At 71.0% G+C, this 115,343-nt stretch carries 92 protein-coding genes and 1 pseudogene (2 of these 93 cut by a window edge); 36 read left to right on the top strand and 57 right to left on the bottom strand.

What is annotated here, in order from left to right:
* Positions 1-402 carry the beginning of a hypothetical protein gene (locus tag ACQEVU_RS07800; RefSeq protein ID WP_433321863.1) on the bottom strand. 2,391 nt of this gene lie to the left of the window's left edge, so the window shows 402 of its 2,793 coding nt (coding positions 1-402); the start codon lies at positions 400-402; the stop codon falls past the left edge of the window.
* Positions 390-2,477: a hypothetical protein gene (locus ACQEVU_RS07795; RefSeq protein ID WP_433321862.1), complete on the bottom strand. Its 2,088-nt coding sequence runs from the start codon at positions 2,475-2,477 to the stop codon at positions 390-392. Before ACQEVU_RS07795 ends, ACQEVU_RS07800 begins: the two co-directional genes overlap by 13 nt.
* Before the next feature lie 72 nt (positions 2,478-2,549).
* Between ACQEVU_RS07795 and ACQEVU_RS07790 the strand changes: the two genes are divergently transcribed.
* Complete coding sequence (locus tag ACQEVU_RS07790; RefSeq protein WP_433321861.1) at positions 2,550-2,747, top strand: hypothetical protein; 198 nt, start codon at positions 2,550-2,552, stop codon at positions 2,745-2,747.
* Between the two features lie 346 nt (positions 2,748-3,093).
* Here the strand turns inward: ACQEVU_RS07790 and ACQEVU_RS07785 are convergent, their stop codons facing one another.
* The 8 genes from ACQEVU_RS07785 to urtA all read right to left on the bottom strand — a co-directional run bounded on the left by ACQEVU_RS07785 (position 3,094) and on the right by urtA (position 10,902).
* A complete protein-coding gene (locus tag ACQEVU_RS07785) occupies positions 3,094-3,657 on the bottom strand; it encodes a helix-turn-helix domain-containing protein (RefSeq protein WP_433321860.1) in 564 nt (187 codons plus the stop codon).
* Positions 3,639-4,232 carry a TetR/AcrR family transcriptional regulator gene (locus tag ACQEVU_RS07780; RefSeq protein ID WP_433334846.1) on the bottom strand — a complete coding sequence of 198 codons (594 nt, stop codon included), beginning with the start codon at positions 4,230-4,232 and terminating at the stop codon, positions 3,639-3,641. Before ACQEVU_RS07780 ends, ACQEVU_RS07785 begins: the two co-directional genes overlap by 19 nt.
* The gene (locus ACQEVU_RS07775; protein ID WP_433321859.1) at positions 4,232-5,911 is read right to left on the bottom strand and encodes a purine-cytosine permease family protein; all 1,680 of its coding nucleotides are present in this window, start codon (positions 5,909-5,911) and stop codon (positions 4,232-4,234) included. Before ACQEVU_RS07775 ends, ACQEVU_RS07780 begins: the two co-directional genes overlap by 1 nt.
* 134 nt (positions 5,912-6,045) lie before the next feature.
* The gene (locus tag ACQEVU_RS07770) at positions 6,046-6,729 is read right to left on the bottom strand and encodes an ATP-binding cassette domain-containing protein (protein WP_433321858.1); all 684 of its coding nucleotides are present in this window, start codon (positions 6,727-6,729) and stop codon (positions 6,046-6,048) included.
* Positions 6,722-7,531 (bottom strand): urea ABC transporter ATP-binding protein UrtD, encoded by an 810-nt coding sequence (gene urtD / locus ACQEVU_RS07765; RefSeq protein WP_433321857.1) that lies wholly within the window; start codon positions 7,529-7,531, stop codon positions 6,722-6,724. The genes ACQEVU_RS07770 and urtD overlap by 8 nt, the downstream gene beginning before the upstream one ends.
* Entirely contained in the window at positions 7,528-8,625 is a 1,098-nt protein-coding gene (urtC, locus tag ACQEVU_RS07760; RefSeq protein ID WP_433321856.1) for an urea ABC transporter permease subunit UrtC, read from the bottom strand. Before urtC ends, urtD begins: the two co-directional genes overlap by 4 nt.
* Positions 8,622-9,506: an urea ABC transporter permease subunit UrtB gene (urtB, locus tag ACQEVU_RS07755; RefSeq protein ID WP_433321855.1), complete on the bottom strand. Its 885-nt coding sequence runs from the start codon at positions 9,504-9,506 to the stop codon at positions 8,622-8,624. The genes urtC and urtB overlap by 4 nt, the downstream gene beginning before the upstream one ends.
* 100 nt (positions 9,507-9,606) lie before the next feature.
* A complete protein-coding gene (urtA, locus tag ACQEVU_RS07750) occupies positions 9,607-10,902 on the bottom strand; it encodes an urea ABC transporter substrate-binding protein (RefSeq protein WP_433321854.1) in 1,296 nt (431 codons plus the stop codon).
* Positions 10,903-11,528: 626 nt separating this feature from the next.
* Between urtA and ACQEVU_RS07745 the strand changes: the two genes are divergently transcribed.
* Positions 11,529-14,333 (top strand): BTAD domain-containing putative transcriptional regulator, encoded by a 2,805-nt coding sequence (locus ACQEVU_RS07745; protein WP_433321853.1) that lies wholly within the window; start codon positions 11,529-11,531, stop codon positions 14,331-14,333.
* Between the two features lies 1 nt (position 14,334).
* Here the strand turns inward: ACQEVU_RS07745 and ACQEVU_RS07740 are convergent, their stop codons facing one another.
* From ACQEVU_RS07740 to ACQEVU_RS07720, 5 genes are all read right to left on the bottom strand, one after another.
* The gene (locus ACQEVU_RS07740; protein ID WP_433321852.1) at positions 14,335-15,555 is read right to left on the bottom strand and encodes an FAD-dependent oxidoreductase; all 1,221 of its coding nucleotides are present in this window, start codon (positions 15,553-15,555) and stop codon (positions 14,335-14,337) included.
* Between the two features lie 295 nt (positions 15,556-15,850).
* On the bottom strand, positions 15,851-17,581 hold the full coding sequence (locus tag ACQEVU_RS07735) for an amylo-alpha-1,6-glucosidase (RefSeq protein ID WP_433321851.1): 1,731 nt from the start codon (positions 17,579-17,581) through the stop codon (positions 15,851-15,853).
* Positions 17,582-17,606: 25 nt separating this feature from the next.
* On the bottom strand, positions 17,607-18,425 hold the full coding sequence (locus ACQEVU_RS07730) for a carbohydrate ABC transporter permease (protein WP_433321850.1): 819 nt from the start codon (positions 18,423-18,425) through the stop codon (positions 17,607-17,609).
* Positions 18,422-19,387 (bottom strand): carbohydrate ABC transporter permease, encoded by a 966-nt coding sequence (locus tag ACQEVU_RS07725; protein WP_433321849.1) that lies wholly within the window; start codon positions 19,385-19,387, stop codon positions 18,422-18,424. Before ACQEVU_RS07725 ends, ACQEVU_RS07730 begins: the two co-directional genes overlap by 4 nt.
* A gap of 10 nt (positions 19,388-19,397) precedes the next feature.
* Complete coding sequence (locus ACQEVU_RS07720) at positions 19,398-20,648, bottom strand: sugar ABC transporter substrate-binding protein (RefSeq protein WP_433321848.1); 1,251 nt, start codon at positions 20,646-20,648, stop codon at positions 19,398-19,400.
* Between the two features lie 344 nt (positions 20,649-20,992).
* Between ACQEVU_RS07720 and ACQEVU_RS07715 the strand changes: the two genes are divergently transcribed.
* Positions 20,993-22,006: a LacI family DNA-binding transcriptional regulator gene (locus tag ACQEVU_RS07715; protein ID WP_433321847.1), complete on the top strand. Its 1,014-nt coding sequence runs from the start codon at positions 20,993-20,995 to the stop codon at positions 22,004-22,006.
* Between the two features lie 89 nt (positions 22,007-22,095).
* On the opposite strand, the gene ACQEVU_RS07710 is transcribed toward ACQEVU_RS07715, so the two are convergent.
* Entirely contained in the window at positions 22,096-23,838 is a 1,743-nt protein-coding gene (locus tag ACQEVU_RS07710; protein WP_433321846.1) for an RICIN domain-containing protein, read from the bottom strand.
* A 434-nt stretch (positions 23,839-24,272) separates the two neighbouring features.
* Here ACQEVU_RS07710 and ACQEVU_RS07705 point away from each other — a divergent pair, with 434 nt between their 5' ends.
* Positions 24,273-25,658, top strand: coding sequence for a ricin-type beta-trefoil lectin domain protein (locus ACQEVU_RS07705; RefSeq protein ID WP_433321845.1), 1,386 nt, complete (start codon positions 24,273-24,275; stop codon positions 25,656-25,658).
* A gap of 34 nt (positions 25,659-25,692) precedes the next feature.
* Positions 25,693-28,074, top strand: coding sequence for an RICIN domain-containing protein (locus ACQEVU_RS07700; protein ID WP_433321844.1), 2,382 nt, complete (start codon positions 25,693-25,695; stop codon positions 28,072-28,074).
* Positions 28,075-28,145: 71 nt separating this feature from the next.
* Here ACQEVU_RS07700 and ACQEVU_RS07695 read toward each other — a convergent pair whose 3' ends face one another.
* The 10 genes from ACQEVU_RS07695 to ACQEVU_RS07650 form a co-directional block, all read right to left on the bottom strand.
* Positions 28,146-29,198, bottom strand: coding sequence for an MSMEG_0565 family glycosyltransferase (locus tag ACQEVU_RS07695; RefSeq protein ID WP_433321843.1), 1,053 nt, complete (start codon positions 29,196-29,198; stop codon positions 28,146-28,148).
* On the bottom strand, positions 29,195-30,028 hold the full coding sequence (locus tag ACQEVU_RS07690) for a carbon-nitrogen hydrolase family protein (RefSeq protein WP_433321842.1): 834 nt from the start codon (positions 30,026-30,028) through the stop codon (positions 29,195-29,197). The genes ACQEVU_RS07695 and ACQEVU_RS07690 overlap by 4 nt, the downstream gene beginning before the upstream one ends.
* 3 nt (positions 30,029-30,031) lie before the next feature.
* Entirely contained in the window at positions 30,032-30,868 is an 837-nt protein-coding gene (locus tag ACQEVU_RS07685; RefSeq protein WP_433321841.1) for a carbon-nitrogen hydrolase family protein, read from the bottom strand.
* Positions 30,865-32,226 carry an MSMEG_0567/sll0787 family protein gene (locus ACQEVU_RS07680; RefSeq protein WP_433321840.1) on the bottom strand — a complete coding sequence of 454 codons (1,362 nt, stop codon included), beginning with the start codon at positions 32,224-32,226 and terminating at the stop codon, positions 30,865-30,867. Before ACQEVU_RS07680 ends, ACQEVU_RS07685 begins: the two co-directional genes overlap by 4 nt.
* Positions 32,223-33,275 (bottom strand): MSMEG_0568 family radical SAM protein, encoded by a 1,053-nt coding sequence (locus tag ACQEVU_RS07675; RefSeq protein ID WP_433321839.1) that lies wholly within the window; start codon positions 33,273-33,275, stop codon positions 32,223-32,225. Before ACQEVU_RS07675 ends, ACQEVU_RS07680 begins: the two co-directional genes overlap by 4 nt.
* Positions 33,276-33,288: 13 nt before the next feature.
* On the bottom strand, positions 33,289-33,801 hold the full coding sequence (locus ACQEVU_RS07670) for an MSMEG_0572/Sll0783 family nitrogen starvation response protein (RefSeq protein WP_433321838.1): 513 nt from the start codon (positions 33,799-33,801) through the stop codon (positions 33,289-33,291).
* Between the two features lie 11 nt (positions 33,802-33,812).
* Complete coding sequence (locus ACQEVU_RS07665; RefSeq protein WP_433334844.1) at positions 33,813-34,613, bottom strand: amidohydrolase family protein; 801 nt, start codon at positions 34,611-34,613, stop codon at positions 33,813-33,815.
* Complete coding sequence (locus ACQEVU_RS07660) at positions 34,613-35,914, bottom strand: MSMEG_0569 family flavin-dependent oxidoreductase (RefSeq protein ID WP_433321837.1); 1,302 nt, start codon at positions 35,912-35,914, stop codon at positions 34,613-34,615. The genes ACQEVU_RS07665 and ACQEVU_RS07660 overlap by 1 nt, the downstream gene beginning before the upstream one ends.
* Before the next feature lie 85 nt (positions 35,915-35,999).
* Positions 36,000-36,281: an MSMEG_0570 family nitrogen starvation response protein gene (locus tag ACQEVU_RS07655; protein ID WP_433321836.1), complete on the bottom strand. Its 282-nt coding sequence runs from the start codon at positions 36,279-36,281 to the stop codon at positions 36,000-36,002.
* Between the two features lie 411 nt (positions 36,282-36,692).
* Positions 36,693-37,025 (bottom strand): helix-turn-helix domain-containing protein, encoded by a 333-nt coding sequence (locus tag ACQEVU_RS07650; protein WP_433321835.1) that lies wholly within the window; start codon positions 37,023-37,025, stop codon positions 36,693-36,695.
* Between the two features lie 245 nt (positions 37,026-37,270).
* Here ACQEVU_RS07650 and ACQEVU_RS07645 point away from each other — a divergent pair.
* Positions 37,271-37,600: pseudogene (locus ACQEVU_RS07645) on the top strand (SDR family NAD(P)-dependent oxidoreductase); the annotation flags it as partial.
* Positions 37,601-37,863: 263 nt separating this feature from the next.
* On the opposite strand, the gene ACQEVU_RS07640 reads toward ACQEVU_RS07645, so the two are convergent.
* Genes ACQEVU_RS07640 through ACQEVU_RS07630 form a run of 3 tightly spaced genes read right to left on the bottom strand, consistent with a single transcriptional unit; the run spans position 37,864 to position 40,109 of the window.
* Positions 37,864-38,319 (bottom strand): nitroreductase/quinone reductase family protein, encoded by a 456-nt coding sequence (locus ACQEVU_RS07640; protein WP_433321834.1) that lies wholly within the window; start codon positions 38,317-38,319, stop codon positions 37,864-37,866.
* Positions 38,316-38,993 (bottom strand): hypothetical protein, encoded by a 678-nt coding sequence (locus ACQEVU_RS07635; RefSeq protein ID WP_433321833.1) that lies wholly within the window; start codon positions 38,991-38,993, stop codon positions 38,316-38,318. The genes ACQEVU_RS07640 and ACQEVU_RS07635 overlap by 4 nt, the downstream gene beginning before the upstream one ends.
* Positions 38,994-39,029: 36 nt before the next feature.
* Positions 39,030-40,109 (bottom strand): response regulator transcription factor, encoded by a 1,080-nt coding sequence (locus tag ACQEVU_RS07630; protein ID WP_433321832.1) that lies wholly within the window; start codon positions 40,107-40,109, stop codon positions 39,030-39,032.
* Positions 40,110-40,271: 162 nt separating this feature from the next.
* Here ACQEVU_RS07630 and ACQEVU_RS07625 point away from each other — a divergent pair, with 162 nt between their 5' ends.
* The 3 genes from ACQEVU_RS07625 to ACQEVU_RS07615 all read left to right on the top strand — a co-directional run bounded on the left by ACQEVU_RS07625 (position 40,272) and on the right by ACQEVU_RS07615 (position 43,928).
* Positions 40,272-40,664 carry a nuclear transport factor 2 family protein gene (locus ACQEVU_RS07625; protein ID WP_433321831.1) on the top strand — a complete coding sequence of 131 codons (393 nt, stop codon included), beginning with the start codon at positions 40,272-40,274 and terminating at the stop codon, positions 40,662-40,664.
* Positions 40,665-41,204: 540 nt separating this feature from the next.
* Positions 41,205-41,543 (top strand): hypothetical protein, encoded by a 339-nt coding sequence (locus ACQEVU_RS07620; protein WP_433321830.1) that lies wholly within the window; start codon positions 41,205-41,207, stop codon positions 41,541-41,543.
* Positions 41,544-41,993: 450 nt separating this feature from the next.
* On the top strand, positions 41,994-43,928 hold the full coding sequence (locus ACQEVU_RS07615; RefSeq protein ID WP_433321829.1) for a hypothetical protein: 1,935 nt from the start codon (positions 41,994-41,996) through the stop codon (positions 43,926-43,928).
* A gap of 168 nt (positions 43,929-44,096) precedes the next feature.
* Here the strand turns inward: ACQEVU_RS07615 and ACQEVU_RS07610 are convergent, their stop codons facing one another.
* The gene (locus tag ACQEVU_RS07610) at positions 44,097-44,576 is read right to left on the bottom strand and encodes a hypothetical protein (RefSeq protein ID WP_433321828.1); all 480 of its coding nucleotides are present in this window, start codon (positions 44,574-44,576) and stop codon (positions 44,097-44,099) included.
* Positions 44,577-44,792: 216 nt separating this feature from the next.
* Between ACQEVU_RS07610 and ACQEVU_RS07605 the strand changes: the two genes are divergently transcribed.
* Positions 44,793-45,017: a hypothetical protein gene (locus ACQEVU_RS07605; RefSeq protein ID WP_344619174.1), complete on the top strand. Its 225-nt coding sequence runs from the start codon at positions 44,793-44,795 to the stop codon at positions 45,015-45,017.
* A gap of 504 nt (positions 45,018-45,521) precedes the next feature.
* On the opposite strand, the gene ACQEVU_RS07600 is transcribed toward ACQEVU_RS07605, so the two are convergent.
* Together ACQEVU_RS07600 and ACQEVU_RS07595 are read right to left on the bottom strand one after the other, a co-directional pair.
* Positions 45,522-47,174, bottom strand: coding sequence for a glycoside hydrolase family 44 protein (locus ACQEVU_RS07600; protein WP_433321827.1), 1,653 nt, complete (start codon positions 47,172-47,174; stop codon positions 45,522-45,524).
* Between the two features lie 364 nt (positions 47,175-47,538).
* Positions 47,539-50,268 (bottom strand): ABC transporter permease, encoded by a 2,730-nt coding sequence (locus ACQEVU_RS07595; protein ID WP_433321826.1) that lies wholly within the window; start codon positions 50,266-50,268, stop codon positions 47,539-47,541.
* A gap of 113 nt (positions 50,269-50,381) precedes the next feature.
* On the opposite strand from ACQEVU_RS07595, the gene ACQEVU_RS07590 reads away from it, so the two are divergent.
* Positions 50,382-50,561 (top strand): hypothetical protein, encoded by a 180-nt coding sequence (locus ACQEVU_RS07590; RefSeq protein WP_433321825.1) that lies wholly within the window; start codon positions 50,382-50,384, stop codon positions 50,559-50,561.
* A gap of 44 nt (positions 50,562-50,605) precedes the next feature.
* Here the strand turns inward: ACQEVU_RS07590 and ACQEVU_RS07585 are convergent, their stop codons facing one another.
* The 7 genes from ACQEVU_RS07585 to ACQEVU_RS07555 all read right to left on the bottom strand — a co-directional run bounded on the left by ACQEVU_RS07585 (position 50,606) and on the right by ACQEVU_RS07555 (position 57,714).
* Positions 50,606-51,019, bottom strand: a complete 414-nt coding sequence (locus ACQEVU_RS07585) for a S26 family signal peptidase (protein WP_433321824.1) — start codon at positions 51,017-51,019, stop codon at positions 50,606-50,608.
* Positions 51,016-51,759, bottom strand: coding sequence for an ABC transporter ATP-binding protein (locus tag ACQEVU_RS07580; RefSeq protein ID WP_433321823.1), 744 nt, complete (start codon positions 51,757-51,759; stop codon positions 51,016-51,018). Before ACQEVU_RS07580 ends, ACQEVU_RS07585 begins: the two co-directional genes overlap by 4 nt.
* A complete protein-coding gene (locus ACQEVU_RS07575) occupies positions 51,756-52,508 on the bottom strand; it encodes an AfsR/SARP family transcriptional regulator (protein WP_433321822.1) in 753 nt (250 codons plus the stop codon). Before ACQEVU_RS07575 ends, ACQEVU_RS07580 begins: the two co-directional genes overlap by 4 nt.
* Positions 52,505-54,376: an ABC transporter ATP-binding protein gene (locus ACQEVU_RS07570; RefSeq protein ID WP_433321821.1), complete on the bottom strand. Its 1,872-nt coding sequence runs from the start codon at positions 54,374-54,376 to the stop codon at positions 52,505-52,507. Before ACQEVU_RS07570 ends, ACQEVU_RS07575 begins: the two co-directional genes overlap by 4 nt.
* The gene (locus ACQEVU_RS07565; RefSeq protein WP_433321820.1) at positions 54,373-54,879 is read right to left on the bottom strand and encodes a TlpA family protein disulfide reductase; all 507 of its coding nucleotides are present in this window, start codon (positions 54,877-54,879) and stop codon (positions 54,373-54,375) included. The genes ACQEVU_RS07570 and ACQEVU_RS07565 overlap by 4 nt, the downstream gene beginning before the upstream one ends.
* A 64-nt stretch (positions 54,880-54,943) precedes the next feature.
* A complete protein-coding gene (locus ACQEVU_RS07560; RefSeq protein WP_433321819.1) occupies positions 54,944-55,477 on the bottom strand; it encodes a MauE/DoxX family redox-associated membrane protein in 534 nt (177 codons plus the stop codon).
* Positions 55,478-55,863: 386 nt separating this feature from the next.
* Positions 55,864-57,714: a CBM96 family carbohydrate-binding protein gene (locus tag ACQEVU_RS07555; RefSeq protein WP_433321818.1), complete on the bottom strand. Its 1,851-nt coding sequence runs from the start codon at positions 57,712-57,714 to the stop codon at positions 55,864-55,866.
* A gap of 187 nt (positions 57,715-57,901) precedes the next feature.
* On the opposite strand from ACQEVU_RS07555, the gene ACQEVU_RS07550 reads away from it, so the two are divergent.
* Positions 57,902-59,410: a carboxypeptidase regulatory-like domain-containing protein gene (locus ACQEVU_RS07550; protein WP_433321817.1), complete on the top strand. Its 1,509-nt coding sequence runs from the start codon at positions 57,902-57,904 to the stop codon at positions 59,408-59,410.
* Positions 59,411-59,855: 445 nt separating this feature from the next.
* On the opposite strand, the gene ACQEVU_RS07545 is transcribed toward ACQEVU_RS07550, so the two are convergent.
* Positions 59,856-61,427, bottom strand: coding sequence for a pentapeptide repeat-containing protein (locus ACQEVU_RS07545; RefSeq protein ID WP_433334842.1), 1,572 nt, complete (start codon positions 61,425-61,427; stop codon positions 59,856-59,858).
* 619 nt (positions 61,428-62,046) lie between these two features.
* On the opposite strand from ACQEVU_RS07545, the gene ACQEVU_RS07540 reads away from it, so the two are divergent.
* Entirely contained in the window at positions 62,047-62,790 is a 744-nt protein-coding gene (locus ACQEVU_RS07540; RefSeq protein ID WP_433321816.1) for an IclR family transcriptional regulator, read from the top strand.
* 16 nt (positions 62,791-62,806) lie between these two features.
* Here the strand turns inward: ACQEVU_RS07540 and ACQEVU_RS07535 are convergent, their stop codons facing one another.
* Complete coding sequence (locus tag ACQEVU_RS07535; protein ID WP_433321815.1) at positions 62,807-63,580, bottom strand: creatininase family protein; 774 nt, start codon at positions 63,578-63,580, stop codon at positions 62,807-62,809.
* A 29-nt stretch (positions 63,581-63,609) separates the two neighbouring features.
* Positions 63,610-64,707 (bottom strand): mandelate racemase/muconate lactonizing enzyme family protein, encoded by a 1,098-nt coding sequence (locus tag ACQEVU_RS07530; RefSeq protein WP_433321814.1) that lies wholly within the window; start codon positions 64,705-64,707, stop codon positions 63,610-63,612.
* A 273-nt stretch (positions 64,708-64,980) separates the two neighbouring features.
* On the opposite strand from ACQEVU_RS07530, the gene ACQEVU_RS07525 reads away from it, so the two are divergent.
* From ACQEVU_RS07525 to ACQEVU_RS07490, 8 genes are all read left to right on the top strand, one after another.
* Positions 64,981-66,435: an ABC transporter substrate-binding protein gene (locus tag ACQEVU_RS07525; RefSeq protein ID WP_433321813.1), complete on the top strand. Its 1,455-nt coding sequence runs from the start codon at positions 64,981-64,983 to the stop codon at positions 66,433-66,435.
* Positions 66,436-66,439: 4 nt separating this feature from the next.
* Positions 66,440-67,453 carry a carbohydrate ABC transporter permease gene (locus ACQEVU_RS07520; protein WP_433321812.1) on the top strand — a complete coding sequence of 338 codons (1,014 nt, stop codon included), beginning with the start codon at positions 66,440-66,442 and terminating at the stop codon, positions 67,451-67,453.
* Positions 67,450-68,367 (top strand): carbohydrate ABC transporter permease, encoded by a 918-nt coding sequence (locus ACQEVU_RS07515; protein WP_433321811.1) that lies wholly within the window; start codon positions 67,450-67,452, stop codon positions 68,365-68,367. Before ACQEVU_RS07520 ends, ACQEVU_RS07515 begins: the two co-directional genes overlap by 4 nt.
* Positions 68,368-68,377: 10 nt before the next feature.
* Positions 68,378-69,475 (top strand): mandelate racemase/muconate lactonizing enzyme family protein, encoded by a 1,098-nt coding sequence (locus ACQEVU_RS07510; protein WP_433321810.1) that lies wholly within the window; start codon positions 68,378-68,380, stop codon positions 69,473-69,475.
* A 5-nt stretch (positions 69,476-69,480) separates the two neighbouring features.
* Positions 69,481-70,359: an NAD-dependent epimerase/dehydratase family protein gene (locus ACQEVU_RS07505; protein WP_433321809.1), complete on the top strand. Its 879-nt coding sequence runs from the start codon at positions 69,481-69,483 to the stop codon at positions 70,357-70,359.
* 35 nt (positions 70,360-70,394) lie between these two features.
* Positions 70,395-72,677 (top strand): glycosyl hydrolase family 28-related protein, encoded by a 2,283-nt coding sequence (locus tag ACQEVU_RS07500; RefSeq protein WP_433321808.1) that lies wholly within the window; start codon positions 70,395-70,397, stop codon positions 72,675-72,677.
* Positions 72,678-72,757: 80 nt separating this feature from the next.
* A complete protein-coding gene (locus ACQEVU_RS07495) occupies positions 72,758-73,153 on the top strand; it encodes a cupin domain-containing protein (protein ID WP_433321807.1) in 396 nt (131 codons plus the stop codon).
* The gene (locus tag ACQEVU_RS07490; protein ID WP_433321806.1) at positions 73,150-74,418 is read left to right on the top strand and encodes a mandelate racemase/muconate lactonizing enzyme family protein; all 1,269 of its coding nucleotides are present in this window, start codon (positions 73,150-73,152) and stop codon (positions 74,416-74,418) included. The genes ACQEVU_RS07495 and ACQEVU_RS07490 overlap by 4 nt, the downstream gene beginning before the upstream one ends.
* On the opposite strand, the gene ACQEVU_RS07485 is transcribed toward ACQEVU_RS07490, so the two are convergent.
* From ACQEVU_RS07485 to ACQEVU_RS07465, 5 genes are read right to left on the bottom strand one after another with little or no spacing between them, the layout of a single operon-like run.
* Entirely contained in the window at positions 74,415-75,884 is a 1,470-nt protein-coding gene (locus tag ACQEVU_RS07485) for a M81 family metallopeptidase (protein WP_433321805.1), read from the bottom strand. The genes ACQEVU_RS07490 and ACQEVU_RS07485 overlap by 4 nt on opposite strands.
* A gap of 11 nt (positions 75,885-75,895) precedes the next feature.
* On the bottom strand, positions 75,896-76,759 hold the full coding sequence (locus ACQEVU_RS07480) for an SMP-30/gluconolactonase/LRE family protein (protein WP_433321804.1): 864 nt from the start codon (positions 76,757-76,759) through the stop codon (positions 75,896-75,898).
* Complete coding sequence (locus ACQEVU_RS07475; protein WP_433321803.1) at positions 76,756-77,583, bottom strand: SMP-30/gluconolactonase/LRE family protein; 828 nt, start codon at positions 77,581-77,583, stop codon at positions 76,756-76,758. The genes ACQEVU_RS07480 and ACQEVU_RS07475 overlap by 4 nt, the downstream gene beginning before the upstream one ends.
* A 1-nt stretch (position 77,584) precedes the next feature.
* Complete coding sequence (locus ACQEVU_RS07470; protein ID WP_433321802.1) at positions 77,585-78,934, bottom strand: aspartate aminotransferase family protein; 1,350 nt, start codon at positions 78,932-78,934, stop codon at positions 77,585-77,587.
* Entirely contained in the window at positions 78,931-79,320 is a 390-nt protein-coding gene (locus ACQEVU_RS07465) for a RidA family protein (RefSeq protein WP_433321801.1), read from the bottom strand. The genes ACQEVU_RS07470 and ACQEVU_RS07465 overlap by 4 nt, the downstream gene beginning before the upstream one ends.
* 128 nt (positions 79,321-79,448) lie before the next feature.
* Here ACQEVU_RS07465 and ACQEVU_RS07460 point away from each other — a divergent pair, with 128 nt between their 5' ends.
* The 5 genes from ACQEVU_RS07460 (at position 79,449) to ACQEVU_RS07440 (ending at position 84,553) form a co-directional block, all read left to right on the top strand.
* Positions 79,449-80,366, top strand: a complete 918-nt coding sequence (locus ACQEVU_RS07460; protein ID WP_433321800.1) for a dihydrodipicolinate synthase family protein — start codon at positions 79,449-79,451, stop codon at positions 80,364-80,366.
* Positions 80,366-81,112 (top strand): NAD-dependent epimerase/dehydratase family protein, encoded by a 747-nt coding sequence (locus tag ACQEVU_RS07455; RefSeq protein WP_433321799.1) that lies wholly within the window; start codon positions 80,366-80,368, stop codon positions 81,110-81,112. Before ACQEVU_RS07460 ends, ACQEVU_RS07455 begins: the two co-directional genes overlap by 1 nt.
* Positions 81,096-81,554 carry a RidA family protein gene (locus ACQEVU_RS07450; protein WP_433321798.1) on the top strand — a complete coding sequence of 153 codons (459 nt, stop codon included), beginning with the start codon at positions 81,096-81,098 and terminating at the stop codon, positions 81,552-81,554. Before ACQEVU_RS07455 ends, ACQEVU_RS07450 begins: the two co-directional genes overlap by 17 nt.
* Positions 81,555-81,562: 8 nt before the next feature.
* The gene (locus ACQEVU_RS07445; RefSeq protein WP_433321797.1) at positions 81,563-83,119 is read left to right on the top strand and encodes an aldehyde dehydrogenase (NADP(+)); all 1,557 of its coding nucleotides are present in this window, start codon (positions 81,563-81,565) and stop codon (positions 83,117-83,119) included.
* Between the two features lie 405 nt (positions 83,120-83,524).
* Complete coding sequence (locus tag ACQEVU_RS07440) at positions 83,525-84,553, top strand: glycoside hydrolase family 11 protein (RefSeq protein ID WP_433321796.1); 1,029 nt, start codon at positions 83,525-83,527, stop codon at positions 84,551-84,553.
* Positions 84,554-84,780: 227 nt separating this feature from the next.
* Here the strand turns inward: ACQEVU_RS07440 and ACQEVU_RS07435 are convergent, their stop codons facing one another.
* From ACQEVU_RS07435 to ACQEVU_RS07420, 4 genes are all read right to left on the bottom strand, one after another.
* Complete coding sequence (locus tag ACQEVU_RS07435; protein WP_433321795.1) at positions 84,781-86,277, bottom strand: S53 family peptidase; 1,497 nt, start codon at positions 86,275-86,277, stop codon at positions 84,781-84,783.
* 298 nt (positions 86,278-86,575) lie between these two features.
* A complete protein-coding gene (locus ACQEVU_RS07430) occupies positions 86,576-89,236 on the bottom strand; it encodes a glycosyl hydrolase 2 galactose-binding domain-containing protein (RefSeq protein ID WP_433321794.1) in 2,661 nt (886 codons plus the stop codon).
* 60 nt (positions 89,237-89,296) lie between these two features.
* The gene (locus tag ACQEVU_RS07425; protein ID WP_433321793.1) at positions 89,297-90,898 is read right to left on the bottom strand and encodes a family 20 glycosylhydrolase; all 1,602 of its coding nucleotides are present in this window, start codon (positions 90,896-90,898) and stop codon (positions 89,297-89,299) included.
* 206 nt (positions 90,899-91,104) lie between these two features.
* A complete protein-coding gene (locus tag ACQEVU_RS07420) occupies positions 91,105-94,086 on the bottom strand; it encodes a PQQ-dependent sugar dehydrogenase (RefSeq protein WP_433321792.1) in 2,982 nt (993 codons plus the stop codon).
* A 350-nt stretch (positions 94,087-94,436) separates the two neighbouring features.
* Here ACQEVU_RS07420 and ACQEVU_RS07415 point away from each other — a divergent pair, with 350 nt between their 5' ends.
* Positions 94,437-94,916 (top strand): hypothetical protein, encoded by a 480-nt coding sequence (locus ACQEVU_RS07415; protein WP_433321791.1) that lies wholly within the window; start codon positions 94,437-94,439, stop codon positions 94,914-94,916.
* Positions 94,917-94,947: 31 nt separating this feature from the next.
* On the opposite strand, the gene ACQEVU_RS07410 is transcribed toward ACQEVU_RS07415, so the two are convergent.
* The gene (locus ACQEVU_RS07410; RefSeq protein WP_433321790.1) at positions 94,948-96,078 is read right to left on the bottom strand and encodes a monooxygenase; all 1,131 of its coding nucleotides are present in this window, start codon (positions 96,076-96,078) and stop codon (positions 94,948-94,950) included.
* A gap of 247 nt (positions 96,079-96,325) precedes the next feature.
* Between ACQEVU_RS07410 and ACQEVU_RS07405 the strand changes: the two genes are divergently transcribed.
* Entirely contained in the window at positions 96,326-96,883 is a 558-nt protein-coding gene (locus tag ACQEVU_RS07405; protein ID WP_433321789.1) for an RNA polymerase sigma factor, read from the top strand.
* The gene (locus ACQEVU_RS07400) at positions 96,880-97,848 is read left to right on the top strand and encodes a CU044_5270 family protein (RefSeq protein ID WP_433321788.1); all 969 of its coding nucleotides are present in this window, start codon (positions 96,880-96,882) and stop codon (positions 97,846-97,848) included. Before ACQEVU_RS07405 ends, ACQEVU_RS07400 begins: the two co-directional genes overlap by 4 nt.
* 57 nt (positions 97,849-97,905) lie before the next feature.
* Here ACQEVU_RS07400 and ACQEVU_RS07395 read toward each other — a convergent pair whose 3' ends face one another.
* Entirely contained in the window at positions 97,906-99,273 is a 1,368-nt protein-coding gene (locus ACQEVU_RS07395; RefSeq protein WP_433321787.1) for an MBL fold metallo-hydrolase, read from the bottom strand.
* 143 nt (positions 99,274-99,416) lie between these two features.
* Here ACQEVU_RS07395 and ACQEVU_RS07390 point away from each other — a divergent pair, with 143 nt between their 5' ends.
* On the top strand, positions 99,417-100,592 hold the full coding sequence (locus ACQEVU_RS07390; RefSeq protein WP_433321786.1) for a cysteine desulfurase family protein: 1,176 nt from the start codon (positions 99,417-99,419) through the stop codon (positions 100,590-100,592).
* Here ACQEVU_RS07390 and ACQEVU_RS07385 read toward each other — a convergent pair.
* Complete coding sequence (locus tag ACQEVU_RS07385) at positions 100,583-100,864, bottom strand: hypothetical protein (RefSeq protein ID WP_433321785.1); 282 nt, start codon at positions 100,862-100,864, stop codon at positions 100,583-100,585. The genes ACQEVU_RS07390 and ACQEVU_RS07385 overlap by 10 nt on opposite strands.
* A 42-nt stretch (positions 100,865-100,906) precedes the next feature.
* On the opposite strand from ACQEVU_RS07385, the gene ACQEVU_RS07380 reads away from it, so the two are divergent.
* The 5 genes from ACQEVU_RS07380 to ACQEVU_RS07360 all read left to right on the top strand — a co-directional run bounded on the left by ACQEVU_RS07380 (position 100,907) and on the right by ACQEVU_RS07360 (position 105,683).
* Positions 100,907-101,032, top strand: coding sequence for a hypothetical protein (locus ACQEVU_RS07380; RefSeq protein WP_433321784.1), 126 nt, complete (start codon positions 100,907-100,909; stop codon positions 101,030-101,032).
* A gap of 73 nt (positions 101,033-101,105) precedes the next feature.
* The gene (locus tag ACQEVU_RS07375; RefSeq protein ID WP_433321783.1) at positions 101,106-102,302 is read left to right on the top strand and encodes a hypothetical protein; all 1,197 of its coding nucleotides are present in this window, start codon (positions 101,106-101,108) and stop codon (positions 102,300-102,302) included.
* Positions 102,299-104,281 (top strand): tetratricopeptide repeat protein, encoded by a 1,983-nt coding sequence (locus ACQEVU_RS07370; protein ID WP_433321782.1) that lies wholly within the window; start codon positions 102,299-102,301, stop codon positions 104,279-104,281. Before ACQEVU_RS07375 ends, ACQEVU_RS07370 begins: the two co-directional genes overlap by 4 nt.
* Complete coding sequence (locus ACQEVU_RS07365; protein ID WP_433321781.1) at positions 104,278-104,763, top strand: flavin reductase family protein; 486 nt, start codon at positions 104,278-104,280, stop codon at positions 104,761-104,763. The genes ACQEVU_RS07370 and ACQEVU_RS07365 overlap by 4 nt, the downstream gene beginning before the upstream one ends.
* A gap of 81 nt (positions 104,764-104,844) precedes the next feature.
* A protein-coding gene (locus ACQEVU_RS07360; RefSeq protein WP_433321780.1) for an IS5 family transposase occupies positions 104,845-105,683 on the top strand; the annotation gives its coding sequence in 2 pieces (ribosomal slippage) (positions 104,845-105,189 and positions 105,192-105,683; 837 coding nt in all).
* An 8-nt stretch (positions 105,684-105,691) separates the two neighbouring features.
* Here the strand turns inward: ACQEVU_RS07360 and ACQEVU_RS07355 are convergent.
* From ACQEVU_RS07355 to ACQEVU_RS07345, 3 genes are all read right to left on the bottom strand, one after another.
* Entirely contained in the window at positions 105,692-106,135 is a 444-nt protein-coding gene (locus tag ACQEVU_RS07355; protein ID WP_433321779.1) for a pyridoxamine 5'-phosphate oxidase family protein, read from the bottom strand.
* 117 nt (positions 106,136-106,252) lie between these two features.
* Positions 106,253-107,287 carry an extracellular catalytic domain type 1 short-chain-length polyhydroxyalkanoate depolymerase gene (locus ACQEVU_RS07350; RefSeq protein WP_433321778.1) on the bottom strand — a complete coding sequence of 345 codons (1,035 nt, stop codon included), beginning with the start codon at positions 107,285-107,287 and terminating at the stop codon, positions 106,253-106,255.
* Between the two features lie 78 nt (positions 107,288-107,365).
* Positions 107,366-109,069 (bottom strand): hypothetical protein, encoded by a 1,704-nt coding sequence (locus tag ACQEVU_RS07345; RefSeq protein ID WP_433321777.1) that lies wholly within the window; start codon positions 109,067-109,069, stop codon positions 107,366-107,368.
* Between the two features lie 648 nt (positions 109,070-109,717).
* Here ACQEVU_RS07345 and ACQEVU_RS07340 point away from each other — a divergent pair.
* Positions 109,718-115,343: the 5' portion of an SDR family NAD(P)-dependent oxidoreductase gene (locus tag ACQEVU_RS07340; protein ID WP_433321776.1), read on the top strand. The gene runs 1,631 nt beyond the window's last position; 5,626 of the gene's 7,257 nt are visible here — the first part of the coding sequence; it begins with the start codon at positions 109,718-109,720; the stop codon falls past the right edge of the window.

Genomic DNA, 115,343 nt, shown 5'->3' with positions numbered 1-115,343 from the left:
CAGGCACCGCCCGGCCACGACGACGACGTGGGCGCACAGGTCCTCGCGGAACGCGACGCGGCGGACCTGGTCGCTGCCGGCCGTGTCCCGGCCCGCCGGCATGGCGAGGAACTCCGTGCCGAACACGCTGACGAACCCGCTCAGCTGCACCTTCTCGGCGGCGAGCCGCTCGAACTCGTCGGGCATCGCGCCGCCCGCGGCCCGCTCGACCGGCGCCGAGACCCACAGCGTGCGCTCGGCGGTGCCGGCGTGCCCGACCTCGCCGGCGACGACCGCCCGGTCGATCGCGGTGAGGTAGATCGGCGCCGCCACCGCGGCGGCCGTGGCCAGCACCGCGAGCAGCCACAGGGTCAGGGCCGGGCCGCGCCGGGCGCGCAGCATGGCCAGCATCAGCGCCGCCATGGCCACCCGATGCCGCGGTACTGCGGGGCCAGCGCGCCCGCCGCGAACACCCCGGCGACGACCAGCGCGCCGACGAGCAGCGCGAGCGCGGACCCGCCGCCCGGGTCCGGCCACCCGTCGGTGAACACCGGTACCGCAGAACGGTTCCACGCCCGGGCCACGGCCGCGACGAGCGCCGCCGCCAGCCCGGCCAGCCCGATCGGGGCGAGCGCGGCCCAGCGCCCGGCGGCGCCCAGCATCCGGGCCGGCAGACCCTGACGGCGCAGCGCCGCGAGCTCGTCGCGGCGCGCACGGCGCTGGACGGCGGCGATGACCGCGAGCGCGATGCCGGCGGCGAGCAGCCCGAGCAGGCCCATGAGCAGGCCGTAGCGGGCCGCGGCGGCCGGGCCGAACCGCTCCTGCCGGGCGTCGGCCGCGCCGACCGAGTCCTCGGCGACGATGGTCAGCCCCGCGGCGCGGAGCCGGTCGGTCAGGTCGGCCGGCGCACCGGGGGCGAGCCACACCTGCTGTCGCTCGGCGCTCGTGGCGCCGCCGGCGACCCGGTCGGCGTACTCGAGGTCGACGAGGACGCCGCGCCGGCCGATGCCCGGCAGCAGCGGCGCGGCGACCGGTTCGACGGGCACGGCCCGGCTGCCGAACGGGTCGAGCGTGCCGGTGCCCCGCCCGTCGATCCCAGGTAGGCGTCCGGCCACGGCCACCGGCAGCGGCAGCGGCGCGTCGACGACGTAGAGCCGGCCGTCGACCGGCAGCTTCGACAGGCCGGGCGGGACGGCGGCCAGGGCGAGCCGCCCGTCGTACGGGCGCATGCTGACCGTCGCGGCGATGTTGCCCGCCCCGGTGCGCCAGCGGCCGGGGTCGGCGAAGACGGCCGGGGTGATCACGGTCCGCCCATCGGCGTCGAGCCGGCGCAGCTCGACGGCGCGGCCGCCGACGAGCTCGAACGAGACGAGCCGGCAGCCGGCCCGGCAGTCCGGCGCGCTGGCGCTGACCGTGCCGCCGGCGCCGTCGACGGGCGTGAACCGGGCGGTCACCGGGGCGCCGGTGGCGGCGACGACGAGCGAGGCCAGCAGCACCGGTGGTCCGGCCGGCGGCTGGTCGCCGGCGTCGGGCAGCGTGTCGGCGGCCGGCACGCTCGCCGTCAGCGTGAGGCTGCCGCCGGCGACCATGATCGGCGGCGGGGCCGGCGGCCGCAGCCGGCGGCTGTCCAGCGCGGCCGGGGCGGCGAGCACGTCGCGCAGGCGGGGCGAGTCGACCGCGAGCACATGCTCGCCGCCCGGCCCGACCCCGGCGACGACGGCCATCGCCTCGTGGCCGCCCGGGTCGGCCGCGCGGACCGCGTTGAGCAGCCGCACCCGGTCTCCGGCGGCGACGGTGAGGACCCGCTGGCCGCCGGTCTCGACCTGGGAGCGCTGGTGCCGGGCCTCGCGTGCCCCGGCCCAGTCCTGCGCGGCGAGCAGGAACAGGCAGGCGGCCGCGGCGAGCAGGGGCAGGATGCGGTACGCCGAGGAGCGCCGGGCCAGCAGCAGCGCGCCGAGGCCGGCCGCGAGCCGTCCGGAGCCGAGCGCCGAGCGCCCCACGGCCGTCGCGGCGGGCACCACCAGCCGACCCGCGAGGATCGCCACGGACGCGGCCAGCAGCGCCGGGGCGGGCAACTGCACGCCGATCGCGTCGTCGGACGCGAGGCTCTGGTAGGTGCTCGCCCCGGCGAGCGCGAGCACGCACACCTCGACGACCGCGGCACCCAGCCGGGGCGGTTTCGGGGCGGCGGCGTGCAGGAGCCGCTCGACCGGCAGCCGGGTGGTCCGCCAGTCGGCCAGCACCGCGCCGGCCAGCACGGCGGCCAGGCCCGCGCCGGCGATCCACAGCCGGTCCACGCCGCCGGTGACCGCCCCGGCGAGCCCGCCGGCCACGACCCCGGCCGCGGCCGGCACGCCGCTCTGCCCGCTGGTCGCCACGACCACCCGCCAGCGCCGGGCCCCGCGCAGCGCGAGCTGCGCGGCGTCGAACCGGCGCTCCTCGGCGGCGTACCGGGCCGCGACCGCCATCGCCAGCCACCCGATGACGGCCAGCTGCACCGCGGCGAGCAGGACCCCGCGCTCGACGACCCGCCGATCGGCGCGATCCGCGCGGCGAGCTCGGCGCCGGTCGTGTTGACGTCGAGCGGCACGCGCCGGACCCGGTCGACCGCGTCGGCGAGTTCGCCGCGGGCGAACACGGCCGGGCTGACGACGGCGTCGAAGGTGGCCCGGACGGTGGCCTCGGCGCCGGCCACCGTGTCGAACGTGGTCCAGGCGGCGTCGGGGGCCGTGGCCCAGTACCACGACAGCGGCGAGGCCGGGCGGTAGATCCCGACCAGCCGGAGCGCCCGCGCCGCCGCGCCCGGCCCGGCCGCCACCTCGAGCCGGCCCCCGACGCGGACGCCGAGCCGCTCGGCCCGCTGAGGAGCACCTCACCGGCCGCCTGTGGACAGCGGCCGTCGATGACCGCGTTGGCGCAGAGCTCGTCGCGGTACCGGATCTCGGCAGCCGTGCCGAAAGTAATTCGTATGATGTTCACTGTCAACGCCCAGGGACCGAACCGAACCGTGCCTGGCCGGCAGCGTCGGCCGGCCCACGCACCGTCGCTGTCCTGTCGAACTACCGCCGTGTCGAGATGTCGGACGTCGGCGGCGGCCGGCCCAGCGGCCGGCGCCTACGGGACGACGCGGTCGCGGATGCTGTCGAGCACCGCCTCGGCTGCCCATGCGGCTGCGTCGGCGATGTCACGCCGGTCCATGCCGAACTCGCGGCGAAACGTCACCCAGGTCGCGGCGGAGTCGAGGTGGGACAGCGCCACGATGACCGCTCTGCGCTGCGCCGCGTCGAGGGACGGCACCTCGGCGTCCAGCAGCCGCTCGAGGTGTGCCCGGCCGAGCGACGGCGCCGCGCCGCTCACGCCGCGCATGGCCGTCTCGGCGACGACGTGCGCGAGCTCGGGCCGCGCGTCGTACCGCTGCATCGCGTCGCGGATCGCGAGGGGGATGTCGAAGATCGAGTGTGACTCCTCGCGGACGAACACCGTCGCCTCGATCCACGCTGCGGTCGCCAGCAGCAGATCGACCCGCGTAGGGTAGTTGCGGAACACCGTGCGCTCGGCGATGCCGGCCCGGCGGGCGACGAGCCGGTAGGACACGTCGTCGCTGCCGACTTCCTCGATCAGCTCGGCGTAGGCGGCGAGGATCGCCGCTTGCGTGCCGGTCAGCGCCGGGACGGCCATCGACCGGCTCCCGGCTCCGCCCACGTCGCGTCGGGCAGCCTCGCGAGCACTGTGCCCACGGCGCGATCGAACGCGTCGCAGATCTCGGCGGCATCCAGGTCGAAGCCCGTGCGCAGTCGCGCCCAGAACATCGCCGACGAGAAGTAACGCAGGGATGCCGCGACCCGCCGCCGATCCCGCCGGTTGAGCGTCGAAGCCGACACGTCGAGCATCGCCTCGATCGCACGCGTGAAGTAGGCGGGCCCGGCGTCGAGCGTCAGCGAGATCGTGGACGCCCGTGCGCCGACGAATGCGTAGGCGGGCGACGCGTCGAAGGCGCGGAAGCGCTCGTGCACGGCAGCGCGGAAATCGGCAACGGTCACGAACGGCGGCAGCGGGAAATGGGTCTGCTCGATCCAGTTCGACAGCGCGGCGAGCAGGTGTGCACGCGTGGGGTACTGGCGATAGACCGTGCGCTCCGAGATGCCGACCTCGTCGGCGAGGGCGCGATAGGAGATGTCGTCGAACGTGTGCTCACGCAGCAGAACCGCCGCGCTCGCCAGAATCGCGGTCGCGGTGTCGGCCGGCTCCTCCATCACGTTCCCCTGCCTCGGTCGATCGCCCAGTGCGGGGGGCCGGTGACCTCCGGCGGAAGCACGTAGCGATCGGAGTCGTCGAGCGTGAGCGCCAGCGACGAGACGTACTGCACCTGGCCGTGCGCCCCTCGCTGGGCCGAGGCCAGCATATCCGGTCGCTCGAACATGTACCCGGTGACATGGCAGCGGAGCCGCTCGCCCGAGGGGTTGCCGTGCTCGTCGAACAGGGGAGAGTCGATGCCGTCGGAGCGGCGGCGGAGGTAGTAGCGCCCTCGCGTGGCGAGGGCCATGACCGGCGTGGTGACGAACGCGACGCCGATCGCGATGAGCACCGAGAACGGCTTGACGGCGGTGCCGAGCAGCCCGGCGAACGCGAGCAGCGAAAGCACCGAGGCGAGCCCCACCGACACGAGCCCCACCGGGTTCCAGTCGTGCAGCATGCCGCGGCGGAATTCCGGGAAGCGCGGCGAGATGCGCAGCACCAGCTTGTTGATCGCGATGTCGGTGGCGATCGTCACGAGCCACGCCATGACGACGTTCGCGTACAGGCTCAGGACGAAGGAGATGAGGGTGAACACGTCCAGCATCATCAGCGCGTACGCGATCACGAGGTTGAGCAGCACGAAGATCGTGCGACCCGGGTAGTGCTTGGCCACCCGGGTGAAGACGTTCGACCAGGCGAGCGAGCCCGAATACGCGTTCGTCACGTTGATCTTCACCTGCGCGACCACGATGAGCATGAGGGCGAGGGCGACGGCGAGCCAGTCGGGGAACAGGGTCTGGTACATGCCGACGAACTGCTTGACCGGTTCCGTCGCGGAGTGCCCGAGGGCGGGATCGACCTTCACGAGGACGTAGACGGCGAGAAACACCCCGATCATCTGCTTGGTGCTGCTGAAGATGACCCAGCCCGGGCCGGACAATGCGAACGACGTCCACCACGAGCGGGCGTTCGACGGCGTGCGCGGCGGCATGGCGCGGATGTAGTCAATTTGTTCTGCCAGCTGCGGGGTAAGGGCGAAGCACACGGCCGCGCTCGAGACAACGGCGCCGAAACTGATCGAGCCGTCGGAGTTGCCGGTGAACGACGTGAAGGCGCGCACTGACCCGGGGTCGGAGACGATGATCCACAGCAGCGGCAGCAGGGCGAGGACGAGCCACAGGGGCGTGGTCCAGAAATGCAGGCGCTCCAGCGCACGCATGCCGTAGATGACGATCGGGATCACGACCACGGTCGAGATGAGATAGCCGAGCCACAGCGGCGTCCCCGTCGCCACCTGCAGCCCCTGCGCCATGATGGCGCCCTCCAAGGCAAAGAAGATGCAGGTGAAGCCGGCGAAGACCACGGTTGTGATGATCGAGCCGTAGTAGCCGAATCCCGAGCCACGGGCGATGAGGTCGAGGTCGAGGTTGTAGCGGGCAGCGTAGTAGGCGACGGGTACGCCCACGATGACGATGATGACCGACGCGAACAGGATGCCGAGCATGGCATTGGCGGTACCGTGGTCGATGCCGATGGTCGCGCCGATCGAGAAATCGGCGAGGAACGCGATGGACCCGAGGGCGGTCGCGCCGACGGTGGCCGCGCTCCAGCGCCGGAAGGTGCGCGGCACATATCGGAAGGCATAGTCCTCGAGGCTGTCCTCCGCGGCCGCGCGCGCGTTGCCTGTCCTGCTCACAGTGGCATCCCCTCACGCGCCGGGCGTGGGGCATCCTCCGGGTTCGTTGTTACAAACCCATTGCCGGCCCGAAAACCGGCAGTGTCGGCTCAGATCGGTCGGACTCAGATCGGTCGGACTCAGATCGGTCGAGCTCAGATCGCCATGGCGGCTCGCACGGTGGAGACGGCTGCCGAGCCCCCCTCGTCGGTCTGGGTGACGAAGCCCGAGGCGAGCACGACGTAACGCTCGGCGGCCTCGAGGGCGAAGCCGATGTGCTGCTCGACGAGCAGCACGTTGATGCCCTCGCCGGCCAGCTGTACGATCGTGCGCTCGATCTCGGCGACGATCGTGGGCTGGATGCCCTCGGTCGGCTCGTCGAGGATGAGCAGCTTCGGCTCGGTGATGAGGGCGCGGGCGATGGCGAGCTGCTGGCGCTGCCCGCCCGAGAGCAGGCCGGCCTTCCGGGCTGCGAACTGCTCCAACGCGGGGAAACGCGCCATCTGCGCGTCGATGAGGGCCTTGCCGCGCCGGCGTCCGTCGGCGACGAGCTGCAGATTCTCGAGCGTGGTGAGCTGCCCGAACGCCTGCTGGCCCTGCGGCACGTACGCCATGCCGCGAGCGACGCGCTTGTTGGGGGCGAGCGACGCGATGTCTTCGCCGTCGAAGAACACGCGGCCCTTCGTCGGCTTGATGAGCCCGATCGCGACCCGCAGCAGCGTCGTCTTGCCGGCGCCGTTGTGGCCGAGCACGGCCACGACCTTCCCGGCCGGCACCGTCACCCCGTGCAGCACCCGCGTGCGCCCGTAGCCGGCCTCGATGTCGGTGAGCTCAAGCATGTGAGTCCTCCTCCTGCTGCGTCACGGCTACTGCTTCGGGCACGACCGACATCGCGGCCGTGGTCGCGGCGCCCGCCGTGCCGAGGTAGACCTCCTGGACCTTGGGGTCGGCCTGCACCTCGGCCACCGAGCCGTGCGAGAGCACCTTGCCCTGGTGCAGCACCGTCACGCGCGTGGCGAAGCGGCGCATGAAGTCCATGTCGTGCTCGACCACCAGCACGATGCGCTTCGCCGCAACGCGCTGCAGGAGCTCGCCGGTCGCGGTCCGCTCGTCCTGGCTCATGCCGGCGACCGGTTCGTCGAGCAGCAGCACCCTCGCGTCCTGCACGAGCAGCATCGCGATCTCCAGCCACTGCTTCTGGCCGTGCGACAGGATGCCGGCCGGCGTGGCGAGCTCGCCGGCGAGTCCCGTCTCCTCCACCGCCTGCTCGATCGACGGGTCGACGCCGCGCCGGGCCCGCAACAGCGAGGCCCAGTGGCGGTGGCGCCCGGCGGCGATGTCGAGATTCTGCAGCACCGAGAGCTCGTTGAAGACGCTGGCGGTCTGGAACGTGCGGCCGACCCCGAGCCGGACGATCTTGTGCACCGGCCGGCCGAGCAGCTCCTGGTCGCCGAGCCGCGCCGACCCGGTCGCCGGCGAGAGCCCCGTGATGGCGTCGATACAGGTCGTCTTGCCGGCGCCGTTCGGGCCGATGAGGAACCGGACCTCGCCCGGGTGCGCGTCGAAGGAGACGCCGCCGACCGCGACGAAGCCCGAGAACTCGACGTGGAGGTCGGTGACGACGAGCGAGGCGTCGGTCACGACTTCGCCTCCTCGAGCTGCAGGGCGGCGGCGGTCGCAGCTGCGGGCCGTTCACCGGGGCTCCGGCGCGCTGCCGTGAACCTGGCGAACACCGACGACAGGCCCTTCGGCAGGAAGAGGATGACGACGATGAACAGCAGGCCGATGATGTACGTCCAGCCGTCGGGCCAGGTGGAGCCGAGGCTCGACTGTCCCCATCCGACCGCCATCGCACCGAGCGCTGGGCCGAAGAGCGAGGCGCGGCCGCCGAAGGCAACGCCCGCGATCATGAGGATCGAGGCGGCGGCGCCGATCTCGGCCGGCGTGATGATGCCGACGATCGGCACGAACATCGCCCCGCCGATGCTGGCCATCAGCGCCGCGACGACGAAGGTGACGAGCTTGATGTTGGCCGGGTCGTAGCCGAGGAAGCGCACGCGCTCCTCGGCGTCGCGGGTGGCGACGAGAAGCTCACCGAAGCGGCTGCGGTAGAGCTGCCACACCACGAGCAGGCACACCACGAGCAGCGCGGCCGCGATGAGGTACACCATATTCCTGTTCGCCGGGTCCTTCAGCACGAAACCGAAGAAGTACTTGAAGTCGCTGAGCCCGGTGTCGCCGCCGGTCTCGCGGATCGTGGAGCTGATCAGGGTGGCGAGCGCGACGGCGAGCGCCTGCGTCAGGATCGCGAAGTACGCGCCCTTCACGCGGCGCTTGAACAGCGCGTAGCCGAGGATGCCGGCCACGACCACCGGGAGCAGCACGATCGCCAGCAGGGTGAACGCCGTGCTGCGGAACGGCTCCCAGAACGCCGGGAGCGGCGCGAGCGGGTCGTAGAGCACCATGAACCCCGGGACCCCGTCACCGGCGGTCTCCAGCGTGAGGTGCATGGCCATCGAGTAGGCGCCAAGGGCGAAGAACACCCCCTGCCCCATCACGAGCATCCCGCCCCGGCCCCACGCCAGGCCGATGCCGACGGCGGCCATCGCCCAGCAGCAGTACTTGCCGAGGTTGCCGAGCCAGTGATCGGTGAGCACGAGGGGAGCGACCGCGAGGAGCAGGACGGCGAACACCCCGATCCCGCTGAGGGAGAGCCATGGCTTCAGTTTGGTCATACCAGACTCCTGGTTCGCACCGTGAACAGGCCCTGCGGGCGCACCTGCAGGAAGACGATCACGAGGATGAAGGCGAACACCTGCGCGAGGCTGCCGGTCGTCCAGTAGGCGAAGCACGACAGGACGACGCCCACCGCCAGCGCGGCGACGATGGTGCCCTTGAGCTGGCCGATGCCGCCGGCGGCGACGACGAGAAAGGCCGGGATGATGTACTGCGCGCCCATCTGCGAGTTCGTGCCGCCGACGAGCGACGCGGCCACTCCGGCGATCCCGGCCAGCCCCGACCCGACGAAGAACGTCAGGCGGTCGACGGTGCGGGTGGAGATCCCCGCGGTCTCGGCGAGGTCCCGGTTCTGCACGGTCGCCCGGATGCGGCGGCCGAACGAGGTGTACTTGAGCCAGGCCGCCAGCGCGGCGACGCAGACGGTCGCGAGCACGATGGTGAACACCTGCCGCAGCGGCCAGTCGTAGCCGAGGATGTTCAGCTGCCCGTCGAGCCAGCCCGGCTTCTCCACCGGGACGCCCTGGGACGGGAAGATCTGCAGCGCCGCCTGTTGCAGGATCAGGCTGACACCCACCGTGACGAGCAGGGTGTCGAGGGGCCGGCGGTACATCCATTGGATGATGCTGGCCTCCAGCAGAAGGCCGAACAGTCCGGCGACGACGAACGCGACCGGCAGCGCGACCGGGATCGACAGATCGCTGGAGTCGATCACCTGCTGGACGAGGTAGGCGGTAAAGGCGCCGATCATGAGGAACTCGCCGTGGGCCATGTTGATCACGCCCATCTGACCGAACGTGAGCGAGAGGCCGAGCGCGGCGAGCAGGAGCAGCGCACCCTGTGCGCTGCCGTTCAGCAGCGGTGGGATCAATGCGTCCACGTGCTCTCGCTCTCTGTGTGTTTCTCCGATTTTTTGGGGATACGCGGGGTTGCCCGCCGCAGCGACACGCAACCCCGCGTCCGTGCAAGGAGTGGGGCGATCAGCCCGCGGCCTTCACGAGCTGGTCGCGGACGTTCGCCGGGAACCAGTCGTAGCCGTTGAGGAACGGGTCGGGCTTGATGAACTTGTCGGAGGACCAGACGATGTCGAACTGGTTGCTGGCGTTGATCCGGCCGATGTGGCCCGGCTTCGAGATGTGGTGGTTCTCGCCGTCGAGCGTGACGGTGCCCTCCGGCGCGGCGAACGTGATGGTGTTCTTCTTCGCGGCGGCGTTGATCGCGTTGACGTCGAACGAGCCGGCCGCCTCGACGAGGGCCTTGTACAGGTACAGCGAGATGTAGGCGGCCTCCATCGGGTCGGAGGTGACGCCGCTGCTCTTCGGGTAGGCCTTCCAGCTGTCGATGAACTTCGGGTTGGTGTCGGTCTTGAGCGACTGGAAGTAGTTCCAGGACGCGTAGTGGCCGGTGACCTCGTGGCCCATGGCCGGCGCCTCCTCCTCGGCGATCGACACCGAGATGATCGGCGTCGTCGCCGCGGTGAGGCCGGCGTCGTAGTAGGCCTTGATGAAGCCGACGTTCGACGAGCCGTTGATGGTGTTGAAGATGAAGTCGGGCTTGGCCGCCTTGATCTTCGCCACCTGGGTGGTCCAGTCGTCCTTGTCGAGGGGCACGTACTCCTCACCGACGATCTGGATGCCGAGCTTGGCCGCGTAGAGCTTGATGATCGCGTTCGCGGTGCGCGGGAAGACGTAGTCGCTGCCGGCGAGGAACAGCTTCTTCACCCCCTTGGAGGCGAGGAAGTCCATCGCCGGGATGATCTGCTGGTTCGTAGTCGCACCGGTGTAGTAGATGTTCGGCGACGCCTCGAGGCCCTCGTACTGCACCGGGTAGAAGAAGAGGCCGTTGTTCTTCTCGACGACCGGTTTGACGGCCTTGCGGGAGGACGAGGTCCAGCCGCCGAAGATCGCGCCGACGCAGTCCTGGGTGAGCAGCTTCTCGGTCTTCTCCGCGAAGGTGGGCCAGTCGGTGGCGCCGTCTTCCTGGACGTACTGGATCTTCTTCCCGAGGATGCCGCCGCCGGCGTTGATCTCGTCGGCGGCCATGTGCAGCACGTTGGAGACGGTCTTCTCGGAGATCGCCATGCCGCCGGTGAGGGAGTTGAGGAAGCCGAGCTTGATGGTGCTGCCGGAGGTGTCGACGCAACTGGGTCCGGCCGACTTGCTGGCGGACGTTTCGTCGCCGGCGCGCGCGCCACAGCCGGCGAGCACGAGGGCGACGGCCGTCGCGAAGGCGCCCGTGGCGACAAGCGTGCGCAGCCGCTTGCTGGTGGTGGACATATGCGGGAACTCCGTTCCTGGACAAGGAGGCGTGACGCCGGGCTCGCGGCACAGCGGATGGTGCGGATGTTCATGTCCCGGGCCGAGCCGCCGGCGTCCCAAGCGCCCAGCCCGGTTCTGGCCAAACGAGGTGCAGCCCGCTGCTGCAGGTGAGAGCAGATTGGCCCCGTGTCATTACTCTGACATTTCTCGACCGTTCCAACTATGTAACCGCTGCCCAACAAAGCTGCACTGGCCTCGGAAAAGCACGGAAAAGCGCCGAATGGCGATGTCAGAGTTCTGTCGCGCCCGAGATGGAGGGCGGAATGATGGCACACTTCTGACATCCGGAGGGGCCGATGCGCCGCACCCCGCCGAGACGGTGCTGCGCGCCTACTGCGCATCCCGCGAGGCGACCGAACCGCGGCGCCGACGCAGTCGGCTACGAGCGGGCCTTCTGCAGCAAATCAACGGCTGACCCTCATGCCCGCGTGTTGCCGCAGGTGGGGAGGCGAGGGGCGGCGGGCACGACGGGCTCGGGCCTACGATCTTGGGAGTCAACCCCGGTTCGAGCGGTACGGCACCATGGATGCAGCCGGTGCGGCACCCGCACGGGCAGCAACGGACGAAGGAGGATCGACGAGACGTTGGAGTTCCGGTTGCTCGGCAGTATCGAGGCACACAGGGGCGCAACGCCGATCGAGGTTGGACATGCCCGGCAGCGCGGGGTGCTGGCGGCGCTGCTGGTCGACGCCGGCGAGGTCGTGCGGGCCGACCAGCTCGTCGAGCGGGTGTGGGGGGCCCGGCCGCCGCAGCGGGCGCAGCCGACGCTGTACAGCTACCTGTCGCGTCTGCGCCGTACCCTGACCGCGGCGTCCGGCCGGCCGTTGCTGCACCGCCGCTCAGGCGGTTACCTGCTCGAGATCGACCGCCTGACCGTGGACCTGCATCTGTTCCGGCACCTGTGCACGCAGGGCCGCTCCGCGCCCGACGACGATACGGCCTCGGCCCTGCTCAGCGAGGCGCTCGGCCTCTGGCACGGCGACGCCTTCGCCGGCCTCGACACCCCGTACTTCAACCTGCAGCGCGACGCCACCGACCAGGAGCGGCTCGCCGCCGAACTGGACCGTTGCGACATCCGGCTGCGGCTGGGGCACCACGGTGAGCTGCTGGCCGAGCTGCTCACCAAGACCGAGGCGTATCCGTTGGACGAGCGAGCGGCCGGCCAGTTCATGCTCGCGTTGTTCCGCAGCGGCCGCGTCGCCGACGCGCTGGCCCACTACCGGCTGACTCGGCGGCGGCTGAAGGAGGAGCTGGGCAGCGACCCGGGCACGGCACTGCAGCAGCTGCACGAGCGGATCATCGCCGCCGACCCGGCGCTCGACGCGGCGAACGCGCCGGCGGCGCAGGCCCGGCGCCAGGTGCAGACCCCGCGTCAGCTGCCGGCGCCACCGGCCGTCTTCGTCGGCCGGGCCGGGGAGATCGCCGAGCTGGACCGGGTCGCCGGCACCGGTGACGTCATGGGAATCGCGGTCATCGGCGGCACCGGCGGGATCGGCAAGACGTCGCTCGCGCTGCACTGGGCGCACCGCAACATCGACCGCTTCCCGGCCGGGCAGCTGTACGTCGACCTCCGCGGCTTCGATCCGGCCGGGAACCCGGTACCCGCGTCGGTCGCCCTCCGCGGCTTCCTCGAGGCGCTGGGGATCGCGCCGGCCGAGATCCCGGCGGACCTGCCGAGCCGGACAGCGCTGTACCGCAGCCTCGTCGTGGGCCAGCGGATGCTGATCCTGCTCGACAACGCCCAGAGCACGGCGCAGGTCGAGCCGCTGCTGCCCGGCAGCCCGGCCTGCATGGTCCTGGTCACCGGGCGCCGGCAGTTCGCCGGGCTGGTCACCGCGTACGGCGCCCGGCCGCTGGCCCTGGACATGCTGCCCAGGCACGAGGGGCAGGAACTGCTCGTGCACCACCTCGGCCGGCATCGGGCGACGCGCGAGCCCCAGGCCGTCGCTGCGCTCGTGGCGCACTGCGCGGGGCTGCCGCTGGCCACGAGCATCGTGGCGGCCCGGGCGCGCATCCAGTCCGGCCTCCCGCTGGCCGCGCTGGCCGAGGAGCTCGCCGACCGCTCGGCGCGGCTCGACGCCCTGGACGCCGACGACCTCAACGCAGACCTGCGGGCGGTGTTCTCCGCCTCGTACCATGCTCTCGATTCCGACCTGGCGCGAACGTTCGGGCTGCTCGGCACCGCGCCGGGACCGGACATCAGCCTCTGCGCCGCGGCGGCGCTGACCGGCCGGTCCGCCGCCCGGACGCGGGTCGCGCTGCGCAGGCTGGCGGCCGCGTATCTGCTGCAGGAGCACACTGCGGGCCGCTACCGGATGCACGACCTCGTGCATCTGTACGCCGCCGAGCGTTGCGCATCCGATCAGGCCGCCGCCGTCGTGGAAGCTGCGCGGCACCGGCTGACGTCGTTCTACACCAGCACCGCCCTCGCCGCCGACCGGCTGCTGTCGCCGCGGCGCACCCCGATCACGCCGGGCCCCGGGCCGGCACCGCCATCCGGCCCTCTCACCGACGCCGCCACGGCGATGGTCTGGTTCGAGGCGGAACACGAGTGCCTGCTGGCCGTGCACCAGGACGCCGTGGAGCACGGCCGGCACGCCGAGGTGTGGCGGCTGGCTTGGGCACTCGACACCTTCCAGTGGCGGCGAGGGTACCTGCACGTCCGCGTCGCCATGCTCCAGGCCACGATCACCGCCACCCAGGCGCTCGCAAACCCGACGGACCTCGCCCTCAACCACCGGCTACTGGGTCGCGCGTACGTCCCACTCGGCCAGCACGCACGCGCGCTGCACCATCTCCGGCAGGCGGCGGCCGGATACGAGGAGGCCGGCGATGCCGACGGCCAGGCACAGACCCAGCTGAACCTCGCGCTCGCATGCGAACACGTCGGCGACTACCGGCAGGCCCTCGTCCATGCCTCCGCGAACCTGCGCATCCGGTCCACCCTCGCCAACCCCGCCCGCGAGGCCGAGGCACTCAACGCGCTCGGCTGGTACCACGCCCGCCTGCAGGACTACGAGGAGGCCACCCGCTACTGCCACCGGGCCCTGGCCCTCTGCCGCGAGCAGGGGTTCCGCGAGGGTGAGGCGTACACCTCCGACAGCCTCGGCTACATCGCCCACCACAGCGGCCGGCACGCGCCCGCACTGCGGCACTATCTCCACGCCCTGACGCTGCGCCGCGAGCTGGGCGACACCTACGAGGAGGCGGACACCCTGGTCCACCTCGGCGACGTGTACCGTGCCGTCGGCCGCACCGCCGACGCCGTGGGCGCCTGGCAGGAGGCGCGCGCCCTCTACGACCTGCAGCACCGTGCCCGCCAGGCCGCGAATGTGGCGGACAGAATCCTCGGCGTGCAGGCCGGCCGAGCGCACGGGGAGACGGCCTGACTCACCCCGGTGCACCCGCCCGGAAGGCCGACATCTCCGCGAACAGCTGCCGGTTGAACAGTTGCTCGGACTCGATGATGCCGGCGCCCACCGCGAAGTAGCGTTCGACGAGTTCGGGCCGGGTGCTCAGGAACCGCAGCACCTCCAGCCGGTACGGCGACACGTCCAGCGACCCGGCGAGCCGGGCCATCTTGTACAGCGGGGTGAAGCGGGCCCTGCGTTGCTCGGCGAATCGGCGCAGCCCGTCACGCAACCGCACCGCGTCGTGCAGACCGTCAGCCACGCAGTCGGCGAGCATCGCGGCCTGTTCGAACGCGTCGGTGATACCGCGTGCGGTGATGGAGTCCTTGTGGTGGCCGGCGTCGCCGACGAGAACCCAGCCCGGTCCGCATGCCTGACGAAAGAAGTTCCGCTGGTCGTTGGTCCCGCGCAACCGTTCGGTACGGGTACCGGCGGCAACCCGTTCGAACAGACCGGGCGCGGTGGCGCGGATGTTGTCCAGGTAGGAGTCCCAGGCGCGCCCGCGGACCTGCGCGAACTCGGCGCTGGGGAAGTAGGCGCAGACCAGCGTCTGGTCGCCGTGCGTGGGCATCGCGCCGACGAGCCGGCGCGGCTGCTCGTAGAGCTCGAAGTCCGCTCCGATACCCGTCCAGTACGTGTAGTAGATGCAGGTCAGCCGCGCGTCCTCGGACTCGGCGGGTGCGCCGACCAGGTCCGCCACGGTCGAGCGCATGCCGTCCGCGCCGACGACGAGCCCGGCGACGACCGTGTCCCGGGCGCCGGCCCGGGTGCGGTAGGTGACGCCGGTCGCCCGTCCTCGGTCGAAGGTCACGTCGAGCACCTCGCACCCGTCGCGCAGTTCGGCGCCCGCGGCGACCGCGGCATCCGCCAGCACCGCGTCGAGCACCTGGCGGCGCGGCGCGCAGCTGAAGCCGACCCCGTCCACCGCCGGCGCCACCGCCTCGAGCCGCACGTCGCCGACCTGGTGTGAGATCCGCCGGATCGGGGGACAGCCGGTGGCCATCAAGGCATCCAGGAGCCCCCACCGGGCCAGCAGCGCCAGCCCGCCCGGGTGGATGTAGTGCGTCGACAGCGTGTCGCTCGGCAGGCTCGCCCGGTCCAGCAGCAGCACACGATAGCCGCGACGGGCCAGCAGCAGGGCGGTCGAAGCCCCGGCGCAGCGAGCCCCGACGACCACGACGTCGTACCGTTCTCCCGTCACGGCGCGCCGGCAAGACGCTGCCCGGCCGCGCTCGCATCGACCGACACAGGCGCCTCCAGACGTTGGCCGGAACATGACACCGGTCGCCCGCCCAGCCCCGCCCCGTCGTCCGCGGTGGCCGGCTGAGCGCCGATGCCGACCAAGTGTGTCCCTCGGGCCCTGCGCGAATCTTGTAGGAAGCTTGAATCCGCTGCTCACACCGGCGTCACGGGTCCGGCGGGAGGGTCAGCTCGACACGCCGGGCGCCGGTCACGTCGACGCTGCGGCAGGCGCCGACCGGCGTCGCGGCTCTTCGCTACGGCGCCGTCGGGGCGATCCGCGCAATGTGCTCCGCGGCGAGCATGAGATAGGCGCTCGCCGTCCAGGTGTAGGCGCGGTCGCGCAGGCCGGCGCCGGTCTGCGCGTCGAAGTTCTCGGCGAACCCGGACCGCTCGCACAGTGCCCGGAAGCGGGCGCTGATGTCGTCGGCGAGGCCGGTGTGCCCGGCGCGGCGCAGTCCGTCCTCGATCAGGACCGTGGACGGGGCCCAGATCGGTCCGCGCCAGTATCCGTCGGCCTCGTAGTGCGGCGAGGCCGGCAGCTCGGTGGCGGGCCCGAATGCGGTCAGGTGACGGCGGATCCGGCCGGCCACCACGGTCCGCACCGGGGCGGGGAGGTCGTCGCCCAGGGTGATCGCCATGAGATCGAGGAGGCTGTCGCTGGTCCACGTGTTGCCCGTGGCGGCGCCGCGCGCGACGAACCGTTCGCCGTTCCACAGCTGCTCGAGCATGGCGGCGCGGATCCGGTCGGCGGTCGCCGTCCAGCGGGCGGCGTCGTCGCCGCGGCCGAGGCGGTGTGCCAGGTCGGCGAGCTCGCGCAGCTGCTGGACGAGGAAGGCGGCGAGGTCGGCGCTCTGCACCACGCGTTCGGGGTCGAAGGTGGTCGCGTTGTCCCAGCCGCTGTCGTTGCCGTGCTGGTAGTGCGGTAGGTCTTCGCCCGGTGCGCGGCGGGCGTCGAGCCAGAACGTGCTCCAGCGCGCGAGCGCCTCGTAGGTGGCGGTCAGCTCGGCGTCGTCGAGATGGCCGAGTCGGCGGCGGAGCCGGCTCAGCGCCCAGCCGTGGATGGGTGGCTTGACGAAGTTGTAGAGCACTTCGGAGTGGGTGATCGAGTCGGGCAGGGCGCCGGCGGCGTCCTGGTGGTCGAAGACGACACGGAACTGGCCCCAGGCCAGTTCGGGCAGGCCGTCGGCCAGCGCGAGCGCGTTGAAGCAGTGGTCCCAGCTCCAGACCTTGTCCATCCAGTGCTTGGACATCAGCACCGTGGGGCGGGTGACGAACCCGGCCGGGCGGACGGTGGCCGACCACAGCACGTAGGCGGCGAGCTCGGCCGCCGGCGTCTGCGGGCCGCGCCACGGCGCCACGGCGTCGACGAAGGCGGTGAACTCGGCCTCGGCGGCCTTGACGACCTCGTCGAAGGTCCGGCCGGCGCGGTAGGGCGGGCGGGCGCTGTCGTACTCCTCGACCGCGATCTCCCACATCGCGCCGCCGTCGACGATCAGGGCCCGCTCGGCGGCGCCCAGCGCCTGCATGCCGAGGGTCTCGGCGGTGCCGGCCAGGACGGTGACGCGGTAGCGGCGGCCGGTGCCGTAGTCGGTGAAGACGTGGGCGCCGTCGACGGGGTCGCGGTAGAAGTACGTCCCGCTGAACGGCGTCAGCGTCGCGTGCGCCGCGCGAATGGCCAGGCCCAGTCCCTCGCCGCGCAGCCGGACCGTGTCCACGGACTCGTAGGCCAGCTCCACCCGCCCGGCGGTGCCGGTCCCCGTCCACACCAGGCGGGCCGGTGAGGCGGACACGGTCGTGACCGCCTCCGCGCCGGCCGACGTCGGGACCAGCCGCAGCACCGCGTGCAGCCCGGACTGGTGCGACACCAGGTGCAGATGCTCGGCGTAGGTCTTCTCGGCCACGACGGGCGAGATGCCGAACCAGGACCCGGCGTAGCTGAACGGGATGTGCCGCACGGAGAAGGCGGGGCCGGTGGTGCTGCTCATGGGGCGGCTCACTTTCTGGGGCTGGTCAGTCCTTGATCGCGCCGGCGGTGACTCCGGCGGCGACGTAGCGCTGCGCGACGACGAGCAGCACCGCGGCCGGGATGGACGCGACCACGGCGGTGGCCATGATGGCGTTCCATTGCTGGTTGTTGTTGCCGATGTACTGATAGATGCCGAGGGTGATGGGGCGCGCACGGCCGCCGCCGTCCAGGGTGCTGGCGAAGACGAAGTCGGACCACGCCCACAGGAAGGCGAACAGGGATACGGTCACGATGGCGTTGCGGCTGACCGGCAGCACGATCGACCAGAACGTGCGCAGCGGGCCGGCTCCGTCGGTGCGTGCGGCCTGCAGCAGGTCGTCGGGGATGCCGGACATGAAGGCGGTGAAGACCAGCACCGCGAACGGCACGGCGATGGTGGAGTCGGCCAGGACGAGGCCCGGCCAGCTGTTGAGCACGCCGAGGTTGAGGTAGATGGCGTAGAAGCCCATCGCCATGATGATGCCCGGGATCATCTGCGCGGCCAGGAGTACGAAGTCGAGCACGCCCGCACCGCGTGGCCTCAGTTTGGCCAGTGCGTAGCCGGCCGGGGCGGCGAGCACCACGGTCAGCACGACGTTGCCCAGGCCGATGGCCAGGCTGGTGCCGAGGTACGGCAGCTGCTGGTGGAGCACCGCGCGGTACCCGTCGAACGTCGCATCGACCGGGAAAAGGTTCGGCGGCTGCTTGCGCATGTCGTGCTCGCGGGTCAGCGAGACGTTGACCATCCAGTACACGGGGAACAGCATCACGGCGGTGAACAGCAGCCCGAGGAGCGTGAGCCACCGGCTGTTCGCGCGCCTCATGGGCGTGCCTGCCGGCGCTGGAGGCGGATGTACAGCAGCCCGAACGCCAGCGCCATGACGATCAGCAGGTTGCCCACCGCCGCCCCCGGTCCGAACTGGGGCAGCAGGTTGCCGAAGCCGAGCCGGTAGGACCAGGTGGCGAAGGTGGTCGAGGAGTCCACCGGCCCGCCCTTCGTCATGATCCAGATGATGTCGAAGACCTTCAGCGTGTACACCAGGCCGAGCAGCAGCGTGATCGCGGAGACCGGGCGCAGCAGGGGGAATGTGATGCGCCAGAACTGCTGCCACTCGCTCGCCCCGTCCAGGCCGGCGGCCTCGTACAGCTCGGCCGGGATGGCCTGCAGGCCGCTGTACAGCACGACCAGGTTGAACGGGATGCCGATCCAGATGTTGGCGATGATCACGGAGACGAGCGACCAGTCCGGCGAGGTGAGCCAGTTGACCGGTCCGAGACCGAAGGTCGACAGCGCGGCGTTGACGATGCCCGAGTCGCTGTTGAGCATCCAGGACCAGGTCGACGCCGACACGATCAGCGGCAGCAGCCACGGCACCAGGAACAGTGCCCGCAACGTCGCCGAGAGCCGGAAGTGACGGTTGAAGAACACCGCCAGGGCCAGCCCGGCGGCGAACTGGAACGCCAGCGACGCCACGGTGAACACGACCGTGTGGGCCAGCGCCGGGACGAAGGTCGGGTCGTCGAACACCGCACGGTAGTTGTCCAGGCCGCTGAACGGCGCGCCGCCCTGCACGAACGAGCGCACCGTGTAGTGCCGGACGCTGAGGTCGATGTTGCGGTACAGCGGATAGGCGTAGCAGGCGGCGAGATAGACCACGACCGGCGCCAGAAACGCCCACCGCACCGAGTCGCCGCGCCGCCGGCGACCCGCGGGCGGGACGGCCGGAGCCGCCCCACCCGGGACCCGCACGGCCACCGTCGTGCTCGTAGTCGACGTGTCGTTCAACGCGGTCGGCCTATTTCGTCGCTGCCGCGGCCGCCGTCTGTGCGGCTGCGAGGGCGTCGGCCGGGGACTTCGAGCCGCTCAACGCCGCCTGGACCGCGGTCCACATCGGCTGCGAGATCTTCGGGTACTTCGTGCCGAGGTTGTCGCTCGTGCGGCCCTTGGCCGCCTTGACCGCCTCGACCCACACCTTCAGCTCGGCGTTGGCCGCCACCTGCTTCTCCTGCACCGCCGTGGTCGGCGCCACGTAGTTCAACGTGCTCACGGTGGTGTAGGAGTTGTCGGTGTTGGTCAGGCACTGCACCAGCTTCTTGCTCACCTCGTAGCGGCCGGTGTTCTTCTGCACAGGGACGCTGACGAACTCGCCGCCCGTCGGTGCCGGCGCGGTGCCGCCGTTCTTGGCCGGCACCGGGATGATGCCGTACTCGAAGCCGGCCTTTTTCGCGTTGCCCAGCTGCCAGGTGCCGTTCTCCGCGAACGCGTACTCGCCGGTGGCGAACTCCTGCCAGCTCGTGGTCTGGGTGTTGTTGATGACCGAGTTGGGCGCGTAGCCCTGCTTGAGCCAGTCGTTCCACAGCTGCAGCGCCGAGATCGCCTCCGGCGAGTCGAGCTTGCGCAGGTCCGCCCCGGACCCCCAGTACCACGGCAGGAACTGGAAGCTGCCCTCCTCGGTACCGATGGCGGAGAAGGTGATGCCCTTCTTCCCGGCGGCCTTCACCCTGCCCAGTGCCGCGGTCAGCGACGGCCAGTCCTTGACGATGGCGACGTCCACGCCCGCCGCCTGCAGCACCGCCTTGTTGTAGTACAGCGCCAGCGTGTTCGCGCCGATCGGCACCCCGTAGGACTTGCCGGCGATCGTGCCGGCGGCGATGAGGTTCGGCGAGATCGCGCTGGTGTCGAGCTTGTTCTCCTCGGTGGTGGTCAGCACGCCGGCCTCGGCGAGCGTGGAGACGACCGGGTTGTCGACGATGAGCACGTCCGGGGAGTTGCCCTGCTGTGCCGCCAGCAGCGCCTTGTTCGTCAGGTCGCTGGTGTCGTAGCCGGAGCGTTTGACGGTCACGCCGGCGTCGGTGCCGCACTTGCCGAGCAGCTGCACCCACGCGGAACTGTCGTCGTACTGCGGGTACGGGTCCCAGATCGTGTAGGTGCCCCCGCCGGGGGAACCGGTCCCGCCGTCGTCCGACGAGGAGCAGGCGGTCTGGGTGCCGACGACGGCGAGCGGGACCAGGATGGCGCCGAGCAGGCGGCGCCTGAGCGTTGACATGGGCATGATGAACCTCTGCGGTTGGGGTGTCCGGCTGGTCGCAGCCGTTCGGGGTGTACCGGACAGGTCGCATGAGCAGGTGCCGTCGGGTCTTCGCGGGCGGAGACGGGAACGGCCAGTTCTGGAGCGAATCGGTTCGACCCGAAACATAGGGGCCGCCCGCGCCGTCGGTCAAGAGCGGCCCGCCGCCGGTGCCGGCCCGCGCGACCGGATGCCTGGTCGGCGCATCGCCCGGGGCGATCGGATCTTGACGAATCGGTTCGACGCGCCGATTGCGCATCGGACGTGGCTCCGGCAAGCTGCTCGCGTACCGCAGGACCCGCCGGGCTGTTGCGAGGAGCACCATGAACATCGGAGAGATCGCCCGACGGGCCGGCGTGTCGCGCAGCACGGTGTCGTACGCGCTCACCGGCAACCGGCCGGTCTCCGAGGCAACCCGCCGGCGCATCCAGACCGTCATCGACGAGCTGAACTACCGGCCGAACGCCAGCGCCCGCGCGCTCAAGGAGGGCCGGACCCGCACGCTCGGGCTCGTCATCCCGCCGGCGGGCCGACGGCTCACCGACATGCAGCTGGGCTTCGTCGCCACCGTCGTGGAGGCCGCCGCCGGCGCCGACTTCGACGTGCTGCTGTCACCGTCCGGCGGCGACCACGACCGCTCGTTCGAGCGGATCATCGCCGGCCGCCGCGTCGACGGGGTCATCCTGATGGAGATCCGGCTCGAGGACGACCGGGTCTCCCGCCTGCAGCGCAGCGGCCTGCCGTTCGTCGCCATCGGCCGCACCCGCGAGGCCGGGGACCTGTGGTCCGTCGACATCGACTACACCGCGCTCGTCTCGCGGTGCGTCCATCACCTCGCCGACCTCGGCCACCGGCACGTCGCCCTCGTCAACCGCTCCGCCGAGCTCGTCGCCGCCGGTTACGGACCGGGCCACCGCGCGCTCGCCGGCTTCACCGAGGCCGTCGCGGCACGCGGCGTCGCCGGCACGGACGTGTGCTGCGGCGACGACGCGCCGGCCGGCGAGGCGTGCATCGAGCGGCTGCGCGCCGAGCACCCCGAGGTCACCGCGCTCGTGACCATCAACGAGCCGGCGCTGCCGGGCATCCAGCGCGGCCTGGAGCGGGCCGGCCTGCAGGTGCCGCGCGACTTCTCGGTCACCGGCGTGGCCGCCCGGCACTGGGCCGAGGACTTCCGCCCGCCGATGACCGCCGCCGACGTCCCGACCCACGACATGGGCGCCCAGGCCGTCGAGCTGCTGCTGGAACAGCTGCACGCGCCGACGGCGCATCCGCGGCACCTGCTGCACACCCCGCCGATCTCCCTGCGCGCCAGCACCGGACCCGCCCCGGCCAGGTGACGTGATGGCCCGCGTTGCCGGCGGCCGGGCCGCTGCAGCCGTCGGCCGGACCCGCATGGCCGACGGCTGCGTTGCGGCCGGTCGGCCGATCAGGTGCGCAGGCTCCACTTCTGGTTGGCGCCGTTGAGGCATTGCCAGAGCTGGATCTTGGTGCCGTTGGCGGTGCCGAGGCCGCTGGCGTCCAGGCACAGGCCGGACTGCACGCCGGTGATGGTGCCGTCGGTGTTGACGTTCCATTGCTGGTTGGTCTGGCCGTTGCAGTCCCAGATGATCACGGCGGTGCCGTTGCTGGTGCCCTGGGCGTTGGCGTCCAGGCACTTGCTGCCGTACACCTGCAGCTGCTTGCCGGCGGTGTAGGTGAAACGCTGGTTCGTGCCGCCGTGGCAGTCCCACAGCTGCACCTGCGTGCCGTTGGTGGTCGTCGCGCCCGGCACGTCGACGCACCGGCCCGACTGGCCGCCCACGATGAGCTGACCCTGCGGGACCGTGCCCGTCGGGGGCAGCAGCGTGATCGTGGACGTGTCATTGACATTGCTGTGCGAGACGTTCACCGTCGCGGCGTTGCCGGACAGCGTCACGACGCTGTCGCGTACCGTGACCGGGCCGCTCACCGCGCCGCCGTTGTTGTACGGGACGTTCTGCACGAGCACGCGGACCTGGTTGTTCTGCACGATGCCACTCGTGGTGTCCAGGCGCTGCAGGTTTACCGCGACGTTCCCGGTCGTGCTGCCGCCGCCGACGAGGATCTTCGCGGATCCGTCGGTCTTCGTGGCGAACGCGTCGTAGTTCCCGCTCGGCGTGACCGCCGCGATCTGCCCCGCCTGCGAGGCGTAGAAGTTGTACACCCACCACTCGCCCTTGGTCTGGTACTGACCGGAGGAGTTGCGGGTGAGCAGGTTGGCCAGGTCGTTGTGCAGGTTCTGCCCGCCGGCCCAGTTGGCTCGCAGGCCGTCGGCGCCGGCGCGCTCCAGGCGGGCGATGTACCACGCCCCGTCGCCGGGGTTCTGCTCGTTGGACGCCCCGTACTCGTTGATCTGATAGGGGCGCGGGTGCGCGATGCCCCGCGAGTCCAGGGTCTGGTTGGCCGTGGCGACGTTGGACACCGGGTCGCCGGGCAGCGAGTGCCAGCTGATGATGTCCGGCACGACGTTGTTGGCCTTGACGTAGTCGAGGTACTGCGTCCACCAGCCGCTGGTCGACGGCACGCCGGCGAGGCTCGGCCCGACGATGGGCATGTTGGGGAACGTGGCCCGGATGCGCTGGTACGTGCGCTTCCACAGCTCGAAGTACTGCGACTGGGGCCGGTTCCAGAAGAGGGTGATGTTCGGCTCGTTCCAGATGTCCCACTCGACGGCGATCCCCGCCGCCTGCACGTCGGCGAACAGCCGGTTGAGGTAGTTGTCGTAGTCGGTCCAGTTGCCGTTGTCGCCCGGGAACCGGCTGATCGCGGCGCCGTCGGCACCCCAGAGGTCGTGGTTGAGCAGGACGAACTTGCCGCCGAGCGCGGCGGTGCGCTGCGCCTGCAGCCGCGTGGCGTTCCACCGGCGGTCGTAGCCGCCGCCGACCCAGCCGCCGCCCGGGAGCTGTGCGCCGCCGGCGCGCATCGCCTGGAACTTGACGTCGCGGAAGTAGTTGTCCGGCGGGTTCTTGCCGTCCTCGGTCATACCGTAGATCCAGCCGGACGCCCGGTACGTCGGCGTCCCGTTCGTCACGGAAAAGTTGACGGTGATGGACTCGTCGGCGGCGAGCGCCGGCCGCGCGCCCACCAGGGCCAGCGCGGCGGCGAAGGCGAGCGAACCGGCGAGAGCACCGCGGGCGCGCCATCGACGCATTCGTGGAAGTTGCACTGACATCTCCTCGGTCAGTCGGCGGGGGGCGGACAGCCCACACCGATCGCGACACGAGCCGGCGACGGGGAACGGCGGCGCCGTCGGGCGGCTGGCGGACTGTCCAACATGCACGGTCGGGCGGCCAGGTGACTCCGGGTTCTTCCTGTGTCACACCGGGTCGACGCGGGTCGAATCGATTCGGATCGAATCGATTCGTGTGCACGGTAAGCCAGGCGGTGTGGCCTGTCAACAGCAGCCCGGCCGCGCTCGCGAGCCGGCCGGAACCGGTTCGCCGCAGACGTTGACGTCCGCGATTGCGCGCTCCTATCGTATTACGTCTTATGAATACGATCGCACTCTTCCGAACGGCTCCTCATGTCCCGGTACCGCCGCCGGGCCCTTCCGCAGGACTCCGGCGTGTCACGTCTGGAGGCTCGATGTACCGCAGCATCGTTCGTTCGCTGGCCACGCTCGCCGTGCTGGCCGCCGTCACCGCGATCAGCCCGCACGCCGCGTCCGCGGCCACGGTGACCGTCTACCCCGGTACGGCGTGGACCGACACGGCCGGCAACCGGCTGCAGGCCCACGGTGCCGGCATCTTCACCGTCGGATCCACCTACTACATGGTTGGCGAGGACAAGACCGCCGGGTCCACGTTCACCGCCGTCGCCTGCTACTCCTCGACCGACCTGGTCCACTGGACCCGGCAGAGCGACGCGCTGTCCCGCCAGGCCACCGGCGACCTGTCCGCCGGCCGGATCGTGGAGCGGCCGAAGGTGCTCCACAACAGCACCACCGGCAAGTACGTGATGTGGATGCACATCGACAACACCTCATACAACGACCAGCGGGCCGGCGTCGCGGTCAGCGACACACCGTGCGGGCCGTACACCTATCTCGGGGCAACCCGACCGCTCGGCCATCCGAGCCGGGACCTCGGACTGTTCAAGGACGACGACGGCACGGCGTACATGATCCATGAGGATCCGGCCGCGGGGATGCGGATCGAGCGCCTTTCCGCTGACTACACCAGCGCGCAGAGCACCGTCGCAACGTTCCCATCGCTGGAGTCGCCGGCCATGGTCAAGGTCTCCGGCCGCTACTTCCTGCTCGCCTCGCACCTCACCGGGTGGTCCACCAACGACAACGTGTACGCAACCGCCACCTCCCTCGCGGGGCCATGGAGCGCGTTCAACAACTTCGCGCCGGCGGGCACCCGCACCTACGACTCGCAGACCTCGTTCCTGCTGCCGGTGACCGGCAGCGCGACCACCAGCTACGTGTACGTCGGCGATCGATGGAACGCCTCGAACCTGAACGCGTCGCTGCCGGTATGGCTGCCGATCACCCTCACCGGCTCGGGTACGGCCACATTGAACTGGTACGACTCCTGGGGCATCGACACGAGCACCGGCGCCGTGACGCTTCCCACGACGAGCGGGAGCCGGTTCGTCGGCGTCCAGTCCGGCCGGTGCCTCGACATCACCGGCGCCTCCCAGGCCAACGGCACCGCCGCCGAACTATGGGACTGCAACGGCGGCGCCAACCAGACGTTCACCCCGACCGCCGCCGGTGAGCTGCGGGTGTACGGCAACAAGTGCCTGGAGGCGCGCGGCGGCGGAACCGGCGCGGGCACCGCGGTGGACATCTCCGACTGCACCGGCGGCAACCACCAGAAGTGGACGCTCGCCAACGACGGCACCGTCGTGGGCGTCCAGTCGGGATTGTGCCTCGATGCGTACGGCGCCGGCACCGCCAACGGCACGAAGATCATCATCTGGACGTGCAACGGCGGCGCCAACCAGAAGTGGGCCCGCTCCTAGCCGGACCCGCACCAGACCCACGTCAGGAGATCCGATGTTCGCGTCCTCGTCCTCCGCCCTGCGGAGGCTGGTAACGGCCGGAGCGGCCACCGCGGCAGTGGCCGCCGGCGCCGTGGTGGCCGCCCCGCCGCCGGCCCTCGCCGCGACCACGACCGTCTTTGTTTCCCCGTCCGGTACCGGCACGAGCTGCTCCTCCGCCCAGCCGTGCTCGCTCCCGGCCGCACAGACCGCGGTGCGCTCGATGGTCGCCGGCATGTCCGGCGACATCGTCGTGCAGCTGGCCGACGGCACCTATCGGCTCTCGTCGCCGTTGCGGCTGACCGCGGCCGACTCCGGCACCAACGGCCACACCGTGATCTGGCAGGCCGCCGCGTCCGCGCATCCGACGATCACCGGTGCGCGGCAGGTCACCGGCTGGTCGCTCGCCGACTCCGGCAGGAACATCTGGCGGGCCGCCGTCGGCACCGGCATCGACGCCCGGCAGCTCTACGTCGACGGGGTGCCGGCACCGCGGGCCCGCACGCAGGTGAACCGGTCGGACTTCACCGCCGGCGCCACCGGACTGCGGTTCTCCAACAGCGCCCTTGGCTACCTGAACAACGTGGCCAACCAGAACCGGGTCGAGTTCGAGGCGATCAACTCCTTCACCGACCGGTACTCGCCCGTGCAGAGCATCAGCGGAAACGTCGTCACGATGCAGCAGCCGGCGTGGAACAACAACAACTTCGGATACGACACCTTCAGCAGCCCGTTCCGGGCGGCGGCGCTGTACGTCGAGAACGCCTACGAGTTCCTCGACTCGGCCGGCGAGTGGTACCTCGACACCGCCACCGGCACCCTCTACTACATCCCGCGGTCCGGCCAGAACATGAGCAGCGCCGACGTGGAGCTGCCGGCGCTGCAGTCCCTGGTCGACATCGGCGGCACCTACGACGCGCCGGCGCACAACATCTCGTTCACCGGGGTCACGTTCACCGGCACGAGCTGGCTCGGGCCCAGCAGCAGCCAGGGCTTCGTGGACCAGCAGACCGGCGCGTACATCGCCGGGAACTGGTCGTGGCCGTCGTTCGGTGCCTGCAGCTCGGGCTGCACGCAGTTCGAGGCGACCCGGCCGAGCTGGTCGCAGATGCCCGCGGCGGTCCAGGTGTCGGCGGCGAACACCATCACGTTCGACGGCGTCCAGTTCGTCAACCTGGGCCAGACGGCGCTGGGCATCGGCAACGACGCCAACGCGCACGCCTCCGGCGTCGGGCTGGGCGCCAGCTCCGTCACGGTGACCCGCTCGACGTTCGCCCGCGGTTCGGCCGGCGCGGTCGTGGCCGGCGGCGTGCGCGCCGACGCGCACCACCCGAGCGACTCCCGTATGGTCAACCGGGACATCACGTTCAGCAACAACGTCGTGCACGACATGGGCCTGGACTACCGCGGCATCTCCTCGTTCCTGCCCACGTACGTCACCAACGCCACCGTCTCGCACAACGAGATCTACAACATGCCGTACTCGGGCCTGACGATCGGCTACGGCTGGGGCGCCAACGACGCGGGCGGCAGCAACGACTACGCCAACCGCGGCCTGTACAACTACCAGCCGCGCTACGGCACCGCGACCACCGCCTCCAACAACCGGATCACCGGCAACTACATCCACGACGTCATGCAGTCGATGAACGACGGCGGCTGCATCTACACCCTGTCGGCCAACCCCAACGCCACCATCGACGGCAACTACTGCCTGCGGACGAACAACTTCTTCGGCCTGTACTTCGACGAGGGCTCCCGCTACTTCACCGCCACCGGCAACGTGTTCTCCGCGGTCGGCACCTGGTCCACCGCCAACGCCAACGCCGACAACAACACCGGCAACCTGACGGTGACCGGGAACTGGACCACCAACGGCACCACCTGGATCCCCAACGGTTCCCGGGGCAACAACGTCAGCAACAACACCACCGTCACCAACGGCAACTGGCCGGCGGCCGCGCAGGCGGTGATGGCCTCGGCCGGCGTGCAGTCCGCCACCAACAACCAGGGCCAGCAGATCGTGGGTGGCCAGTCGGGCCGGTGCGTCGACGTGCCCGGGTCCACCACGACCAACGGCACGCAGGTGCAGCTTTGGGACTGCAGCGGCCAGGCGAACCAGCGGTGGACGTACACGTCGGGCAAACAGTTCCAGGTGTACGGCAACAAGTGCCTGGACGCCAACGCGCACGGCACGACCAACGGAACCCTGGTGATCATCTGGGACTGCACCGGCCAGAGCAACCAGCAGTGGAACGTCAACGCCAACGGCACCATCACCGGGGTGCAGTCCGGGCTGTGCCTGGATGCCAACGGCGGCGCGACGGCGAACGGCACGAAGCTCATCCTGTGGTCCTGCAACGGCGGCACCAACCAGCAATGGACCCTGCGCAGCTGATGCGGTGACGACTCGTCGGCGGCCGGCGCTCCCCGCGGGGCGAAGGCCGCCGACTGAGGGCTGTCCATGAACTAGGCCAGGATGCGCCGGTAGAACTGCTCATGCAGCGCGGCCGCCGCAGACCAGGTGTGGGCGGCGGCCAGCTCTCGGCCACTCTTCCGGCTTGCCTCGTCCGGGGCGTCGGCCGCCCTCAGCAGGGCCGTGGCCAGGGACGGCGGGTCGGTGCCGTAGAGGACGGCCGAGCCGAAGACCTCGCGCAGCACCGGCAGGTCGCGTACCACCACCGGGACGCCGGCGGCCAATGCCTCCATCGCGGCCAGACCGAAGCCCTCCTTCGTGGACGGGAACGCGAACACCGCGGCGCCGGCCACCCAGCGGGGCAGTTCGTCGTGGGCGACCGGGCCCAGCACCTCCGGGTGGACGTCCAGCGAGAGCGCCAGCCGGTCCCATTCGGCTCGGTAGGCGCGGTAGTCGAAGAGGGTCTCGCCGCCGGCGATGACCAGGCGCAGATCCGGCCGCGAGCGGCGGGCCAGGGCGTAGGCGCGCAGGAGGTCGAGAGAGCCCTTGCGGGGCTCGATGCCGCCGACTGCGAGCACGTACGGGTACCGCTGCGGGATCGGCTCGGCGGCGGCGAATCGCGCGGCGTCCACGCCGTTCGGGATGACGGTCGGGGCCAAGCCCCAGCCCGCGCGGAGTTCGGCGGCGACCGCGGCCGACACGGTGATGTGTGCGAACGGGCGGACGATCGCGCGCTCGTGGCAGGCGGCCAGCTCGGGCGTGGTGAAGCGGTCGAGGTGGTGGACCGTGCGGATGCAGCGGTCGACCGCGTTGGCGCTGATGCAGTCCTGGGCGTGGACGACGTCGTAGTCGTCCGGGCGGAAGGCGGCGCGCAGCAGCGCGATCGAGCGCAGGATGCGAGGGCCCACCTCCTCGCCGGGTACGTCGGGGAACGGCACCAGCTCCAGCCGTACACCCTCATCCACTGCACGGAAGAAGCCTCCTCCGCGGGCCAGGGTCCAGACCGTCACCTCGTGGCCGCGGGTTGACAGGGCCTCGGCGAGGGCGAGGGTGTGGACCACGCCGCCGCGGGGGCGCGTCGAGTAGGTGAGCAGCGCGATCCTCACCGGCCGGTCCGATACAGCGCCGGGCGCAGCTCGTCGAGGTGGCGCAGCACGCGGCGGGCGGTGGCGATCTCGCCGGCCACGTCCAGCTCGGCCACCGCCAGGCCGGCCTTGGCCCAGGTGCGGGCGAGGATGTTGCCGGCCGGGCCGACCACCTTGGCCTGGCCCAGGAAGCGCATGCCACCGGCCACGCCGGTCTGGTTCGACGACACGACGACGATCTGGTTCTCGGCCGCCCGCGCGCAGTCGTAGAGGTCGAACAGGCGCGACTGGCGGTCCTGGGAGAGTTTCGGCGCGGCGTTGGTGACGCTGGCCGGCCAGGCCGACAGGCAGGCGAGGATCTCGGCGCCGTCCAGCGCCAGGGTGCGGGCCGACTCCGGGAACGTCTTGTCGTAGTCGATGAGCATCCCGATCCGCCCGACCGGCGTGTCGAAGGCGGTGAACGCGTCGCCGGGGCGGTAGGCGATGTGCTCGGCGGCGGGCAGGTGCACCTTGCGGTGCCGGCCGAGGACGCCGGAGCCGGTCAGGCACACCGCCGCGTTGTACCGCTCGTCGCCGTCGGCCTCGCAGAAGCCCACGCAGACGACCATCTCCCCGGCCATGGCGGCGACCTGCTCGAAGATCGGGTCGTCGGGCTTCAGCGCCGGGGGAAGGGCGTCGGGGTCGGGGCGGCGCAGGTCGGCCAGGTAGCCGCCGATCGCCGCGTCCGGCAGCACCAGCAGCGCGGCCCCCTCGGCCCGCGCGTCGGCGATGAGCTTGCCGATGCGCCCGAGGTCGTGGTCGAGGTCGCGGCCGAACTGGGCCGCCGCGGCGGCGATCCGGGTGACTGCCATGGGTCACATCATCGACGGCGCGAGGGCCCGGTACGCGTCGGGGCGCCGGTCGCGCAGGTGGGCCATCGAGCGGCGGGCCGCGGCGAGCGCGCCGGCGACGTCAACGTCGGCGACCGCCACGCCGGGCGCCACGCCGGTCGTGGCGAGCACGTCGCCGCCCGGGTCGACGACCTTGGCGCTGCATACGAAGCGCAGCGAGCCGAAGCGCCCGGACTGGTTGGCCGACACCCACACCACCTGGTTCTCCAGCGCCCGCGCGCGGTCGAACAGGTCGAACCGGCGCGTCCAACGATCCTCGGCGAGGTCGTCCGGGGCGTTGGTCCGGCTGCCCGGCCAGGCCGACACGCAGACGATGATCTCCGCGCCGTCCAGCGCCAGCGACCGCGCGGCCTCCGGGAACGCCTTGTCGTAGCAGATCAGCAGCCCGATCCGGCCGATCGGGGTGTCGAATGCGGTGAACGAGTCGCCCGAGTCGTAGCTGGCGCTTTCGCGCAGGGGCTGGTGCACCTTGCGGTGGTTGCCGAGCACCCGGCCCGCGCCCACACAGACGACGGAGTTGTACCGCGTGTCGCCGCCGCCGTCCTCGCAGTACCCGGCGCAGACGACCATGTCCCCGGCGATCGCGGTGAGCCGCGCGATCTCCGGCCCGTCCAGGCGCAGCGCCGGCGGCTGGTCGGCGCCGCCGTCGAGGTGCGCCAGATAGCCCCCGAGACACGCCTCCGGAAAAGCCAGCAGGTGTACGCCGTCGGCGCGGGCCGCCGCCACGATCCGCTCGATGCGTGCGAAGTCCGCCTCGAGGTCCCGGTCGAACGCTTCCGCGGCCGCCGCGATCCTGATCATGCTGCCGCCCCCAATCCCGTCACGACGCCGTCGACCGCCTCCGTCAGCTCCCCGTCCGGCCAGCGCAGGCGTACCCCCGCCCCGGGCACGAGCTCGCCGCAGGCGGCCGTGACCGCCGGCCCGGCCGACGCCGGGGCCGCCGGCCCGGCGGTGAGCATCGCGAAGCCGGGGAAGCAGGTCAGCCAGTCGCCCATGGCCGCGCCCGCCGGCCGCGGCACCGCGGCGACGTCGAGTACGGCCGCGCAGCCGCCGGCCTCGGCCAGCATGCCGAGCGTCCCGGCGATGCCGGCCATGGACACGTCCTTGGCGGCGGCCGGCCGGGCCGCCGCCACATACCCGAGCAGCGCGCGCAGCTCCGCCGCGGTGCGCCGGCTCGTCGAGTCCCACTGCCGACCGTGGTAGCCGGGGCGCCAGCCGCCGCCGAGGTCGGCGGTGAGCCGGACGGTGTGGCCGGGCCGGCCGCCCCCGCCGGGCACCGGCCGCTCGGCCCGGCCCAGCGCGGTCGCCGACAGCGCGGCCGGCACGCCGAGTTGGGTGTGGCCGCCGAGGACGGGCACGCCGTAGGCGGCCGCGGCGCGGCGCAGCCCGCCGAGGATCCGGGCGGCCGCCGCGGCGTCGCGCGCGCCGACCGCGTTGAGCAGCCCGACCGGTGTCGCACCCATCGCGGCCAGGTCGTTCACGTTGACCAGAACGGCGCACCAGCCGGCCCAGTCCGGGTCGCGCTCCACCATCGAGGGCAGGATCGCGTCGCAGGCGGCGATGAGGTCGGAGCCGGGGACCGGGGCGCCGTCGTCGCCGACGTACGCCGGGCCGCCGGGGTTCATGCCGCGCAGCAGCCCGCCGAGGGGGCGCTTGGTTGCCTCGACGAGCGCCGCGATCCGCCCGATCGGCCAGCGCATCAGCACGTGCGGCCGGTCCGCGATCGTCACCGGTCGGATCGCCCGCCAGCCGAGCCGCTCGAACATCCGCTGCCAGCGGGCCTGCACGGTGGCGTCGAAGCGCAGCGCGCCGGCCTGCTCGGCGTAGGCGCAGGCGGCTCGTACCAGCGCCGGGCCGATCCGCTGGGCGCCGCGGGCGGCCGGGTCGACGGCCAGCCGGCCGCCCACCCACCAGCCGAGGTCCGGGCCGTCGGCGGCCGGGCCGACGCGGACGCCGCCGAGCAGCGTGCCGTCGGCCGCGCGGGCCTCCAGCACGACCGTGCGCGGGTCGTCGTCGCGGTCGTCGCGGTCGCTGCCGGCGAAGAGGCCCTGCTCCTCGACGAACACCCGGGTCCGCAGCCGGTGGTAGTCGCCGAGCGCCTCGGCCGGCCGGATCAGCAACCGCGGCGCGCCGAGCAGCGCGGGGACGAGGTCGGTCATCCGCCGGCCGCCTGAAGCACGCCGCAGGCACCGCACGCGGCGCAGCCGGCCCTCTGGTCCGCGCCGTACATCCCGGCCGCCCGCAGCAGCGCGGCCACCCGCGCGGTGACGTCCCGTACCAGCGACGGTGCCGGAGCCGGCCATCCGTCGCGGCGGGCCAGCGTGCCCGCCATCGGCCGGAACGGCACCACGAACGGGTAGACGCCCCGCGCGATCAGCCGGGCCGCGCCCTCAACCAGCTCGTAGGGGTCCTCCCCCAGCCCGATCAGCAGGTACGTCGACACCTGGTTGCGCCCGAACACCTCGACCGCGACATCCCAGGCGGCCTCGTACTCGGCCAGTGGCACCGCGCCCTTGCCGGGCATCCACCGCCGCCGGACCTCGTCGTCGAGCGACTCGACGTGGATGCCGATCGACGCCGCGCCCGCCTCGCGCAGCTCCCGGATCGCGGCCAGTTCGCGCGGCGGCTCGATCTGCACCTGGATCGGCAGGCCGGGGACGGCGGCCAGCACCGCCCGCACCGCGCGGACCAGGTTGCGGGCGCCGCGGTCGGGCCCCGCCGTGGTGCCGGTGGTCATCACCATCTGCCGGACGCCGTCGAGCCGGACCGCGGCTGCGGCCACCTCGGCCAGCTGGGCCGGGGTCTTCACCGCCACCGTGGCCTCCGAGCGCAGCGACTCCTCGATCGTGCAGAAGCGGCAGCGCTGGTCCTCGCCGTACCGGATGCAGGTCTGGACCACGGTGGTGGCGAGCACGTCCCGGCCGTGCAGCCGGGCGATCCGCTCGTAGGGCACGCCGTCGGCGGTGGTCAGCTCGTAGAAGCGCGGCCGGCGCACCACCTCGAGCGAGAGCCCGGTGTCGGTGTCGCCGAGCCAGACCCGGTCGCCGCGGATCTCGTACGGGCTGGCCGGGTCGATCGGCAGGGCGGCGTTGCGCCCGTCGATCACCAGGTGCCCGTCGTCGCTGGGGCCGGCCCCGGCCGGGCGGCGCACGGGTGTCGCCACCCGCACGCCGCGCACGGCCAGGTCGGCGCGAACGTCAATGCTCATCGCGGTGCACCGGTCAGAACATGTACGTCGAGTTGATGATCGCGCCCTTGCGCGCGTAGTGGATCAGCGCGTCCTGAACGTCCAGCGGGTGCGTCGGGATGACCCCCTCGATGAGGTCCTCCTCCCGGGCCCCGTGCAGGGACAGGCCGAAGCGGCAGCAGTACACCTTCCCGCCCTCGGCCATGAAGGTCTTCAGCGAGTTGTTGATGTTGTGTTCGCCCGGGAAGGCCGAGTTGCCGGTCGTCGGGAACCCGCGCGTGGCCAGGCAGTTCAGCGACCCCGGCCCGTAGAAGTAGATCGCCGATTCGAAGCCCTTGCGCAGTGCCCGGGTGGCCTGCAGCACGGCGACGAAGCTCACCGACGACTCGTGCGCGATGCCGTGGACGAGGGTGAAGTACACCTCACCCTCCTCGGCCTTGTAGTCGGGGAACACCTTCGTGCCGCCGTAGATGCTGGACCCCTCGGCGAGGGCCGGGTGCGGGATCTCGGAGAGGCTCTTCTGCTCGAGCTCGGTGAGGTCGGACATGACGATTCCCTTCAGCCGTAGAGCTTGTCGAACGTGGAGGTGAAGACGAGGTCGGACAGCTCGGAGCCGGCGACGGCCGCGCGCAGCCGGGCGGATTCCCCGGCGTGATCGCCCCACGGCTCGTCGCTGGCGAACAGCACCCGGTCGTGGCCGAGGCCGCGCCGGTCGATCTCGGCGGCGAGCCAGCGCGGGGCGAACCCGATGGCCCAGGACAGGTCGGTGTAGACCTGCTTGCCCGCGGCGATCCAGTCGAAGAAGCGGCCGCCGACGAGCTTGATATGGCCGCTCATCCCGCCGCCGAAGTGCACCAGGTGAATGCGGACCTCGTCGCCGAAGCGCTCGACCAGCTCGCCGACGCGGTCGATGTCGGACGCCGCGCCGGGCGAGGTGTGCACGTGGACGGTGAGGTCGTGCGCCCGGGCCGCGGCGAAGATCGGCTCCAGTCCGGGGTCGTCCGCGCCGCCGCCGAGCAGGAAACTCAGCTTGAGCGCGCGGACCCCGGGCTCGCCGGCCAGCCGCAGCGCCCTCGCGGTGCGCTCCCCGTCGCCGGGCTTGGCCGACACCCACAGGCCGGCCCGGATGCGCTCGTCGCGCTGGGCCGCCTCGACGACCAGCTCGTTGAGGCCGAAGGCGACGTCCGGGTCGGGGACGCCGTAGTTGGGCAGGACCAGGGCCCGCTCGGTGCCCTCGCGGTCGAGGTCGGCCATGAGCTCTTCGACGGTGGCGCGGGCGGTGGTGTCGGGGTTGACCGGCGGGCCGCCATAGAACGGGTACGCCGGGAGCTTGCCGAGGTGGCGGTGGGCGTCGTGCATCACGCGGCCCACTCCAGGTCCGGGTACGTCTCCGTCGGGGTGCCGGCGAGCCAGCTCACGCCCTCGGTGACCTGGCGGCGCCGCGCCGCGGTGATCTGGACGGCCAGGTGGGCGGCGTCGCGGGCCACGCCGGCGAAGCGGCCCGAGCCCCAGGTGTGCTGCCAGGGTAGGCCGAGGAAGTACAGGCCCGGACAGCTGGTGACCCCACGGTCGTGCGTCGGGTAGCCGCGGCCGTCGAAGACCGGCACCTCGATCCAGCGGTGGTCGCGGTGGAAGCCGGTGCCCCACACGACAGCGGCGACGTCCTCGAGCCGCAGTTCGTCCGCGTGCACCGCCGGTGGCCGCCACATCGGCACATACCGAGCCTCATCGGGCGCGTCGAGGCCGGCCCGCACGATGTACGCGTCGATCGCGTCCTTGATGCCCTCGGCGACGGCGTCGGCCCCGTCGAGGTTCACCGCGAGATCGTCGGCGAACGTCGCGCGGGCGGCGTCGATCCCCTTGAGCCGGCCGTACAGCCGCATCCCTTCGACCGCGAAGCGCCGCAGATCGATGTCGCGCCCGCCGTCGCGGCCGGTCATGTAGTGGTTGGCCCGCAGCCGCACCGCGTCGGCGTCGGCGAACTCGTCGATGCCCTTGTCGTAGTGACCCATCTCCTCGAGCCAGGCGAGCGTGTCGCGCCCGCGATAGCGCCGGGCCGCCCGCGGCGCCCCGCCGACCGCGAGGTGGACCGCCCGGCCGGCGAGGTGGAGATCCTCGGCGATCTGGCACCCGGACTGGCCGGTGCCCACGACCAGGACCGCGCCCTCCGGCAGCTGGTCCGGGTTGCGGTACTGCGACGAGTGCAGCTGCACGATCCGCTCGGGAAGGCGTTCGGCCAGGCGCGGTACGGCCGGCCGGTGGTAGGGCCCGGTCGCGACGACGACCTGGTCCGCGGTGACCATCCCGGCGCTGGTGACCAGCTCGAACATCCCTCCCACGCGGCGCCGCAGCCGGTGCACGGCCACGCCCTCGCGCAGCGGCGGGTCGAAGCCCGCGGCGTACTTCTCGAGGAAGGTGACGACCTCGACGCCGCTCATGAACCCGTCCGGGTCGTCGCCGCCGTAGGCATAACCGGGAAGCCGGCACTGCCAATTCGGCGTGACCAGGCAGAACGAGTCCCAGCGGCGCTCACGCCACTCGTGCCCGACCCGGTCGCGCTCGAAGACGACGTGGTCGACGCCGTTCGAGCGCAGGTGCCAGCTCATCGACAACCCGGCCTGGCCACCTCCGACCACGGCTACCGCGAAGTGCTCGCTCACGCGACGACCTCCGCTTCGCTCCGGCCGCCGCGCGAGTCAAAACTGTGCTTATGGTGAGCGGCTCCTCCGCTTCGCTCCGGACCGCTCACGCCTCGACCCCTTCCACCAGGACGTCCCCGCGGTGGGCCTGGGCGGCGGCGCGCGCCTCGACCTCACGGATCGACCGGGCCGCGTGCGCGCACGGGTGCCCGTAGGCGACCCGCACCCGCTCGCTGGCTTCCGCGAGCGCGCGGCGGCTCTGCTCGACGAACTCGTCGACCGCGAACCGCTGCCCCGCAGCGAAGAATTCTTCGACAACTGTCGATGGTGAGTAGATCCGTTGCGCGGCACCGTCGGGCCAGCGCACCAACACGAACCGTTCCGGCATGGCGATCCCTCCACCGGCCCGTCCGCCCAGCTAGGGCGGCCGGTGATGCGGACCAGTGAAGAAATCCGGTGTTTCGGCGAGGTTTCATCCGGAACAACTGCTCGTGAGATGGACCTCACCACGGCGCCCGATTTCCCCCCTATTTCGAACGTGCTGCCGCCGTGGACGATGTCGGCGATGGACACCACTCGGGCGGACTGCGATCGCCCCGGTCTCCGGCCACGTGCCGCAGGTCGCTGGGGCCTGCGACCAACCGCGCCCCGATCGCGAAGCTCACCGCGGCCGAACCCGCTCACGGGAAGGTCGAGATCGCCGGGCGAACCGTCGAAACCGGCGGTGAACGACGCCGGCCCTACGCCGTCAGCCGGCGTCCCGCGTCCGCGGCGCGGAGGGCTTCCGGGGTCGTCCCGGTCAGGCTCGGAAGGCGCGGTAGAAGGAGTTGGTGTCCTCGTATCCGAGCAGGTAGGCGATCTCGGCGCTACGCATGGCACTGTGGCCGAGATAGTGACGGGCCAGATCCTCGCGGGTGCTGGCCAGGAGCGCCTGAAAGGTAGTGCCTTCCAGGTGCAGCTGACGCTGGAGGGTACGGGAGCTGACGGCCAGGTGCCTGCTGACCGCGGTCATCGAGGGATCGCCGCCGGGGATGGTCTCGTGCAGCGCGGCGCGAACGCCATCGGCGACGGTAGCCGCGGCCTGCAGGTCCGAAAGGCGTCTACGGAGGTCGGGGGCGAAGAACCGCCACATGTGTTCGTTCTCGGTGACGAAGGCTCGAGTGGCGTCTGCACGAGAGAAGGTGATGGCGTGTGCGGCGCCCCGGCGTACGCGGGTGCCGAGGAAGTGGCCGCCTCGCCGATGCGTACCGGCAGGTTCGGGTCTGCGCCCTCGGCGTCGAGCGCGTCCCAGAACCGGAAGTACTCCTCCGGCAGCAGCGCCACCGGGCCGCGGGCGAACAGATCGCCCGGTAGCGAGGCGCGGCGCAGGACGCGGCCCGGCGGGTTCAGCGCATGCAACACCTCACCGAGCGGGGCATCCGGCCGCTCGCGATGGACGTCACCGACGATGCGTCGATGCAGGCCGGAGTACACGAGATCATCGCCGCCGAGGGCCGTATCGACGTTCTGGTCAACAACGCCGGCTACGGCTCCTACGGTGCCCTCGAGGACGTACCGATGGACGAGGCCCGCTATCAGTTCGAGGTCAACGTATTCGGCGCCGCACGGCTGACCCAGGAGACCGGCCGTGACGGCGCCTCGGTGCGACCAGACACACGGCCGCGCATCTGCTTGGCCGCCGCCGGAGGTGACTGCGCTGGCTGGTAGCCCCGTCACCGTCCACGCAGGCGGGGACGGGGCCAGTGCAAATGGTCAGCCGCCCGACCGCAGCGCGGACGCATTCGCCGACTGGCTGCGCCGACATCCTTGTGCGCGTCATCTGCCGCGACCGCGGCGGCAACTACGCGATCGGCGCCCGAGCCGGCGCCCCGAACGCGATCCAGGTCGCCGACCGCTACCACCTGTGGGCCAGCCTCGGCGAGGCCGTCGAGAAGACGGTACTGGCCCACCGGGCCTGCTTGCACCCGGGGTCAGCCGTTCAGACGGTCACGAGTCCGGCGTGGGGTCAGCACAGCGATCGGAATAGTGCGGCCAGTCATCTGCTCGTATCGCCGTCGCCAGGGCGCTTGCACCAAGATGACATCGCGCCATAAGCGGTCCCGCTCTACAAGATCCACAATCCGGATGTCGACATCGATGTGTGCGGCGCCGATTTGGATCTGAGCGTGGTTGGCGGCGCGGAGATTGCGGAACCATTGCGGCTCGTATCGCGATCCGCTGCCGGTGCCCGCAACGAGGTAGCCATCGCCATGATTGTGTAGACCGATCGCCACTGTTCGGGCGATGCCGGTGCGGCGGCCGGCGACGGTGAGTAGGCCAACGATGGTTCCCTTGGCCGGGCCCACGAGCCGTCCCCGGGAGCGGCGGTACAGCCACACCCCGATCGCATTGGCCCAACGGGTCATTTGGCGCGCGTCGGAGGTCATGGCACCAGGCCGGATTCGTGAGCAGGCTGACCCGTTTCGTGGATGTGGGCGGGCCTGGTCGCATCAGCGGTGTTGGTCAGGGCTCGCCCGAGCAGCAGAAGCCAGATCGGGGTACCAAGGATGGCGATGCCGAACAACATTCCACCGGTGGCGAACACGGCCAGTCGCGGCCAGGACATCGCGGGCGGCAGGGCGCCCAGGCCCGCGATGGCCGCCCCGGCGATCGCCGCGGCGCCGAGGTATTGACCCAGGCGGAACGGGCCTCGCAGCGCCTGCGACTGCCGCAACCATCGGTTGACCAGGAGAAGCCAGGCGGCGAAAAGCAGGTATGCGATCAGCGAGATCGGTGTTGCGACGGTGAACGGCACGGCGCCGAACACCAGCAGCAGGCTGGTGAGTGTCAATACCGCGCCGGCGGTGACCCCGATCGCCTGGGTGAGGTTGACGGTTCGACGTCGTGGGAGGTGGCGGCGCAGCCCGAGCGTGACCGGGATGAGCAGGGCTGACCCGAACGCTCCGATGAGATCGTTCGCCACGCCGAGGGAGTCTCCCCGCTCCGGGTGGTTGGCCTGCAGCGCGTAGAACGCGATGAGGGCCAGGTTGGCGGTCGCGCCGACCGCCCCGGCCGCGTAGGCGAGCAAGGCGTCGCGGCCGGCGCCCCATGGCTTATCCAACGACGCCTCCAACTGTGTGGTGTCACTCGACTGTCGCTATTGGACGGTGTCGCCTACGACGCTCGCCGTCGCGAACAGCCGGTCGTGGTAATGGTCGGCGAAGAGCGCAGCGACGAGTTCGCTGCGGCTGCTGACGCCGACCTTGGCGAAGAGCCCTTTGAGGTAGCCACGCACCGTGTGCGGCGACAGGACCAGTTCGTGCGCGATCTGTTCGGTGCTCAGCCCGCGGCACACCAGGCGCAGGACATCCTGCTCGCGCTCGGTGAGCTGCCACGCCGCGACGATGACCGGCGCGATCTCCGCCGGCCGGGCCGGCTCAATGACCACGGCGACCCGACCGTCCGGCCCGTTGGCCCCACGCAGAGCTGAGCCATGCACGATCAGCCATTGGCCGGTGCGGGTGCGTACCCGGGCGCTGGGCACCCCGTCGTCACGGCCGGCCAGCGCCGCCCGCGCCCGGGCGGCGACGATGTACACCGTCGGCGGGACGACCGGCTGCTGCGGGTATCCGGTTCGTTCGGTCAACGCGATCAGTTCGGCCATCCACTGCTCGGCCTCCGGCGTGACAGCCTCGATCCGGCCGTTCGCATCGACCACGACGGTGCCAGGCGCGCCGACGTGGCCTTGCGCCGCGGTGGCGAGCAGCGCCGTGCGCAAACCGTGCCCGATGTGTGCCGACACGCCGGCGACGAAGCTCGCCTCGCGGCCGCTGTACGCCCCATGTCGGCGCAGCAGCGCGGCGAAGCCCCAGCACAAGCCATTCGCGACAAACACCACCCGCAGCTCATCCTCGATGCCGAGCGGCTCGCCGATCACCCGGTACCGCGCACTTTGCCGAAGGTCTCCGCTCGTGGCCTGACTGAGCACGCCGACGGTGCGGGTCGCGCCGACCAACTCGACGAACTTGTTGACGTCCGGCACGAGCAGCTCGTGCGCGTAGTAGGGCTCGCAGATGTCCGCCGGCAGGTTGTGCACGAGTCCCCCGGTCGGCAGCAAGGCCGCCGGGTCCGTGATCGCCCAGAACGAAGCGTCGAACCCGACCGCAGCGCGCACGCAGGCAAACACCTGCCCGAGCAACTGCCCGGCTGGCAGGCCCTGGTGGCACAGGCGTACCACATCGCGACGGGCGCGGCCGGCGACGGTCGAACCAGACATGCCACCAGCCTAGGGCGTCGCCAGCCCCGGCCAACCCCTCAAACGGGGGGTCGATTCCTCTGACTCTTGACCGCTACAAACGCACCTGACTGTCACCGATTTGCGGATTCGAGGAGATCAGCGATGGACGAACATCCCAACGTCGCATTGGTTCGCCGGGCCTACCAGGCGTTTGCGGTCGGAGATCTGGCCACCGTCGGCGAACTTTTGCATGACGAGATCGTCTACCACTTCGGCGGCCGTAGCCCCTTGGCCGCCGACTACCAGGGCAAGCAGCAGGTGTTCGGGTTCTGGGCCCGCCAGTACGAGCTCACCGGTGGCACCCTGCGCATCGTCCCATCGGTCATCACCGCGACTGACGAGTACGCGTTCGTGCGGCTGCAGGCCACGGCCGAGCGGGACGGCAAGACGCTGACCGCACCCGGCGTGAACGTGATCCGGCTACGTGACGGTAAGGCGCTGGAGTTCTGGAGCTACACCGACGACCAGTACGCGCTGGACGAATTCTGGTCCTGAACCGGCCACAGCGGCGTTGGGGAGGCATCGATGAGCAAGGCCGGCGACCACGCTGTCGTGCTGGGCGCGAGCATGGCCGGGCTGTTGTCGGCCCGGGGTGCTCGCCGACGCCTATCAGCGGGTCACGATCGTCGAGCGTGACCCGCTGCCGACCGGCGAGCCGGACCGCAAGGGCGTACCACAGGGGCGGCACGCCCACGCGCTGCTCCCGCGGGGCGCGCAGATCCTCGACGACCTGTTCCCCGGGCTGCTGCACGAGTTGGTGGCCGACGGCGTTCCCATCACCAGCAGCCCCGAACATTGGTGGTTCTGCTTCAGCGGCCACGTGCTGTGCCGCACCGGTGCTTCCGACGACCCGGGCTACCAACCCAGCCCCCCCCTACCTGGAAGCCCAACTTCGCCGGCGGGTCCGCGGCTTGGGCAACGTCGGAAGAGCAATACCCCTTGGTCGATCGGTTACTTCCCGTCCCACTGGCGCGTGCGGTACGTTACCGTCGGGCATCGACGTGGGGGTGGGCATTGGATCCAGTCACGGTCGGCGTGGCAGCCGCAGCCCTGCTTGGCCAGACGGCCGGTGAGGAGTTCGCCAAGCAGGCCGGATCTGCGGCATGGCAGGTCGTCCGGAGCCTCGCTGAGGCAATCCGTGCGAAGTTGTCGCCGCGCGGGGTGGCCGCACTGGAGCAGATTGACGGCGCCGGGGCCGAGGCGATCGTCGCGGACGAGGTCCGCTCGGCGGCCGAGACCGACCCGGCTTTCCGCAACCTGGTCGAGGACCTCCTCGCCCAGGCCAAGGCGACCATCGGAGTGGCCGCGGTCGCCCGGGACAACGCCAAACAGGTGAATTTCGGCGGCGACAACCACGGCACGATCAACCTGTAGGCGGCCGGATGCACGCCGAGGCCGCCGGCCACGCCACCCAGGTGAACTTCGCCGGCGACAATTACGGCGCTGTGTACCTCGCCGGCGAGCGGCGCACCCTGCGGGCCGTCCACCAGCTGCCGCTACGCCCGGCCGGCTTCACGGGCCGCGCCGAGCTGATGGCGTCGCTCGCCGAGCTACTCACCGACAGGTGGGGACCTAAAATCGTCAACATCTACGGCATACCCGGCGTCGGCAAGTCGGCGCTGGCGATCAGCCTCGGGCATCGGCTGAGCGAACGGCGCTACCAGGACTGCCAACTGTACGCAAATCTGCGCCGAGTCCGACGGGCGCCCGGCGTCCGTCGACGACGTACTCGGCGGCCTGCTCGTGGCGCTGGGTTGGCCTGCCGCGGAGGTACCGAGCGGCCTCGGGCTGCGGTCGAGCGCCTATCGGTCGGCGCTCGCAGCGATGAGCACCGTTGTCATCATCGACAACGCCTCCAGCGCCGCCCAGGTCGAGCCGCTGCTGCCCGGGCAGACCGACGCCGCCGTGATCATCACCAGCTGGGCGCCCCTGGGTGATCTCCCCGGCGAACTTGTGGCGCTGCCGACGCTGAACGGCAGCGAGGCTGTCGACCTCCTCCGCGCAGTGGCCCAGCGTGATGTCTCCGCCTCGGACGAGCCGGCGGTGCGTGAGGTCGCCCGGCTCGCCGGGAACCTGCCGCTCGCCCTGACAATCGCTGCCGGCCTGCTCAAGACCCGCCGCCACTGGACCTGGACCGACCTGAAACAGCGGTTGGGCCGCGCCGACGGCGGCGTGCAGCTGGACAAGCTCGTCACCGCCGGGCGGGCGGTCAAAGCGGCCATCGACCTCGCCTACCGTGACCTCGACCCCGCCGCCGCGCGCGGCTACCGGCTCCTCGGCCTTGCACCGGCGGCGACGGCAAGCACCGGGCTCGTGCGGGCCCTGCTGGACGGCGACGACGACGTGCTCGACGAGCTCCTCGGCCGGGAGCTGCTGCAGCGCGACTCCCAGCACACGCTGCGCATGCACGACCTGCTGTGGCAGCGCGCCCGGGATCTGGTCCGGGACGAGGACCCGGCCGTGGTGGCGGCCGCTGTCGCCCGGATGACCTCATGGTCGCTCGCCCAGCTCGAGGCGGACTATCTGTCCCAGTTCCAGGTGAGCCTGAGCCTGACGTCCCCGTTCGAGGAGGCGGACTCCGCGCGCGTCTACATCGAGAGCCCACTCGACGTCGGTTCGCTCACCGAGTTGTTCCCGGCGCAGCGCCGGGTGGTGCTGGTCGCCCCAGGCGGGACGGGCAAGACCACGATGGTCGGCCATCTGTGCCACCTCGCGGCGCTCCGCCACGCCGCCGACCCGGAGACACCAAAGCCCATCATGGCGCTGCTGCGCGATGCCGGCCCGGATGACATCGGCGGCGACCTCACGTCGCTGCTACGCAGGACGCTGCGGCAACGATTCGGCCGGGAGCTCACCCCGGACGCCCTGCAGGTCGCGCTGGGCCGCGGCAAGGTATTCGTCGTCCTCGACGGCCTCGACGAGGTCATCGACCCGACGCTGCGACCGGCCCTGCTCGCCGCGATCCGCCGCTTCGCCGACACGTACCCCGGTGCTTCGCTGCTGGTGACGACCCGGCCCTACGCCTCCATCGACGCCGACCTAGCCGCCTTCCGCCGCGTCGCGATCGCCCCATGGACCGAGACCATGGCCCACCGCTACCTCTCGACCCTGACTTCATACACTCCGTTCGATACCCAGCAGCTGTGGGAGTGGGTTTCGCAGGCGACCGAGCGCCCCGCTCTCTTCGGGACACCCTTCGGACTTCAGCTGCTCGCGGCATTCGCCTACCGTTTCGGCCGGATGCCGCAGAATTTCACGATGATGCTGGATGAGACGATCACCGCGACAATCAGCCGTGAGGGCCAGAGGGGCACCGTCAGCGTCCCGTTCATAGAACTACGGCAAGCCCTGGAGAGCATTGCGTTCGCGATGCAGTCGCGGCCGGACAACCGAGTATCGATAACTCACGACGAGTTGCTTCGACAGGTGAGCAGCCTCGTCGCCGGCCAGTCAGCGCCGGAAATCGTGTCGAACCTGGTATCGCGTTCCCTCGTCCTGCGCGAGATCGAAGCGACAACCTACGCATTCACGCATACGGCGTTCCGGGAACACCTTGCCGCCGCATATCTGGCCCAACTGGACCCACCGGAGTTCGTCGACATCGTGGCACAGCACGTCACGGACCCGTCGTGGGAGGCCGTATTCCGGGCGGCGCTCGAACTGGCCGAGCATGGCCGTGGCCCGGCCTTCAAGCGGCGCATCCTGGGCGAGGCCGCGCAGACTGCCGATCCCGGCGTGCTCAAGATCCTCGGAGATTAGCCCGATACCTGGCGCGTCCCATAAGCCGCCCGGCGGTGCCGTTATGGTGTACCAGCGCGACCACCGCCGACCGCCCAGGACCCTCCGGGCGGCCGGCAGCACGGCTACCGCCAGCCGGGCGGCGCCGCCTTACGCGAGATCGACTTCTGGGTCGGGGCGCAACTTCGCCTACTGCGGCGGCATACCCTGTGGCGGCATGTTCGGTGGTGGCGGGGTCGGTTGGCCGCCGTAGGGAAGCTGCTGCGGGCTGCCGTACGGTGACGGCGCCGCGTAGGACTGCGGCGGGAACGGCTGGACGGTGGCCTGCGGATTGCCGCGGCGGACGACCAGAGCCGGGACCACCAGCGCCACGCCGAACGTGATGAGCACCGCGTCGGCGATCGTGTAGGCGTTGTTGGCCGTGTTCAGCGTGTCGATGTCGCTGTCGGTGTTCGTCGCGATCGACGACAGGTGCAGCACCCACACGATGGTGACGATCTGGTCGACGGCAATGAACAGGCTGCCCAGCGCGCCGAGCACCGCCGCGCCGACGCCCAGCCGGCGGATGCCGACGAGTGCCAGCACGACGCCGGCCAGTGCGATCAGGATCACCGGCACCCGGATGCCGGTCTGCACGCCGTTGGACAGCGGCGCCATCGCGTCGATCATCGCGCACCCCTCCCGTTCAGGCTGGAGCGAACTCTACGGTGTCGTGGACGCATCCAGCAGTACCGCCGCCGCTTTCAAGGCCATGCCGTCCAGCGGCTCCGGCCGGCGCAACCCTGATGTCCTGGGAGGCCGGCGTACAGCCGCCGGACCCGAAGTAGCAGGGCCCTTCGTGGCCGCTACGCTTCACCACACCTGCGACTGGAGGACCACTTCATAATGAGCGAAGAGTACGTCACCCTCGACGACAAGGACCTCAACGGCGACGGCGTCGTCGACCAGGCCAAGATCTACACTCTCGACGACGGCGCCAACGTGCTGGAGGCCGACACGGACGGCGACGGCGAGGTCGACCTCATCGCGATCGACGCCGACGGCGACGGCGTCTACGAGGAGACCGTCGACCCCGCCACCGGCGAGTCCACGGACCTCACCAACTCCTGAACCGAGGGCCGCGCGACCCCGAGTCCCCGGCCGCCAGTCACGGCCGGGGCTCTTGTCAATCGGGACGAGCCGGATGGATGGAGGGTCAGGCGACCCGACCGTAGCCCGTACGGCGTGCCGGGGAGTTGATGGAGTCGTACCGCACGGGCGTCCCCGGTCTGCAGTCCTCGATGATCTGGCCGTTGCCGACGTAGATGGCCACGTGCCGACGGCAGATCCCGTCGCAGCCGAACGCGCCGGAGCGCAACAGGTCGTCGACGACTCGACAAGATCAGACGTAGGGACATGCCACGGTCCGAGTGGCTCCGTCTGGTGGAGCACGACCGTCGGGCCTCATGGCGCCCGGGTACCAGCGCACCGCGGACGGCTTCGAGACCCGGCTCGGTACCGACCAGGAGGAGCATCAAGCCGCATCATCGCGTTTGCGGCATGTACAGGGTGGCCCGGATCGGGGCCGGGCCACCCTGTACTACAGGTACGAGCTGGCTGTACGGCAGCCGACCGTCAGCGCCGGCCTCTGCCCAGGACGAGCAGGGTGATGGAGTTCGCCGGGTACGTCGCGTCGACCTTGCCCGAGCGCACCGCGAGATCGTCGCCGCGCACGATTGCGTTGAGGTTGGCCGGGCTGTAGGTGAACCGCTGCGCAGTACTGTTGCCCTTGAATCCGGTCACCGACAGCGGCGATGTCAGATCGCTGCCGGTCTTGTTGACGATCATGACCGTCAGCGCGTTGTCGCACGAGCGCTGCGCGGCGTACACCGCAAGCTGCCCCTGGTCGCTGCTGGTGGCCGACACACTCACGTCACCGAACCGGCTCCCCGCGCCGTCGTAGTTGCGGTACATCCGGAAGGAGTAGGCGCCGGGTTGCGTCGGCTGGGGCTCGCCCCACATGGTGGCGAGGTCGAGTCCCTCGCGCCCGAAGATGCCGAGAACGTCGGCCTGGGCCAGCGCGCCGTTGATGTTGTCCAGCGCGCCCCAGTTGTACTCGGTGATGGCGACCTTCGTGCCCGGATAGTACTGGGCGACCCATGCCTTCATCGTGCGGATGAACTGCAACGGCGGCGCGTTCACGCCGCTGGGGCCGATCCACGACTCCTCGACGTACGTCGGGTCCCACAGCGAACGCGTCGACCGCAGCCGCAACGCGTTGGCGTCCGGGTCTTCGCCGCCGCTGATCTGCGGGTAGTAGTGCTGGTCGAAGTAGTTGAGGAAGCGCCTCCCGCCGTGGGCGTCGCTGTAGTCTTTCATGTTCTTCAGGAACCATTGGGAGAGGTTGAGCCCGCCGTGCGCGGCCGCGTCGGCACCCGGCGCGCACCCGTCCAGCCCGGACGCCACCCATTCGCAGTAACCCCAGCCCGAGGGGCCGAGGACCGCCGCGCTCGGGTCAGCGGCCTTGATGGCCGCGGCGGTCGCCGTACTCTTGTTGGCCAGTTCGTCGTCCGTCACCGCGTCGGGGTGTACGTCGCGGTGTGTGGAGCTCCACAGCACGGGCTCGTTGTCGAGTTCGTAGATCGATACGCCGCCCCGCGCGGCCGTGCCGAACTGGCGCACCAGATGCGACACCATGTCGCCGTCGAACGAGGCGTCGGCCGGGATCGAGGTGTCCGTCGGGACGGCCCCGATGAGGTTCGTGCCGTTGAGCTTGCCGTTACCGCAGTTGGCGTCCCACTGGTCGAACGAGTCCTGACTCGGGAAGCGGGTCGCCGGGAACCCGCAGGCGAATGGGTGGGCAGCCGGTGAATCCTTTGCCACCCACCCGCTCATCGGTACGGTGACGATCTGCTTGGTGCCGCGGTTCCTGTTGGTCTGGACGAACGCCTCGACCGTGTTGTCAGGCCCGGCCACGATGTTCTCGAAGTACCAGTCGCTGCCGGTGTTGTAGGTGTGGTTCTTGAAGTTGTACCGGGTGCTTGCGTTGCCGCCCCAGCGCGCCACCGGCATGCCGATCTCGGCGGCGAACGCCGGGTCGGCTCCGTTCAGCCCGTAGATGTCGGGACTGATCACATGCCGCGCAGCGGACACGTCCACGGACAGCGTCAGCCCGGTAGCCGCCTCGGCCGGGGAAGCGGCCTGGGCGCTCAACACCGCCGCCACGAGCGACACCACCACCCCGCTCGTCGTGGTTATTCGCAGTTTCCGCCGCCGTTGACCACCCATCGCCGGCCCCCTCATCAATCAAGCAATTGACATTGATCGATTACTGTGACCGCATGCTGCACGCGAGTCAAGCCGCCAGCACGGCAAAGAGACCGGCGTCCGGCGAGGCACGCCCTCCAACCCACCCGTACCCCGGCACAACCCCCAGACGCGGCGTGAACGTTACAAGGCCGCTCCCCCAGGAGCGGTACAAATGACGGCGTAGCGCGGCTTGGTGGTCGTCCGCCGGGGCACGATCCTGGCGCCCGCACGAGGTCCCACGCACTTGATCATGGCTTGCACAAGAAGCCGATGTCAGCCTGCAAGGAAAAGCCCCCGGCCGGGTGGCCGGGGGCGGGTGGTCAGGGCCGTCGGAGCGGCCGGGTTACTCCTCGGCCAACAGGCGGGCCGTCGGCAGTCGGCGCAGGGAGCGGACCGGCAGCAGCGCCGCCGCTATGGCCAGCAGTGCGCCGCCCACGGCCGCGGCGGCCGCCACGATGTACGAGGTTGCGGTGAGGTTCGAGTCGAGCAGGGCGGCCGTGCCGAGGGCGGTGCCCGCGCCCGCCGCGGCGCCGAGGGTGCCGATGGCCAGCGCCTCGTAGACGGCCAGGCGCGACAGTGGCGAGTCGGCCCAGCCCACGGCGCCGAGAAGGGCGAACTCGGCAGCGCGCTCGCGGATGTTGACGTAGAGCACGTCGGCGACCGTTACCGCGCCCAGCAGGGTGGTCAGGACGGCCGCGATGTAGTCGGTGGCCTGCACCTGCACGGTGATCGCGTCGCCGAGGACGGAGCCGGAGACGCTGCCGCGGAACGTGAGGTTGATGATCACCAACAGGGTCAGGGCGGCGACGCCGAGGGCCAGGCTCGCGGCGCCCAGGGCGGTGCGGCCCGGTGCGCGCAGGACGTTGCGCATGGCCAGGCCGCAGATGCGGTGCGGCACCCGACGGCGGCGCAGGAGGGCGACGGCGGGGCGCACGGCGGCGCCCGGATCGGCGCGGGTGGCCCGCCAGGCGGGTGGCAGGGCCGAGAGCACGCTCAGCAGTACCGCCGCCGGAATGGCCAACAGGGCATAGTCGGCGCCCAGCGCGACGCCGAGCACGCGGGACAGCGCCAGCGCCAGGATGGTGCCGAGCAGGCCGGCGACCGCGCCGACGGCCACCGACTCCCCCGCGACCAGCGTGAACAACCGCCAGCGGGCCCAGCCGAGGCAGGCGAGCACGCCGAGTTCGGTGGCCCGGGTACGCACCGCCGCGCCGGTCGCGTTGCCGACTGCCAGCGCGCACGCGATCAGGACCAGGATGGCTAGGACCAGCGACTTGCCGTCCAGCGCCGACACGATCGTCGTGGCCACGCCGAGCTTCAGCCAGTCCTGGCGCAGGGTCGACGCCGGGCGGCCGAACTTGCCGGGCGGCACGTTCAGCGCGACGGCCGACGGCGAGGAGCCCACGGTGAGGTCGACCCGCAGGCCGGTAGCCAGGTGGATCTGGTCGGCGATGGCGCGGACCCGCTCCTGGGACGTGTCGTCCGGGCCGACGGCGCCGGCCACGCGGACCCGCACCATCGAGATCGGGGCGTCCTTGTTGACACCGTGCGCCGCGTCGACGTTGGTGTAGGGGTCGCGCTGCAGCGCCGGGAGCGCCGAGAGGGTGGTGAGCAGGTGCGCGCGCTGGCCGAGCGGGCCGGCGAAGTCCGTGGTGGGCGACGAGCCCCGGCGGTACAGGTCGAAGGGCATCGTCGACAGCTGCGGGCCGAGCTGGACCTTGGCCGGGTCGAACACCCCGACGCCGCGCAGGAACGCGTCCTTGGTCTTGGAGGTCGAGTCCGGCACGTGCCGGACGATCGAGCGGACCGGGTCGTCGGCCATGCCCATCGGCACCGGGTTCGTCGCCGGTTGGCCGTGCACGGCCCGGCCCCACTCGCCGCCGGTGTAGGGCACGACCGCGACGGACCGGTCCGCGCCCGTCAGCGCCATCGGGCTGGTCGTCCACCACTGCTGGACGTACGAGGTGCCGGTCGTGGAGAGGCCGATGCCGGCGTCCGCGGCCGGCGGGTGCGCGATGGTGTCGACGATGGACGGGTACAGGTCCTGGGCGGTGACCTCCTTCGCGCCGATCTGCGTGGCGGGCTGGGCCGCGTAGTACTCGGCCGCGTTGTCCAGCCGCATGCCGGCGGCGGTGTGCTCGGCCGCGTCGCCGCCGACGCGGTCGATCTGCAGCCGCACCTGCTGGTCGAGGTCCAGGCTGCCGGCGGTGAGCACGGGGATGCCGCCGGCCCGGTCGTCGGCCGCGAGGTACTGCCCGGAGGTCACGGCGCCATCGAGCCCGTCGAGCTTGGCCTCCTGCGCCGGGTCGATCGCCGCCATCAGCAGCGGGATCGGGAAGAGCACGTGCACCTGCGCCTTGGCGGACTGGTTCGCGCTGGATGTGGGGTCGCTCGACCAGCAGCGGGCCTCCGTGCGGTCGCTCACCGACAGTGGGTTCGTGCCGACGCTGCCCGTGGCCGGCTCGCAGACCGGGGTCACCCCGCCCGGGGCGTGCTCGCGGATCTCGGGCATCTTCGGCGCGTTCGAGCTGTCGTACTGCTGGCCGATGACGAACGGGTCACCCGGCACGTACTCGAGCTGGTTGCGGGTCACGTAGAGGTACTTCGGCCCATCGGCGATCTTCGACAGCCCACCGTCGCCGACGAAGGTCGGGCTCACCCGCAGGACCTGCCGGTCGCCGCCGGCCGCGAGATAGTCCGACAGGTCGACCGTGACCGTCGCGGTCTGCATCACGTAGCCGACCATCGCCACGGGCGCGGCGACGGAGACCCCCGGGATGTCGAGGACCCTCCGCCACTGGGCCTCGGTGATGCCGCCATAGGTGGACGCGACCCGGTCGGTGCTGATCAGGCCCTGCCCCTGCTCGCCGGCGTCGACGGCCGCGGGCGGGCGGACCAGGATGTCGTAGACGGGCCGGTAGTTCGCCTGCACGGTGCCCTCGACCCGCACCTGGGACCCGCGGGACGCCGAAGCGAGCAGCGCGAAGCTCGCCACGGCGATGGCCACCGCGGCGATCGTGGCCGCCAGCCGACCCCGCCGGAAGAACAACTGGGCGCGGATGAGCGAGATCAACTGATACCCCCCGAGGAAACATCGGCAGCGAACCGGTAAGGAATCGTTAGCGCGGCCTCGCAGACTCCGATCAGCCGCCGGCACGGGGCCGGCGGACAGCGGAGGAGACCTTCATGGTGAACAAGCTCAGGGCGGTGGGTGACCGGATGCTCGGCGCGCTGCTGCCCAAGGCCACGGCGCGGGCCTACAACTGCTGGGACGCGTACGACTCCAACTGCAGGAACGGTGCCGAGACGTGCTGCTGGTACGAGGGCCAGGGCACCCGCTGCTGGTGCACGTACGGCCCCGCGTAACCGCTTCGACGCGCCCCGGGCCGGTCCACGGTTCCGGGGCGCGTTCATGCCAGCCTCCCGGCCATCACGCCGACGATGTCCGTGACCGCGGCGAAGCCCCAGTTGCGCGAGTCGGCGCTGGCCGCGGGCGCGTCGCCGAGCACCACCACCCGCCGCTCGGGGACCCGGTCGCCGGGCCGGCCACCCACCGCCGCCAGCACCGAGGCGGGCACCGGGTCCCCGGGCAGGGCCGCGACCCGCTTCACCAGCAGGTCGCCGCCCGGGACCTTCTGACCGGCGACCGGGTGCAGCACCACGATCCGGCCCACGCGCAGGCGCCGGATCCGCAGCACCAGCAGCCGGCTGCCGGGCCGCAGCGTCGGCTCCATGCTCGGCCCGAACACCGTCACCACGACCAGCAGCCGGCGGGCCGCCAGCAGGGCCCCGGCAAGCGCCGCCGTCATCAGGACCCACGTCATCGCAGCCGCCCGTCCAGCAGGTCGACGACCCGCTCGCACTGCGCGGCGATGGACGTGTCATGCGTGCTCAGCACGATCGTGATCGGGTAGCGCTCGCGCAGCCCCAGCAACAGGTCGAGGATGGCCCGGCCGGTGTGCGAGTCGAGGTTGCCGGTCGGCTCGTCGGCCAGCAGCAGGCGGGGGCGGTTGATGAGCGCGCGGGCGATGGCCACCCGCTGCTGCTGCCCGCCGGACAGCCGCGAGGGCAGCGCGCCCTCGCGACCGGCCAGCCCGACGGCGTCGAGCAGCTCGCGGGCCCGTTCGCCGCGGTCGAAGCCCAGGTTGCGGTGGGGCAGCACGGGCACCAGCACGTTGTCCAGGGCGGTCAGCGCCGGCAGCAGGTGAAAACGCTGAAAAACAAAGCCAATGCCGCGTCGGTACTGCGCGAGCCTCCCACGGCCGGCAGCGGTCAGCTCCTGCCCGTCGACGGCGATGGAGCCGGAGTCGGGCCGTTCGATCGCGCCGATGAGGTGTAGCAGCGTGGACTTGCCGGAGCCGGACGGCCCGGTGAGCGCCGTCAGGCCGCCGGGCTCCAGCGTGAGGCTGACCCCGTCTACGGCGGCGAGCCGTTCGCCGTCGCCCAGGGGGAACGTCTTCACCACGTCGGTGAGGACGACGCGGGCGCCGCCGTCCGTGGCGGGCGCCGCGGTCGCGGTGTCTGGTCGGCTGGATGGCACGGTGCGACGACCTCCCGGGGTCATGAGTGGTATCCGATCGATGCGGCCAGGCGGCGCAGCCGGCCGCACGGCTCCACGCCGAGCTCGCGGCTCAGCAGCGTGCGGCAGCGCTGGTAGGAGGCGATGGCCTCTATCGGCCGCTCCATCCGGATCAGGGCGAGCATGTGCAGCTCGCGCAGCCGGTCGCGGAACGGGTGCTCCTCCAGCAGCGGCCCGAGCTGCTCCAGCGCCTGCCGGTGGCGGCCGAGGCGCAGTTCGATGTCGGCGCGGTCCTCGGCGGCGGCGAGGTAGCGGTCGTTGAGCCGGGCCGCGGCGGCCCGGATGGCGGGCGCGGCCACGTCGGCGAACGCCGGCCCGCGCCACAGCGCCAGCCCGGCGCCGAGCAGCCGCGCGCCGGCCGACGGGTCGGCGCGCGCCCGGGTGGTGGCCTCGGCGACCAGCCGGTCGAAGGCGGCCAGGTCGGTGCGCAGGTCGGTGGTCCGCAGCTGGTACCCGGGCGCCCGGGTGACCAGCACGTCGGCCGGGCCCGGATGGCCCGACCCGGCGAGCGCCTTGCGCAGCGCGGAGACGTGCCCCTGCACCTTGGTCACCGCGCTCGTCGGCGGGTCGTCCGCCCACAGCACGTCGACGAGGTGCTCGACGGAGACGACCCGCCCCTCGGCCAGTAACAGTGCGGCCAGCACGGCCCGCTGCTTCGGGCCGCCCAGCTGGACGGGCCGTTCGCCGATCGTGGCCTCCAGCGGCCCGAGTACCTCGATCCTGATGTCGTTCATGCGTTTCCCCCGTCGGTGGTCGTCGCCACGTCGGCGAAGCCCTCGGCCTGTAGCCGGAACAGCTCCGCGTACGTGCCGTCGGCGTGCATCAGTGCGTCGTGGTCGCCCTCCTCGGCGATCCGGCCGTCGCGGAGCACCACGATGTGGTCGGCGCCGCGCAGGGTGTTGAGGCGGTGCGAGATGAGCAGGCTGGTCCGGCCGGTGCGCAGCTCTCGCAGCGTGCGGTGCACCTCGGCCTCGGCGCGCGCGTCCAGGCCCGAGGACGGCTCGTCGAGGATGAGCAGGTCGGCGTCGGTCCTGATGAGGGCGCGGGCGAGCGCGACCCGCTGCCACTGGCCGCCGGAGAGCACGACTCCGCTTTGTTGTCCGCCACGTCTCGTGCTGCTGTCGCCGCTTTGGCTTTCGCCGCTTCGGTGTCGGCGGCGTCTCTCACCGTCGGCGAAGGTGCGGGTCAGCATCGTGTCGTAGCCGTCCGGCAGCGCGGCCAGCGTCTCGTGCATACCGGCCCGCACGGCCGCGGCCGTAACGTCCCCGTCGCCGAGGGCACCGAGCGCGATGTTGTCGCGGGCGGAGAGCTCGTAGCACACGAAGTCCTGGAACACGGTGGCGATCCGGGCCCGCAGCGCGGCGATGTCCAGGTCGGCGAGGTCGACGCCGTCCCACGTGATCCGGCCGCGGACCGGCTCGTAGAAGCGGCACAGCAGCTTGACGATCGTCGACTTGCCGGCGCCGTTGAGCCCGACCAACGCCGTCGACTGTCCTTGCCGGAAGTGGAGGTGGACGCCTTGCAGTACCCACGGCTGATCGACGCCGTAGCGAAACCACACGTCCTCGAATCGGATGCCCTGCCGCAGCGACGGGACCGCCGCGCCGGCCGCGAGCGGGACGCGGCCGGCCGGGACGACGGCCAGGTAGTGCTCGAACAGCGCCAGCGCGGAGTCGGCCGTCGCGATCTGGGTGACCAGGCCCGCGACGGCGGCCTGAACCGCGCCCAGCGCGGCGATGAGCACCGCGAGGTCGCCGACATGGCCCTGTCCCGTGGCGAGCCGCGCGACCGTCACCACCAGGACGACCGCCGAGACGGCCGCGGTCAGCAGCGACAGCAGGGCGTCGGTGCGCGCCGTCGCGAGGTCGACCCGCCGCTCGCCGCGCTGCTGCTCGCCGATCTCGACGAGCATGCGGTCGCGGAAGTACCGCCCCAGGCCGAACAGCCGGATCTCCTTGGCCGCCCGCAGGTCCAGCAGCAGCGCCGCGTAGAACATCTGCCGCCGCTGCCGCGGGCTGTTGCCGGTCGTCGTGGCCGTGCGCATCCGGCTCAGCCGCAGCTGAGCCGCGAGCGTCGGCCCCATCGAGGCGGTCACCAGCAGCGCGGCCAGCGGCGACAGCGCGAGCAGCGAGGCCAGGAACCCGCCCAGCGTGAAGGTCGCCTGGGCGATGGTGAGCAGCGAGCCGGTGAGCAGTACCGGCCCGGACTGGCTGGACTGACGGGCCAGCTGGACCCGGTCGTGGAAGGTCGGGTCCTCCAGCTCGGTCAGGCCGGGCGCGCGGACCACGGCGGCGAACAGCTCCGCCTGGGTGTGCAGGCCGACCTTCCGGCCCACCTCCTGGTCGAGGTACCGCCCCAGGTGCTGCAGCAGCGCCCCGACCGCCCCGACGACGGCGAGCGCCAGGGCGACCAGCCCCAGCCGCGCGGGCGCGCCGCCGGGCCGGGCGAGCCCGTCGAGCAACAGCTTCGTCAGCCACGCGACGGCGACCGGCACCAGCCCGGTGACGACCGCGACCAGCAGCCGCAGCCAGGCCACGACGGGCGCCGCGCGATGGTAGGTGCGCAGCGCCCCGACGAGCGTCGCCATTCGGCGCCGTTTCATGCAGCGGCGAGTTGCAGGCAGTCCTCGAAGGCGCCCTTCGCGGCCACCCGCCCGTCGGGGTCCACCAGTACGTAGCTCGGCGTGGCCCGCGTGCCGAACGCTGTGCTCACGGGCCCGCCCGGCGCCTCGGTGACGACGGTACCCACGGCGGCCAGCACGGTTCGCAGCCCGTTGGGGTCCTCCTCGCCATGCTGGGTCAGCACCGGCACCACGGCGATGCCGGCGGCCGTCAACCTCCCCTCGCGCCGCACCAGCTCGGCGGCCTCGGTGACGCACGGCTTGCAGGTGGTCGAGAAGAACCCGACCAGCGTCCGGCGCCCGTCGGCGTCGGCGAACTCGGGCACCTCGGCGCCGACCGCGATCCTGATCGTCTCCGGGGGCGCCCCCGCGGCGCTCCTGGAGTCCTCGTAGGTCCGCAGCCGCCGGATGACGGCGGTGGTCAGGACAAGGTCAAGCACGACGAGCACGGTCAACACGACGACCGCAGCGACAAGCATCGGCACGTCTCGAGCCTCCTGTTCGGGCGTTTGTTCCGGGCGTTGTTCCAATTCCTCACTGGGTTCTCGATCACGGCTTCGCCGGTCGCAGCAGCGCGGCGAGGTCGTCGAGCAGCGCGACCGCCCCCACGCACACGCCGGCCACCAGCGCACACAGCGCCAGTCCGGCCGGTTCCCGGGCGCCTTCGGTGGACGGCCCCATCACCACCCCGGCGGCGCAGCCGCCGAGCAGCACGAGGTTTCGCACGACATGCCGGGGCGCGACGGCGTCCCCGTCGCCCCCGAAGCAGTGGCAGGCCGGCCCCGGCGCCCGCCGCAGCGCCCGGACCAGCACGACGGTGAACGCGACCAGCAGCCCGGCGGCCAGCGTCAGCCCGGCAATGGTGGTGATCGCCGCGGGCAGCGCCACGAGCACCGCCGCCGCCGCCTCGAGCACCACGACGAACGCGGCCGCCGCCCGCACCCATCGGACCGGGATGCCGCCAAGGTCGCGAACCGCCCCGACGAATGCGTGAAATGCGGCCCGGCTACGCACCTTGCCGACGACGGAAGCGAGAAAGATCCCGACGATGGTCATGTCGAGAAAGACCCTCAGATAGCTCACGGCCACCCCCGTCGCGTCTACGCGCAGGCGCGGCCGATCCCGGGCCCCCGCTCCGTCAAGCAGAACCATTCCCGCCCGCAACTCTTATGTCAAGACTCAAAATAACGGTCGGGGTTACTTGCGCGAGCAATAGACCGCGATCGCTTCTTGATCATTCCCTGAGCGGTGTGCCGCCTCGGGCGGCTATCGCTGCGGCAGGGTTCTGGCCGTGCCTGTACGCGGTCGCGCAGTGTCTTGGCCTGGCTGGCGCTCACGGGTTTGCCGGCGGAGGTGCGTGCCCGCAGACAGCCACCTTTTGTCCAGCGGCAGACGTTGGACCGACCGGACCGGGTGTCAAACATATGGGCCCGGACCTTGTTGCGTCCGGGCCCATAGTTTCCTGGCGATCAGCCGTTCACGGTCACCGAGAACGAGTGGTACCACGAGATGGCGCCGTCGGTGTAGCGAACCTTCACCCAGAAGTAGGTCCAGCCGGACTGGGTGGGCGTCCAGTGGATGCGTGCCTTGCCGTCGGTGTCGATCGGAACCGTCACGTCGGTGGAGTCCGCCGTGGTGAAGTACTGCACGTCCTGCACCCCCACGCCAAGGTAGGGCGTGACCGTGAAGACGCCCTCCACCCCGACGCCACCGCCCGAGCCGTCGATCGGGTAGACGCCGTCGGACGTCACCGCCGGCTCGTCGCTCGCGTAGAAGGTGGTGGAGGAGTCGAAGTGCGATGTACCGGCACCATCGAGCCCGCTGTACGTCAGCGTGTGCTCGCCGGCGGCCAGGGGCGTTGTCACGGCGTCGACGACGCCGTCGGCGCCCACCGAAGCGAACTGCTGGGCACCCCCGTCGATCGCATACGCGATCTTCGTGAGCCCGTTGCCCACCTGCGTGGTGAAGTGCAACGTGACCACAACGCCCCGGGACCCGGCCGGATCGGGCGCCTGCCCGGTCGGCCATACCGTCACCCCGTAGGTGCGGACGTTGAACTTGTACTGCCGCACAGGCGACAGGTTGTGGGCCCGGTCGAGGCTCGCCACGTACAGCGACTGCTCACCGGAGCCCCACGGCCGCCACTGGATGGTGGCTGCCCCACCGAGCTGGTCGGCGGGCACGCGGTTGTAGAGGCTGGAGGGCGACGTGCCGTAGAGGAATTCCTTCACGTCGTCCGACCCGTTTGCCGTGAACAGGAACGTTCCCTCGTGGCCGGCCTCACCCGTGGGTGCCGGAGGGTTCTCCGGATATTCCGGCGACGAGACCGTCGGCGCGTTCGGCTTGGTCTTGTCCACTGTGAAGGGACACGACGCGCTCCAGCCGGAGTATGCCCGCTGGTCGTATGTGCGCGCGTGCCAGGCGTACGCGCCCTCCGCGACCTGGCTCACCGGGAGGTAGGCGGAGCCGAAGACGCCGTCGCCTCCGCTTCCCTGGTTCGTGGGGAGCGAGGTGACGTTACCCGGATTGCTCAGCGGCCAATATTCGATCTCGCTCTTGAGGGCGTCCGGGGGGTTGCGGTCGGCGTCGGTCTGGTCGGCGTTGAAGGAGAGGTCGTAGCCGGTGTAGTACGTGCCGGCGGAGCACGCCGTCCCGTCGCCGTAGGTCAGCCTCGTCGGTGTCTTCGGCGGCGTGTTGGTGAGCGTCACCTCGAGGTTGTACGAGTTCTGATACAGGTAGCGGCCGAAGGCCGGCTTGTTCTCGTCGCCGCCGGCCACACGCAGCTCGATCCACAGCCGGGACTTGCCGCCCTTCAGGGCGGTGTCGAGCGCCTGCGTCAGATCGAACCTGATGCGGGAAGCACAGTCCGCCGAGTCAGCGACCGCCGCCACGGCTTTTCCGCTCGTGGCGGGTGGGTTGGCCCAGGTGTTCGCAGCGGTGAACTCCGCGACCGGCCTCGCGCTCAACGCACGTGGCTTGGTGCAGTCGGTGGCCGAGAGTTCCCTGACGACGAGCTGTGCTGTCGTCAGGCGTACGCGCTGCACGTTCCCGATGTCGAAGCCGAAGTAGACGCGGGTCTTGTGCGTGACCCCGTCGACCACGTTCGCCCCGACCGGCAGGTTGCCGCTGGGGTAGAAGCTCGTCGTGCCGGGCGTCGCCGAGTCGGTGTACGCGAGGAAGGAAGGGGTGAAGGAGAAGTGCGGCTCGGCTGCGTTCGCCGGCGCCGCCGCCAGGATGGCCGCAGCAGCGACCGCCGTGACGACGAGAGCCTTCGCCGCGATCTGCCCGCGCCCCCGAAACTCGCGGGTCCCAGTGATCAAGTTGTATCCCCTCTGCCGGAACGGGTGGTGACCTGGACCGCATGGTATCGATCTCTCGCACCTGCCGCCGACCGCATTCCCGGTGGACCACAAGGGAAGCGCGCGTGGAGTAGCCTCCATGCCGGATCGACATTCGCAACAGAACGGGGAACACATGAGCAATAAAGGGCGCACCTGGGGTGCAGCCTTGATCGTCGCGGCCCTGGCCGTCTCGATGACCATGGCCCCCAGCGCATACGCCGAGGAAGCCGCGGCGACGATCACCGGCCACGTCACCAAGGAAGCCACCGGTGCGGTGACGGTCAATCTCTTCACCACCGGCGGGATCGCGGCCGGGCAGGCGATCTCGACAGCAGACGGTGACTACGCCTTCCCCGGCGTGGCGCCCGGGACCTACAAGATGCAATTCGGCTTCGCCGGACGATTCCAGTGGGCGCACCAGAAGCTGGGGTTCTCCTCGGCAACGGTGGTCAGCGTCGCGGCGGGCGACCACGTCGTGGTCGACGAGACCATGCTGCTGCCCGGTTACGTCGAGATCCACGCGAAGGACGCCGTGACCGGCCAGCCCGTCGACACGTTCTGCGCCGGTGTGTACCAGGACCCGTACCAGTGCGGCGCGACGGGGGGCGTCATGCGCCTGACCGACTTTGACGGCGGGCCGCGGACGGTCTACATCAAGTCCTCCGACGGGCTGCACGCCAGGCAGGCAATCGAAAACGTCTCGATCACGCTGGGCCAGGTCACGCGGCTGGATGTCACCCTGAAGCCGACCGCCGCGATCACGACGACGGTGGTGGACCGCGCAACGGGCGATCCCGTCCCGTACGTTTGCGTCGCGGCCCTGACCCTCACCTTCGGCGGCGTCGACGACCAGACGTGCCAGTACGGCGTGAACTACACCGACGAGCTCGGTCGCGTCACCCTGGCCGAGCTGCCCGCCGCCGACTACACGCTGCTGGTCGTGCCCGAAGACGGCGTGCACGGAATCCAGTGGGCCGGCGCGACGGGCGGCACCGGCAGCCAGTACCAGGCGCAGATCCTGCACACGATCGCCGGAGCGCCGACGGTCGCGCCGCAGGTGCGTCTTGACCCTGCGGCGTCCATCACAGGAACCGTCCGGGACGCGGACACGGGCGCGCCGATCAGCGACGGTTGTGCCCAGGTCCTGCCGAGCAAGACGGCCTACGGGATCGGCAAGGCGTGCGGGTACTCCGGCGACGGGACGTACACGCTGTCCAACCTCGGCCCCTACAAGTGGCCGGTGCTGTTCTCCAACTTCTACACCTGGGCCGGCAACCCGTACGTGGGCAAATGGTCAGGCAACGCGACCGATCGCAAGGCGGCGACGCTGATCCAGGCGGGCAAGAACCAGCCGACAGTTCTGGACGCGACGCTGACCCACGCGGACGCGCCCTTCACGCTGAAGGTCACGAGCGCGGACGGGCAGGCGTACACCGGCTGGTTCTCGGTGGACGTGTACAACGCGCGCACCGGCGACTTCGTCCAGAGCTCCGACACATCTCAGGGCTGGACCATCCACGGCGTCGGCATGCAGAACGTGCACATCCACTACGTCCCGAACTCGCCCTGGCGGGCAGGCTGGGTCGGCGGCGCGGACTACGCCTCGGCGGACACCATCAAGCTGAGAAGCGACCGCACCGTCACGGTAAAGATCGTCTTGCCCGATCCCGCCTGACGCACCGCACCACATCGCGGCCCGCACCCGGAGAGGGCGCGGGCCGCGAGTCGTCATACGTTGCCTGCGGAGACAACCTCCGTATCGGGAGGCGGCGCTGGCGGTCGGATCGCCTGGCCGCGTCAGGTGCGGTTGCGAAGGACGGCGACGCCGTCGCCCGTGAGCTCGTCGAGGGCCTGCGCGCGCCCGGTCATGGCCATGACCAGCGCGATCATCGGTCCGGCGACCTCCGGTCCGGTGCCGCGGCTCCATTCGGCGTCGGTCGCGCGCAGTGTGAAGACCGTGCTGCGTGCCCGACGCCAGCTGCGGCAACCCGCCTTCGCTCGGGCAGTTGCCGCCGATTTGCCGTGGTCGGCCCAGATGGCCAGCCACGCGCTTTGCCGGCCGGTGACTATGGGTGGACCCCGCCGCCTTCGCCGTCCGACTGTCCGTACCCTGCACGGCCTCACTCGTCGCCTTTTACCACCACGACTACCGGAAACAACCGGTCGGGCACCCCTGAGTCGTCCGACAGAATCCATCCGTTGGGCAGGATTGTCCGCCGTGTTGCTGAGGCGTGAGTCAGGTCGACCAAACCATTAAACTGCGCCAAGCCCAGTTCGACATCGCCGTGTAACTGTGCTCCGTCAAAGCGGGCGTCGCCATGGAACTGCGCACCGCTAAGGTAGGCGGAGCTGTGGAAGTTTACCTCGCTTAGGAATGCGTCATCGTGAATCTGCGCGTCTAGCAGATAGGCGTCGCCGTGGAAATTCGCGCCGCTCGCATAGAATGTGCTGTAGAACTGCGCTTCGTGCAGGTCGACATTGTCGTGGAACACCACCCCGCCCAAATTGGCAGCGTCGTGGAACTTCGCCTCGTGTAGGCTGGCGTCGCCGCGGAACTGCGCGACGTGAAAGCTGCTGACGCTGTGGAACTGCGCCGCGTCCAGGTTGGTGATGCTGTGGAACTGCGCCGCGCCGAGGTTGGCGTCGCCGTAAAACTGCACACCGCGTAAGTCGGCTTCGCCGTAGAACTGCACACCACGCAAGTTGGCTTCGCGGTGGAACTGCACACCGCGTAGGTTGGCGTTCGCGTGGAACTGCGTCCTGTACAGGTAGGCGTTGCCATGAAACTGCGCCGTGTTCAGGTTGGTGACGCTGTGGAACTGCGCCTCGTCGAGGTTGGCGTCCCCATGGAACTGCGCCTCGTCGAGGTTGGCGTCCCCGTGGAACTGTGCTCTGCTCAGGTTGGTGACGCTGTGGAACTGCGCTCTGCCCACGCTCAAACGTCCGATCTCACACGCGGCCAGGCTGAAATCGACAAGCACAGCACCAACGAGATCGAGCACCATCCAGGCGCCTTTGGCGTCAATCCAGTACGCATCGCCCAGCATCGGATCGAGATGCGCCGCGAGTAGACGTTGTGCCGTCATTCGGACTTGCAGTTCCTGATGCCGTTCGGCCTCCGCCGCAGCGTCCGGCAGCTCACCCTCAGCGTCCGGCTGCGCCGGCGACCCGGCAGCGTTGCCTCGCAGTACCTCCACCGGCAGCGTGTACGGCATCCGCAGATATGCACACCACACATCCACCACCGTCTGCCGCAGCTTCACATTGTCCTGACCAAGCCGCTCCAAGGCATACAAGCCAGCCAACCGGACCGCCGCCTTGTCACTACCCAGCTGATCCGCCGCCGCCACGTATAACGCTGTCGAACGCTGCTCTAGCGCCTCGCTCTCGGCAAAACGCTGAGTCCGCTCGCTGAGAATCTGCCGGCGCAACGTCATCAGCAGCGTCGCACCGGCCGCCAGCCCGGCGGCCACCGTCAGCGCCGTCTTGATCCGGTCAAGGCGCAGCTTGTCTGCCTCCGTCGGGATACTCGGCACCGACCACACGCCCAGTAGCAACATCGCCACGACGCCGCCAGCAACGACAGCCGCCACAATGACGACCGCCCACCACCACGGCAACACCCGCAACGACGTATCCGCAGATCGCACAGGCTTGTCACCTCGCCGGTCTGCCCACCAACGCTTCGGCATACGCACGTCCGTCATTGTGACCAGCGATGGCAACGGGACCACGGTGCGAACCAGCCATCCCACGCGCCTGAGCGGCCGGAAGACGACGACTGCCACACGTCTTTCGACCCGGGCGGTACGAGAGCGGGCCGCAACGGACCATGACCGCTTGCCCTGAAGCCATCGCGCATGAAACCCGACCTGTGGTGAGCGCGGTGTGTTACGCGCCGGCCATGGCCCCGGGCTGGGGGTCGTGGCCGACGCGTCAGCTGGCCCTCCGGGGTCTCCGGTAGTGGACACGGCCCGGCGCGGATGGTGCCGCAGCCGAGCAGCTGTCTCGTGTACAGAAACATTCTCTTCTTGTGGAGAGACAGAGGTCACCCTAGCATCAATGCGTCAGTGCATCCCTCGACCGAGCGGTGGACCCGAAGCTCTGAGGCTGGAGCAAACTGGTGCGGCCGGAGCGATCACCCGGCGGGCGGAGCGGCGCACCTGGCGGTCAGCCGGGGGGCTGTGTCTCACGGGGAAGTAGCCGTGCTGTGTTGGGAAACAGGCGCGGGTGGGCTACCCTCCAATCCTGGCGTTCGTTTCCTTGGGAGAAACAATGGCTGAGACTGAACCGGACTACATCGTCAAGCCGGTGTTCAAGGCGTTGGCAGTCCTGCGGTGCATAGGCGAGGCCGACCGGCCGTTGACGCTCGGCGATGTCTGCCGACGGGCCGAGCTGCCCAAGAGCACCGCGTTCAAGTACCTGCGCACCCTGCGGGACAGCGGATTCGTGGCGCACGATCCCGACACCGACACCTACCGGATCGGTCTGCTGGTCTGGCAGCTGGGTCAGTTGTCCGGCGAGCAGAACCGGATCCGGGAGGTGGCCCTGCCGGCGATGCGCCGCCTGCACGAGCGGTTCGACGAGACCATCAACCTCGGGCTGCCGGACGGTCGCGAGATCGTCTACCTGGAGATGATCGAGAGTAGCCGGGCCCTGCGCATGCAGGCGCGGCTGGGCTCGCGCGATCCGCTTTACAGCACGGCGCTGGGCAAGGCCTACCTGTCCGCGTTGGATGAGGATGACTGGCGCAACCTGGTGCCGGGCCGGCTGACCCCGCGTACGGACCACACCGTCACGGCACTGGCGGCGCTTCGGTCCGAGCTCGACCAGGCCCGGGCGCGTGGCTACGCGACCGAGATCGAGGAGAACGAGGAGGGCTCCTCCTGCGTGGCCGCGGCCATCCATGATGTGCGCGGTGTGCCGGTGGCCGCGATCAGCGTCTCGGCCCCGGACAGACGGATGAATGCCGAGCTGCGCGCCGAGATCGGCAAGCACGTCGCGGCCGCGGCGGCGGACTGCTCGCAGCGCCTGGGGTACCGAGGGGCGCGATAGCGGCCGCGGTCCGGTATCAGCGCAGCGGCGTCACCGGGTTCAAGGGGTAGCCGATGAGCCGGTGGGCGAAGTCGAGCGCGCGGGCGAGCGTCACCTCCACGATCTTCTCGCCGGCCGCGGGGGTGGCCAGCCGCGGATCGCCCAGGGCGCCGTTCGGGCTCCACTCATCCAGCCGGATCGGCACGTCCACGCCGGTGAACGGCGGGCCGGCCAGCGGCTCAAGCGCCGGCGCCGGTGCCGGTCCGGGGACCCGGTCGGCCCGCAAACCGTCCGGGTTCACGACCATTACGACGGAGGTCTCGGCCTCGCACGCGTGCCCCCAGCCGAGATCGCCCACGTGCTTGCCGGCCTCGTCGCGCGCGACATCCGACCACATCATGTGCGCCATCAGCGCGCCGGTGTCCCGCCGCACCTCGCGGGCGGCGAGCCGCACCGCGTCGGTGTTGCCGCCGTGGCCGTTGACGACCAGGATGCGCGGTACGCCCCAGTGCACCAGGCTTTCTGCGATGTCCTTGAGCAGCGCGATGAGGGTGGCCGGTCGCAGCGTCAGTGAGCCGGGGAAGGCGAAGTGGTGCTCGGACAGTCCGTAGGGCATGAGCGGGCACAGCAGCGCCTGGTCGCCCAGTTCGGTGGCCAGGCGGTGCGCCAAGCCGTTTGCCACGGCGGCGTCGGTTTCCAGGCTCAGATGCGGGCCGTGCTGCTCGGTGGAGCCGATGGGCACGATGGCCAGCTTCACCGACGGGAGCGCCGCGCGGACGTCGGGCCAGGTCATCGAGGTCAGTTCGAGCATCAGGTTCCTTTGGTTGGGCAGGTCGATGGTCAGGTGCGCGCGTGCAGGGGGCTGGTGAGGGCGGCCAGTCGCGCCGGGTCGACGGTGACGCCGAGGCCGGGGCCGTCGGGTACGAGGGCGTGGCCGTCGCGGTACTGGACCGGGTGGGCGGTGACATCGTCGCGGTAGACCATCGGTCCGACGGTGTCGCCGGCGAAGTCGAGGTTGTCCACGGCTGCGGCCAGATGCAGCGCGGCCGCCGATCCGATGGACAACTCCTGGGTGCCGCCGATGAGCGTGCCCACGTCGGCGTGCCGGGCCAGCGCGAAGACCTCCAGTGCGGCGCTGAACCCGCCGAGCGCGGCAAGCGAGATGTTGAGGATGTCCACGGCGTCCGCGTCCAGCAGCCGCCGGGCCTCGCCGTGGCTCCACACGTGTTCGCTGACCGGGACCGGAAGCTGGCGCCGCACCGCGGCCAGGGCGTCGGGGTTGCCCCGCCGTACCGGACTCTCCACGGACAGCGCCCCGGATCGCGGCAGCAGCCGGCGCAGGATGTGCAGTGCGGAGGAGGGCGGGAAGCGGGCGGACAGGTCGAGGCACTTGACGGTGAAGGCGTCGCCGAACCGGTCCCGCGCCTCGTCGAAGAACCACTCCTCGACCTCGAGGTTGCCGCACACGTACACCTTGAACAGGGTGAAGCCCTGGCCGATCCGGCGCTGCGCCTCGGCCAGGTTGGCCTGCGCGATCGAGCGGTCGTACATCGGGAACATCGGGTACCCGACGGGCATGGCGTCGCGCTTGCGCCCGCCCAGCAGGTCACACACGGAGGTACCGAACGCGCGGCCGAGCAGGTCGTAGAGGGCGATCTCGACGGCCCAGCGCACGACGGGGTCGGCTGTACCGAACCGGCCGTCGAGCCGGGCGAGCAGGTCCACCCGGTCGGCGGGGTCGGCGCCGACCAGGATGGCGTTCAGTTCGGCGGTCAGGATGCCGAGGTCGGGCAGCCAGGCCATCTCCTCGGCGTCGGACAGTTCGCCGTATCCGGTGATTTCGTGGTCGGTGGCCAGTTCCACGATCAGGTGCCGGCTCGTTATGCCGGTGTGGCGGGCTGTGGCGACCGGTGTCACGCAGACCCTGACGATGCGCATGGCCGCCGCCCCCTTTCATCCACGTGTTTCTTGGAAAGGCACGTGCGTTTCCCGAGTGGGAGGATGGCAGCGGGCACTGTGATTGTCAACGCTGCCCAGGCATCTCCGACGTGCAGGATTGCCCGGTAACGTCGGCTTTCGAGCCGCCGGCGTCCGATACGGGCTGTCCCTTGACAAGAGACGGGCAGTTCTTGACGAGAACTTCGGGTGATCCTAGTCTCGGTCCATGCAACGGCGCGCAGGTGTGCCGCCCGAATTCGCTTGGGAGTAACCATGGACGACCCGACGTCCCGACCACTTTCCCGCCGTAGCATCTTCAGGCTCGCCGGAGGCGGCATCGCCGCGCTCGCCGGCGGCGGCCTGCTTTCCGCCTGTACGAGCGCCACGTCGCCGAAGACCAGCCCGACGACGGCCGGCCCGGCCGGCGGCCCGATCACCGTCGCCGACATCGCCGACGACACCGACAAGCCCAGCGTCGCGGCCGCCGCCGCGGCGGTCACCGCGTTCAAGGCCAAGCAGCCGAACATCACCGTCACCACCAAGCTGCAGCCGTCCGGCGCCGACGAGGTGGCGGCCTTCATCGCCAGCCGCAGCGCCCCGACCGCATACGTGATCAGCAGCAACGACGTGAGCCCGATGATCGCCGCCAAGCAGGTGCCCGACATCACCGCGATCATCAAGAAGTGGGAGCACTACGACGAGCTCGCGCCCGCCCTGCTGGACACCTTCGGCCTCAACGGCGTCTATTACGGGCTGCCGCAGTACAGCGGCTCGACCGGGCTGGTGATCTCCAAGCCGTTGTTCCAGAGCGCCGGGCTCGACCCCGCCGACTGGCAGAAGGGCGGCAAGACGTTCGCCGACTTCCGGGCCGCGGCCAAGGCCATCTCGGACAAGAACCCGGGTGTGGCCGGATTCCAGGCCACCCTCAAAGGGCCCCGGCAGGGCGGCCTGTCGCTGTTGACGCTCATGTACGCCAACGGCCAGCTCACCTACAGCCAGGACACCGCGACCAAGAAGTACACGGCGACCTGCAACACCCCGCAGGCCGTCGCGGCGCTGCAGTTGCTGCAGCAGATGCGCTGGCAGGACAAGAGCCTGGGCAGCAACCCTATCGTCGCGTACCTCGACGGCTTCAAGGCGCTCGCCTCCGGCAAGGCCGCGATGTGCATGTCCGCGTTCGACGGCCCCGGTCAGGTCGCCGCGGCGGGCGCGGAGCACTCGGACGACTTCATCATGGTGCCGTTCCCCATCAACGACGCGGCCAACGGCTCGCTGATCGGCAGCGGCTCGGGCTACGTGTTCAGCAACTCCGCCGGCCCGTCCGAGCTGCAGGCCGCATTCGACTACACGGTCTTCGAGAACCTCAGCGTCGAGGGTGTCTCGGCCTACTACAAGGCGTGGTCCGAGGCCGGCAAGGCGGACGGATCCGGGGAGACGCCCCAGGCCGTACCGTTCGCCACGCTGCTGCTGAAGTCGGGTTCCGCGCTGCGCGCCCAGATCGAGGCGGCGGTCAAGCCCTACGTGCCCGCCTACTCGCTGTCCCTGTACGGCGACTACTTCGCCACCACGGCGAAGATGAAGCTGGCCCCCGAGCCGGTCTTCAAGGGCAAGGAGATCAAGACAGCGCTGCAGACCCCGGTCGAGGTCATCATGACCAACGCCAACGCCAACGCCCAGACCGAGATGGACAAGGCCAACACGGTCATCCAGCAGGCACTGAACGCCTGACGCCATGGATGTGACAGCGCAGCGATCGGTCGAGGCGGGCACGCCGCCGCCGGCTCGCCCGGCCGGGGTCTCCCCCGCCGGGCGGGCTCCAGCGCGCCGTGCCGGCGGGTCCGCGGGCGGGCTCCGCCGCCGGGTCGGGCGCAATCTGACCGGGTGGGCCTACGTCGCGCCGGCCTTCCTGCTGTTCGCGCTGTTCGCCTGGTACCCGATCGTGCTCGGCCTCGAGATGAGCCTGCAGCGGGTGACCCTGGCGGACCCGTCGAGCTGGACCGGCGTCGAGAACTTCCGGCTCATCTTCGACGATCCGGTGTTCTTCACGGCGTGGGGCAACACCCTGAAGTTCTCTGCGCTGTCGCTGCTGTTCGGCTTCGTGGTGCCGGTCGGGCTGGCCATCTGCGTCAACGAGATGCGCCACGGCCAGTGGTACTTCCGGCTGGCCTTCTACCTGCCGGCGATCCTCCCGCCGATCGTCACCGCGTTCATGTGGAACTGGTTCCTGGACCCCGGCCAGGGCGGGTTCATCAACTCGTTGCTGGGACACCTGGGCATCGGCCCGCAGCCGTGGCTCAACTCGCAGACCCAGGCGCTGTACGCCATCCTGGCCATCACGATCTGGGCCGGCTCCGGCGCGACCATGCTCATCTACCTGGCCGCGCTGCAGGACATCCCCGGCGAGCTCTACGAGGCGGCCGAGCTGGACGGCGCCAACCTTTGGCAGCGGGTCCGCAACGTGACGCTGCCGCAGATCCGCACCGTCATGGCCGCCATGTTCGTGCTGTCGTTCATCAACTCGATGCAGCTGTTCGTCGAGCCGTACGCGCTGACCGCGGGCGGACCCAACCATGCCACGGAGACCGTCGTGACCCTCATGTACGAGTACGGCTTCCAGGAGCAGCAGTACGGCAAGGCGGCGGCGGTCGGGGTGACCCTGTTCGTCGTCATCGTCCTGCTCACCGTCGGCCTGGTCTGGCTGCCCCGCCGGATCGCCGCCCGTACCGCGAAAGGGCTGCCCGGATGAGCGCGAAACCCCGCCGCCGCAACGAGTCGGCGCCCGCCCGCACCCTCGTGTCCGGGATGGCCGCCCGCCGCCCGTGGGCCCGGGTCGTCTACTGGGCCACCTGGACCCTGCTCGTGCTCGCCACACTGTCCACAATGGTCCCGCTGTGGTGGCTCATCACCGGGGCGTTGAAGACGCCGCACGACCTCAACCAGACGCCGCCGAGCTGGGTCCCGCACCCGTGGACCCTCGACGGCGTGGTGCTCACCTGGAAGCGGCTGGATCTGCTCCAGTACTTCCGCAACTCGGCTCTGCTGGCCGCCGGAACGCTCGCGCTGCGGGTGACCGTGTCGGTGCTGGCCGCGTACGGGCTGTCCAAGCTGCGCCCGGCCGGGCACAAGCTGTTGCTGGGCGCCTTCCTGACCACGCTGATGATCCCGGCGATCATCTACTTCATCCCGCAGTACGTGACCGTGATCAACCTGCCGCTGGGCGGCATGAGCCTCAAGGGCTCGTGGTGGGGGGTGTGGCTGCCCGGCGCGGTGAGCGGGTTCGCCATCTTCGTACTCAAGATCTTCTTCGACAAGCTGCCGCCGGAGCTGTCCGAGGCGGCCTACGTGGACGGCGCCAGCTCGTGGCGGATCCTGACCCGGATCATCCTGCCGCTGTCCAAGGGCCCGATCGCGGTCGTGTCCATCTTCACCGTCATCGCGTCGTGGCAGGACTTCCTGTGGCCGAAGCTGATCCTCGGCGACAACGCCGAGATGCGCCCGCTGTCGGTGGCGCTCTACCTGGTCAACTCGCCCGGCTCGCGGGCGCCGTTGAACGTGCAGATCGGCTCGCTGGCGATCGCGTCGATACCGATGATCATCCTGTTCCTCGTCTTCCAGCGGCAGATCATGCGCGGGGTCACCTTCACCGGGTCGAAAGGCTAAAGGAGAAACCTTGAACATCAGCGGCATCAGCCTTCATCCGGTCAAGGCACACCGGCACAGCGGGGAGAACAGCCAGCACGTCATCGTCAAGCTCCACACCGACGCCGGCATCACCGGTCTCGGCGAGATCTCGGACCTGCAGGAACTGGGGTACCTGCCCGACCTGACGATCCTGAGCGACGAGCTCAACCGGCTCCTGATCGGGCGGGAGGTAATCAACCGCACCGAGATCCTGGGACTGCTCGACAAGCGGTACGGCACCGTCGAGCCGGCCTTCCGCTGGGGCGTCGAGATCGCCCTCTACGACGCGCTCGGCAAGCTGCTGAACCAGCCGATGTACAACCTGCTCGGCGGGCGGGTGCGCGACCGGCTGCGCATCTGCTACCCGCTGTTCCCGATGTACGAGCGCTCCATCGCCGAGGCCGGTCTCGTCGAGGTGGACAAGCGGCTGGGCCAGGGCTTCGACATGTTCCGCGTGTACATCTGCGGCAACCTCGAGGTCGAGGAGTGGTTCTTCCGGGAGCTGCGCGAGCGGCACGGCGACACTCCGAAGATCAAGTCGCTGGACTTCTCGGCGCGCTTCGACCGCAAGACCGCGCTGCGGATCGCCGAGCGGCTGGTCGACCTGTCCGGTACCGAACTGGTGGAGAGCCCGGTGCGGCGGGCCGATCCGCGGGCGCTGGCCGAGGTGCGCCGGGCACTGCGGGTGCCGGTCAGCGAGCACGTGTGGAGCTACGCGGAGGCGCTGCGGCTGCTGGACGCCGAGGCGCTGGACGTGCTCAACATCTCGCTGGCCGCGCTCGGCGGGGTCACCGCCGCGGTCGAACTGTTCACACTCGCCAGGCACACGGCCACGCCGACCCTGCTCGGCACCACGCAGGAGCTGTCCATCGGTACCGCGGCAGTCATGCACGTCGCGATGGCCACACCCAACATCGAGCACCCCGGCGACGCGGTCGGCCCGCTGCTGTACATCGACGACGTCACCACCGAGCCGGTGCCCTACGCCGACGGGTACGCCTGGGCGCCGGACGGCCCGGGCCTGGGCGTGACGCTCGACGAGGACAAGCTCGCCGCGCTGTCCCACCCGCTGTACGCGAGGGACTGACCGCGATGCGTCTCCTCATCACCGGCGGGCTGGGCAACGTGGGCCGCGCCACCGCCGAACATCTCACCGCGGCCGGCCACGACGTGGTGACCTTCGACCGGGTCACCTCGCACGATCTCGCCTGGGAGCACGTCACCGGCGACCTGCGCGACGCGATCGGGGTGCGCCAGGCGATGCGGGGCATCGAGGCGGTCGTGCACGCGGGCACCTATCCGGGCGACGGGGAGCCCGGCGAGGAGGACGCGGTGCTGAGCATCGCGGTCGGCGGTACCTGGAACGTGATGACGGCCGCGGTGGAGGCGGGCGTGTCCCGGGTCGTCTACGTGTCCAGCGTCAACGCGCTGGGCGCCATCAAGCACGAGCACAAGCCCGACTTCCTGCCGCTGAGCGACCGGCACCCCCGCAACCCGGTCTCCATCTACCAGCTCGGCAAGCACCTGTCCGAGGACGTCTGCCGCTCCTACACCCGCCGGTGCGGCATCCCCACCATCTGCCTGCGTCCCACGCTGGTCGCCGTCGCGGCGCGCACGTACCAGGTGTGGCGGGGCGAGAGCGGCGACGACTCGTACCTGCACGAGCGGCTGGCCGCGAACTTCGGCGCCTACATCGACATGCGCGACCTGGTGTCGGCGATCGACCTCGCACTGTCCGTCGACGGCATCGACCACGACGGCTTCCTGCTGGCCGCGCGCGACACGTCGACCGATCGGCTGACCACCGCCGAGATCATCCAGCGGTACGCGCCGGCGGTGCCCTGGCCGCACACCAGCCTCGCCGAATGGACCCGCGACGACCCGTACCGCACCCCGTTCGACTGCTCGCACGCCGCCGACCGGCTCGGCTGGACACCCCGATACAGCTGGCGCGACACCCCCCTCGGCTGACAAGCCGCCGCTCCCCCATCCACGGAGGCTCCCGGATGAACCGCCGTCGAGGCATCCTCTCCTGCGTCTGTGCGGCCCTGATCGCCGCCTTCTGCCTGGTCGCAACCGACACCCCCGCCGTTGCCGCCCAGCCGACCGTCGTGGCCTACCCCAAGCTCGCCACCGACGTCGACGACCCCAACTACCAGGTCAGCGTCAACGGTACGCCGATCTACGTGCACGGCCTGCACTGGCACTACACCGACGGGGAGACCAGCGACTTCCCGATGAACGACAACGGCTGGGCCTACGCACACTTCGCCTTCTCCGGTGTGGCCCATGTGGTGGTCACCTACAAGGACAAGGTCCAGTCGTACGACATCAGCCCGGCGAGCTACGGCATCACCTCCCGGGCGAGCGGCAACCGGATCAGCTTCGATCTCACCGAGCCGCTCAAGATCGAGCTGCACAACGTGAACTCGGTCGACAGCAACGTGATCGGCAGCAACGACCAGGCCGGCACGCACTTCGGCAAGAACGACGACCCGGACAACCTGCTGATCTGGGCCGATCCGCTGGAGGCGAACCCCGCTTCGCCGCACGGCCGTGGCGTGGTCAGCGCGCTCGCCGGCGGGGCCGACAACACCGGGCACACGGACGCGTCCGGCGCCATCAACGCGGCCATCGCCCGGGTGCCGGCCGGCGGCACGCTCTACCTCGACCCGGGCAGCTACCTGATCGAGCACTCGATCAACCTGAAGAGCAACATGCGCTTCTACCTCGCGCCCGGCTCGGAACTGGTGCAGGCCAAGCAGCACTACGTCGCCGGCGAGCCGCAACTGACCTCGGCCAACAACATGGTCAACGTCGTCAACGCCGACCACGTGACCATCGACGGCCGGGGACGGCTCAACGGTCAGGGCCAGTACAACCGCTGGCACGACTTCGGCTGGTGGACGATGATCATGATGCACAATGCGAACGACATCGCCGTCAACGACATCGTCTCCTTCAACGCCGCGGGTGGCAACGTGTGGCAGGAGAACGGCAGCAACGTTCGGTTCAGCAACTTCAAGGAAGACACCAACAGCGGCGCCGCCGAGTCGGATCTGGTCAACTTCTGGAACTGCTGGCACTGCGGCGTGGACAACTCGTTCGGCAAGACCACCGACGACTCCAGCAACTTCGGCTCCGGCCCGACCACCTCCGGCGCGCTGACCGGCTTTGACGGCGCACCCGACCCGGCCAACGACGCCCGCTACCCGAGCGGCGACTACTGGTTCACCAACAGCGTCATCATCAACAACGGCACCGGCGCCGGCTACGCCGCAGGCACGTCGGCCGGCACGGACATCAACGGTGCCCGCTGGGAGAACAACGTCATCATCTCCGCGCCGCAGGTGTGGCGGGCGCTGGCGGTGTTCGGCGGGACGTACCGCAACTTCCGGGTCAACAACCTCGTTGTCGAGCAGGTCGTGCCGGACATGAACAACTTCAACCCGTACATCACCGGCTCCACCAGCAACCCGTCGCTGGGCACACCGATCACCCTCAAGTCGAAGATCCCCTACTGGAACTACTCGGCCTGGCAGGCCGCGGGCGGCAGGGTCGGCGGCATCGACGGGGTCAGCTTCAGCAACGTGCGCATCGGCACCTCGAGCGACTGCGCGAACTTCGCGCCCAACGAGCTGGTCAGCCACAGCGACTACCAGGGTGCCGGGCAGACCGTCCGCAACGTCACCTTCAACGACGTGACGTTCGCCGGCCGGCCGCTGACCGGGATCGCACACCCCGCCGAGAACCACAGCCCGTACCGGTACGAGGCCCAGTGCAAGGCCAACCCGGCGTATCCCGATCCGAACCGGATGAACGCGGCCGATCCCGGCGCCGGATGGAAGACCATCGACTGGGCCGACGGAGGCAACGTCGACCGCAACGGCAACCTGCCCTCGCTGCTGGACGAGCCGAAGGTGGCGGGGCAGTATCCGGTGAACCCGGCCTACGAACCGGGACACGTGCCGGACTGGACCGACTGGTCGACGATCCACTTCTCGAACACCGCGGCACAGCTGGTCAACCTGACCGCCTCCGGTACCACGGTGACCTTCACCCGCTCATCCAGCCACGGGGGCCCGGTGGACACCAGCGCCCCGTTGACCGTCGCGTACGTCGCCGGTGGCCGCGCCGCGCAGGTCACCATCCCGGCCGGAGCCGGCTCCAGCAGCGTGCACGTGCCGCCGGGCGGGCCGAACCCGGTGCTGGTGGAGCTCAGGCCGGGCAACGGGTACCAGATGGACCACGCATTCCTCGCCACCGTGACGCCAGGGGGTCGGGCGTGACCGGTTCGGAGCGAAGCGGAGAGGCCGGTCACCATGGACACAGGGCGGAGGGCGCGCGGCCGGAGCGAAGCGGAGGGCGCGTGACCGATCAGCGGCTCACCGCCTGGAGCATCGACCGCCGCCTGGAAGGGCACCCGACCCGGACCAACATCAACGTGGCCTTCGTCGACGGCGCTTATGCCATGCGGATTGCGCAGCTGCGCGACACCTTCCCGCCGCACCGGCACGACAGCGACGAATCGTGGTTCGTCTACAAAGGACGGATGAGGGTCGACTCGGAGATCGGCTCGGTGGAGGTCGGCGCGGGCGAGGGCGTGGTGATCCCGGCCGGCGTGCGGCACAGTCCGACCTGCCTGGAGCCGGACACCACCGTGCTCATCATCAACCGCAAGGGCCAGCGCACGCTGCCCGACGACCACGCCGAGTTCGTCGCGGCCGGAGCGACCGACATCGATGACCCCGAGGTGTACCGGTGACGTCACTGCGCGGGCTGGCCGTCACGGAGGTGGAGCGGATCCTGCTCGACGTGCCGTTCAGCCCGCGCGCCCGGCCGTGGAACGAACTGCTCATCGGGCAGTGGCGGCTCATCGAGCTGATCCGGGTCGCCACCAATGATCCGGACGTGGTCGGCTGGGGCGAGACCATCCTGGACTACTGCTACGCACCGGTACCGGACGAGGCCGTCGCCCACGTGCGTGGCCGCAACCCGGCCGAGTGCCTGTCCCGCGACGATTTCGGGCCGGGCCTGCAGATGGCGCTCTACGACGCGGTCGGCAACGCCCTCGGCGTGCCGGTGCGGTCCCTGTTGCCGCTGCCGCAGGTGCGTGACGAGTGCCCGATCTCGTGGTGGAACACCAAGATGCCGCCCGCAGTGCTGGCGCAGGAGGCGCGCGACGCGGTGGCCGCCGGGTACCGCACGCACAAGTTCAAGGCCCGGCCCTGGTTCGACGTCTACGAGCAGGTCGACGCGGTGTCCGCGGTGACCCCGCCGGACTACCTGCTGGACCTGGACTGGAACGAGATGCTGCGCGACGCGGCCACCGCCGCCCCGGTACTGTCCACGTTGGAGCGCACCGGCCGGGTCGGCATCTTCGAGACTCCGCTGCCGCACCACGACCTTGCCGGGTATCGCGCCCTGCGCGGCAAGCTGAACCTCCCGGTCGCGGATCACTTCCTGGACACGCCGTTCGCGGCGAACGTGTCGCAGGAGGCGTTCGACGGGTACGTGGTGACCTGGCAGGGCGTCGGCGGGCTGCTGGCCTCGGGTACGCAGGCGGCCGGCGTGCACCGGCCGTTCTTTCTGCAGATGTGCGGCACCGGCCTGACCACCGCACTGGCGCTGCAGTTGGGCGCGGTGTTGAGCCACGCCGTGTGGCCGCACGTCACGGCGATGAACACGTGGTCGGAGTACCTCCTGCGCTCGCCGATCGAGATCCGGCACGGGTACGCCCGGGTGCCGGACGGGCCGGGACTGGGTGTGCGGGTGGACGAGGAGGCGGTGCACCGGCTGTCGGTGCCCGGCGCCGCGCCGATCCGCTACCCGCGGCGGATCCTGACCATCTCCTGGCCGGGCGGCCGGCGCCGCAGCTACGCCGGCGCCGAGCAGATGTGGACGGACTGCCGGGCCGGCAACGTGCCGGCCCAGCAGCCCGGTGCGGACCTCGAGGTGCGCGACGACGACGGCAGCAGCGACTTCGCCGACCTGTACCGGCGCTGCGCCCTCGCGCCGGTCACGCGCTAGATCCCGGGATCCAGTGGCCACAGTGGACGGCGCCGGTGCCGGTACGGCAGGCTCGACAGGTCGGCCGTGGCCTGGCCTGGGGTGTCGACCCGCAGCACCCGCGCCACGACCGGGCCGTAGCCGGCCAGCGGCGACTGCACCCCCTTGGCGGTGATCGCGCGGTAGGCGCCGGGGTCAAGCTCCAGGCACCGCAGCTGCTGCCGGCTCGACTGCATGATGGCGTGGCTGACCAGGATGAGCGTGGTACCGCCGGCCAGGTCGAGCACTGCCGTCGGGCCGACGTTGAAATGGCGGTACCCGGCGTGGGTCGGCGTCGGATCCTCGAACACGCCGTCGTGCAGGCGGCGCACTGTGCCGAGGACGGAGACGACCGGCCCCGTCTCCGGCTCGCCGAGCGTCACCTCGACCTCGGCGCCCGGCCCGGCGCCGGCGTAGGCCCGCGCGCACCGCGCCACCATCTCGGGCGCGACGACGAGGCTCAGCAGCCCGGTGAAACCACGCTCCAGCGCCGTGGCGAGGATGGCGGCGCTGCGCCCGGTGGTGCCGGCACCGATGTTGTCCCCGACGTCGAGCAGCAGCACGGGTGTCGCGCCGGCACCGACGGCGTCGAGGGCGTCGCCGATCGGCAGGGCGTCGCCCCGCATGGCCTCGCGGCGGCGCCAGACCTCATCGGCCAGTTCGTCGGCGTACGACGCGGCCAGTGCCTCGTCGTCGTCGGTGGTTACCAGGACGGACATTCCCACGTGCGGCACGTCGGCGTACGGGAAGCCCTGCAGCACCGAGGCGGTCAGCACGCCGGGGCGCCGCCGGACCTGCTCGGCGGCGTCGAGGATCGAGCGCATCGGCTCGTCATCCGTGTTCTGGCGCAGGATGTTCAGCAGGATCGGCACGGGCCGCCACGCCTCGCGCGGCCGTATCCGGCCCCGGGCCGCGCGAGCCACCAGGCCGCCCAGTTCCTGGGCCCGGACGCGGGCGTCGACGTGCGGGTTGGTCCGGTAGCTGACGATGACGTCGACGGCGCCGGCGAGCCGGGCGCTGACGTTGCCGTGCAGGTCACATGCGACGCCGATGGGCACGTCCGGCCCCACCGCGGCCCGCACCCGGGAGGCGATCTCGCCGTCGGCGTCCGGATGCGCGTCGGCGACCGCCGCGCCGTGCAGCGCGAGCAGCACACCGTCCCAGGCCCCGTCGGCCAGCGCGGCGATCATCTCCTCGACGATCGCGTCGAACGCCTCCACGGTGATCGGCCCGGCCGGCTGGGGTCCGCAGTACAGCAGCGGCACCACCGCGACGTCCGGACCGCCGGCCGCGAGCAGGCCGGCCATCGTGCTGTCCGCGTCGCCGTGGACGGCCCGGATCTGCTCACCGCGCAGGATCCCGATCAGCTCACAGGCGGGCAGATCGGTAGGCGTGGGGCAGAACGAGTTGGATTCGTGGAACAGGCCCAGCGCCGCCAGTCGAAGCATGTCGTCTCCCGTCAACCCGCGAACATCGGCTCGGGAACGCCCGGGGTGTCCACCGTCACCGCGAGCACGGTGCCGGCGGCCGGGTCGGCCGCCAGTTGCGCGGCGTCCAGGCCGATACTGGCCGTGGTGATGAACAGCGTACGCAGGTCCGGCCCGCCGAGCGCGACGCTGGTGGCCAGCCGGGTGGGCACCGGGATCGTGCCCACCACCCGGCCCGCCGGGTCGTACCGCACCACCTGAGCGCCGCCCCACTGTGCACTGTAGACACAGCCCTCGCTGTCGACGCAGAGCCCGTCCGGATCGGCCGGCGGGGTCACCGACGCGAAGACCCGTGCATTGCCGATCCGCCCCGACTCGGCGTCGAAGTCGAACGCGAAGATGGTGTACCGCCGGGAGTCGGTGAAGTACATGGTGCGCGCGTCCGGGCTCCAGCCCAGCCCGTTGGGGCAGATCACCCCGCGTCGCATGGGATGGCAGCCGTGGTCGGCGTCCAGTCGCCACAGGGTCCCGGTAGCGGTCGGCGGCCCGTCATTGAGCGTGCCGGCCCAGAACCGCCCGGCCGGGTCGACCTTGCCGTCGTTGAAGTAGTGCTCCGGCCGATCCGGCTCGGGATCGTGCAGGTAGGACAGCTCGCCGGTGGCGGGTTGCAGCGCCGCGAAGCCGTTGCGGGTGGCGGCGACCAGCCCGCCGGTCGCGCGCAGCCCGATGCTGCCGACCACGTCGGGCAGCGACCGGCCCTCGGTGGCACCGGTCGCCGGGTCGAGCCACCGCAGCCGCTGCTCGGGAATGTCCAGCCAGTACAGCAGTCCGTCGCGTACCGACCACAGTGGACCCTCGCCGACGACGCATCGCCGGGCGACGACAACGTCGGTCATGCCGCGGCCCCCACCAGGCCGTGGCTGCGGCCGGGGGTCGCCACGCGTGCCGCCTCGATGCAGCCGGTGTCCGCGACGGTCACGTACAGCGTGCGCCCGTCCGGGCCGGCGAAGACGACGTTCGTGCAGTCCCGGCCGTGCAGCCGAAGGTCCGTGCCCAGGCGACCGTCCGGGTGGACCCGGGCCACCACGCCGCCGCCGGTACGGGTCACGTACAGCACGCCGTCCGCGTCGGCACGCATGCCGTCGAGCAGGTGATCGTCGAACTGCACCAGCAGCCGCTTGTCGATCGGCCGGTACCCGGCGTCCAGGTCGTACACCCAGATGCGCCGCTGCACCGTCTCGTTGACGTACAGCCGCCGTTCGTCCGGGGAGACCTCGACGCCGTTGGTGGTGCCCATACCGGACTCGACCAGCGTGCTCCCGCCGTCCGGATCGATCCGCCACAGCCGGCCGGTGCCGGTCGCCCAGTCCGGATCACTGGCGAACAGCGTGCCGTCGGCCAGCACCGCGAGGTCGTTGGGCTGGTGCATCGCCGGCTGGTGGGCGTGCACCCGCCGCTCGCCGGTCGTCGTGTCGATGGCGAAGACGGTGTGGGTACGCCAGTCGGCGACGTAGAGCCACCCGTCGGGCCCGCACACCGCACCGCAGCCGGCGCTGCCCTCGGGCAGCTCATGCCAGCACGCGACCGAGCCGTCCGGGTCCAGTCGCCCGATGGTGCCCTCGCGACCGAAATTCATCGCGTACACCTGCCCCGCCCGGTCGGCCACCGGCCCCTCGATGGCTTCGGTGAAGCCGCACGCGACCACCGTTGTGTCCGCCACGTCAGACCACCGTGGCGGGTACCGGCACCGCACCGGCCCGGCTCAACGCGTCCAGCGCGTCGTCCAGGGCGGCGACGGTCTGCGTGACATCGGCCGCGGAGTGTTCGGTCGACAGGTACCACCGGCCACCCGGCAGCAGGAACACCCCGCGCCGCAGCGCCTGCACCACCAGTTCGTTGTAGAAAGCCCAGTCCGCGGCCAGCACCTCCCGCACCGTACGTACCTCGGTGACGCCCGGGCTCACCTGCAGTACCGGGCCGACGTGGTGCACCGCGGCGGTCACGCCGTGCCGGGCGAAGGCCGCCCGCAGCCCCTCAGCCAGCTGCGCGGTGACGGCCTCCAGGCGCGGGTACACCTCGGGGCCGCCGAGCAGGTCGAGGGTTGCCGCGGCGGCGGCCAGCGCGATGGGGTTGCCGTTGTACGTACCGGCGTGCACCACCCCGGACGTCACCTGCTGCACGATGTCGGCCCGGCCGGTGACCGCGCTGAGGCTGAACCCGCCCGCCAACGCCTTGGCCAGCACGGTGAGATCGGGCGTGACACCGTACCGCTCGGCCGCGCCGCCGGACGCCATCCGCAGCCCGGTGATGACCTCGTCGAAGACCAGGACGGTACCGGTGCGGTCGCACAGGGCCCGCAGGTCCTCCAGGAATCCCGGGGCGGGCGGCAGCACGCCGGTGTTGCACAGCACCGGCTCGACCAGTACCGCGGCGATGTCGCTGTCCGGCCGGGCCAGCAGCTCGGCGACGGCCGCGGAGTCGTTGAACGGCAGCACCGACACGTCCGCCAGCACGCCCGGGTGCTGCCCGGCGCTGCCCAGCGCCGGTCGCCCGTCCTCGGCGAGGTTGCGGTAGCTGACCAGTACCTGATCGGTCCAGCCGTGATAATGCCCCTCGAACTTGACGAAGCGGTGCCGGCCGGTGTGCGCGCGGGCCAGCCGCAGCGCGACCTGCACAGCCTCCGAGCCGGTGTTGCTCCACAGCACCCGCTGCGCGCCGGGTACCCGGGCGCACAGCCGCTCGGCCACCTCGTACTCCAGCGCGTGCCCGGAGCCGAAGGTCTGCCCGCGGTGCAGTTGCTCGCCGACGGCGGTGACCACGGCCGGGTGCGAATGGCCGACGATGATCGGCCCCCACCCGAGCACGTAGTCCAGATAGCTGTTGCCGTCGACGTCCCACAGCCGGCTGCCCGCGCCGCGGTCGAAGAACAGCGGGTGGGGCGGCATCGACGCCCGCAGGCCGGTGCTCACCCCGCCGGCGAGGCTGGCCCGGGCCCGCCGCCAAGCGGCCTGCGATCCCGGCCACGCCGCGATCGTCCGCGTGGCAGGCTCGCCGAGGTGCTCGGCGCTCACGTGCCGCTCCGGCGCAGGGCGACGAAGTCGATCTCGACCAGGATCCCGGTCAGGTCGGCACCGACCGTGGTGCGTGCGGGCCATGGCTTGGGCATCAGCTCGGCATATGCCCGGTTGAACTCGTCGTAGTCACGGTCGAGATCCTGCAGGTACACCGTGACCTTCACGACGTCGGTCAGGTCGAGCCCGTCGGCGGCCAGCAGGGCCCGCAAATTGGCCACGGTCAGTTGCGTCTGCTCGGTCACGCCGGTGCCGACGATCTGTCCGCTCGTCGCGTCGATGGGGCCGCAGCCCGAGGTGAACAGGAAGGGCCCCGCGGTCCTGGCCTGCGAGTACGCCGCGCCCGGTGCGGGCGCCTTCGTGGTGTGGATGACCGTCGACTGCAACGGGAGGCTCCTTCTGCGCTATGCTGCCGTCTCCGAGAGGGAGACTTTCGTTTCTCCAGACGATATTGTAGGAACCGCTGATGTCAACCCTCCACCCCACCGCTACCGGCCGCGAGGAGTGAGACCGCATGCTCGACCGACCACTGCGCGGAATCCTGCCGGTGATGGCGACCGCCTTCACCGCCCAGGACTCGCTCGATGAAGCGGCCTGCCGCCGGATCGTCGCCTACAACGTCGAGGCGGGAGCCGCCGCGATCGTCACGCTCGGCGTCGCCAGCGAGTTCTGGTCGCTGACCGAAGCCGAACGGGTCGACCTGGCCCGCCTCACCGTCGACCAGGTCGCCGGCGCCGTGCCGGTCATCGTCGGGGCCTCCGGTACCAGCGCCGCCACAGCTGCGGTGGCCGCCCGCAACGCCGCCGCCGCCGGCGCCGACGCGCTGATGGTGATGCCGCCCTACCTGCACCGGGCGCGGCCGGACCTGCTCGACGACTACTTCCGCGCGGTCACCACCGCCGCCGATCTGCCCATCGTGCTGCAGAACTCCTCGCCGCCCTTCGGCCACGACCTGGACGTGGCCACGATCGAGGCGCTGGTGCACCGGTACCCGGCGATCCGCTACGTCAAGGAGGAGACTCGGACCAGTACGCACCTGACCAGCGCGCTCCTGGACCGGCTGGGCGACTCGCTGGACGGGGTGATCGGCGGGGAGGGTGGCCGGTACATGATTCAACAACACGCGCGTGGCGCATCTGCGATCATGCCGACGTCAATCGCGACGGAACGCTACGTCGAGATCTGGCGTGCCCTGGAGCGGGAGGAGCAGGGCGAGGCCAGGCGGGCGCACGCCGGCCTGCTCCCGCTGATCAACTTCTTCGGCCTGCACGGCATCGAGGCGTACAAAGAGGTGCTCGCGATGCGTGGCGTGGTGGACTGGACGCGGACCAGAGGCACGCCGTTCCTCGCCCTCGACGACCTCGACCGGGCCGAACTGCGCCGGCTGGTGACCGATGCCGGCCTGGGACCCGTCACGATCGGGGTCGCCTGATGCGACTCCTCGTCGTCGGTGGCGCGGGAGCGGTCGGCACGATGACGCTGCCGCACCTGGCCGCCCAGCACGCCGTCACCGTTCTGGACCCCAGGCCCCCCGCGCCCGGACCCTGGTCGCACCGGCCGGGCAGTGCCCTGGACATGGAGGCGGTCGCCGATGCCGCGCGCGACGCCGACGCGTTGGTGTACATGGCGATGGGGCCGGTCGACGGCTGGGGAAGTCCGCAGAACGTACGCAGCCACTTTGACATCAGCGTGACGGGGGCACACCTGGCGCTGTGGGCGGCTGCCTCGGCCGGGGTACGCCGGGCGGTGCTGACCAGCTCCATGTCGGTGTACCGCGACCCCGACCGCGCGCCCTACCCCGATGAGTCGGTACCGCCGGACGCCTCGGACTTCTACGGCGTGACCAAACGCTGCGCAGAGGTCGTCGCCTCAGCCGCCGCTGCCGAGTGGGGCATGGACATCGTCGTGCTGCGCCTGTGCCTGCCCACGCCCGACGACCAGTACCCGCTGCAGAACCGCAGCGAGAACGACCGGACCATCGCCACCTCGGCGCGCGATACGGCGCGGGCGATCCTGGCCGCCCTGCGGTACCAGGGTGCGGGCTTCGACGCGTTCACGATCAGCGGCGACCACCGCCAGCGCATCGCACCCATCGACAAGGCCCGGCGCCTGCTCGGCTGGGAACCACTCGACCACTCGACCGACCCCGAAGAGGACAGCCATGACCCCGCTCTCTGAACTCGCGGCCGCCGGCCCGTCGCCGCTCGGCGGCCCTCGGCCCGGCATCCTTGCGACCCGCGAGGACAACGGAGTACTGACCGTGTCCGGGCAGATCGCGGCGGCGGAGGGGGTGCTGCTCCACAGTGGACAGGTCGGTGCTGCGGTAAGCCTCGCCCAGGCCCGCGAGTGCGCGTGGCGGTGCGCGCGCAACCTGCTCACCGTCGTCGAGCGGGAACTGGGCAGCCTGGAGCGGGTCGTCCAGATCGACCGGGTGACGGTCTACGTGGCCAGCGCGCCGGACTTCACCGACCAGCACCTCGTCGCCGATGCCGCCACCGAGGCGTTCATCCTGGCGCTCGGCGAACGCGGCCGCCACGCCCGTACCGCACTGGGCGTCGCCGCACTACCAGCCGGTTCGCCGACCGAGGTCGACGCGGTCATCCGCATCCAATCAAGGTGACGCCGGCGATGACCACGGGCACCAGACTCACCGGGGCGATGTTCCTCGGCTCTCGTCGCGTCCACGGAGGTGAGCCGACGCTGCGGGGCCGCGACCCACGCAGCGGGACAGCGCTCGAACCCGAATACGGCACCAGCCAACCCGATCAGGTCGACGAGGCGGCCGAACTCGCCGGCACGGCGTTTCGCAGCTTCCGCGAAACGACCGGAAGTCGTCGCGCGGCCCTGCTCGAGACGATCGCCTGGCGCCTGGACCACCTCTGCGAGGTGCTGCTGCCCAGAGCCGTCGCGGAGACAGGAATCCCCGAGCAGCGCTTGCGTGCGGAGCTGGCACGAACCACCGGCCAACTGCGAATGTTCGCCGACCTGATCCGCGACGACGCTCACCTCGGCCTGCACGTTGAGCATGCGCAACCGGCACGGCTCCCGCTCCCCCGGCCGGACCTGCGCCGCCGGAACGTTCCCATCGGGCCGGTCGCCGTCTTCGGAGCCAGCAACTTCCCGCTGGCCTTCTCCGTCGCCGGAGGCGACACCGCATCGGCCCTCGCGGCGGGCTGCCCCGTCGTGGTGAAGGCGCACCCGAGCCACCCCGGAACCTCCGAGATCGTCGCCGGCGCCGTCGCGGCCGCCGTCCGCGACCTCGGCCTGGCCGACGGCGTCTTCTCGATGGTCTACGGCACCGCGAACACCGGACAACGGCTCGTGGCGCATCCCGCCATGAAGGCGGTCGCGTTCACCGGATCGCGGGCCGGCGGCCTCGCGATCGCGGCCGCGGCTGACGCCCGGCCGGTGCCGATTCCCGTCTACGCCGAGATGTCGAGCGTGAACCCCGTCTTCCTGCTGCGCGGAGCGCTCGACGAGCGGGGGCAGCTCGCCGGAGACGAGTTCGTGCAGTCGCTGACAACCGGCACCGGTCAGCTCTGCACCAATCCGGGCCTGATCTTCGCGCTCGAAACACCCGGCTTGGAGCGGTTCCTGCAGGCGGTCAGCGCCGCGGTCACCGCCGTATTGGCGGCACCGATGCTCAGCGAGCACATCCGCGCAGCGTACGAGCTCGGCATCCGGTCGCTTCGCGAGCATCCGCAGACCACGGAGCTCGCCGCCGGCACCGCGGCGCCCGCCATCGTCGAGAGCGGAGTCGCGCACGTCTTCACCACCACCGCCGATGCGTGGCTTCGCGACCCGGTGCTGGCCCACGAGGTCTTCGGCCCCGCGTCGCTCGTGGTCCGGGTCCCGGACCGGTCTGCGCTGCCGGCCATCATCGAGCGCCTCGAGGGTCAGCTGACCGCCACGATCCACATCGGTCCCGGCGACAGCGACGACGCCCGTGCCCTACTGCCACTGCTCGAGGAGAAAGCCGGCAGAATCGTCGTCAATGGCTGGCCGACGGGCGTCGAGGTCGGCCCGGCAACCGTGCACGGCGGGCCGTTTCCGGCAACCTCAGACGGCCGAACGACCTCCGTCGGCACCCTCGCCATCGAACGGTTCCTCCGCCCAGTTGCCTATCAGAACGTCCCGCAGGAACTCCTCCCGGAGGTGCTGCGCGACCGCTTCAACGCCAATTAGCCGCGTGTCTCGTCCGCGTTCGATCATGTTCCACATCGGACAGTCGCCGCACCGCTGCGGTGGACCCGGTCCGAAAGAGCGCTGAAAACTTTCGAAGGTTCGTATGCCACCCGGCTCCATCTCGAAGCATTCCAAGGGCGGGCGAGCGCGCGGAACACCTTCTACCTGGCACTCTGCTCGTCGAAGCGATTCAATTCGTCCGATAATCCTCCGAAAGTCTTCCGGAAAATCTTGCCAGCGCGGCGACGGCGTGCCCATAATCTCGCTAGCTCGGCGTTTGACGGACATCGATCCGTGAAGCCGACCGTCGACATCGATCCGCCAAACCGACCGTCGACGCATGGACGGCCACCCGGTGCCCCGTAACCGTCGAGCCACCTCGCCCGCCCTATCGAGGAGGACCGCGTGCACGACACACCAGCTCAACCGAGCGCTCCCCCGCGCCGGCTCCGGCGCCTGCGGCTGCTCGTCAGCCTGGCCAGCGCAGTCGCTCTGACGACCGTCTCGCTGATTGCCGCCAACCCGGCCCATGCCGAGGCGGACCGGACCATCACGTCGAACCAGACGGGCACCCACAACGGGTACTTCTTCTCGTACTGGAAAGACAGCGGCAACGTCACCATGAACCTCGGCTCCGGTGGCAGCTACAGCGTGCAGATGAACAGCATAAACAACTCCGTGGTCGGCAAGGGCTGGAACCCCGGCTCCACCACCCACACGGTCAACTACTCCGGCTCGTTCAACTGCGGTGGCAACTGCTACCTCGCCCTGTACGGCTGGACGACCAACCCGCTCATCGAGTACTACGTCGTCGAGAACTTCGGCAACTACAACCCGAGCACCGGCGCCCAGCGCCTCGGCTCGGTGACGACCGACGGCAGCACCTACGACATCTACCGCACGCAGCGGGTCAACCAGCCCTCGATCATCGGCACCGCGACGTTCTACCAGTACTGGAGCGTCCGGCAGAGCAAGCGCACCGGCGGCACCATCTCCGTGGGCAACCACTTCAACGCATGGCGCAGCGCCGGCCTGCAGATCGGCACCCCGAACTACCAGATCATGGCCACCGAGGGTTACCAGAGCAACGTGAGTTCGAACATCACCGTAAGTGAGGGCTCCGGCGGCGGTGGCGGCGGCGGTGGCGGTGGCGGTGGCGGCGGTGGCGGCGGTTGCACGGCCACCCTGTCCGCGGGGCAGAAGTGGGGCGACCGCTACAACCTCAACGTCGCGGTGTCCGGCTCCAACAACTGGACCGTGACGATGAACGTCCCGGCGCCGGCGACGATCAGCTCGACCTGGAACGTCAACGCAACCTGGCCGAGCCAGTACGTGATGGTCGGCAAGCCGAACGGCAGCGGCAACAACTTCGGGGTCACAATCATGGCCAACGGGCAATGGACGTGGCCAACGGTGTCCTGCAGCGCCGGCTGACGCCGGCACCTGCACAACGCCAGGGGTGAGGTGCGGCGACCCGCCGCACCTCACCCGTGCACAGCCAGGTCAACCGGCCGCCTCCCACGCGCCAAGCTCAACGTCGTGGCAGCCGCTCGCGCCGGAGCAGTTCATCGAGCAGACCAGGGTGTGGTCGCGGACGACGGCACCGTGACAATGGCCGGGGCCGGTGGCACAGGCCACCGGCCCCGGTTCCTGCCTGTCGGTCAGCTCTGGTGTGCTGCGAGGACCAGGTCCGGCAGCAGTACCGCGGCGTTCGGCGTGCCGAGACCGGTCACCGGGTCCCAGCCGCTGGTGGCCGGGTAACCGGGAACGGTCGGGTCCGCCTGGTTGTTGCCCGTCGTCACGTCGTAGAACGCGGCGGCATAGCGGGCGGGGTCAGTACCGATGCGGTACAGCGCCGGGTTGATGAGCCCCAGGCCACCGCCGTTGATCTGATCGGCGATCGACACCAGGCCGGCCCACTGCGGGCACGCCAGCGACGTGCCGCCGATGTCGTACCAACCGGTGCTGCACGGCGTCGCGCCGCAGATCAGGCCACTCTGGCCGTCCGGCGGGAGCGAGAGGTACACCAGCGCCCCCGTGGTCGCGCTGGCCTGCAACGCGATGTCCGGGACGCCCCGCATCGAACCGATCGGGGTGCTGCCGGCCGGCAACTGGTTCTGGTACGCCGGCTTGCCGAACACGTGGCTGAAGCCGCCGCCGGACCCGACCCAGCCGACCTCGGCCACGCCGGGGTTGGCCCGGCAGCGGGTGGGCGGGTCGTTACTGTCGGCCACCCGCGTGGTCGTGTTGTTGGGGTCGGTGCACAGGTACGTGCCGCCGACACCGGTCACCAGCGGGTCGGACGCCGGCCACTCGACGGTCGGGTACGGGAAGGTCGAGCCGCCCTTACCGACCGGCGTCTTGCCGCCGTTGGCCGAGCCACCGTCACCGGACGAACCGAGGACGGTGACGCCGTTGGCCGCCGCGGCCTTGTACGCGTCCCGCAGCTGCTCGATCGAGGCACTGCTGCCGAACGCGTCCTCCGCCGAGGCGAACGACTGGGAAATGACATTCGCCAAGTGGTGGTCGACGACGTACTGCTCGGCATTCATCATCGTCGGGAAGCCCTGGACGCCCAGGGTCTCCGCCGTCGGCGTGGTGACGAGCAGGATGTTCGCCATCGGAGCGATCGCGTGAGCGGTCTCGACGTCCAGGGCGACCTCGAGCGCCCAAGCGCTGCGATCCTCCTGGCCCGGGCTGTGGTTCTTCGCCGGCGGCGCCTTGGTGTCCGGCGACCCCTGCACGTGCAGCACGTCGAACGTCGGCATGCCGGGAGCGCAGACCACGCCCTCTTCACCACACATCGGCTGCAGGCCGAAGGCGGTGTCGAAGACATGCAGGTCGTGGGCCATCGTGTCGCTGCCGAAGCTGTCGACGATCGCGATGGTCTGGCCTCGACCGTTCCAGCCGGCGTCGTAGAGCGGCTGGAGGTGGTACGCCGCCCGGGTCGCCTGCGGGCTGAAGCAGCGCCGGCCGACAGACGCGCACTGTGCCTGCGTCGGCGGTGTGTCAGAGGTCGTGACCTGCACGAAGTCGGCGACCGTCGGGTGGAAGACCGCGACGCTCGCCGGGTGCGCCGACGCGGCCGCGGTGAGGCCGGCGAACACCAGGGTCGCGCTCGTGGCGCAGCTCAGGAGTCGACGGTGATGTTGGTTCATGCAACCTCCCGGAGGCATGGTGTGAACGGAACGCCACCGTGGCCGGTTGCGGAACCAGGGACACACCTCGATCGGCTGCCGGTCGCCAATGACGCATCACAAGCAGCGGTACATGATCTGAATTCGTCACACATTCGTCATATTCGCTGGTCACGGCCATCGCAGATTATGACGTCGCTCGTCACAGGCCAGTCCGCGTGGTCGCAACCGAGCTTGGGACCCCACAGGGCAGGGGTCCGGGGGCGCCGCGGACGGCGCCCCCGGACCCGCACACCGGGCCATGATCAGCGGCAGCGGATCAGGGCACGACCAGCGAGGCCGTCGGGATGTTGTAGCCGCGAACCCGCAGGTACGCGGGCAGCCCACCCAGATCCGCGGTGGCGTACGCCGCGGTGATCTGCCTCGACTCACCCGGGAACAGGGAGAGGTAGTTGTCGGTGTAGGAGACCGGTACGACCTCGGTGCCGCCGTTGCCGGCCGTCACCTCCGGGCGCAGGAAGAAGGCGATGTTCGTCGGGCTGGTGTTGGTCAGCGTGATCGTGACCGTCTCCTGGCCGCCGGAGACCGACCGGGACACGGCCGTGGTGACGCCCGTGTTGGTGGGCAGGCTGTTCAGCCCGGACAGGTTGGCGTAGGTCTTGACGGCGGTGGAGTACCAGTTGCTCTTGTTGCCCAGCGCGTCGGGCGTGGTGGAGTACCAGTAGAGGTTGTCGCTGACGGTCGCGCCGCCGGCGTCCTTGAGCTGGAGGCGGACGAAGTACGTCGGTGTCAGGCCGGTGACGGCCGGCAGGGTCAGCACCGAGGCCGACGCGTTCGCGGGCGCGCTGACCGCGACGGTCGTGGTGTACTTCTGGGACAGGTCCGGAATGTTGAGCACCGTGGCCGTGGCCGTGAGGCCCGTCTGGGCGGCGAGCGTGGAATTCACCACGTAGACGTTGCGGGTGAAGTAGTCATAGGCGATGTGCAGCGGCTCGGTCGCCTTCCTGGTGCCGTAGAAGGAGCCACCGGGCTTGAAGTAGTAGTCGTAGAGGTTCCAGTGCAGTGAGGGCCAGGCGTTGTTCTGCATCCACCAGATGGCCCCGAAGGACTGGGTGTACTCCCGGGCGCTCCACGCCTCGAAGAACGACCGGGTGTTCTCGTAGTTCATCACCTCGGACTTCTTCGAGTAGTCCGCGGCGCTCGTCGTGGTGCCGTACCGCGCGCTGAGCGCCTTGCTGTAGACGTCGGTGTTGTCGAAGACGCTCCCGGCCCGCCCGACGTGGTAGTTCCAGGTCGCGTTGCCGACCGGCCAGGTCTGCGCCGGGGTGAGGAACCGCGACAGGCTCTCCAGCGGCGGCGGCGCCTCGGTGCCCTCCTCGCCGGTGGCGCCGAACGCGGAGCCCGCCCGGCTCAGGTCCCACCACAGCACCGGTGGCTCCCACTTGTACGGGCCGTCCATCTTCATGCCCGCGTTCGCGTTCGACCACGTCGCCACGTTGTCCACGGTCGGGTTCTGCCAGTGCAGGCCGGTGGCGATGTTCTTGTACGCCGTGAGGTGCGCGGCCGTCGGCGGCTGGTCGCTGCCGTACGCCCACATGAACGCGCCGGCATGGGCGCGCAGGGCCCGCATCTGGGTGTTCAGCGACGCCTGCGCGACGGTGGTCTGCTCCGCCGTCCAGCCGCTGTCGTTCTCCCACGCGCTGCAGCAGACGAACCCCGGCATGATCATGATGCCGGCCGCGTCGGCCAGGTCGTACAGCTCCTGGTTGCCCAGCGTCCCCTCGAGGCGGATCGTGTTGAGCCCCATGGCCTTCACGTAGTCGACGTGGGCCTTGTTCGTCTTGGTGTTCCACCGTTGCAGCAGATCCCAGACGTAGCCGCCGCCGCGGAACAGGATCGGCTGCCCGTTGACCTTGTACCCGACGAACGAGGTGCCCTGCACGGTGGTGCGGTAGTCGGTGAACTGGCGGATCCCGAAGTTGATCGTCTTGCTGTCCGAAGGCGCCCCGGCGACGCTCGCCGCCGTCGTGAGCTGGTAGAGCTCGGGGCGGCCGAACTGGTACGGCCACCACAGCAGCGGGTTGGCGACGTGCAGCTGCGGGAAGCCGGCCGGGTCGAAGACGACCTCGCGCCGCTCCCCGGCCGCGAGCGTGACGGTCTGGCTGGCGGTGATCGTCGGCTGGCCGGGCTTGCTGATGGTCGCGGTGACGGTCGTGGTGGCCGGCGCGGCGGTGGCGTTGATCGCGTCGGCGTAGACGGTCAGGTCGGCGGCGTTGGTCGCGGGCAGCGGCAGGACGGTCTTCACGTACGGGTCCCGGACGGCGACCGCGCCGGTCGTGTCGAGCAGCGTGCGGCCCCAGATCCCGGCGTTCATGTCGGGGGCCTCGGGGTTCCAGTCGACGGTGCACACCGACAGGTCGTTGCAGCCGTGCCGCGGCGGGGTGACCCGGATCGCGATGGCGTTGAGGGCGCCGGGCAGGATGGAGCCGGTGACGTTGTACTCGTGCTCGACGAACGTGCCGACGGCGTTCGCGTCGAGCTGGATGCCGTTGAGCCAGACCTGGGCACGGTAGCTCACGCCCTGCAGCCGCAGCCAGTACACCTGCCCGGGCGTCGTGGCCGCGGCCGTGAACTGGCCGCGGTACCACCAGTCCTGTCCGGTCAGGTCCGGCACGGACTGCAGGTTGGTGCCGGCGTAGATGTTGGTGTAGACGTTGTTGGCCACCAGCCCGGCCAGCACGGTGGAGGGCAGGGCGACCGGGTTCCAGCCGGCGGTCGGGTAGCCGACCCGCGAAATCGTGGCGCCGGTGTCGGCCAGCCCGGTCGCGGTGTGCAGGGCCCAGCCCGAGGACAGCTCGGTGGAGCCGACGGTGGCGGCCGAGGCGCCGCCCGGGCCGAGCCCGCCGACGGTCAGCACGGCGGTCACGGTGAGCAGCAGCGCGGTCAGAGCCCGCGGGTAAGGACGGTTGATTCGGGACAATTCGCACCTCCGGAGGGTGTGCGCAGCCGCAACGCGTTCGCGTCGCGGCTGCGCCGGCGGTTACGAACCGCTCGGCCAGGTGACCTGGGTCGAGTGGTAGTAGTTGATGCCCATCACGTGCCAGCGCGGCCCCTGTGCGCCGAGGCGGCTCGTGAACGCGGTGGCGTTGTGGGTGCTCCAGGGCGACCAGCCGAGCTCGGCGATCGCGGGCAGGCGCGGGAATGCCATGTACTCGATGTCGGCCGAGGTGACGATGGTCTCGGTCCACAATGGAGCTTCGACGCCGAGCACGGCGGTCTCGCCGACACCGCTGAGGTAGGCGCCGGGATTCCAGTCGTACGCGGTGTTCACGTCGATGAGGCCGGCCCACTTCTGCCCCAGCCGGGTGTTGTTGCGGTACTTCATGTCCAGGTAGGCCTTGTTCGCCGGGGACATGACGACCTTGGTGCCGTTCGCGGCCGCGGCGGCCACGGGCGCGTTGCTGGTGGTGGTGCCCCAGAACTGGGCGACCGTGGACGGCAGCAGCGTCGTGTTGGCCACGTCGTGCCAGCCCATGACGGTCTTGCCGTGCGCGGCGACGATCGGCTGGACTCGGCCGATGAAGGTGGCGTAGTCCGACGCCGTGGTCGAGGACGCCTCGTCGCCGCCGATGTGCATGTACGGGCCCGGGGTCAGCGCGGCGATCTCCCCGAGAACCTGGTCGATGAAGGTGTACGTCAGTTCCATCGACACGCACAGCGAGCTGAAGCCGACCTGCGTGCCCGTGTAGCGGGCCGGGGCCACGCCGTTGCAGTTGAGCTGGGCGTACGAGGCCAGCGCGGCGTTGGTGTGCCCCGGCATGTCGATCTCGGGGACGATCGTGACGTACCGGGCGGCGGCGTAGTTGACGATCGCGGTGTAGTCGGCCTGCGTGTAGTACCCGCCCGGTCCGCCGCCGACCTGCGTGCCACCGCCGTACGCCGCCAGGTTGGGCCACGAGTTGATGGCGATGCGCCAGCCCTGGTCGTCGGACAGGTGCAGGTGCAGCGTATTGATCTTATAGAGGGCGATCTGGTCGATGTACCGCTCGACCTGCGCCACGGTGAAGAAGTGCCGCGCGACGTCCAGCATCGCGCCGCGGTAGGCGAACCGCGGGTAGTCGATGATCCGCCCGCCCGGCACCGGCCACGGCCCCGCCTGCGCGGTCGTGGCGTCGGCGGTCACCGGCAGCAGCTGGCGCAGGGTCTGCACGCCGCGGAACAGCCCGGCCGGCTGGCTCGCCCGCACGGTGATCGCGCCGGCGGTGATGTCGAGCTGGTAGCCCTCGGCGCCGACGCCGGACGGCGCGCCGGTGAGCAGCAGGGCGATCCCGTCGGCGGGGGCGGCGACGGTGGTGACGACCGGCAGCGGCAGCCCGGTCGAGACCCGCAGCCGCGCCGCGAACTGGTCGGCGATGGCCGCCGCCGGCGCGGAGCCCGGCGCGGCGTAGACGGTGGTGGCCGAGGTGATGGCGTAGCTGACCCCGGGCGCAGCGGTGGCGGAGACTGGAGCCGGGACCACCGTGGAGAACGCGACCGCGGTGGCCGCGACGGCGGGGGCTGCGGTGCCGGACACCAGCCCGGCGGTCACGACGAGGCCGGCAAGAGCGGCGATGAGACGGGTTCGACGGGATGCGGTGGTCATGGCGGCCCCTTCGCAGCACGCGCCACCCTGACGACGGGCTCTCGCCAACCATCAGGCATCTACATATCACGATCCCCAGTCACGTCAGGATGGCACGGCCCGTTCTGAATGGCAACCTCCTTTACAAATGCGGAGCCGGGCCGGCACTGGCGTCCGGCCGGTCGGCGAACGCCACCGGCCGGACGCGCGCGTATGCCGCTCCAGGGTCATCTGCCGTAGGTATTGGTCGCCCAGAGCACGTACCGGTCGGTGTTGCGGTACTGGACCAGGTTGCCGTCGTCCTGCAGGACCAGCGTGCCAGCGCCCTTGCCGTAGACGTTCGTGGCCCAGGCCACGCCGCCCTCGGACTTGTAGGCGACCAGGTTGCCGTCGGGCTGGTTGATGAACCAGGAGTCCTGGCGAATGCCGAACGCCCACAGCGCCTTGGTGCCGTTCTTGTACAGCACCAGGTTGCCGTCGAAGTCCTGCAGTACCAGGGTGTAGACGCCGTTCGGCGAGGTGATCTTGTCGCCCAGCACCAGGGCCTGGCCGGTGTTCAACCGGTCCGAGCCGGCCGCGGGCCGCGGTGGCGCCGACGCGTGGCAGCAGGTGTTGCTCGCCCACAGCGCCCGGTGGTCGCTGTCGCGGTACATGACCACGTTGCCGTCGTTCTGTACCACCAGGGTCGCCGGGCCGGCTGGAGAGGCGTTGACGGTGGTCGACCAGCCGACGGGTCGATTCTGCCCGTCCCGCAGCTGGAGAAGACCGCTCTGGTTGATCGCCCGCTGGGCGTCGGCGCGCGGGCCGCTGGCCCATAGGGCGCGTTTGCCGTACTCGTACAGCACCAGGTTGCCATCGAGATCCTGCAGGACGAGCGTGAAGCGGCCGTCCGGCGAGATGATCCGGTCGGAGCCCACCACGCCACGAAGCAGCGACTCGCCGTCGCGCAGGCTGTCCCGGGCCGGCGCGCCGGCGTTGTACGCGGCCGTGTACGTCGTCGCCGTCGTCGGCGCGGTGATGACGTGGGTCTGCGCCCCGCCGTCGGACCAGGAGGCGAACGTGTACGGTGCGGCGCCCAACGCCTGCGGTGTCGGCGCCGATACCGAGTTCGTCGAGCCCTGGATGACCGTCATGGTGAACGGCGTCGTCTGGCTCGTCGAGCCGACCACCAGTTGCAGCCCGTTCGGGCTGCTGTTGAACTGGAGGTTCACCGTTTTCGGCTGCACCACGAGGCTGGACGTGCTGGCGAGCCCGGCCGCGTTGGTCGCGGTGAGGCGGAACTCCAGATACGACGGGTACTCGTGGTCCGGCCCTTTGATCGTGCCGCCGGCCACCCCGGTGAACGTGTTCATCGGGTGCTCGTGGCAGCTGTCCAGCGTGACGCAGTGGTGCAGGATCACCTGCCAGGTCAGTGCCGAGGCCGGCAGGGTGCCCTGCTGCGGGTCGGTCGCGTGGCCGGAGAAGCTGATCGTGTTGCCCACGGCCCACGTCAGCGACGCCGCCGGCGTGTCGATGAACGCGGTCGGCCCTTCGTTGCCGACCGTGATGGTCATCGTCTTCGTGCCGGTCGCGCCGGCCGTGTCGGTCACCTTGAGCCTGGCCGTGTACGTCCCGGTCGTGCTGTAGGTGAAGCTCGCCGTCGGACCGGTCGCGTCCGTGGTGCCGTCGTTGGTGAAGTCCCAGGCGTACTGCAGCAGTCCTTGGTCGGCCGGGTCGGCGTCCCACGACGCACTGCCGTCGAAATTGACCGTCAGTGGTGCTTTGCCCGCCGTCGGGGTGGCCGCGAACTGGGCCACCGGCGGCTGGTTGTTCGGGTAGTACCGGATGCGCCGGATCGTGCCGTCGAGACTCGCGTAGTACAGCTCGCCGCTGGGGCCGATGGCCAGGTCGACCGGGGTGCTGGCGCCGGGGTCGAAGGTGACGATGTTGGCCGGGTTGGGCAGACCGTTGGTGCCGGGCATCATCGCCCAGATGCAGTTGCGGCTGTAGTCGGAGAAGAACAGCGCGCCGGAGTATGCGGCCGGGTAGGAGCCGCCGGAGGTCGGGGCGAAGGCCAGGCCGGAGATCGAGGAGCCGCCGGACGGGCAACTCTCGTTGGCCACGACCTTGGCGGCGTGGTTGTAGGTGTAGTACGGCGCGGTCTGCCCGGCGCCCGCGTAGAGGCTTTCGCACAGCGTCAGGTCGGCGCTGTCGTAGCCGCTCTGCCGGGCGTTGCCCTCGTAGCAGGGCCAGCCGAAGTTGGTCGGCCCGGTGGTCGGCGTGACCACCCGGTCGATCTCCTCCCAGGTGTTCCAGCCGACGTCGCCGGCCCAGATCTCGTTGGTGCCCGGGCGGACCGTCATGCGGAACGGGTTGCGCAGGCCGTGCGCGACGATCCGCCGGGCGTTGGCGTCGGGCGAGGCGGCCAGCGGGTTGGTCGGCAGGGCGGCGCCGGTGGCCGGGTCGAGGCGCAGGATCGAGCCGTTGAGGCCGGTCGGGTCGCCCGTGGAGCGCACGTCCTGGGCGCGCAGTGCGCCGCCCTCGGCGGTCGGCGGGGTCATGGCGTCGTTCGGCGGGTCGCCGCACGGGTTCTTCGGTGTGCCGGTCTGGCCGTAGTCGACGCCGTTGAAGCTGGCGCCGTCGCCGCCGGAGACGTAGAGCGCGCCGTCGGCGCCGAACTTCAGGTCGCCGATGGAGTGGCTCGGATACTGCTGGCACCAGTCGGAGATGAGCGGCTGCTCGGCGCCGGTCGTGTGGTTGCCGGAGGCGGTCAGCTTGGACAGCCGGGCGGAGACCACACACGCGCCGCCGTTGGCGTCGGCGCACACGTCGTTGTAGACGGGCGCCGTCTGCCCGGGCGGCGCGTCGTAGGTGTAGAGCACGTAGACCGAAGGGTCGGTCGGGAAGTTGGGGGCCAGCGCGAGACCGAGCAGGCCACGGTCCCATTGGTTGTGTACCGCCACGGACAGGTCCGCGAACACGTCCGGGACGGGGTCGGAGATGCTGTCGAAGACCTTGATCTTGCCGCCCTTTTCAGCGACGAAGATGCGGCCGTCGGGGGCGAACTCGATGTTCGTCGGGTCGGTTAGCCCGCTGAACACCACCTGTTCCTGAAACCCGGTCGGTAACGACGCCGCGGTGGCGGCCTGAGTGCCGGGGATCGGCATGACGACCGCGGCCAGCAGGCACGTGACCGACGCCGACCGTAACGCGCGTTGCGTCCGCGACATTGCGGTCCTCCATGATGGAGCGAAAACGAGGGGAAATGCGGCTTTTAAGGCAGGGACCGCAACAGCGGTTGAGCCACAATAGCCGCTAGGTAGCTGGCCGTTCTACCGCCGACCGGCCCGCGACGGCCGCCCGCCGGACATATTGCCCGTAACGCAAATGGGTGATGTTCAGCCGGCGGCGTAGCGAATTCCGGCCGGCCGGCGTAATTACCTGACCACGTCACAAGCCCGCACAAAGGTGCGCTCCGCGCTCTGACGCGCTGGCGGCAAGCCGGTCCATTGACAGATGGCTATCAATGCGGTCGACTGGCGACGCTCGCATCTTCCACCCCTCGAGCGGGAGGCTCCTGTTGCGTAAGCTCCTGACCTCCGCCGTCGCAGCCGTCAGCGCCGTCGGCGCGCTGGCGATCGCCGGACCGGCGGCGCAGGCCGCCGCCAGCGCCTGCGTCGGCACCATCCAGATCACGTCATTCGGGTTCAACCCGGCGCAGGTGACACCGGGCCAGAGCAGCACCGCCACGGTCGTCGCGCGGAACTGCACCGCCAGGTCCCAGCAGGTATCGGTCATGACCGTCGCGCGGTTCGTCGGCGCGACGACCGGCATCCCAGCCGGCTGCCCGGTCATCGACCCACTGCCGCCCGCGCGGGTCACGATCGCCCCCCGCGCCTCCTACTCGTCGAGCACCACCTATGTGGTGTTCGCCGGTTGCACCGCGACCGCGCTGGAGGCCACGGTTCGGATCACCGACTCCACCTCCGGCACCCTGCTGGCCACGCAGACCGCCAGGCTGACGATCAACCAGCCGGCGCCACCACCGGCACCTCGGTGACGGCCGGCGCCCCAGGCGGAGGCGGAGGCCGTCAGTTGCCGCGGCTCGCCGCGGTCATCACCACCAGGCCGAGGCACATCTCATCGCTGGTGCCGTCGCCCCAGACCACGTAGCGCGGCGCGCTGCCCTTCAGCTGCGGCAGGAGCCCGCGCAGCGCGGCGTCGTGCGTGCAGGTCACCCGCAGCGTGTCGCCCGGGTGCAGCGCGACCGGCGGGTCGAGCGGGTGGATCGCCTGGTCGTCGAAGTTGTAGTTGGGCACGTCGAGCAGCGTCCGGGCGCTCGACGTGCCCGGATTCAGCTCGATCTTGATGGAGCGGCCGAGCAGGTGCATGTGCCCGGCGACCGCATAGACCGTGGCGGCCTGCGGGACCTCGTGGTCGCAGTGCTGCGTGACGCCGGCCACGGGCGGGTTCCCCTGGTAGCACTGCTCGACCAACTGGTCCTCCGTTGCGCCGATCTCGGCGCCGAAGCGCTTGCCGACGTCGGCCACGGCGGCCGTGCGGTCGCACAGCGGGCCCGACTCGCTCGCCGTGCAGGGCAGCTCGATCGGCGCGGGCAGCAGGCGGGTCTGCAGCGGGGTCATCGCGGCCGCGTCGTCGTTGATGCGCAGCCGGATGCTCGACTGGTCCGAGCCGCCGGCACGACCGCCGGTGGCGAGCAGGTTGTAGTGGACCTGCATCACCATCAGGCTGCCGGGCGGCATCGGGTAGCCGAGGTTCGGCGCGAGCAGCGTCTCGTTGGCGCCGGGAGCCCACGACGCGACCCAGGCATCGCCGTTCACGCCCGAGTCGCCGAAGCAGGTCCAGCCTTCGCCCGGCGAGTCGGCGTCGAGCTTGCGTGCCTGCTCCGCGGCCTCCGGGGCGATCCGGAAGAAGATCGCGTGGTGCACGATGGCGGCATTCTGCGGCAGGAACTGGCTTCCGGTCAGGTACGCCGTCCGGGTGAGCTTCGGATCGATCAGGAAGCAGCGGTACTCGTCGGTGCCGCCGTTCGGCGCCTTCGGCGTATAGGCGGCCGGCATGCTCAGACTCTGGAAGCGCTCGCCGGCGCGCAGCGGAGCGGCCGGCGGCGCCGAGACATGCCCGGCGTGCGGGTCCGACGCGGCGGGGGCGCCGCCGGGCTCGGCGTTGTTCGACGGCGATCCGCACGCTGCGACGGACATCGCCACCGCCAGAGCAACCGCTGCTCGCCTGGCTCGACCGGCAACGCTCATCACGACCTCCCCCGATGGACGCTGGCAAGGATCGATGATTTCAGGCGGCCGGAGCACTCACCTCCGGGTTTCCCCCTAATCAGTGGCCACCGTCCGTACCTTCCGCATCACCACGGCAAGACGCGTTGTAAGAAGTGGGCATGGCCGCGCATTACCTGCAGACGAGACACCTCCGGTACGAAGGAGTGCAGGGCCTGTGACCCATCTTGACGACGGTCGCCGGTTCACCGCCATCTACGACGCGTATCACCGCCAGGTGTACGCGTACGCGGTGACCCGGGCCGGCCGCGACCTCGCCGACGACGTCGTCGGCGACACCTTCCTCAGAACGTGGCGCCGGCTCGGTGTGGTGCCGGCGGAGCCGCTGCCGTGGCTGCTCGGCATCGCGCGCAACGTGATCCGCGAGCAGTACCGCGCCGAGGTCCGCCAGGCGAGCCTCGCCGCCGAGCTGCGGGCCTGGGCCGACGACGCACGGGCCGATGTCGCCGACGGCATCACTGAGAAGGCCGCGATGCTGGCCGCGCTCGCGCAGCTCGGCGAGGACGACCGCGAGCTGCTGACCCTGGTCGCCTGGCACGGGCTCGGGCCGCGGGACGCGGCCCGGGTGGTCGGCTGTTCGACCGCCACGTACTTCGTGCGCCTGCACCGCGCTCGCAAACGGCTGGAACGGGCGCTGGACCAGGCCCCCGCCGGCCCACCGCGAGCGGCTCGTCGCGCCCCCGTTTCCCTTCCGACCCAGGAGTACAGCCGATGAGCACCCACCGTGACACCATGCGCGCGCTGGCCCAGGCCCGTCCGAACCGGCTCACCCCCGATTCGCCGCTGCCCGACCCGTCGACGCTGATGACGTACACCCCGCAACGGTTGCCACAGGCCACCGCGCCGCGGGGACGAGCGCCGCGGCGTCTCGTGCTCGCCGGCGCCGGGCTCGCCGTCGCCGCCGCAGCAGCCGCGGCGGTGGCCCTGCCGGCCGACCGGACCAACCCCGCCGGCAAGGGGACCCGGCCGGCCGACACCACCGCCGCGCAGGGCCCGGTCACCGCCATCGACCTGCTCCTGGTGGCCGCGCAGCGCTACGACGCGACGCTGAACGGCGGCGGCCGGTACTGGGTGCAGCGCGCCACACACGGCGACGGAACCCGCCAGGTCACCGACGAACAGTGGCTCGCGACGCGCGACGGGGATCCGAGCGTCGGCTTCTTCCGCGATCCGTCCGGCGCCTGGTCGGCGCGGCCACTGCAGGGTCACACCGCCGCGAACAACTTCCTGCTCGCCGGCCAGCCGAGGTCCGCCGCCGATCTGTCCGCGCTGCCCTCCCAGCCCGACCAGCTCAAGGCCAAACTGCTGCAGTGGTACACGGGGGAAGGCGAGATGTCGGGCACAGAACTGTTCCTGTTCTACTGCGGCACAGCGATCGTGCTGGACCTGCCCGTTGCCGCACCGGTGCGGGCGGCGGCGTACCGAATGCTGGCCGGGCTGCCCGGCGTCACCTCGCTCGGCCGCGTCACCGACGCCCTCGGCCGTGACGGCATGGCGGTCGGCTTCACCCGCCGCGGCGACAGCGGCACCGACTCGCAGTTGCGACTCATCGTCGCTGCGGGAACCGGTCAGGCGCTGGCCGAGGAGTCCTGGAACGGCGGCCGACGCCTGAGCTACACCGCCGTGCTCAAGGCGGAATGGTCGGACACGGCCCTGCCCAACGCCGCTGACATCCGCTGACACCCACGCCGGGCGGTGCGGGCGGCCCACGGAGCCGCCCGCACCGCCCGGCGGACATCATCGGCCACCGGCGGCGAGGCGCAGCCCGTGCGCGGCGGCATACTCGGCCGGCCCGCCGTCGAGGACCGTCACGTCCGTGCGGCCGGCGCGTTCCAGGATGCTCGCCGCGGTCATCGCGCGCTCGCCGCGCCCGCACGCCACGACCACGCCGTCGGGCGCCTCGAGCGCGTGCTCGGCGAGGGCGCCGAGCTCGAGGCTGACCGCGCCCGGCACGTGCCCGGCCCCGAACTCGCCGCGCTGCCGCACGTCCAGATACCGGCCGGGTGTCGTCTGTGCCGCGTGGACGAACGGCGTGGTGCGCTGCGGGTGCCCGGCGGCGAGCCAGGCGTCCATGCCGCCGGCGAGGTGTCCGGCAAGCCGCTCGTAGCCGATCTTCGCCGCCTGCCACACGAGGTCGTGCAGGTCCTGGCCGGGGCCGGCGATGACCGCGATCGGGGCGTCGCCGGGGACCAGCCAGCCCAGCCAGGTGGCGAACTGCGCGCGCAGCGGGATCGACAGCGCACCGGGGATGTGCCCGGCGGCGAAGGCGGCCGCGGGCCGCGCGTCGACGACCCAGCCGCCGCCCGCGAGCAGCGCCCGCACCGCCGCCGGGTCGAGGGCGGGCAGGGGCGGGGCGCCGGTCAGGACGGCGGGGCCGCGCCGGTTGCGTTCGGCGAGCCGGTCGAAGTACGCCGGGTAGGTGCCGAGGCCGGCCAGGAACTGCCGGACGAACGCGTCCTCGTCGGCGGCGGCGAGCAGCGGGTTGGCGGCCCGCTCCGCGCGGATGGTGCTCGTGCGCTCGGCGCCGGGCGGGGCGGAGCAGAACGACCCGGCCCCGTGCGTCGGCCACACCTCGGTCGCGTCCGGGAGCCCGGTGAGGCGTTGCAGCGAGCGGTACTGCGCGCGGGCCAGCTCCTCGGTGCGGCCGGCGCCGAGCAGGTCCGTGCGGGCGGCCGAGCCGACGATGAGGGACCCGCCGGTGAACACCCCGAGCTCCCGGTCGCCGTCGAGGAGCAGGTAGGCCAGGTGCTCGTCGGTGTGGCCCGGCGTGGCCAGGGCCCGCAGCCGCAGGCCGCCCAGGTCGACCTCGTCACCGTCGCCGAGGCCCAGATGCGGGTACGTGCGGCCGCCCGCCGCGGCGGCGAGGAGCGTGGCGCCGTGGTCGTGGCCGAGCTGCACGGCGCCGGAGAGGAAGTCGGCGTGCAGGTGCGTGTCGGCCGCGAACGCCACCGCCAGCCGTCGCCGCCGCACGGCGGCGTGCAGGGCACGCAGGTCCCGGCACGGGTCGACGGCGAGGGCGCGGCGGTCGCCGAGGTCGACAAGGTACGCGCTGTTGCCCAGCCCCTCGTCGACGAGCGGGATCAGATGGTCTTCGGCGAACCCCACGACACTCCTCCAGGATCCGGCGGCTCGCGGCACCCCCTCCAAGGTCCTACACTATTCCACTGATTTATGGAGGAACTCATGACGGTGCACGACGCCGGCGCGAAGGCGGCGCTGTACGAGGCGTTCGCGGCCAGCGGGAAGCCGTGACCGGCGGCCCCCCGCCGCATCCCGGCCTCGCCGGCGGCCCGGTCTACCTGGACTACAACGCCACCACCCCGGTCGACCCGCGGGTCGCCGCCGCCATGGCGCCCTACCTGACCGCCCTGTTCGGCAACCCCTCCAGCGCTCACCCGTACGGCGCGCAGCCCCGCGCCGCGCTGCAGCGCGCCCGCACCCAGGTCGCCGCGCTCGTCGGCGCCCGCCCGGCCGAGATCGTGTTCACCGGCTCCGGGTCCGAGGCGAACCTCCTCGCCATCCGCGGCGCCGCCCTGGCCGCCGGCCCCGCCCGCCCGCACGTGATCACGCAGGCCACCGAGCACCCGGCCGTACTGGAGACCTGCCGCGCCCTGCAGCGCCTGCACGGCCTCCGGGTCACCGTCCTGCCGGTCGGCGCCGACGGCCTCCTCGACCCGGACGCGGTCGCCGCCGTCGCCGGGCTCGACACGGCGCTCGTGTCGGTGATGGCGGCCAACAACGAGACCGGCGCGCTGCAGCCCATCGCCGAGCTCGCCGCCGTCGCCCGCCGGGCCGGGGCGCTGTTCCACTGCGACGCCGCGCAGGCCGCCGGGAAGATCCCGCTCGACGTCGACGCGCTGGGCGTAGACCTGCTCACTGTCGTCGGACACAAGATGTACGCCCCGAAAGGCATCGCCGCCCTCTACCTCCGCGACGGCGTCCGCCTCGAACCGGTCGTCTACGGCGGCGGCCAGGAGCACGGCCTGCGGGCCGGCACCGAGAACGTCGCCCTCGCCGTCGCCCTCGGCTCGGCCGCCGACCTCGCCGCCGCGGACCTCGCCGGCGGTACCCCCGCGCGGATCGCGGCGCTGCGCGACGACCTGTACCACCGTCTCGCCGCCGGGCTGCCCGGCCGGGTGTACCGCAACGGGCCCGCCGAGCGGTGCCTGCCCAACACGCTCAACGTCAGCATCGACGGCGTCCTCGGCCACGACGTGCTCGCCGCCGCCCCCGCGATCGCGGCCTCCACCGGCTCGGCCTGCCACAGCGGTACCCACACCCCGTCCCCGGTCCTGACCGCGATGGGCGTGCACCCCGACCGGGCCCTCGGCGCGCTGCGCCTGTCCCTGGGCCGCTGGACCACCGACCACGACGTCGAAACGGCCGCGTCCGAGGTCCTCGCCGCCGCCCGGCGCTACTTGTAGCCCCGCTTCAGCAGGTACTTCGCGCCGGCCTCGAAACCCTCCGGGCTGAGCACCTCGAACCCGAACGCGTCCGCGAGGCGGGCGGTGGTGTCGAACGCGGCGCAGACCGCCAGCGCATCCTCGACCTGCATGCGCAGCGTCGCGCGCAGCGGCTCCCGGTCGGCCACCGACCACGCCGACGGGCCGCGCATCGCCGCGTGGGTGAACGCCTTGACGACAGCCTGCCAAATTTCTTCGTACCGGCCCGGCCGAGACGCGAGATGGAACGGCATGGAACGCCGAATCAGGTGACGACGCGAAGGGAGGTGAACGTCATGAACACGACCCTCAAGCCCACCGGCATGAAGAAGATCGTTGTCCGCAAGCCGGGTTCCGTCCGGCTCACGACGATGTGCAACCAGTACGGGTACTGCAACTGTTCCTGCCCTGGGCTCTTCTAGGCCGTAGCGGCCCGCGCCGCCGTCCGCCGCAGGGCGGCGGCGTGCAGAGTGTTGCGTCAGAAAGGTGACTTCCGTGCTGTCAGTCGACTCCGCCGCACCGATCCGGCTCTATCCCTTGCGCTATCTGCCCGAGGGCGACGAGGTCGTTGTGGGCCGCACCGACACCGACTCCTACGGACTGTTTCCCGCCGACGGAGCCGAACTGCTGCAGGAGCTGGCCGGCGGGCGCTCGCCCGCGCAGGCGGCGGCCTGGTACGAACAGCGCCACGGCGTGCCGGTCGACATCGACGAGTTCATCGACACGCTGCGCGAGCTCGCCTTCGTGCGGCCCGACGGCGAAACCGCGGCCGATACCGCCCGCCCGGTGCGCTGGCAGCGGCTCGGGCGCGCGGCCTTCTCACCGATCGCCGTCGTCGGCTACGTCCTGCTGATCGCGGCCACCATCGCCATCTGCGTTCAGGACACCCGGTTCGTGCCGACGCGCGGCAACGTGTTCTTCACGCACTACCTCGTCGTCATCGAGGTGTGCCTGTTCTTCCTTCAGGTGCCGTTCGTGCTGTTCCACGAATGGTTCCACGTGCTGGCCGGTCGGCGTCTCGGGCTGCGATCGTCGCTTCGGATCAGCCGCCGGATGTACTTCCTGACGTTCGAGACCGTGCTGGACGGTCTCGTGGTCGTCCCGCGTCGCCAGCGCTACCTGCCCATGCTCGCCGGGCTGCTGGCCGATCTGCTGAGCATGTGCGCGCTGACGGTCGCCGCCTGGCTGATGGCGACCCCCGGTGAGCCCCTGTCCTGGCCGGCCGGCCTGTGCCTGGCGCTGGCGTTCATGACGCTCCCCCGCGTGTTCGTACAGTTCTACTTCTTCCTGCAGACCGACATCTACCACCTCGTCACCACCGTCATGAACTGCGTCGACCTGCACACCACGGCCCGGCAGATGCTGGCCAACCGCATCTGGACCCTCCGGGGCCGGCCCGAGCGCGTGGTCGACGGCTCGCGGTGGCACCCGCGAGATGTCGCGGTCGCCCGGTGGTACGCGCCGATGTACGCGATCGGCTATGTATTGCTCATCGTGAGTCTCGTGCTCATCACGGTCCCCGTCGCCTGGCGGTTCTTCAGCACCGCCGTCCGCACGGTCCTCAATGGATCCTCATCCCCCGCCCATTTCTGGGACGCGGCGCTGCTGCTGGCGATGACCGCGCTCCAACTCGGCCTGGCCGGCATCATCGCCCTCCGGGACCGCCGTCGCCTTCGTAGGAGGACATCGTGACCGCATCCCGTCATCTGTGGCTGCACGGCATCGGTCCCGCCGAGCGGGTCAGGCGGCTGGCCGAACTCGACGCGCCGCTGGTCGTCAGCGCCCATCGGCGGCTGCGCGGCCCGTACACCGCCGCCGGAGCGGTACTGCGTGAGGTCGTTCCCGGCCTCGTCGCGAGCCGGCCTCGCCTGGTCCAGGCCCACGACGTCGAGGTGCTCGCCGCCGCGCCGGAACTCGGCCGCCTCGTGACCTCGCGCCGGGAGACCCAGACTTCGCTGGCCGACCCGAAGAGCCGGACGCGCTACTACCCGCACGCGTACACGACCCGGATCGCCCACGGCATCACCACGCTGCTGAAGCAGGGGATGTCCGGGCCGCGGACGCTGGTGATCGAGCAGGCCGAGCACGCCGACCGCACCGATGCCGACTGGCTCTCGATCATGCTGCGCCGCATCGATCCGTCCCGGCTGAACATCGTCGTGTGCTCCGCCGCGGACTCCGAGCTGGCGCCGCCGCTGTCCAGTGCCCTCCAGCTGTACGCCGATGAGGTCGCCGGCGCCGGATCCTCGCTGACGCCGGCTCTGCCGGACGACCCGCACCAGGTCCGCGCCCTCGCCCGGGCCTATGTGGCCGGCGACTGCACCGACGACGACCCGTTGCTCGTCGCCGCCTACCTGGCCCTGCCCGTGCCGGACCGTTCGATGTTGCACGACGCCCGGGCCGACGCGCTCGATGCCCGCGACGAGGTTTCGCTGCGCATCGGGGCGATCGTCCACCATCGTCTCCATGGGACAGACCCGCTCGGCGTCGGCCTCGATGTGCTCGACGCCGCGCTGGAGCACTGCATGATGAAGGGCTACTACGATGCGGTGCTGGAGTACGGAGCCCGCGTGCTCGAGCTGTCCAGCTGGGACACCGAGCCGGAGCGGTGCTGGCTGGCCACCACGAAGATGGCGACCGCGATGTCGGTGATGGCGCGGGCCGGGGAGGCGCTGGCGTTGTTCGACGCGGCGTGCGCCGCCTCGCCGTCGGTGGCCGTGCACATGCAGGCCGCCTACGGGCGGGCGATGCTGTACACCCGCTACTTCGAGCCCGAGCGGCGCGACCTGCTGCTGGCCAAGATGTGGGTCAACAACGCCATCGCGATCGCGGCCGGCATCGCCGACGAGAAGCGCAAGGCCTACAACGTCACGTTCAACGAGAACGGCCTGGCCCTCATCGAGATGCACCTGGGGGATCCCGAGAAGGCGCTGCAGATCGTCGATGCGGGCCTGGCCCGGCTCGACGCGCAGCTGTCCGAGGAGGAGCAGGGGCAGCATCGTTGGGTGCTGCGCTACAACCGGGCCCAGCTCATCGCGCGTCTCGGCCAGGTGGAGCAGGCCGTTCGCGACTATGACGACGTCATCGCGACCGACCCGAACCACTCCGACTACTACCTCGAACGGGCCGCGCTGCTGCGGCAGCTGGGCGACAACGAGCGGGCGCTGGCCGACTACGACGAGCTGTGCCGCCTCGCGCTGCCCTACCCCGAGTCGTTCTACAACCGGGGCGACACCAAGGCGGAGCTGGGCGACATCGAGGGGGCGCTGGCCGACTTCGACTACGTGCTCGAGCTGGACCCGGAGTTCCTCGACGGGTACGTCAACCGGGCCGCGCTGCGCTACGAATCGGGTGACGTGGCCGGCGCCGCCGCCGACGTGGCCACCGGGCTCGCGTTGTCGCCGGCCGAGCCGCACCTGCTGTGCACCCAGGCCCTGCTGGCCGCCGACGACGGACGCCCACACGATGCGGCCGCACACTACGAGCAGGCGCTGGCCCTGGACCCGGCCATGGTCGGCGCGTGGGTGAACCTGGCCGTGCTCCACTACGAACAGGGTCGGCTCGACGAGGCGGTGCGATGCTTCGACCGCGCGCTCGAACTGACCGACGATCCCGATGTCGCCGCCAACCGGAGCCTCGCCCATGCGGAACTGGTCGGAGCGCGGCCGTGAGCTCCCGTGACCCGCTGCGGGACGTCCTGGCGCAGGTGGCGATGCCGGTGGCCATCGTCACCGCGCTGGACCGCGCGGGGAACGCGCACGGGCTCACCGTCGGCTCGCTGTGCTCGCTGTCGGCCTCGCCACCCCTGCTGCTGGTCTGCATCGACCGACGGGGACACTCAGGCCGGCACATCGTCGCCGCCGACCGGTTCGGGGTCAGCGTGCTCGCCGCGGAACACGAGCACCTCGCCCGGGCGTTCGCCGCGCACGGTTCGCACAGCTTCGGCCCGGCGTTCACGTTCGAGGACGGGCTGCCGGCCGTACGCAACGCCCTGGCCTGGCTGGCCTGCGATCGGAGCGAGGTCGTCGACGGCGGCGACCACCACATCCTCATCGGCCGGATCAACGCCGCGCGGCACGGCCTGGCATCGCCGTTGATGTACCACAACCGGCGGTACGGCCACCTCGACACCGCCTGCCTGTCCATTGCCTGACGCGGTAGGTTGCGGGTGTCGCTCACAACCCCCTAAGACCGCGTCTCATTTGGGTTGCAGGCCGGGTAAGGTGTTCGGTCGATGGCTGTGACCGATGTAGATAAATATTGTCCGGAATCGTTGTGGCTGCTGGCTCGTGAGTTGCTGCCGGCTGCGCCGCAAAGGCACCAGGGCGGTGGACGCCGCCGGGGTGATGACCGGGCGTTGCTGGCGGCAATGTTGTATGTGCTGCAGAGCGGGTGTTCCTGGCGTGCGTTGCCGGCGTCGTTCGGGGTGTCGCGGGCGACCACGCACCGGCGGTTCACCGAGTGGGTCGAGGCGGGGGTGTTCGTCGCGCTGCACCGGGCGGTGCTGGACATCCTCGGCGCTGCCGGGCGGATCGACTGGTCACGGGCGTCGGTTGACGCGATGCACGTACGGGCGTTGAAAAGGGGGATCTGACCGGTCCCAGCCCGGTGGACCGCGGCAAGCCGGGTTCCAAGATCCATGCGTGCAGCGACCGGGCCGGGATACCGCTGACCGTGTGCGTATCGGCGGCCAACGTCAACGACCACCGGATGCTCGAAGCGGTGGTCGATTCGATCGCCCCGATCCGTCAGCCGGTCGGCCGGCCTCGCCGCCGCCCACGCAAACTGCATGGCGACAAAGGCTACGACTACTCCTCCTGCCGCAGGGCCCTGGCCAAGCGGGGCATCATCGCCCGGATCGCCCGCAAGGGCATCGAATCCTCCACCCGCCTCGGCCGGCACCGCTACGTCATCGAACGCACCCTCGAGTGGGTTTCCCGGTTCCGGCGCCTGACCCGCCGCTACGAACGCAAAGCCGCCCACTTCACTGCTTTCCTGCACCTCGCCTGCGCCGTCATCTGCTTTCGCCGCGCCACACGACTCCACCTTATTGCGACAAACAACCCCAAATGAGACGCGGTCTAAACCGCATGCGTCAGACCGTACGTGTCGGACCACGCCCGTTTCAGGTCGTCCTCGCTCCAGTGCCCGAACATGTAGGCGGGCGAGTCCACCGGCAGCGCCCGTTCAACCCGGATCAGCACCGCCTCGTGACACGGGTAGGCGGGGCCGTGGGTTTCCAGCACCCACTGGCGGGACCAGGCGTACACGGGGTCGCCGTCGCCGCGCAGCTCGGCGTGTCCCCTGAAGCGATAGCCGCGCCTGAGGAGAAAGTCGACCACATTCACCTCGAGCCGGGGGTCGCGTCGCAGGTTCGCCACCGTCGTGGGCGAGGCCATGTTCATGAAGACCAGATGATCGTCGTCGTAGACGCGCAGGGAACCTTTCGGAGAGAGGTTCGGGAAGCCGTCCTCGCAGACCGTCGCCACGAATGAGAGCCTCGCGCTGTCGACGATCTTCCGCATGTCCTCCGTGATGATTCCCACCGCTTCCCCGCCCTTCATGCCGCGCCGAGTTCAGGCTTCGCTACCCGGCCAGCCCTGGTCCCTCTCACCCGGGCAGTGTGAGAAGGACCAGGGCTCTCAGCCTTTGCGCGGGTGAGCGCTGAAGAACTGCCAGATCGTGTCGGTCGCGTTCAGCGCCGTCGACGGCGGCGGCAGCCCGAGCAGCTTCTCCACCGCCGGCATCGGCGTGCCGCCCGGCCACTGGTGCCCGGCTCCCGCGATGCTGATCAGCTCGACGTCGCGCCCGTCGGGGCAGTGCGCCAGCGACGTGGTGACCGAGCCCGCGGTGTGTGTCTGCGGTGCGGCACACCGCGCGACCTTCCGCCAGTTGGCGATCTGGTCGGGCACCGAGCCGCCGTCGATCTTGACCGGAATCAGCCCCACGCCGTCGTTGTTCATCTTTCCCGGCTGGCCGTCGTACGGGACGATGTCGTCGCCGGTGCCGTGTACGTGGATCACGGAGATCGGTGCCGGCGACGGGCAATCCCCGAGCAGCTTGCCGGCCACCACCCCGACCGCGGCGAACGTGGTGGTGTCGCAGGCCAGCCGGTAGGCGAGCATCCCGCCGTTGGAGATTCCCGTGGCGTAGGTCCGGGCCGCATCGATCGGCAGGTCGTTCGAGACCTCCCCCACCATGGCCTTGATGAACGCCACGTCGTCGACGCCGCCGTTGACCGAGGGCCCGCAGCAGTCGGCGCTCACGACCCAGGATCGCAGGAGCCCGTCCGGGTATGCGACCACGAAACCCTTGCGGTCGGCCTCGGCATTCCAGCCGTAGGCCATCTCCGCCTGCGTGCCGTCACCGAGGGCGCCGTGCAGCATCACGACCAGCGGTACCGGCTTCGACATCGACAGGTTCGCCGGCCGGTACAGACGATACGTGCGCTTCCTGCCGTCGACGGTAATGGTGTGGTCGGTCGAGCCCGTGGCGACGGCCGGGCTGCGGGGCTTGGCCGCGCCGGCCTTGGGCGTGCTCGCAGCGGTCGGCGTGGCCGTGCCCTGCCCCTGCTGCTGTGCGGCATCGCAGGCGATGAGCATGATGAGCACGCCCACGGCCGCCACCGCCCACGCGGCCCGCCCGACGGACGCGCCACTGCTGGTTCGCCATTTCATGAAGCCTCCCCCTCGCTCTCGTCGGTGGTGACCGCCGGCCGGCCGGCGTCGTGCGCCGGCCGGCCCGCGGGGTTGGCGTTACCGGCGGTAGGTGGTGGCACGCAGCCGGAGCAGCTCCCAGCCGCCCTCGGGGACGTTGTCACCCTTGTCGGTCCGCAGGTTCATCGGATTGGCCATGCCGAGGTAGATCGACGATCCGTCGGTCACCATGTTGCGCACGCCGTAGTTGAAGTAGTTGCCGAGCCCGGTGGTGTTCACCGGCCGGGCCGCCCTCTGCGGGCCGTCGAACACCCACAGGTCGGCGCCGTACGACTTCGGGTCGGGAGTGCCGAACGCGGCCCGGACCCCCGGCAGCGCCTTCGCCGGCGCGTACTGGCTGATGTAGCCCCAGTCCATCGTGCCGACGTACAGCGAGCCGCCGGCGACCACCATCGACCAGGTGTAGTTGTTGTAGGGGTTGCCGAATCCGGCCGAGCCCCACTTGGGCTTGTACCCGGTCGAGGCGAGCCGCCAGGCGCCGGCGCCGTTGTTCGCCTTCGGGTCGTACGCGGGCAGCTGCGACGCCCCGTAGAGCAGGTCGACCGCCGGGCGGCCCTTGTCGAAGTTGGCGGCGCGGAAGATGCTCGCCGTGCGCTGCGTGTTCTTCACCGCGAGCCCGCCCTGCTGGTCGTTCGCCGGCGGGTACTGCTTCACCATCGCCGCCGTGGCCTGCACCGGCACGTGCATCGTGCCCCAGTACAGGTAGCCGCCGTACGAGGCCAGCGAGCCGAGGCCGTACGTCTTGGCCACGACCGGGTCCGGCTCGTACTGGCTCACGCTCCACACCTCCCGCCAGCTCGCGGCGTCGTCCTTGGTCAGGCCGGGCTGGCCCTTGGCCAGAGGCGCGCTCATCCACACGCCGGCCTCGGTCGCCTTGGTGTTCCCCCCGGCGCTGGGCCACGTGGTGACGAAGATCCGGCCCTGGTGCACGACGAGGTCCGCGACCTGCGACGGCAGGTAGCCCACCGCGTTGAACTTGAACGGGTCGGACTTGTTGCCGGCCCAGCGCAGCACCGCGCCGCCGCCCTGGCCCTCGGGGCCGATGCCGACGCCGGCGTAGAGCGCACCGTCGGCCACGACGAAGTGCCGGATGTTGCCGTACTGCTGGAGGCTCGTCGACCCGAGGTACTTGCCCGAATTGCTGTCGAACGCGAAGAGGTTGATGCCGAGCAGGCCCGGCCCGCCGAGCAGCACCACGCCGTTGTACGTGCCGGCGGCACGCATGCCGACGGTCGTGTTGAGCCGCAGGCGGTCGTTGGTGGACGCCTTGTTGATGTCGTCGGTCTTGTCGATCAGCCGGCGCGACGACGTCTGGTAGACGTACACCTTCGGCGCCCGCCAGTCGCCCAGCGCCGCCGCCATGTTGCCCAGGCCGCCCAGGTTGCCCAGGCCGCTGGTCTTCTTGGCCAGCTGGCTGGAGCCGTACTCACACGCGTAGTCGTCGTTCTGGGTGGGCGTCGTCTGCGCGAGGCTCGTGCCGAGCGTGAGGCACTGGACGTTGGCGCCCGTTCCGAACCAGACCTTGTCGCCCGCCTGGGCCAGGCCCCACACGTACGACTGGTTCACCTTGGCCTTTCCGGTCTTGCAGGGCGGCCCCGGCGGGTACGGCTGGCCGATCCCGGCGAAGCACTCGTCCGGCGCGGCCTTCGCCAGCAGTTCCGGCACCGAGGCCGGCCGCGCCGTCTGGGCCGTGACGGCGCCGTTGGCGGCCGGCGCGGCGACGAGCACGGGGATGACCGCCATGACCGCGGCAGGTAGCAGAGATCGGGCGAAGAACCGGATCCTGTGCATGCTTGTCCTTTCATCAGGTACAGGTCCGTCGGCGGCAGCCGCGGACGTCGAAAAGGCTGAAGAGAGCAGGGATCTACCGGCGGCAGGGCGGCTGCCGCCTCGGGCGGATGACGTGCACTGCGAACACAGCGATGCCCGCGCCCTGGGCGGAGCGGGCGGGAAAGGCGCCGGCAGGCGGTACAGCATTCGAAGTCCGGCTGGAAACCCAGCGGAGCGGACGGACTGTGCCATGCGTGCGTCTCGCCGTGGCGCGGAAGGGTCCGCAGCGGCTCAGCCCGAGGCATCTACAACCAGGTTTGTATCAGACCGCCGACGCGCGAACCGGACGATCGGCGAAGAGAGTCCTGAATAACCTGGGACAAACCTCATGGCCGTGTTGTACGAATAACGTGTCGCGGCCACAACCTGCTGGAAAGCGCCGCGGACGAGCCGGCTGCGGACGCCGGCGGCGCGCACGCCGGACGTGAGCATCCTTCGGCCCTTCGGCCGGTAGTTCCCTCTGGCGGTACCCGACTGACACGGCGCACAAGGCTGCGTCGCGGGGTCAGTGTGCGCCTGCGCAATCGAACGCCGCACATCTGACCCATCGACGGGAGCCTGATGAAGACTGCATTCGGCGGCAACGACCTGGTTGTCGCCATCAATCCGTGTGGAACCGTGGAGCCGGGTCCGCGGCTCGTTGCGGCCGCCGGGGCCGGTGGCGGACGCGGGGTCTTCGACCTGGCTCAGGGCGACGGCGGGACCCTGCAGGCGCTGGAGCGGGCGGCGTCGTGGTCGGCGGAGTCGATCGGGGTACGGGTCCCGGCCGGCTGTCGCGCCACCCTCGCCGACGTGGAGCGCGCCGCCGGGGATCGGGTGAGCCTGGTGGTGTTGCCGGCGAACGGATCCGGGTGGTCGCCGGGGGAAGTGGCACAGCGGTATCGGGTGCTTGTTGAGGTGACAAGCCGGGAGGAGGCCCGCGCCGCGGCCGAGGCCGGCGCGCACGGGCTGATCGCGCGCGGCTGCGAGGCCGGCGGGCGGGTCGGCGACCTGAGCTCGTTCGTACTGCTGCAGCAGCTGCTGGCCGATGAGTCGCTCGCGCTGCCGGTGTGGGTGGCCGGCGGCATCGGGCCGCGCACGGCCGTCGCGTGCGTGGTCGGTGGCGCCGCCGGTGTGGTGCTCGACAGCCAGCTCGCGCTCATGCCGGAGTCGGACCTGCCGGAGGACGTGCGGGCCGTGATCGGACGGATGGACGGCTCGGAGACCGTGCTGTGCGACGGCGTGCGGGGCCTGCGCCGCGACGGCCGCCCGGACGGCACCGGCGAGCTGCTGCCGGTGGGCCAGGACGGCTGGATGGCGGCCGTGTTCCGGCGCCGCTGGCGCACCACCGCCGCGGCGGTGCGCGGCGTCCGCGCGGCGATCGAGGCCGCGGCCGGCGACGACGCGGCGGGTGCGCTGCTGGCGCCGGGCGCGCCGCTGGCGCAGGCGCTGGGCGTGCGGATCCCGGTGGCGCAGGGGCCGATGACGCGGGTCAGCGACGTGGCCGGGTTCGCGGCCGCGGTCGCCGACGACGGGGCGCTGCCCTTCATCGCGCTCGCGCTGGCCACCGGCGAGCAGTCCCGGCGGATGCTGCGGGAGGCCGCGCAGCAACTGGGCGGGCGCCCGTGGGGGGTGGGTGTCCTCGGCTTCGCCCCGGAGGAGGTCCGGGCGGCGCAGCTCGCCGCGGTGATGGAGGTCCGGCCCCCGGTGGTGATCATCGCCGGTGGACGGCCGGCACAGGCCAAGGCCCTCGAGGCCGACGGCCTCAACGCGTTCCTGCACGTGCCGTCGCCCGGGCTGCTGCGGCAGTTCCTGCGGGCCGGTGCGCGGCGGTTCATCTTCGAGGGCGCCGAGTGCGGCGGCCACATCGGGCCGCGCACGAGCTTTGCGCTGTGGGAGGCGCAGGCGCTGGCTCTGGAGGAGTTCCTCGACGAGGCGCCGCCCGGCACCGCCGCGCAGGTGCAGGTGTTCTTCGCCGGCGGTATCCACGACGCACGTTCCGCGGCGATGGTGGCGGCGATGGCCGGCCCGCTGGCGCAGCGCGGTGTGCAGGTCGGGGTGTTGATGGGCACCGCATACCTGTTCACCCGCGAGGCGGTCGAGTGCGGGGCGATCCAGCCGCTGTTCCAGCGCGAGGTGCTGGATGCGACGGTCACCGCGCTGCTGGAGACCGCGCCGGGGCACGTGACGCGGTGCCTGCACACGCCGTACGTCGACGACTTCCACCTGATGCGGCAGGAACTGGACGCGGCGGGGGTGGACGCCCGGCAGGTGTGGGAGCAGCTGGAGACGCTCAACGTCGGCCGGCTGCGCATCGCCAGCAAGGGTCTGCGCCGCGAGGGTGACGCCCTGGTCGCCGTGGACGAGCCGGGCCAGCGCGCCGAGGGCATGTTCATGGCCGGCCAGATCGCGGTCCTGCGCGACGAGCAGACCACCGTGGCCGACCTGCACGCCGACGTGACCGTGGGGGCGCGGCGCTTCCACGCCGGGCGGATCGCCGCGCTGGCGGTGGTGCTGGGGCCGGACACCGCGGCGGCCGAGCCGGCGCCGGCGCCCCTGGACGTCGCCATCGTCGGCATGTCGTGCATCCTTCCCGGCTCCCCTGACCTGGCCGCGTTCTGGCAGACGATCCTCGGCGGCCGCGACGCGGTGACCGAGGTGCCCGCCGAGCGCTGGGACACGGACACGTACTACGCGCCCGAGGTGGAGCCGGGGCAGACGGGCCGCATCAGCGTGTCGAAGTGGGGCGGCTTCATCGCGCCGGTGCCGTTCGACGCGATCGGCTACGGCATCCCGCCATCGGCGCTGGCCAGCATCGACCCGTCCCAGCTGCTGGCCCTGGAAGCGGCGCAGCGGGCGCTGGCCGACGCCGGGTACCACCCCGGCTCCCCCGCGGTCGACCACTCGCGGACCGGGGTCGTGTTCGGCGCCGAGGCGGGCAGCGACCTGAGCAACGCGAAGGTGGTTCGCACCTCGCTGCCCGCGTACCTGGGCGACGTGCCGGCGGAGCTGGCCGAGCAGCTGCCCGCGATCACCGAGGACTCGTTCCCGGGCGTCCTGGCGAACGTGATCGCCGGGCGGGTGGCGAACCGCCTGGATCTGGGCGGGCCGAACTTCGCCGTGGACGCCGCCTGCGCCTCCTCGCTGGCGGCGATGGACGCCGCCTGCAAGGAGCTGACCACCGGCGGCAGCGACCTGATGCTCTGCGGCGCGGTGGACCTGCACAACGGCATCCACGACTACCTCATGTTCAGCTCCGCGCATGCGCTGTCGCCGACCGGGCGGTGCCGCACGTTCGACTCCACCGGCGACGGGATCGCACTCGGCGAGGGGGTCGCGTGCGTCGTGCTCAAGCGGCTGGCCGACGCGCGGCGCGACGGCGACCGCGTCTACGCGGTGATCAAGGGCGTGGGCGCGGCCAGCGACGGGCGGGCGCTGGGGCTCACCGCGCCGCGCGCCGAGGGGCAGCGCCGGGCGCTGGACCGGGCCTACGCGCAGAGCGGCGTCTCACCGCGGCAGGTCGGCCTGCTCGAGGCGCACGGCACCGGCACGGTGGTCGGCGACCGCACCGAGCTGCAGACCCTGACCCGGCTGTTCGCCGACGCCGGCACGCCGCCGGGCAGCTGCGTCCTGGGTTCGGTCAAGTCGCAGATCGGGCACACCAAGTGCACCGCCGGCCTGGCCGGGGTGATCAAGGCGGCGCTGGCGCTGCACACCGGCGTCCGGCCGCCGACGATCAACCTGACCCGGCCGAACCCGGCCTGGGATGCGCAGACCAGCCCGTTCGCCTTCTGTACCGAGGCGCGCCCCTGGGCGGCGCCGGCGCGGGAGCGCATCGCCGGCGTCAGCGCGTTCGGCTTCGGCGGCACCAACTTCCACGTCGTGCTCGCCGCGGACCCGCGCACGCCCGAACCGCGCCACGCTCGCGACGAGTGGCCGGCGGAGCTGTTCTGCTTCCGCGGCCGGGACCGTGCGGCGGCGCACCAGGCCGTGAGCAGGCTCGCCGAGCTGGTGCGCAGCGTCGACCGGTACGACCGGCCGTGGCGGCTGCGGGACCTGGCCGCCACCGCCGCCGCGCAGGCCGACCCGCGCTCGGGACCGGTCCAGGTCGCGATCGTCGCCCGCAACGCCGCCGAGCTGGACGAGCTGCTGCGCCGCGCGCTCGCGGGCGAGCACGACCCCGGCCGGGGGCTGGTCCAGCCGCCGCCGGGCCCCGCCGACGGCCGGGTGGCGTTCCTGTTCCCCGGGCAGGGCAGCCAGCGCCCGGGGGCCCTGGCCGAGCTGTTCGTGACCTTCCCCGAGCTGCGGGAGTACCTCGACCTCGGCCCGGAGCTCGCGGACCGGCTGTTCCCGCCGGCCGCGTTCGACCCGGCCACGCAACGCGAGCAGCAGCAGCGGCTCACCGACACCCGGGTCGCGCAGCCGGTGCTCGGCATCGGCGGGCTCGCCGTCGCCCACCTGCTGCGCCGCCTCGGCGTCCGTCCCGACCTCGCCGCGGGGCACAGCTACGGCGAGCTGGTCGCGCTGAGCGTGGCCGGCGCCCTCGACCCGCCGACCCTGCTGCGGCTGAGCCGGCAGCGCGCCGAGGCGATCGTCGGCGCCGCCGGCGACGATCCGGGCACCATGGCCGCGGTCAGCGCCACGGCCGAGCGGACCCTCGCGGTCCTGGCCGACGCGGGTCTCGCCGACCGGGTCGTGCTGGCCAACCGCAACGGCCCCGCCCAGCAGGTGATCTCCGGCCCCACCACCGCGGTGCAGTCGGCGGTCGCCGCCCTCAAGGCCGCCGGCCTGACGACGCACCGGCTCAACGTCGCCTGCGCCTTCCACAGCCCGCTCGTCGCCGGCGCGGTGGACCGCTTCGCGCGGGTGCTCGCCACCGAACCGGTCACGGCGCCGCACGTCGAGGTCTGGTCCAACCGGACCGCCGCCGTGTATCCCACGAGCGCCGACGAGATCCGGCGCGAGCTGGCCGCCCAGGTCGGCGCGCCGGTCCGCTTCGTCGAACAGATCGAGGCCATGTACGCCGCCGGCGCCCGGACCTTCGTCGAGACCGGCCCGGGCGAGGTCCTCACCCGTCTCGTGCGGGCCATCCTCGCCGATCGGCCGCACCTCGCCGTCGCCTGCGACCGGAACACCGGCGAAGGGCTCCGCGACCTGCTCACCGCCGTGGCCCAGCTGGCCTGCGCCGGGGTACCCGTGCAGACCGGCTGGCTGTTCCACGGCCGCGACACCGCAGAGGCCGTCCCGGCCGGGCCGTCCGACCGTCCCTTCTGGACAGTGGACGGCCAGCTCGTCCGCGACCGGGAGGGCGCCTACATCCGCGGTGGGTTGACGCCCCCGCGACGCATCAAGGAGCTGTCCATGACCCCAACCATCCGACCCGCTACCGGCGGCCACGACAACGGGACCCGGCGACCGGGCCAGGACGAACTGCTTGCCGAGTACCTGCAGGCGAATCGCGAGCTGATCGCCTCCCAGCGCGACGTCATGCTCGCCTACCTCGGCCGCGACGCCGGCGGCGAACACAGCCCGGCGCCCGCCGCCGCGAGGCCACCGCTGCCGGCGCCGGCCCTGACGATCGCGCCGGTGTCCGCCGTACCCGTGTCCGCCGTGTCCCTGCCCATGCCGATGCCGGTGTACACGCCGTCCAGCAACGGCGGCGCCGGCAACGGCAAGGTGAACAGCGTGACCGCGGCCGCCACGCTGGCGGTGGCGGCGCCGAAGCACGACTTCCGGGGCGCGGTGCTGGCGGTGCTCAGCGAGCGCACCGGCTACCCGGTCGACCTCATCGACTTCGACCTGGACCTGGAGGCGGACCTCAGCATCGACTCCATCAAGCGGGCCGAGGTGGCCGGAGACGTCGTGGCCCGGCTCGGCCTGTCCGCCGACGGCGACGAGTCGGAACTGGAAGAACTCGTCAAGGCCCGGACCGTGCGGGCCATGGTCGACTGGCTCACCGCCCGGCTCAGCGACACCCCCGCGGCGCCGCCCGCATCCCAGCCGAAGCCCGCCCCGAGCCGCACCGAGGCGCCGGCCGCGCCGGACTTCCGGGGCGCGGTGCTGGCGGTGCTCAGCGAGCGCACCGGCTACCCGGTCGACCTCATCGACTTCGACCTGGACCTGGAGGCGGACCTCAGCATCGACTCCATCAAGCGGGCCGAGGTGGCCGGAGACGTCGTGGCCCGGCTCGGCCTGTCCGCCGACGGCG

This window comes from Dactylosporangium sp. CA-139066, assembly GCF_050936175.1.
In the GTDB taxonomy this organism is placed as follows: Bacteria; Actinomycetota; Actinomycetes; order Mycobacteriales; family Micromonosporaceae; genus Dactylosporangium.
Note: the sequence above shows the minus strand (reverse complement) of the source record. Positions and strands in the feature narration are given on the sequence as shown.

What these genes read in the sequence shown, in the direction of transcription:
- ACQEVU_RS07785 (WP_433321860.1), bottom strand. Translation starts at nt 3,657, where the DNA reads ATGGCCGTCCCGGCGCTGACCGGCACGCAAGCGGCGATCCTCGCCGCC.
- ACQEVU_RS07780 (WP_433334846.1), bottom strand. Translation starts at nt 4,232, where the DNA reads ATGGAGGAGCCGGCCGACACCGCGACCGCGATTCTGGCGAGCGCGGCG.
- ACQEVU_RS07770 (WP_433321858.1), bottom strand. Translation starts at nt 6,729, where the DNA reads ATGCTTGAGCTCACCGACATCGAGGCCGGCTACGGGCGCACGCGGGTG.
- urtC (WP_433321856.1), bottom strand. Translation starts at nt 8,625, where the DNA reads ATGACCAAACTGAAGCCATGGCTCTCCCTCAGCGGGATCGGGGTGTTC.
- urtA (WP_433321854.1), bottom strand. Translation starts at nt 10,902, where the DNA reads ATGTCCACCACCAGCAAGCGGCTGCGCACGCTTGTCGCCACGGGCGCC.
- ACQEVU_RS07735 (WP_433321851.1), bottom strand. Translation starts at nt 17,581, where the DNA reads ATGAGCAGCACCACCGGCCCCGCCTTCTCCGTGCGGCACATCCCGTTC.
- ACQEVU_RS07730 (WP_433321850.1), bottom strand. Translation starts at nt 18,425, where the DNA reads ATGAGGCGCGCGAACAGCCGGTGGCTCACGCTCCTCGGGCTGCTGTTC.
- ACQEVU_RS07720 (WP_433321848.1), bottom strand. Translation starts at nt 20,648, where the DNA reads ATGTCAACGCTCAGGCGCCGCCTGCTCGGCGCCATCCTGGTCCCGCTC.
- ACQEVU_RS07715 (WP_433321847.1), top strand. Translation starts at nt 20,993, where the DNA reads ATGAACATCGGAGAGATCGCCCGACGGGCCGGCGTGTCGCGCAGCACG.
- ACQEVU_RS07710 (WP_433321846.1), bottom strand. Translation starts at nt 23,838, where the DNA reads ATGCGTCGATGGCGCGCCCGCGGTGCTCTCGCCGGTTCGCTCGCCTTC.
- ACQEVU_RS07705 (WP_433321845.1), top strand. Translation starts at nt 24,273, where the DNA reads ATGTACCGCAGCATCGTTCGTTCGCTGGCCACGCTCGCCGTGCTGGCC.
- ACQEVU_RS07700 (WP_433321844.1), top strand. Translation starts at nt 25,693, where the DNA reads ATGTTCGCGTCCTCGTCCTCCGCCCTGCGGAGGCTGGTAACGGCCGGA.
- ACQEVU_RS07690 (WP_433321842.1), bottom strand. Translation starts at nt 30,028, where the DNA reads ATGGCAGTCACCCGGATCGCCGCCGCGGCGGCCCAGTTCGGCCGCGAC.
- ACQEVU_RS07685 (WP_433321841.1), bottom strand. Translation starts at nt 30,868, where the DNA reads ATGATCAGGATCGCGGCGGCCGCGGAAGCGTTCGACCGGGACCTCGAG.
- ACQEVU_RS07680 (WP_433321840.1), bottom strand. Translation starts at nt 32,226, where the DNA reads ATGACCGACCTCGTCCCCGCGCTGCTCGGCGCGCCGCGGTTGCTGATC.
- ACQEVU_RS07675 (WP_433321839.1), bottom strand. Translation starts at nt 33,275, where the DNA reads ATGAGCATTGACGTTCGCGCCGACCTGGCCGTGCGCGGCGTGCGGGTG.
- ACQEVU_RS07670 (WP_433321838.1), bottom strand. Translation starts at nt 33,801, where the DNA reads ATGTCCGACCTCACCGAGCTCGAGCAGAAGAGCCTCTCCGAGATCCCG.
- ACQEVU_RS07665 (WP_433334844.1), bottom strand. Translation starts at nt 34,613, where the DNA reads ATGCACGACGCCCACCGCCACCTCGGCAAGCTCCCGGCGTACCCGTTC.
- ACQEVU_RS07655 (WP_433321836.1), bottom strand. Translation starts at nt 36,281, where the DNA reads ATGCCGGAACGGTTCGTGTTGGTGCGCTGGCCCGACGGTGCCGCGCAA.
- ACQEVU_RS07650 (WP_433321835.1), bottom strand. Translation starts at nt 37,025, where the DNA reads ATGTGGCGGTTCTTCGCCCCCGACCTCCGTAGACGCCTTTCGGACCTG.
- ACQEVU_RS07640 (WP_433321834.1), bottom strand. Translation starts at nt 38,319, where the DNA reads ATGACCTCCGACGCGCGCCAAATGACCCGTTGGGCCAATGCGATCGGG.
- ACQEVU_RS07625 (WP_433321831.1), top strand. Translation starts at nt 40,272, where the DNA reads ATGGACGAACATCCCAACGTCGCATTGGTTCGCCGGGCCTACCAGGCG.
- ACQEVU_RS07615 (WP_433321829.1), top strand. Translation starts at nt 41,994, where the DNA reads ATGAGCACCGTTGTCATCATCGACAACGCCTCCAGCGCCGCCCAGGTC.
- ACQEVU_RS07610 (WP_433321828.1), bottom strand. Translation starts at nt 44,576, where the DNA reads ATGATCGACGCGATGGCGCCGCTGTCCAACGGCGTGCAGACCGGCATC.
- ACQEVU_RS07605 (WP_344619174.1), top strand. Translation starts at nt 44,793, where the DNA reads ATGAGCGAAGAGTACGTCACCCTCGACGACAAGGACCTCAACGGCGAC.
- ACQEVU_RS07600 (WP_433321827.1), bottom strand. Translation starts at nt 47,174, where the DNA reads ATGGGTGGTCAACGGCGGCGGAAACTGCGAATAACCACGACGAGCGGG.
- ACQEVU_RS07590 (WP_433321825.1), top strand. Translation starts at nt 50,382, where the DNA reads ATGGTGAACAAGCTCAGGGCGGTGGGTGACCGGATGCTCGGCGCGCTG.
- ACQEVU_RS07585 (WP_433321824.1), bottom strand. Translation starts at nt 51,019, where the DNA reads ATGACGTGGGTCCTGATGACGGCGGCGCTTGCCGGGGCCCTGCTGGCG.
- ACQEVU_RS07580 (WP_433321823.1), bottom strand. Translation starts at nt 51,759, where the DNA reads ATGACCCCGGGAGGTCGTCGCACCGTGCCATCCAGCCGACCAGACACC.
- ACQEVU_RS07575 (WP_433321822.1), bottom strand. Translation starts at nt 52,508, where the DNA reads ATGAACGACATCAGGATCGAGGTACTCGGGCCGCTGGAGGCCACGATC.
- ACQEVU_RS07570 (WP_433321821.1), bottom strand. Translation starts at nt 54,376, where the DNA reads ATGAAACGGCGCCGAATGGCGACGCTCGTCGGGGCGCTGCGCACCTAC.
- ACQEVU_RS07545 (WP_433334842.1), bottom strand. Translation starts at nt 61,427, where the DNA reads ATGCCGAAGCGTTGGTGGGCAGACCGGCGAGGTGACAAGCCTGTGCGA.
- ACQEVU_RS07535 (WP_433321815.1), bottom strand. Translation starts at nt 63,580, where the DNA reads ATGCTCGAACTGACCTCGATGACCTGGCCCGACGTCCGCGCGGCGCTC.
- ACQEVU_RS07530 (WP_433321814.1), bottom strand. Translation starts at nt 64,707, where the DNA reads ATGCGCATCGTCAGGGTCTGCGTGACACCGGTCGCCACAGCCCGCCAC.
- ACQEVU_RS07525 (WP_433321813.1), top strand. Translation starts at nt 64,981, where the DNA reads ATGGACGACCCGACGTCCCGACCACTTTCCCGCCGTAGCATCTTCAGG.
- ACQEVU_RS07520 (WP_433321812.1), top strand. Translation starts at nt 66,440, where the DNA reads ATGGATGTGACAGCGCAGCGATCGGTCGAGGCGGGCACGCCGCCGCCG.
- ACQEVU_RS07515 (WP_433321811.1), top strand. Translation starts at nt 67,450, where the DNA reads ATGAGCGCGAAACCCCGCCGCCGCAACGAGTCGGCGCCCGCCCGCACC.
- ACQEVU_RS07505 (WP_433321809.1), top strand. Translation starts at nt 69,481, where the DNA reads ATGCGTCTCCTCATCACCGGCGGGCTGGGCAACGTGGGCCGCGCCACC.
- ACQEVU_RS07500 (WP_433321808.1), top strand. Translation starts at nt 70,395, where the DNA reads ATGAACCGCCGTCGAGGCATCCTCTCCTGCGTCTGTGCGGCCCTGATC.
- ACQEVU_RS07485 (WP_433321805.1), bottom strand. Translation starts at nt 75,884, where the DNA reads ATGCTTCGACTGGCGGCGCTGGGCCTGTTCCACGAATCCAACTCGTTC.
- ACQEVU_RS07480 (WP_433321804.1), bottom strand. Translation starts at nt 76,759, where the DNA reads ATGACCGACGTTGTCGTCGCCCGGCGATGCGTCGTCGGCGAGGGTCCA.
- ACQEVU_RS07460 (WP_433321800.1), top strand. Translation starts at nt 79,449, where the DNA reads ATGCTCGACCGACCACTGCGCGGAATCCTGCCGGTGATGGCGACCGCC.
- ACQEVU_RS07455 (WP_433321799.1), top strand. Translation starts at nt 80,366, where the DNA reads ATGCGACTCCTCGTCGTCGGTGGCGCGGGAGCGGTCGGCACGATGACG.
- ACQEVU_RS07450 (WP_433321798.1), top strand. Translation starts at nt 81,096, where the DNA reads ATGACCCCGCTCTCTGAACTCGCGGCCGCCGGCCCGTCGCCGCTCGGC.
- ACQEVU_RS07445 (WP_433321797.1), top strand. Translation starts at nt 81,563, where the DNA reads ATGACCACGGGCACCAGACTCACCGGGGCGATGTTCCTCGGCTCTCGT.
- ACQEVU_RS07435 (WP_433321795.1), bottom strand. Translation starts at nt 86,277, where the DNA reads ATGAACCAACATCACCGTCGACTCCTGAGCTGCGCCACGAGCGCGACC.
- ACQEVU_RS07425 (WP_433321793.1), bottom strand. Translation starts at nt 90,898, where the DNA reads ATGACCACCGCATCCCGTCGAACCCGTCTCATCGCCGCTCTTGCCGGC.
- ACQEVU_RS07420 (WP_433321792.1), bottom strand. Translation starts at nt 94,086, where the DNA reads ATGTCGCGGACGCAACGCGCGTTACGGTCGGCGTCGGTCACGTGCCTG.
- ACQEVU_RS07410 (WP_433321790.1), bottom strand. Translation starts at nt 96,078, where the DNA reads ATGTCCGTCGCAGCGTGCGGATCGCCGTCGAACAACGCCGAGCCCGGC.
- ACQEVU_RS07400 (WP_433321788.1), top strand. Translation starts at nt 96,880, where the DNA reads ATGAGCACCCACCGTGACACCATGCGCGCGCTGGCCCAGGCCCGTCCG.
- ACQEVU_RS07385 (WP_433321785.1), bottom strand. Translation starts at nt 100,864, where the DNA reads ATGCCGTTCCATCTCGCGTCTCGGCCGGGCCGGTACGAAGAAATTTGG.
- ACQEVU_RS07380 (WP_433321784.1), top strand. Translation starts at nt 100,907, where the DNA reads ATGAACACGACCCTCAAGCCCACCGGCATGAAGAAGATCGTTGTCCGC.
- ACQEVU_RS07355 (WP_433321779.1), bottom strand. Translation starts at nt 106,135, where the DNA reads ATGCGGAAGATCGTCGACAGCGCGAGGCTCTCATTCGTGGCGACGGTC.
- ACQEVU_RS07350 (WP_433321778.1), bottom strand. Translation starts at nt 107,287, where the DNA reads ATGAAATGGCGAACCAGCAGTGGCGCGTCCGTCGGGCGGGCCGCGTGG.
- ACQEVU_RS07345 (WP_433321777.1), bottom strand. Translation starts at nt 109,069, where the DNA reads ATGGCGGTCATCCCCGTGCTCGTCGCCGCGCCGGCCGCCAACGGCGCC.